Origin of the sequence: Quyinboa mangrovi, assembly GCF_042219825.1 — a bacterium.
Taxonomy (GTDB): Bacteria; Bacteroidota; Bacteroidia; order Bacteroidales; family UBA5342; genus JBHJHP01.
This window is the reverse complement of record NZ_JBHJHQ010000001.1, coordinates 1-115,343: the sequence shown is the minus strand read 5'-3', so window position 1 is coordinate 115,343 and position 115,343 is coordinate 1. Positions and strand designations below refer to the sequence as shown.

Sequence of the window (115,343 nt, the reverse complement as noted above, 5' to 3'; positions counted from 1 at the left end):
GAGCAAATGACCGGGAAAGCTATCCGGGAGTTGGGCCTCAATCGCGATGAACTGGTGATTGCCACCAAAGTCCGGGGTAAGATGGGTGACGGTCCAAATGACATTGGATTGAGCCGCAAACATATTCTGCAACAAGCAGATGAAAGCCTTGAGCGTTTACAGCTGGATTATATCGACTTGTATCAGATTCATGGATTTGATAGCTTAACGCCACTGGAAGAAACACTGGAAGCACTTGATCTGCTTGTGAAAAGTGGAAAAGTGCGTTATATCGGCTGCAGTAACCTTGCAGCGTGGCAAATCATGAAAGCCCTTGGAATTTCGGCTAAAGAGCATTTGAATAAATTTGTTTCGTTACAGGCATATTATACCATCGCCGGACGTGACCTGGAACGGGAAATTGTGCCCTTGCTTTTGGATCAGAAACTGGGATTAATGGTATGGAGTCCTCTTGCAGGTGGGTTATTAAGTGGTAAATACAACCGATCTATGGAAAACAGTGAAGGCCGCAGGGCTACTTTTGATTTTCCTCCGGTGAATAAAGAAAAGGCTTTCGATATCATCGACGTGATGAAACCCATTGCTGAATCTAAAAACGTATCGGTTGCTCAGATTGCACTGGCCTGGCTCCTGCACCAGCCTGCAGTAACTTCCGTAATTGTAGGGGCTAACAAACCAGAACAGCTCTCTGACAATATTAACGCTGTAAACGTCAAGTTGAGCGATGAAGAACTACAAAAGCTGGAAGAAGTCAGTCAACTGAATTTGGAATATCCGGGTTGGATGATTCATCGACAGGGGACAGATAGAAAATAGTAAAAGATCATAAGGAGTTGAAGCGTCATAGCTATATGGCGCTTTTTTTTTATATCTTTGAGGTAATCATTTGAATTACCTTATTATGAAAATGCCTGTAAAACCATTACAATTTATAATTCTGTATGTGTTCATTTCGTTTATTTTCTTCAGCTGTAAATCCAAACCTGAAAAAAATACAATGAGGTACACCGTAAATTCACATTATAAGTTCGATATCAGTCATTCTGATGGCATATGCTTTAAAAAGGAACTATTCATATCACATACCAATGGAACCTATTCGATTAATGCACTGAATGCCAATAACAGCCTGATCAGAGTTCGCAATGGGAAGGATTCCACAGCACATTACAACGATTCTAAATTAACAGGATATACGCTATCAAAATATACCTGCAAACTGGATTCTGTACATGAAACACGCATGAATAAAAGTACCGGTTATCGTTATTCTTTTGCTGCAAACGGACATTGTGAGTACAGTATTTTGAAGATTACTGAAAAAATGGATACGGTTCCTTATCAGATCAACATTATTTATACCGACACGCTATATTTAAATTGCCCGGAAAAACTTAAAAATGATCTGTTATCTGACGTTATTAACAAAGAATCTCAGAAGGCCGTTAAAAAACACATCTCAGAAATAATTGAAAATTTGCCGTTAAAAAAACCGGAATATTCCGTCCTGACGGATTAATACCACTGGGATGATCCGATATATTTATCCTGAATATTCAAATGCTTTGCACTATTTTTTAATAAATGTCCTTGTCTGAGTATAATTTTCTCCGGACAGGCAAATAAAATATGATCCGGAATCCAGATCACTCACATCAATCTCTGTAGATAAGTTCAAATGATCAAATTTATCACTTTTCAGCACCTTCCCTGCCATACCGGAAATATAAAAGCGGTCAAAACCGGTAGTTGATTTTACGAGAAAACTATCACCCGTTGGATTGGGGTAAATTGTTACGTAACCTTCGGTTTTTATATTCATTTCATTCAATGCTGTATAATCGGATGATACAGCTTTTACATCTTTAAAAATAATCGTCTGACCACTTGGATCAGATGTATTTGTACCACAATATTGTCTTAAACCGATTGCGCCATGTGAATACGTTGCATCATTAGCCACAATTTTGGGCTGCTCCATATCATCCACATAAAAATTTATACGTGAACCGTTGGTCACTGCACGAAGATGATATGCCGTTGATTTGTTTATCGTTCCGTCGATTATTTTAATGGCACTCCAACCATTGTTAGATTTGCCGAGAATAATTTTCCCATTGGTGCTTATACCTGCATAGTATCCTTTGTAAGTATCCACTCCGATAGCCGGATCAGATACCCTGAATATAACGCCAGCCTCTGTTTCATCATTTAAAATCATGACAGTCGCATCATAGGTAAAATCTGCAAAATCTGTATTCATAGCCACCGACTTAGCACCTTTCAAGTTGTAGGACTCGGCGTAATACATGCCGTCTTGGGGCTGCCATCCACCGGCAAAATTTACCCATTTATTCGGTTCTCTAGACTGAAAATCATCCTGAAAAATATCAGATATAGCAGATTCCGGCTTACCAATTACCGGGAAATACGTGACCCTTATACGTTCTGAACCAAAAGGAATCAACGTTACTTCCTCTTCCTGTGCGTCTGAACTTACAGGACTGTAAGGTGGTTCAGCCGCATGTACTCCCCATTGGGTCAGACCCCATGATGGAATTTGTCTGGCTTTTACTTTTAGTTGAACCGGAGTTGAATCCTGTGCAAAAGGATTCTCTGGCATTTCTTTTTGTTCAACTGTCAAAGAATTTTCCGGATGATCCCGGTCAATGATCAATCCATAATTCCAGGCATTTTCTCCATATACTTCATATTCACTAAAATCCTTACCAGAGAAGGAATGTGCGTTTTTGACCATACGATTTTCCTTCAATTTAAGAGAAAAGACCAGGGGGCCTCTTTCAATGCCTACAGAATTATTGACCCAGGTTGATGTTTTAAGCTTCATGGGCAGGTTCAGAACCACTATATCGCTATCCTTCCAGGTTCTGCTAATTGTTTTATAGGCTCCGGGAATAACATCGGATAATACTTCATCGTTCACTTTAATTTCGGGATTATCACACCAGGCTGGAATTCTAAGCTGAAGCGGAAACGCAACATCCCTCGCAGTTTTAACCGTAAATATTATCTGTTCTTCAAACGGATAATTGGTTGATTCCGTAATAATTACATCTTTACCATCAGAAACTTTAGCTGTTACAACAGTTGGAGCATATGCCGTTGCTGCCAGTCCGTTATCAGCCGTTGCCATCCATGCATATTGTGCATATTTGGGCCATCCAAAATGCATGTTAAACCGGCAACACGGATAACCGGAATAGGGTCCCGGTAATACTGCATTATCATAATCCTGTCCGAAACCGTTACCTCCTTGTTTGCTTTGAACCTGGTTCGGTAAGGTATAATACTGCAACTGATGAATATCCTCAGTAAAAGCAGCCGGTAACTGGTTAAACGCTATTTTTTCAAGTTCATCGCCTATCGCAGCATCGCCCAGAATACGGGTGGCTATTTCGTTACAATACATGCGCTCAACAGTTGCACACAACTCAACGCCCTGAATGGAAGAATTACCGGATAAGAACTCCGTGCACGAATTCATTCCGGTTATTTGCGTATGATACGGCGCCAGGTTTTCAATACCTTTTAAAAACGCATCCCTGTCCGATTCGGTTCCGGATCGTTGATAAAAGACAGGTGCATATTTGTAAGCCTCTGCCACATTTACGCCATGCTTGGGATAAAAATTAGAGTGGTACTGGGTTAAGAATGTATTCTTCGAAAAAATTGAGGCGTAGTTGAATGTTTGTGTCCGTATTTTATCGGCAAGATCCAGTAAAAAAGAATCGCCTGTCCGGTTATACAACCAGAATATGACCTCCACGTTATCCGCCGCCCTGGTTTTTCCCCAATCTCTAAGTGGTCTGGAACTTAATGTATTGAGCTGGTACTGAAAATAATTCGTCAGAAACGGAATAACTCTGTCATCAGTCGTAGCGCTATAATAATCCATGAGTGCAATAATCATTGGCATCCTTGGCCACCAGTCATCATTGCTGGCAGGACCAAAACTACCATCTTCTTTCTGGCTGTTAAGCGCCCAGTCAATCCATTTTTGCGCCTGTGTTTTTAATTCCGGATCATTTAACACATAAGCCAGATCAACCAGGCCACGTACATAATATGTTGGCCTTTCCCAATCTGATTCAGGGGCATCACCCCCCAACCATGCTGCATTGCTCCCCAATTCACTGTAAATTTCCTCTGAGTACCCCGTTAAACCTGTTTTCTGATTTTCCAGTTGCGTCTTCAACCAGCCTTCAGCTTTAATGCTACCAAGAGGCAAATCTGTAAATGGTGTACTTATTAACGGCACTTTATTGGAAACATAATTTGTATTCTGAGCCGAAACAGAAATGGTTACAATAAGAATCATCAGCACCATAATTAAAATAAGGTGGGTTGTATCTCGTGATTTTAAAACCATAATCTTACAGATTTATATTATTTACTTTCATTATAAAATAATAAAGTTTAACCGGAAACATTACTCATTTAACAAATCACTTTTCTTCCATAAACAACCTTTTATTTTGGCCTTTCATACCCATTCATTTTTTGTAGCTTTGAAGGTGAAAACACAAAACTGAAATGTTATTTACAGTACTAATCAGAAAAAGCCTTATGAATTTTCTCAAAATGTGTACATCCACATACTCTGCGGTCGCATTAATAGTTTTACTTTCTATTTTTTCCGGGCACCTTTATGCAGAAAATAATACCGGAGTTTACAATGTTTGTGACTTTGGGGCAACTGCGAACGGCAAAACCGTCGATTCAGATGCCATAAACCGGGCCATACATGCGGCAAATAAAGCCGGAGGCGGCACCATTGTTTTTCCTGCCGGAGATTACCTCAGCTATTCCTTACGGTTAAAAAGTAACATTTCCATTTATCTGAGCCAGGGTGCTACCATTGTTGCAGCCGAGCCAACAGGTAGCAGCGGTTATGATCCTCCTGAAGAAGGCCCGGGGAACAGGTATCAGGACTATGGACACAGCCACTGGCATAACAGTCTTATCTGGGGAGAAGATCTTGAAAATATTTCCATTACAGGTCCCGGAATGATCCATGGAAAAGGCTTGAAACGCTCACGTCCATACCGTTTTCCCCACGCAAACAAAGCCATTGCTTTGAAAAACTGTCGCAATGTAATTTTAAAGGATTTTACCGTTTTAATGGGCGGACATTTTGGAATTCTGGCAACTGGTGTGGATAACATGACGATTGATAATCTTAAAATGGATACCAACCGTGATGGTATAGATGTGGACTGTTGCCGGAATGTCCGTATTTCAAACTGCAGCATAAACTCGCCATGGGATGATGCCATTTGTCTGAAAAGTTCCTATGCGCTTGGATACGCCAGAGCTACGGAAAATGTTACCATAACAAACTGTCAGGTATCGGGTTATGACCGCGGAACGTTTCTGAACGGGACATATCAGAAAAAGGAAGCACATCTGGTTCCTGATCATGAAGGGCCGACAGGACGCATTAAATTCGGCACTGAATCCAATGGAGGGTTTAAAAATATTACCATTTCTAACTGTGTATTTGATTATTGCAGGGGACTGGCTCTTGAAACAGTCGATGGCGGATTACTGGAAGATGTAACAATTTCAAATATTACCATGAGAAATACCATCAACTCCCCCATTTTCTTACGTTTGGGAGCACGTATGAGGGGACCGGATAACACGCCTGTTGGAAAACTGCGGCGGATCAATATCAGCAATGTTGTGATATATAATGCAGACTCCCGTTTTTCCTGTCTTATCACAGGTATTCCGGATCACCACATAGAAGATGTCACACTCAGTAACATAAATATATGGTACAAACCATTGGATTCTGAATCTGTTATAATTCCGGAGAATGTTCCCGAAATGGCTGATGGCTATCCCGAGCCACAAAAATTCGGATTAATTCCATCCTATGGTTTCTTCATAAGGCATGCTAAAAATGTAAAAATGCATAATATAAATATATACCTCACAGGCAACGAAAAACGTCCGGCCATCTTGCTTGACGATGTTCATGGTTTATATCTGACAAACTCTGAATTTCAACAACCTGAAAACGGTGAGAGTATGCATATTATGCATTCTGCCAATATTAAAATAAAAGGTTGTGAAAACATGCAGGACACAGAGTTAGAACAAATTGAAAATAAAATCATTAAATAACACAACAGGTTAATTATGAAAGTTAATACTATATTCAGAATTACATTGTACCTTGGTTTCACTTTTGTGTTTTCTACATTAAGTACTGAAGCACAGATTGGTACACGTTTCCCGTCAGAAAAAAAGACTATTACAGATCCCGTTACAGGGGTAAAACTCGCATTCCTGACCAGCACCCCCATGGGCGACTCCAAGATTTACCAGACACATAACCAGTGGACATCTGATGGCAAATGGCTAATATTCAGATCGAATCGTGTAAGAGGAGAAGCCATGGCTGTTAATGAAGAAACAGGCGACATTGTTCAGATTACGGAAGGCGGTTTCATCGGCATGCTGAATGTAGCACGTAAATCCATGAAGTTGTATTACATGCATCCTTCAGATAAAGAAAGGCGACGCAACCGAGCTATCCAGGTCATTGAAGTGGATCTGAAAAAACTTTTCAGTGACAGTGAAGCGGGATCTTTAAAGGGTGCAGATGCCTACCAGAGAGTTTGCGGAACCATTCCTGCAGAATATGGTGCCGGCGGTGATATGACCCTGGATGGCGATGAAGAACAGGTTTGGTTCAGGGTAGGTAAAACCATGGCCGGCAAACACCTGCCAGACAGTGTTAAAATTGAACCGGATTTCGGACCCCGGCATATGGGTTCCGGTCCAGGTGGTATTGCAGGAATGAATTTAAAAACCGGTGAAATATCCTATGTGATTTCTGTACCATTCCAGATTGGACATATACAATCGAATCCCTGGGTTCCGGGTCAGATTGTATTTTGCTGGGAAACCGGAGGGAAATCGCCACAACGTACATGGATTGTTAATGCAGACGGAAGCGGACTCAGGCCCTTATATCCTGAATCACCCTACGAATGGGTGACGCATGAAGCTGTCATTACACCCGATGAGGTGGCTTTTGCAATTATGGGTCACCGTAAAATACCCGGAACGAATGACACAGCTAAACCCGGCACAGGGGTAAAAGGCAGTAATCCCGGTCAGGAAACAGAATGGGGACCATGCGGAACACGTGAAAAACCGACGGGATTAGGTATTGTAAATATCAATACGCGCGAAATGACCATAGCCGGACAAATCCCCTACGGAAGCGGATTCTGGCACGTAAGTGGATCACCCGACAAACGGTTTGTTGTGGGAGATAATTTCAACCGTGATATCTACCTGATCAACAGGGATACTCACCAGATGCGATTGTTGTCAACGGGTCATAAACCAACAGCATCTGATCATCCTCACCCCACCTTCAGCCCGGATGGCACCAGGGTAGAAATTCAGTCTGCAATGTTGTCTGAGGATAACAAATCCATGAATATTTGTGTTATCTATATACCGGAAGCCTGGTTAGAGGAGAAATAAGGATAATATGTCAGAAAAATTAACATTCAGAAGTAAAAGAGACGTCTCATTTGGTATTTTACTTGTTGTATTCATTTTAGTTATTACAGGTGTGGGATTTGTATTGCCCTACCTTAAAAGTGAAGAGGAAGAACTGTCGCAACTTGTCATTTCTTCTGTAATTGCATTCAGTTTTGTTATTCTCATGATCTGGATATGGTTCAACACAAAATATAAAATTAAAAACGAGAAATTACATATTTCCACCGGACCATTTTACTGGAACGTACTTATTACTGAGATTAATACAATCCGGTTGAATCAACAAACTTTTGGAGGTGTATACAAACTTTCACTTTCATGGAAATGCATGCAGGTTACCTATAAATCCACGCGTACAATTTACATTTCTCCACTTAATGAACCCGAATTTTTAGCCCAATTGTTAAAAATTAATCCTAATATTGCAATCATAAACCACTGATAAAATACAATAATTAATACATAACCTTTAACATTAAAAACGATGAAACCGATTTACGTCCTCATTTTAACAACATTACTCATTGCTGCTTGTAAACCGCAAAAACTTGAACTGTCCCTGAATCTTGAGAAAGACAAAGACTACAAACAGATTAGTGTTACCAAGGTTGACATGACCCAAAATTTTATGGGACAAAGTCTTGATATGGTCATGACAATGAAAAGCAGCATGAATTACAAGGTTAATGATATTAAAGATACCATCTATGATATCAGTGCACAGTACGACAACATCTCCATGAAAATGGAATCAAACATGTTTAATATGACTGCTGATTCCGAATCCGGAGACGATGCAAATCCTTTGACCAGTCTTATGACCGGAATGACCAATAAGCCTTTTACACTGCAGCTCACCAAACACGGTGAAATTGAGGGAGTTTCGGGTATGGACAAACTTTTTGAGACGGAAAATCCAGTGGCACAGGCACAGGTGGAACAGGTAAAAGCTCAGCTTAAGAATACATTTGGAGAGGAATCTATGAAAGGAAATCTGGAAATGAGTACAGATATCTTCCCGGACCATCCAGTAAAGGTTGGTGATTCATGGATAAAACATACAACACAAAGTTCAACCTTTAAAGTTGACTTCACAACAACCTACACACTGGTTGAAAAAACGGATGACTATTATCTGATTAAAGGAATTTCGACTATTTCAACACCTGATTCCACTGGTTACACAGAAATGAATGGAATGTCAATGCAAACCAATATGAAGGGTACCATGTCATCAGCAATTAAAATTGATAAAAACACAGGTTGGCCTATAGAGTCAAAACTTGATCAGGATTTAACCGGTTTGAGTAAGGTTAAAGGTAATTCCATGATGCCTGATGGTATGGAGATTTCCATGAAAATCAAATCAAGCACCATCGTAACTGATAAATAAAATTATTTCAGAATTAGTTAATGCATAAAACCAGCAAAAGATTCTATCTGTTTCTGCTGATCTTTGCTGCCATCAACCTGGTTCAGGCATTCATTACGCCTGTAACGTCTGATGAAGCGTATTATCTCGCATTTGCACAGCATCCTGCCTGGGGATACTTTGACCATCCTCCAATGGTTGCCTGGATAATTTATATCGGATTCCTTATATTTAAAGGTATTGCAGGGCTGAGGATTATGACCGTACTCCTCTCCTCTCTTACCGTTTTATGTATATGGAAACTGATGCCGGAAGAAACATTAAACCGGAAGAACTCAGACTGGCTGTTTTTTCTGTTGATCCTGGCCTTCCCTGTTTTTAATATGTATGGTTTTATTACCACACCCGATGTTCCTCTGTTGTTTTTTGGTACATTGTATGTATTGGTTTTCAGAAAATTATTAATCAGGCCCGGGGTAAACAATACGATTATACTCGGCATAATTGCAGCTGCCCTGATCTATTCAAAATATCACGGAGGTATTATTATTCTGCTAAGTGTAGTACTGAATCTTAAAATCTTAAAAAAGCCACACATTTATTTTGCCGGTCTTATTGCATTAACAGCATTGATTCCACATCTGATCTGGCAGATGAATCATGATTTTATAACCTTTAACTATCATCTGTTTGAACGCACCAAAGGGACATTTGAAATAAAACATATACTGGAATATTTAGTTGGGACAATAGGTGTACTGAATCCATTCATCATCTTGTTTCTGATATATTTGTCCGTTAAAAATTCAGGCCTATTCCATTCTTCCGACCCCTTCTGGAAAAGATTGTTTACAGGGTTCATTCTTTTCTTCTTTTTGTATTCTTTCAGAAGTAAGACTGAAGCTCACTGGGTTGCATTCGCAGCCATTCCCTTGCTTGTTATGACATATGCAATCATTTTGAAGAACGAAAAGTACGTCAGACAAATCAAGGTGATTTCCATTATTTCTGCATCACTTATTGTGCTGGCCAGAATTAGTATCGCTCTGCCTTTACCATTGAAAACAGATTTTCATAAAGAAAAGCAGGATTACTTTGAAGCCATTGCAGACCTTGCAAATGGCAGAATTGTTGTATTCGTAAACTCTTATCAAAGAGCTGCAAAATATGCATTTTACACAGGTAATAAATCAATGTCGCTAAACAATGTGTTTTACCGCAAAAATCAGTATGACCTGTGGAACAGTGAAGAGGACTTCAATAATAAAAATATCCTGTTAATCGGTAACTGGCCATCCGCTTTTTTCGATACTCTGACCACAAATAACAATGAACTCATTCTTTTTAAGCAGATTGACAAATTCCCTCTCATCAGTAAGATAAATGCATCCATTCAACCTGAAAAGTTAATTATGGATACCCGAAAAGCAAATCAGATCAATTTTGAATTGCATAATCCATATGAGACTATTATAACGCTCAACAGATCCGATTTTCCAGTAACTTTTTTCGTGATGTTTGAAAACGCTGAGAAAAAATATTTTGTCCCTCTCATCATCAACAGCAAACCGGATGAGTTATTACCGGATCAAACCCTGAATTTAAAGGCAGAAATTGACGCACAGACTCTACCCAAAGGAGCCTATTCATTTTGTTTTGTGTTCAAAACCGGATATCTTTATCATCAGCAGATCAGCAAAAGATATGAGGCTGAAATCCATTGACTTTTCTGTTTCCCATGCTAATTTTAAAATGTTATAAACACACAATTATGAAAACACGCTTTGTACTGATTGTAATGCTGGTGGTCAGCACCACTGTTTTTGCTCAAACAAAAGACTATAGCTTACTGACTAACATCCCGTATTATGAACATCAGGATACCATGAAAGATGCGTACAAAAAGGAACGATGCGTTCTGGATGTTTACTATCCGAAAGACATGAAAGGGTCCCCTGTGGTTGTGTGGTTTCATGGTGGCGGACTGGAATTTGGTCATAAAGAAATACCAGAAGGCTTGAAAAATAAAGGAATAGCCGTTATCGGGGTTAATTATCGCTTATCCCCTAAAGCGAAGTCTCCGGCATATGTTGAAGATGCAGCAGCAGCTGTCAGTTGGGCCTTTCAACATATTGCAGAATACGGTGGTGATCCGGAACTCATTTTTGTTTCAGGGCATTCTGCAGGAGGTTATCTGACCAGCATGGTTGGACTTGATAAGCGTTGGCTGGCAAAATTCAATGTGGATGCCAATGATATAGCCGGATTGATACCTCTAAGCGGACAATGTATCACACACTTCACTATCAGAAAGGAACAGGGCATTCCTTCCACAGAACCGATAATCGACGATATGGCACCGGTAAACCATGTAAGGGCCGATGCACCACCCATCCTATTAATTACGGGCGACCGCGATAAAGATATGCCGGCACGATACGCAGAAAACAACTATATGCTAACCATGCTAAAGGTTGTCGGACACCAGGACGCCAGATTATTTGAACTGGGAGGCTATACACACATGATGGTTGAGCCGGCACTGCCTTTATTACTCGAAGAGGTGAACCGGATTAAAACATTAAAGGGGAAAGTGTAAAAATTTTATTATTTTCAATTTTAAAACCAGCACCTTAAGCATCGTTTATGAATATAAAACTGATTGTAGCAGGCATTTTATTATTGATGCTGTTTTTCATTCTGGGAGTTTTAAGCTACCGGTCCCAGCTATTTCCGGTAAAACAATTCCGGAATTTTTATCATGCAATTAAGGCCAATACAGCCAAACAGATTAAAATGGATATGACCCGGTTTAATAACGACGCATACACTGTAATTTTTGCATTTGGACAGTCAAATTCGGCTAACTATGGTCAGACACTCTACCAGTGCAAAGAAGAGGTATATAACTGGTACGACGGCAAAATTTACGAAGCAGGAGACCCACTGAAAGGTGCAGGTGGTTTCGGAGGATCACCATGGACGAGACTGGGGGATTTAATGATTCAGAATAATCTGGCTCAAAAGGTATTAATCGTACCTATCGGTCGCGGAGGAACTACGGTTTCGGGATGGGCCGAAGGCGGAAAACAACATAAACTGCTTTTAAATGCTATCGGTCAGCTAAATAGTCAGGGTATTAAAATCGATTACGTATTATGGCACCAGGGGGAAACTGATAATCAATATAATACCTCTAAAGAAACCTATATAGAGAAGTTTAAAACCATTCGATCAGCCTTCAGATCAAATCATGTGGATGCACCAATCTTTGTGGCTGTCGCCTCTTATATACCGGTTGAAGACATTCTGCTGAGAAAAAATAACGGATGTGATCCGAATATTCAAAATGCTCAAAAACAGTTGGCAGAATTGTTCCCTGATGTATTTCAGGGCGCCAACACGGATTCTATGGATAAAACTTACTATCGCAACGATGGTCTCCACTTTTCAGATGCAGGGCTTTGGAAACATGCCGAATTATGGTTGGAGATACTGAAAAGCTATTCAAAATAATGTCCATGACAATTCACTTAAAACTTTCCATATTATTTATTTTATTTGCTTCAGTTCATCAGATTTTATTTGCCCAACCGAATCCCGATGAACTTTCAAATGAAATCAGGCTTTATCGCAATGAGATCTTTGCCAGACACGGCCGACCATTTATAAGTGAGGATCTTAAAACCTACTTTAATTCAAGCACATGGTATAAAGTGAATAAACAATATTCTGACACACTGCTGTCTGAAAGAGAAACAGAAGCGATACAAACATTATATTCCATAGAACAAAATATTGTAAATTATGATTCGCTGGAAGTTAAAAATGCTGCACTTATTTTTCATACGTTACAATCTATTCTGCACACTAAAATTGATACAACTTTTTTGACCATAAATACCTTTGACAATGATTTGTTTGAAGATACCATAGCAACACACGTGTACGAAAAGGACAATGACATCTGTATTGATTATGCTTTTGTAAAAAACGGCAAAAAAATATGGACAGACAGACTAATAAATCCTTATTTATGGATGGGAAACCATGAGCCTTTTGAATCTGCTACCAATAACTTTTTCATTACTTCTGCAATCGCACTGACTAAATGCCGCGCAGAAAAATATGTTTGGCAATTTCCGATTGACGACATCGTCATATCTATCGGAATTAATGATATAAACAAGGTTTCGGATCAAAACATTACAAAATCTGAATACAAAAAATACTTAGATGGGTTCAAAGGATCAGTATTATTGTATAGCCAGGATGAATCCGGTGGCCATCTGGTAATTTGGTATGAACCATTACAAACCTTCATTACATTTTATCAGCCATAAAAAAATAATCCTTTACCTCTCCCCTTCTTTTGCAACGAAGGGGTCATGGTTCGTTGTTTGTAACGACATTTTTTTACATTCGTTGTAGTCGCTCTCAGAACTGAATTCTTGTATAATCTCCCAAAAGCAAAGAGGCTGTCCAAAAAGACAAATAAAAACATTTTCAACTAATAAACTGAAAGTCATCTTTCTTTTACCCCGCCATCCTCGATAGCTATCGGGACTCCCCTAAGCGGGAGGCTTTAAGTCCCCTTTCCGCGTTTTGCTGAAGCTTTAGCAGAGGCTAAAGGGGATTTAAAGGTAATTTAAAAAAGCTACTTACAATTCGTAAGTAAAGGTTATTTTGATATTACTTTTTGAACAGCCTCTTAATTCAATATAATATTCTTTTTTATTAAAACCGGCTTATTACCACACGTAAATTTCCGATCCCGGAATATCAATATAATTCATATTCTGCTCTTTTAAATATTCCCTGTTATCTTCCACAATTGATATTCCGTGTTCACCACCATAACCAATTGTGGAATTTATAATAGACAGAGATCCTACAGGACTGTTATCGACAACAATATTCGCAGAAAAGTTATTGTCTATATGTTTCCCTCCATGTAAGATAGTGGCATATCTAAAGACATTCCTATCATTCAAACTGGAAATGATTATACCATACCATGATCCGGCAATATTCTCTTTGTTTTTGATGGTCACATTTTTAAATTCTGAACCTTCAATGTTAAGATAGCCATTTCTGCCGTTAGCATCTTCCACGATAATTCTGGATCCGGTTTCCATTTCAATTGTTACACCGGCATCAAGTCTTAATCCTGACCAAATGACCAGATCATTGCTCAGTCCTTTAACCAGGTAGCTCATATGTTCCTGCTCAAATCCTCGCCACACAGTTTCATAGTCATTTGCAATCGGTAAGACGCCATCAATTCTTATCTGATTTTTAGAATTGAACGTAAAATATGTCTGATAATCAAGCACAGCCACATTCTTTGTTGAAACAGCCACCGGATACCCAAGGTGTCCCCTGATTGCATTATTTGTAAAGCTTACAATTTCCGCATTGTCAGCAGTAGCAACTATTCCGTCACCATTTCCACTGTATAGAAAGGAATTATCAACAGATATTCTTCCATTATTTCCCACTAAAATTGTTGCTTTCTCGGTCCCTTTTAATGCTGAACTTCCGGCATAAAGAATTATCGTGTTTGATAAATGGGTCACAGCAGACCGACTATCCTCAATTAATATACCCTTCCATGAACCGGGATTTTCATATACTCCCATAATCTTTACAGGTTGAAACTCCTTACCTTCTGACACAATATATCCACCCGACAAACAGGAAATGAGCTGATCGTTGGCTATACTCAAAACAGTACCCTCCACCAAATAAAGACCGGTTCCCTGAGAAATTTTCAGTCCTTTTTGCAGCAAATAACTGTAGTTAGCCCAACCGACCTCTTCTCCCGAATTAATTTCATTCGTAATTACTTCAATATCACCATATAGTACCACACAATTATTTGAAATGCTTTTTACCTGATCAGCAGGAAGACCTATATTATGCGGACACAATTCTGTTCCTGTTATTTCATTGTAATTAAATTGTTTAACATTACCATTCGGATCCACATATATGGCATAGGAAGTATTTTCATTAAAAATACAATGTTCCGCTGTAAAATTACCACCGCTGGTTATATAAACAGCTGCATCAAAAGGATTAACAGCAGAAGTATGACCGGCATTCCGGACAGTTGAATAAATCAGTTTATTATTTTCATCCGATGACTGAATTACGATTCCGGACCAATAACCGGGAGAATCAACTTTACCAGTAAAATAAATTCGCTCTGCTTCAGAAACAGATCCTTCTGATACAAGTAAACCGGTATTTGATATAATAAATCCCGCTCCCTCCTCAAAAACGATTCTTATACCTTTTTCAATTCTCAGGGTGGCTGTAACATTTACTGATTTTGTAACGATGTAATCCACCTTTTGCCAGTCTTCCGTAAATACATTATGAAGTACTTTATTGGCAGTGATATCTTCTGTAATGTAAATCACTGATGGTTGTCCTGACTGATCAACTATAATTTTCACCCTGTCTTTTGATAGCCATAAACCACGGTTTATTGTCAGTTCAAATTCATAAATTCCTGACAAATCAGGCTGAAACACAGGTGTTACTAAATGTTTATCATCCAACGTAATATTACTCCCCTCAGGCTTTTGGATAATTGCCCATTCGTAATCTATATTTCCATTTTCCGCATCTTTGGAAGAACTGCCATCCAGCCTGACAATCGCTCCCAGATTTACCTGCTGATCATCTCCGGCACCTGCTCTTAAAGGATTTGATACAGGTGCATCTTCATGCTCCTTACAGGAAATTATACCTGCTATAGCTATCGTAAAAAATACAATTCTAATAATCTTTTGTTTCATCTTGTCTTGTTTAAACTTTAACTTTTTATTCTTATATATTCTGTCTCCTGACCATCCGGAAATATCAATGTTAATACCTCATAAATTCTGCCCGAACTATCTGCTGTCTGTTTTACTGAGAACTGAAGCGAAAAACTTCCGGTGCTTTCATTTCTATCCAGATTATTTTCCGGATTACAGGAGCTATGATGTTTAAGCCGCCTGATTTCAGGATAAAAAAACAGCGTTGAACCAATGGCAGTAACCTGACCTTTCACATATTCTGCAGTATAGACCCTACAGCCTCCAGTACCTACGCTTGCTACAACTGTCCAAAAGAAATCCCCTTTGTTGGTAAATCGGATTCCAAATCCCGGCTGTGGCTCCATAGACCATGGATCATAATATCCTCTGAACCATATTTCAGAATCCGGGTCAAACAACAGTCCTTCAAGCTGATATTCCATTGTAAGACTCCATGAATCCATCCAGTCACCTTGTAATATTGTTGTCAGACTATCATTCGTATCCTGTGAATGATCATCTCCAAATTCCCTGCAGGAACTGAATCCTATGGTACCTGAAAGAATTATGCCTATAAGAAAAAGATACTTCATAGTTTCTGTTTTAAAACTGCAATATTTTATCTTTTTTCAAATTCTTTGAGCATAACCGTAAACTCATTTTTCATGTAGCTTGAAACAACGGTATATTTTGTAGGATAATACTTACCTTCATGTTCATAGTTTTCTGGCAATGAAAGCAACCAAGTATGAGACGGTTTGTTTCGTATATAATCAACAGTCATCATGGGTTCATAAAAAATTGTTTTTTCATTATATGATCCCATCAACATGGTCTGTGTAAATACTTCTCCATTAAACTCCGGAGCTTGCGGATCACCCCAGTGTTTTCCCATTTGCGGAACATATCCGGGAAAAGGAATATAGTTAGCCGGCATAAAACCCTCGGGTGGTAATTTTTCTGCGTTAGTATCATTTACACCTATTGCCAGCCTGTCCTCATTTGAAATCATATAAAAATGAATATCAAAATGCGGCAGGTCATATACACTGTCAGGTGCATGTCCATGCGGGTTCCAGTCCAGCGCAACATGTTTAAAAGGTGTAATATCAGCCTGTTCAGGCAATTGCAACATATATGAGGTCATCTCATCCGGAAGTTCTTCCAGAAACTCTCCGCTAAACACTATACTGATCCAGATCGGTTCTGAAAACTGATTTAATCGAACCTCTGTTCTGGCCGATCCGTTTCCAACATTAACAGCGGGACCATAAAACATCTCAACTTTCGGACTTGTATTATCCGTGTCACACGAACTGTTCAAAAACATTATTGTACCCAATACAATAACTAATTTTAACGATTTAAAAATTGTCTTCATAACTTAATGTATTAATTGTTATTTTTTGTTTGATAAATTATGAAGGCAAAGTAATCGCGGTTAAAAAACTTTAGAATTGATCCAAATCAAGAAGTGCATCACTGTCTACCTTTACCCTGTTAAATATATCCTGATGTTATTCAATATTGAATTTTATCACATATTTATTATTGACACACGTAGTTTTTAATCGTATTTTTATTTTTAGATGTAGTTTAAAAATGTTTATTTATCGTTGTATATAAAATGAACCAAATACTTTTCAATATCCAAAGGACGCTTAATGCGACGGAGGAAGAACTTGAAGCGTTAGATCATGTAATGGAACCTGTTATACTTGAAAAAAATGAATTTTTTCTGAAAGAATTTGAGATTTGCCAGTCACTGGCATTTATGGAGAAAGGCAGTATGCGCCTATTCTATGATTCTCCAGACAAGGAAATCTGTAACGATTTCTTTTTCGAAAATTCCCTGGTTGGATCAGTTGCCAGCTTTTTATCAGGAATGCCCTCATTGGTTTCGATAGCAGCAATAGAACGATGTGAATTACTGGTATTTAAAAAAAATGAAATAAATACTCTTATTCAGGAACACCCAAATCTCAGGAAACTAGCAGAATTCATATTACAGGAACATTTACTGCAAACTGAAAAAAGAGAAGCGTCTCTGTTAAAGTATTCACCGGAGACCAGGTTTAAAAATCTGCTGGAAGAACATCCTAAAATATTCAAACGGATCCCTTTGCATTATGTGGCCAGCTATCTCAGTATAACCCCGGAAACACTCAGCAGATACAGAACAAAATTCCTGGTTTAGGTTTTCTTGATTTGGATCAAGAGTAAAAAATAAAAGCCTTCATTCCTTTGTAGAAACTTAAAAACAAAATGTTATGAGTAAACAAAGTAAAAATGAAGTGCTGTTAGTTTTAACAGATGTAATGAATGTACTCGTAAGTAACGATGGAACAAAGGGTGAATATGCCATATTTGAGGAAAATGTTCCACCATTGGGAGGACCTCCTCCGCATACACACCCAGATGAAGAGATTTTCTACATCGTAAAAGGTGATTTTGAATTTGTTCTGAATGACCTTCAGAATCCGTTCAAAGCCAAAGCAGGTAGTGTAGTGCATATACCATCAAATGCAGTGCATACATTTAAAAATGTTGGTAGTGCTCCAGGCAAGATGGTTGTGATCCTTAGTCCGGGGAATCTACTGAACTATTTCAGGGTTATTGGAAAAACTCTTACTGAAGATTCTGAAATACCGGATCTTACGAAGGTACCTGATACCTCTAAGCTGGATATCACAGGTGCATTCGAGCATGCGGCAGCACATAGGGTTAAGTTCATTCTTCCTGAAATAATGGATGCGAAGTAAACTGATAAAAGTATTAATGTCACAAAATGATTGTTGTAGATTTTATACGTAATACTTCCGGTGTAATTTATGCCAAAATAAGTTACGAACCTCAAAAGAATTATCTTATGATGAAGTGGATCGGGCCATGTACAGAGGATGAGGTAAAGACTGCTTCTCTCAGAATGCTGGAATGGCAGGAAAAGGAAGGTTTAAGAACCAAATGCAGATTTCATGTACACGACACCAAAGAGATTGAAGGAGCCTGGGCCGGACTTGTAGAATGGATTACAAACTATTTCTTTCCAAAGAATTACAAATTCGGATTACGGTATAACATAAGTATAATTTCACCTGATCTTTTTTCAAAACTCAGTTCACTTGAACTTAAAAAACGAAGTACGAATAAAGTCTCAACAATCCTTTGTGAAACAATTTCTCAGGCAGAAGCATGGATTGTAAATAATTACAGGGAAGATCAGCTGAAGTCAACTGAGTAAAACTACTGTATTCTGCGTTCCCTTTATAAATTCCAACAAATACGCGATAATATTTTGGTTATGAAACAACTTATTTTAATAATCATTCTGGCATTTGCTGTATCTTCATTTGAAAAATATGATGCAGAAAATATTACAAATGCCATTGATTCTTTTATTCAGGAACAGATGGGAAAATTCCATATACCGGCTATTTCCGTTGCAGTTATCAACAATGGCAATATTATTTTTAAAAAGTCATATGGATATGCTATTCCTGAATACAGTATTCCCAATACAAATACAACTGCTTTTCAACTGGGATCTGTAACAAAATTAATTACGGCAACGGCGGTGATGAAACTGGTTGAAGATAATAAACTGGATCTCAATGAAAAGGTATCCTTTTATTTAAAAGAACTTCCAGAATCTTGGAACAACATGAAAGTTATTGACCTGTTGTCCCACCAGTCAGGCATTTTTGATCTGCTGTCTCTGAAACATGACTTTAAGTCTTTAGATGAAGCCTTGGATACAGCGATAAACCGTCCGCTTGAATTTGAACCAGGAACAAAAACTGTATATGCCGGTGGGGACTATGCCGTTGTAATGAAACTTATAGAAACCGTTTCAGGCGAAGATTTTCAATCGTTTTTAAAAAGGACATTATTCGAAAAAGCGGGTATGAAACATGCCGTCTATAACAACATGATTCAGGATTACATTTACAGAACATATGATGTGATCCCCAACAATGCAACTGTTTATACGTGGAATGAAACACAACATAAACAACAAATTTTTTCCATGAACTTTCCATCATGGACCTATACTTCGGGTGGCTTGTTTGCATCCATAAACGATTTAACAAAGTGGACTCTGGCCCTGGATAACAATACAATTTTAAAACCGGAAAACAGAGATCTGATGTGGACCTCTGCCAAACTACGCAACGGCGATACGTCCCCGTTCGGCGTTGGCTGGATTGTAGATCAGCATAACAATGAAAAAGCTACAGGCCACAGCGGAGGTCCTGCCCTTGCCGATGTTGTCCACATTCCGGATAAAGACCTTACCGTTATCGTATTGACAAATCAACTGAACCTCAGACCATTTCTGGCAATGCATATCATTGATATATACACTGAGTTTTTAAAATCTTAATAAAAAACCATATGAAACAGCTTTATTATATTGTGATTACCTTCCTGCTTTTGACGTTTAATACGGCAACAGGACAACAATTCTGGCATTTAACCAACGAATTTCCTGGAGGTCATAAAACAAGTATCACTGCGGCCAACGATTCTGTTTTGTTTGTTGGTCTTACCAATGGGATTATAAAAAGCACTGATTGGGGTCAACATTTTGACACCTCTCTTTCAGCAACTGCTGTTGTATCAATTTTATCTACTAAACAACAAAAAGTTCTGGCTGGTGGAATCGGAATCATATACCACTCATCAGATTATGGGTTATCATGGGATTCAATAAAACTTTCGACACAATATCCGGTTAATGAATTTTGCGAGGACAAAAATGGAATTCTGTATGGAATAACAGGTGCAGTGGATAAGGAAGAAGGCTATGTGGGAGATGGTATTTTTGTTTCGGAAGATGGTGGTTTAACCTGGGTTAAAAGGAATAGCGGACTTGGAAATATGTTGTGTTGCGACCAGATTGCCAGTGACAAAAACGGCCGAATTTATTTGACTGTAAATGAAGAATTACCTACAGGAAAAGGCGGTCTCTATATTTCGGACAATAAAGGATTGGACTGGGAACATATAAGTGTGAAAGTTGACGGACGGAATACGATTTATGATCATATAAATGTCTATTTTACGACAGGATTGTCTGTTTTGAACGATACATTGTTCATGAGTATTGCAGGCTCAGCGTTTAATTCCGGTGTGGATCTGAACCTGAAAAAAAATATTGAGGATGTGAATAAGGATAATAACTGGGATATTTTTCCGGTATTCAATTCTGTATCATTCTGGCTGGATCGCAAACTGGGCGATATTGTATCCATGTCAAACGGACACCGTTACAGTTCTTTCAGAGGTACTCAGTCAACCGGAGGAACCTATTTTAACAATGGGAATACCGGTTCATGGCAACGGAATGATTATGGTCTGGGGATAAGCGTAACAGGGTACAGGGAGAAACAAATGTTTACAGAAAACAGTGCAGGTACAATTTTTATGGTTCAGTGGCTCGATGAAAGGATATACTGGAAGGAACCGGAAGAAACCACAGTTCAGCTTCCCGAAACAAAACTACCGTCAATAAGTATCAGTCCAAACCCGGTAATCAGGAACAGCATAATAACAATTGAAATTTCCGGCCCATGGCAATCGACTGCAGTTGAAATATATGACCTGAATGGAAAATCTGCCGGATCGTTTAATGGTGGCAATACCATTACTATTCAATCTCCTGAAAATTCCGGCTTGTACATATTAGATGTTAAAACATCTCAAGGCACTAAAATGCAAAAACTGATTGTAAACTAATCAAAATGAAAGGCTTAATTTAATAAACACACATTATATTATAAGTATGAAAATAGACCACATTGCAATTATGACCCGGAATCTGAATGAGATGATCCGGTTCTATGTACAGCATTTCGGTTGTACCACGTCAGAAATTTATTCAAATCCTATAAAAAAACTCACAACATGTTTCTTATCGTTCGGAGATGGTACCAGAATAGAACTGATGCATATTGAGGATATGGCTTACAATAACCGGCAATCAACCGGCGGACTGATTCACCTGGCTATCAAAATAGGGTCGAAAGAAAAAGTCGATGACTTCACACGAAAATTAAAAAGCGTTGGTGTTACTATTATAAGTGAACCCAGGTTCACTGGTGACGGATATTATGAGAGTGTCATCTCCGATCCTGAAGGAAACCTTATTGAATTAACCGCCTGATGGTTATTATGAATTTGTCATTATTAATAAGATTGTTGATTCTTGATCCAGATCAATTTTAAAAGAAATGGGTTAAAGTAAGTTTGTACAAATTATAAATTAAAGATTATGAAATATTTACAATTAAACTTTATAAAACTTACTTTACTATTCGTGTTGATGATAGCCGTTATGCCTTTTAGTTCGTGCGACAAAAAAACGACCGAAGATATCTGTATGGATGGCCTGTCGCCAAAAGCAGTATTTGAATATTCACGTTTCAAATGTGATGATGGGACACTGCAATGTGTACAGTTTCAAAATATGTCTGAGGATACATCGCCCGAAACTGTGTATTATTGGAGCTTTGGTGATGGTAAGGAAGGAGACGACGAAAACCCGGTTCACTCCTATTTTCACCCGGGAACTTACCATGTTGTGCTAAAGGTTATAAACTGCAACGGGACAATTTCCTTTCACAAGGATTCCGTTACTGTTTATTATGACTGAAGTTGGTGAAAGATCAACATTAACAGTAATATGGACGCTACAATTTATTTGCTTCGTATTTTGTAACATCGTTTTACCAACAAGCAAGGGCTGAAAGCCTTGTAGATTCCAGCTTGGCATGCAATGCCAGGCTGATGAGCGAAGCGAGTACCCACACTGACGGTGTGGCTGATGATGCCTTTTGTAGTTTATCGGCTTATTTCGCAGCTTATCGGAAAAATGTAGTATTAATGACAGATGCGATGTTTTTTTACACAATAAATTATAATTTTAATGCAATGAAAAAAAGACACCTCACCTTGTTATTACTCACAGGAATACTGTTCCTGGGACAAATGGTTCATGCGAAAGACCTGTTTTCAAATCTGGATAAAGCCACAGAAAAGAAGTACTGGGATTTTATGAGTGAACGGCTGTTTGATCCTAAAATAAGAGTATTTGCCAAATTTCCCTATAAGGACATCCGAATCGCTTTGTCAGACGCAACTTTAAAGGACAGTTTAATCGTCAAAAACCTTGTTCTCGAATTAGGACCTGTTATCCAAAATAAAAAAATCCTGATAGAACCGTACAGACAAGGTGAAAGACTCCCTGATTTATGGTTGCACTTTCCCAAAAGAGATACATTAAACAGATCTACTCACAACTTCAGCTTTTCTTCGAACGGAGAATTAAAAAAATTTGAAGACGAATCAGGAAATATCATAAAATACGATGGGTTTAAGGGGCAATTTCAAACAGAAATTTACCTACAAAATATATTGTTTGATTTCAAAGATGCTGCAACAGATTCACTACGCACCCGCTATATCCGATACGCCATTTTAAGATCCTTCTGCGCATTTAACGGAAACCGCAATACTATTAAAACCTACATTGATCATGCTGTATTTAACGCCTATGAATTTAATCCTGAAGGGACTGAATTTAAAGAGGTTGACAAATTTCTTCTATTCAAGCTGTATTTACAGGACGTAAACAAACAATATAAAAATTACTTTCTGGAATACCATTCCTGGATGGAGTATTATATTTATTTCATTAATGAATTTCTAAGTGGTTTTTCATATAAGATAATAACGTTTATAATTGGCTTAATTCTTTTTCTGGTTTTCTTAAAGTCTGTATTTATCCGCTCTTATAAGAGCACAATTATGAGCTACATACTTCCTGGATTAACCATTTTTGCAATTCTCTATCTAACTATGGTTTTAAACGAAATTCCATTGATATTTACGTTTGGAAAAGAAAACTACAATGATTTCAGGCACGTCACCAGGCTGAGTGGTTATTTAGTTAACAATTTCATTGTCCTTATTATCTCAATTTCGTTTTTTACATGCACCCTTTACATTATTGAAAACTATTTACTACCTCTTAAAGCTTTTAGAAAAAGAAAAGTTTTATTTCAAGCTTTAACGCTCCCATTTTTAATTGTAACAACAATATTATCTCTTATACTTCTCACAGGAACTCATATTCATCTGGCAGGTCTTCTTGCCAAGGTGTTAACATGGGGTATTACGTTTTCAGTTGCCCGTGGAATATGGCTCTTTTTAAATAACATATCAGACTTAAAGCTCAAAGAAAAAGAAGTGGAGATCAGCCGGCTAAAAGAACAAAAATCACAGGCTGAGCTACAGGCTTTGCATTCCCGGATCAACCCGCATTTTTTATACAATTCACTGAACACCATTGCCGGACTGGCGCATAGCAATCCTGATAAAACAGAACAAATGGCTTTATCCCTGTCAGATTTGTTCCGCTATACAATAAACCGGAACGGGGAACAGATGAGTAGCGTAAAAGAAGAAATGATGATGGTTGAAACCTACCTGGACATCGAAAAAATTCGTTTTGGTCAGCGGATGACTTTTACCATAGATGTGGATCAGGATTTAAAAGAATTATTAATCCCCAAATACATTATTCAGCCCCTGGTGGAAAACGCTGTAAAGCATGGTATATCCAAAATAAACGGAGCTGGAAATATTGGTATTTCCGTTCGCAGCGATAAGGATGACCTACTCATTGAAATTTTCGATAACGGACCTGCATTTGATGAAGGACTGGTAAGCGGCTACGGACTTCAGAGTGTATTCGACATTCTTGAGCTGACTTACGCATCACGGGCTTCAATGCATTGGGAAAACGAACCGCGAAAATTTATCCAAATAACCATACCTTTAAAATAACCCGATCATAATGAATACAAAAACATACTCGTGTATTATTGTAGATGATGAACCCGCAGCAATTCAGCGGTTAAAGGAACTGGTGAGTGATTTTCCTTCTACATTCAGGATAACCGGTACAACTCAAAATGCAGTGGAAGCCATCGATTTAATCAATTCGCTTGAACCGGATTTAATTTTTCTTGATATCCAAATGCCGGAAATAACCGGTTTTGATCTGATTAAAGCTTTACACAAGATTCCACTGATTGTATTTTGTACCGCCTACGATCAGTATGCATTGAAAGCATTTGAGACAAACAGCATTGATTATTTACTCAAACCGGTCAAAAAAGAGCGCTTAGAACAAACTGTAAAAAAACTAAACTCACTTACTTCTCAACCGGACAGAAACGAATTGATGAAACTGCTGGAACAGATATCCGCCGTTTCACCTAAAAAGGAACTGACTTCCATTACCGTGCGTCAGAATAACAAAATTCAGTTTTACAGGTTAAGCGATATTGCATATTTCAAAGCCGCGGATAAATATGTGAGCTTATATTTAAAAAACGGCGAAGAAAAGATCATAGAGAAATCGCTGGCTCAGCTGGGTCAGGATCTTCCCGAAAATTTTCTGAGAGTTCACCGTTCTGTTATCATCAATAAGAATTTTGTACAGGAAGTACAGGTACACTTTAACAGCCGCTATGCCATTATCATGAATGATCACCCAAAAACAAAGATTATTTCGGGGAGAAGTTATCTAGCCGGAATAAAAAAATGGATGGATTATTAATGTCAGTCAGAACTACCTTTGTTTGAACACGGCTTACATTTAACCATCTTATTTCCAACAAGAAAACCTGAATAAAAACATCATCATTCAACAAAATTGTCTTAATTTTATATACCTCAAAAAATGTACTCAGTTTAAACTCTCTAATATAACTTCAAATGAAAAAGTCACAGAACCGTAAGCCATTAAGAGTTATCATCATTCTATTGTTCTGCTTTTCCTTTATTGGTCTTCAGTCACAGGTTACAGTACAACATACACCTGCTATATTTATCGGACTTGGAGGCGGACTAAATGAAATGGGTATTGCGGGTATTGCTATGGAACTTCCAGTAGGCGGTAAGAATTCATTCGGTGCCTCTGCCGGAATTGGCAGCTGGGGCTATAAATTGCGTGGTAGTCTGAACTTTTATACAAAAGAAGCCGGCTATAAATCATGCTTTAGTCTTGGCGTCAGCTATGCGACAGGAATGGACAATTTCTCAAGCGAACTACCGGTCGAACCGGATGATGAAATGGTAGAACTGGAAATGGATCTACTTCCGGTTTTAAGTATCGATTTGGTTTACTCCTATAATATAAGAGTAGGAAAATCATCCAAAGTCGTATTATCCTTAGGTTATTCCATCAACACAAAATCGAATGCTTATACCCTGCATGACAGCTATTATCAGTTAAGTGACACAGGCAAACAGGCTATGAATTTAGCTCAACCCGGAGGTCTGCTCCTTGGTCTGAAATTCATGTTCGGAGTCGGATAAAATCGTTTAGTGCGACACACTAATATCTCCTACTTTTTTAAAAGGAGCTGTCCCTTCCGATAACTATCGGAATTATCGGGGCAGAGGATTTCTTTCAGCCCTACAGGCTGATCCATTGCACAGGCCATCACCCGGCACTGCGTCCCGGGTTTTATACTCCCAGTCCTTCAGACTGGATTTCGATCTTAATTCTTTTACTCCGCATTGCGTTGCACCGGACTTTTGCTGCCGGTCTGTTGGCATGGAAACTAATCAACTTTACTGGTTAAAATAAAGGCTGAAAGCCTTGCTGATTCAAGCTTGGCATGCAATGCCAGGCTGATGAGCACAGCGAATATCCACGCTGAAGGTGTGGCTGAAAAACATACATTATTCGTATCATCAATCACATGTCCACAAACATTTTGCACATATCCGTTGTTTAAAAATAAACCTCCCTTAATTACTCTTTACTTTCCGGTTTTCGCACAAAACAGAACAGAATTATGGCATACGATGAATATTTAGTAGATCGCATTCGAATAACATTCAAACATAAAAACGTATCCTTCGAAGAAAAGAAAATGATGGGTGGACTGTGCTTTATGGTTAACGACAAAATGTGCACGGGCATCATCAGGAACAATCTGATGGCACGTATTGACCCGGAAATTTACCAAGAGGCACTTAAGAAGAAGGGATGCAGGGAAATGGATTTTACAAAACGCCCCATGATCGGCTATGTGTATGTTGAACCCGAAAGTCTCGACACCGAAAAAGATCTGGAATACTGGATACAGCTTTGCCTTGATTTTAATCCAAAAGCGAAAGCAAGCAAAAAACGCAATAAAATTTAATACATTTTTCCTGTAAGGTTAATGCCACAATTTCGTCTGAATCCTTAAAAATTTCAAATGAAATCTGTTATAATCACACTTCTGTTTACATTATCGTTCTCATTTTTGCATGCGCAGAAAACGAGACGTGCAGAGGATGCAAAGGGTTTAAATACCGGTACAAAAGCGCCATTGTTTTCCGCTATTGATGCGGATAGTTCTGAATTTAATCTTTCGGCAGCACTGAAAGACGGTCCCGTAGTATTAATATTTTACCGTGGTTTTTGGTGTCCCGTGTGCAATAAACACCTCGCCACTATTCAGGATAGTCTGTCACTTGTAACTAAAAAAGGAGCAACCGTGATTGCCGTCTCACCGGAAAAACCTGAGTATTTGGATAAAATGAGAGAAAAAACCGGGGCACAATTCCGCTTATTATATGATGACGGATATAAAATAGCCGATGCCTACGATGTTACTTTTACACCTCCGCTGGCAACACTTTTTACATATAATACCGTTTTGAACGCAAAGTTAAAGGAAAGCCATTCCGATGACTCACAACGACTGCCCATTCCGGCCACCTATATCATCAATACAAAAGGGATCATTACCTGGCGACAGTTTGATCCGGATTATCACAACCGGTCAACAGTTAAAGCAATAATTGAGCACCTGCCTGTTCATGAAACAGGTCATTAAAACAGGATAAACAAAAGCACTACAGAACAATAAAATAAAAACTATGCTACAGGAACATACCGTAATTACAACATCAGAACTAATCCGAAAACTGAACAACAACAGAGTAAAACTTATCGATATCCGGCCTGTGGATGCCTATAATGGGTGGAAGCCCGGAAATGAATCCAGGGAAGGCCACATAAAAGGGGCCAAAAGTCTTCCTTACAAATGGACGAAATATATAGACTGGATAGAAATGGTAAGGCATAAAAACATTCAGCCTTCCGATGAGATCATAATCTACGGATACGAAAAAGAAGAAATTAAAACGGTAGCAGATAGTTTTTTAAAATTCGGATATAAGAACATCAGCCTTTATCTGAATTTTACGGATGAGTGGGCCACCGACGATTCATTACCTATGGTTCATCTTAAACGTTACCAAAATCTTGTGTCCGCTCAATGGGTGAACCGGTTAATTTCAGGAGAAAAACCTGAGCATTACACGAACACCAGGTACAAGGTTATTCATGCACATTACAGAAACAGAGATGCCTATCTTACGGGACATATCCCAGGAGCCATCGATATGGATACCCTTGCAGTGGAAGCGCCTGAAACATGGAACCGACGATCTCCTGAAGAACTGAAAGCAACGTTTGAGCAACACGGCATTACGTCTGATACAACTGTAGTGGTCTATGGAAAATTTATGTATCCTGACAATAATGATCCTTTCCCCGGCAGTGCAGCAGGCGATATCGGAGCCATACGAATCGCGTTTATCATGCTTTATGCGGGCGTTAAGGATGTTCGCATTCTGAATGGTGGATTTCAGGCATGGACGGATGAAGGTTTTGAAGTATCTTATACGGATGAACCTAAAATACCGGTCCCTGATTTCGGATCCGCAATACCGGTACATCCCGAATTGGCCGTAGATACTCCGGAGGCAAAGGAGATACTTGCCGCAACCAATGCAGAACTGGTGTGTGTACGAAGCTGGCCTGAATACATCGGCGAAGTCAGCGGGTATAATTATATTGAACCCAAAGGCCGTATTCCGGGTGCCGTGTTTGCCGATTGCGGAAGCGATGCCTACCATATGGAAAACTACAGGAATTTTGATCATACCACGCGTGAGTTTCATGAGACTGCGGATATATGGATAAATCGTGGGATTACACCGGATAAACACCTGGCCTTTTACTGCGGAACCGGATGGCGGGGCAGCGAAGCATGGTTTAATGCATGGTTGATGGGCTGGCCAAACGTATCGGTTTACGACGGCGGTTGGTTTGAATGGAGCTCCGATCCATCCAACCCGTTCGAAACCGGAATCCCTGAAGAATATCTCATAACAAATAAATTGTAAACTATTTCAACATGAATAATTCTGATATTGCCATACAGGTAAATCCGCATCTGACCATAAGTAATTATCTGTCCACCGAGAATGAAAGTGATGTGTTGCATGAGATTCTGGACGGGCTAAAAGCAGAACAAAAATATATTTCGAGCCGCTTTTTTTATGATGAAAAAGGATCCGCACTTTTTGAAGAAATCACATCCTTACCGGAATATTATCCCACAAAAACCGAGACAGCCATTTTAAAAGCTAACGCTACCAATATTCCGGGTCATTATACCAATATTGACATTATAGAACTTGGCAGCGGTGACTGCACAAAAATATCGGTTCTGCTTGACGCGGTTCAAAAAAACAGGATGAAACATATTAATTACATTCCTGTAGATGTGAGCGAGGCCGCAGTGTTAAAATCAGCGGATATCCTTTCGCTCAAGTATCCGGGCCTAACGATTCATGGGTTACTCGCCGATTTTTTAAAACATCTGGATCAGTTACCCGGGGAGCAAAAACGACTGATATGCTTTTTCGGCAGCACGCTTGGCAACCTTGACAGAAAGCAGGCAACGAATTTTTTGATGAACCTGAAACGCATCATGAATCCCGGAGACCAGCTGATACTAGGCCTTGATATGGTGAAAAATATTAGCATATTGCATAAAGCGTATAACGACTCGCAGGAAATTACAGCCCGGTTCAACAAAAATATCCTGAATGTAATCAACGAAATCATTCAGACGGACTTTGACACACGTAATTTTGAACATTACGCTTTTTATAATGAACAGGAAGCCCGAATAGAGATGCACCTTAAAGCAGCAAAAAACATGCGTATTTCAAGTCCGTTGTTCGATGAAAAAATAGATATTAAAGCCGGCGAAACAATCCACACAGAGAACTCTCATAAATTCACATTAGCTGATATCCGTAAGTTTGAAACATTGACAGGGTTAAAAATTCAAAACATTTACACCGATAAAGAACAATGGTTTTCGCTGGTAAGTTTTATTCATATATAAACGCATAAATCCCGATTGATGGAATTAACAATAAGTATTATATATGGTTCTGTACGAACGGAAAGACGAGGCATTAAAGTGGCAAAATACCTTGAGCAAAAATTAACAGACCGGAATTTAAATGTTCGTTTTATTGATCCCAAAATGTACAGCCTACCCTTACTGGACAAAATGTTTAAGGAGTATAAACCGGGTACAGCTCCTGAGGTAATGGAGAAATTATCGGGTATTTTTAAAAGTTCGGATGCGTTTTTAATTGTTTCAGGAGAATATAACCACAGCATTCCACCTGCACTAAAAAATTTACTGGATCATTTTCAACGCGAATATTATTTTAAACCGTCGGCCATTGCAACATATTCGGCCGGTTCATTCGGAGGAGTAAGAGCAGGTGTTCACCTGAGAGCAATCCTCGGAGAACTGGGAATGCCTGCTATTTCTTCTATGCTCCCGTTTCCGGTTGTCGGTAATTTATTCAACGAAAACCTTGAACCGAACAATAGCAGAATTGAATCTTCTACGGCAAGATTCATTGATGAATTAATCTGGTACGCTGAAGCGTTTAAACGACAACGGGAAATATCTGTTCCGCATTAATATATAATTTCTCCTCCTTTTTCTAAAGTACCGGGTTTTGTGCTCCCGGTCCTTCAGACCGGATTAGAACCCTAACACTTTACTCCTGTGCATTGGACAACTTTGTAAGTTAAAGCAAAGGCTTTCAGCCTTTGCGATTCCAGCCTGACATGCAATGTCAGGCTGATGAGCATAGCGAATACCCACGCTGAAGGTGTGGTTGAAAATTTAAAGTTCCATAATTCATAATAGCATCCTCGCTACGGTTTATTTTTCTCCTTTTCGATTGATTTTAAAGATGCAAATAATCCCAGGCAACAACTATTATGTCCTCTTTTTCAAAAGGAGGCCCCCCTGAACGAAGCGTCAGGGGCAGAGGATTTTTTCAGTCAGCCCTTCATAAGCGATAGGCCTGTCTGCTATTCTTTCAGATATACCAGTATCATTTTTGTTGGCTGGTCTCCTGTATTAACTACTGAATGTGTTTCAGCAGCATCGAACCAAATTGAAGCTCCTGATTTTACCTCTATATCCTGAGGTTCCCCGTTTTCGGGTGTAATCCGGACTTTTGAATCCGTTAGAACGATAGTTAAATGTGGTTCATGGTGGTGCATTCCTAATCCACAAACATCACCCTTTGGTTGACTGATATGTTCAACGACTTTTATTTTGTCGTTGTCTACAATTACTTTTTCTCCTGGTTCGGAAGAATCGTTGCTTTGTGCTAAAAGTGTTCCACAAAAAAATACCAGCGATATAAACAATAAACTTTTCATGATGTTAATTTTTAATGATTAATAATTACATCACAAAGTTAAAGTGTTATATATCAGAGTGTTTTTCTTAGATAATCATTTTTTTTGTTTTCCTGTTCAGGTGAATTTGTATGATTACTCATTTTGTGAACGATAACTTGTAGGCGATAAATTGAATCTCTCCTTAAATATTCTGCTAAAGTGCGAGACATTTTCAAAGCCACATTCGAACGCAATCTCACTTATGGGTTTACTTCCTGATTCCAAAAATCTTTTTGCTCGTTCAAGTCTTCTCTGTGTTAACCATTTTCCGGGTGTATTGTGATAATATTTTTCAAACTCCCTCCTGAAAGTACTTACACTTCTATTCGCCATCTGTGCAAACTCAGACAGACTTAAATTGTACATGTAGTTCGACTCCATGATTTCCCATATTGGCGTAACGTATCCATCACTAATCTGACTAATATATGAAAGCATGTGCCTGTTCCCGGGAGCAATAAGAACGTTGAAAAGTAATTCTTTAAACTTGGACTCAAAAATATCTTCAGGCAGCGGGCTTGACTTTTCAAAATAAGGAAGAATACTATGGTAGCAAACGCGGATCCTATCATTGATCTCAAATTCTTCTACAATACTCCCGTTTGTTGTCGGCAAATTTTTAAAATCAAGGTGTCCTCTTAATTCATTGAAGATTTTCTTTAGGTATTCGTCTTTTAAATAAAATACTAAAACATTCCATCCTGAAAAATCAGGGGGAAGTTCCTGCAAAAACGCACACCGTTTAACCAGTAATCCTTTGCTTTCGCTGGTTGTCCATTGGTTATCTCCGTGATGTATGATTCGCTTACCTGAAATCGTAAAAGCTAATTGATTGTGATTGGAATATAGAGTCAGTATCTGCTCTTGTTGCGGACAATCATAATAAAGGAACAAATTGTCCCTGAATGATATTTGTGTAAAAATATCCGGATTAGATTTATGTACTTCGTAAATATTCACTCAGCTTATTTATAGTGATTAACATTCTAAAAATGAAAATGTTGACAATGTTTGTATATAATCAATTACGTAAATATCTCGTATTACCTCCTATTACAAGGGAAATATACGTTCCGGTTGGTGGAGTTTGTTTACTCAACTGACTGTAGCCACCGTACATATCTGCAACCCGGCACTGCATACCTTTTGGGGACTCCCGGTCCTTCAGACAGGCTTTCAACCCTAACACTTTTACTCCGGTGCGGTGCACAGGACTTTTGTTACCAGTCCGTTGGACTGAAACTTAACAACTTTGCAAGATAAAACAAAGGCTGAAAGCCTTAGCGATTCCTGCCTGGCATGCAATGTCAGGCTAATAAGCACAGCGAATACCCACACTGAAGGTGTGACCGAAAATCCCAAGTTCCAAGTTAACCGTAACGTCCCCAATACAGTATATTTTCCTCGCTATAGTTTGATTTCAACGATGCCAATAATTCCAGACAACCACTTGTAAATACGTCCTCTTTTTTCAAAAGGAGGTGTCCATCAGTTGACGGACGGAGGATTTCTTCCAGCCCAACAGGCTGATCCTCCACACAGGTCTGCAACCCGGCACTCCGTAATGTTTTGGTGCTCCCGGTCCTTCAGACCGGATTTCAAACTTAACACTTTTACGCCGGTGCGTTGGACAACTTTGCAGGTTAAACCAAAGGCTGAAAGCCTTAGCGATTCCAGCCTGGCATGCAATGTCAGGCTGATGAGCACAGCGAATACCCACGCTGAAAGTGTGGATGAATAAATCCGGGCCTCGATAAATTGCATTTTCATAAAATATTAACCAATTTTATACAGATATATACCAATTGTGTTTAATACTCTGACATACAGTACAAAAATGGAAGATTTCAAAGAAACAACTTTATAATACAAGGGTTGAGATAAAGGACTAACAATAAAAACGAAATAAAAATGAGTACAGATAAGAAATCATTTTTTGGTGTCATGAAATCTTTTAAAGGAGGATTTTGGATTGCAAGTACGATGGAACTTCTTGAGCGTTGGGCCTGGTATGGACTATTTGCAGTTTTGGCACTTTACTTAACCGGATCAACAGATGAAGGTGGACTGGGACTTTCACATATAGAGAAAGGACAAATTATGGGAATTGTAACTGCAATTTTGTACTTATTGCCATTATTTACCGGGGTTATAGCAGATAAAATTGGCTATAAGATATCTTTAATAATCGCCTACGTATTATTGATTTCCGGATACTATGTAATGGGTGAAGTGCAATCATATGCCATGGTTTTTATTGTGTTTTTATGGGTAGCTGTAGGTGCAGCCATGTTTAAACCTGTTGCTTCTGGTATTGTTGCCAAAAATACCGATGAGTCTAATTCTGTCTTAGGTTTCGGAATTTTTTACATGATGGTCAATATTGGTGGATTTATTGGACCAGCTTTATCTTCAACTCTGCGTACTCAATTTGGCTGGAAATTAATATTTCTTCAGGCAGCTACCGTGATTACATTAAACCTGGTAATCGTTTTACTACTTTATAAAGAAAAGGACAGAGAAAAAAATACAGAAACAATCTCAGAAGCCATTAAAAGTTCCCTGGTTAAAATCTGGGAAGCTGTTAAAGACAGACGTCTTTCCGTATTACTTATAATAATGGTTGGTTTCTGGACAATGTTTAATCAACTGTTTTATACACTCCCAACTTTTATTGAAGACTGGGTCAATACCAAAGCATTGCATGACTCAATTGCACAGATCTCTCCATGGATTGCCAGCGCAATGAGTGGCGGCAGTGATTCCGTTAAACCGGAAATGTTAGTTAATCTTGATGCAGGCTCTATCATATTGTTCCAGTTAATCGTGTCGTATTTTGTGTTAAAAATGCGTCATGTAAGTGCCATGATAACGGGATTTTTCATTGCCGCCATAGGTATTGGGATTACATTCTATACCGGGAATGGTTTCTATACCATACTGGGAATAATGATTTTCGCCATTGGTGAAATGATGACGAATCCAACGTTCTCCTCATTTATAGCATTGATATCTCCAAAAGGGAAAGAAGCCTTATACCAGGGGACTTACTTCCTGCCGGTTTTCCTGGGTAATTTCTTAACAACATTTGTTTCAGGTAATCTTTACGAGGCATGGTCTGATAAATTAAGCCTGTTGCAATTAGAAGTGGCAAACAGAGGAATTGCAATGCCGGAAATAACTCAGACTTTTACAAAAAACGATTACTTCGCATCTGCTTCTCAGAAACTGGGAATGACACAAAATGAAATGACACAATTTCTTTGGGATCACTATCAACCAAATAAAATTTGGTATGTAATTACAGGTATTGGTATTGTTACTATTTTAGCTTTAGTAATTTACGACAGATTGGTAATCAGGCCAAAAGAAGCGAAATTAAAATAAAATTCGGTTTACAAAAAAACGAAGAATAATATCCTCGCTACGGTATATTTTTCTCCCATCGTTTGATTTTAACGTTGCTAACATTTACGGGCAACTTAGTATAATTCGTCCTCCTTTTTCAAAAGGAGGTGTCCGTCAGTTGACGGACGGAGGTTTTCTTTCAGCCCTACAGGCTGAACCTCCATCAGGTCTGCAACCCGGCACTCCGTAATGTTTTGGTGCTCCCGGTCCTTCAGACCGGCTTTCAAACTTAACGCTTTTACGCCGGTGCGTTGGACAACTTTGCAGGTTAAACCAAAGGCTGAAAGCCTTAGCGATTCCAGCCTGGCATGCAATGTCAGGCTGATGAGCACAGCGAATACCCACGCTGAAAGTGTGGTTGAATATATCCTGGCCTGGATAAATTGCATTTCCTTAAAAATTTCCAAAGAATAATTATTTTTTTTGACATACACAAAAAAGTTCAATAACGTATTTTACGGAATGATTATTGAATTATATTTGTTTTATGGTTACTCCACTTTCCACAGAGCACACTATTCCTGATGGATTAAAAGATGTAATTATACAAATAACATCCACTCAGTTTACAACAAACGGGGAAACGCTGGAAGATAAATTTATACCCAACTGTTGTACAGGATGGGTTATACATTTTAAAAAAACGTTCACCTTATCGGGTGCCAATTTCAGTCCGTTTATTCTGCCAACCACATTTTTTATCGGCAATATTAACCATTTCCTGTTCCTGCGTTCCCTGGGCGATTCCGATAGCATTGTAATCATATGTAAACCTTATGGATTGTACCGGATTTTCGGGATCAACATGGGATATATTTCCCAAAACTACTGTGTTGATGCCATGCCCTTTATTACCAGTGATTTTTACGACCTGATAAAAAATTGTAGTACAACAACACAACGCATAAACCTTTTAACCGAATATATTGAACAGAAGTTGCAAACATCACATAAACCGCCCCACATAGTTGATAGTATTTGCGACGAGTTAACCGCTCATAATGGCAACATAAAAATACAGGAACTAGCTGCAAGATATAACCTGAACGAACGCTATCTGCGTCGCCTGTTTAAGGAGCGCATCGGGTTATCTGCAAAACAACTGGCAAGAATTGCCCGCATAAGTTATATGATCAGAAATCTGCCGGTAAAAACAAAACCGGAATGGCTCTCACTCGTCAATGAATGCGGATATTCGGATCAGGCTCATCTTATCAACGATTTTAAAGCAGTTACGGGAGAAACACCCAACACATTATTTAACAGGGACCGCCGATATATGAACTTCATAACCTTTCTCAAACAGGATGAAATAACATTTCCATGAAATAATATGCCCTCAATTTATGTCCGTTTTTTACAATTTTTTGGTTCAGCCATCTTCTAATTTTGCTTACAACAATGCTTAGCCTGACTATTGCAAATAAGTAAAGCCAGCTTGTAAACAAACCATTATTATTCACTAAAACAATTTTAAAATGAACCGAAAAATTCTGATGTTGACAGCGTTCGGGCTTATTGCCCTTATTACCTCGTGTGTTAAAGTAAAAGAAAACATAACCGAAAATATTGTAACAGACGTTAACTCTCCCACCACTTTATCGGCAGACAAAGAGTGGACCATTGAAGGATATGTTTCTGTTAATTCGGATCTGGTTATTGAACCGGGAACCGTTATAAAATTCAAAGAAGACGCCTCTCTGAATATTGGAAACGGACAATATGGTTCACTTAAAGCCATTGGTACCGCCGATAAACCTATCATCTTTACTTCAGCATCTTCCAATCCCGAATCCGGTGACTGGGACGGGATTTATTTTTACGATAAAAATTCAGCATCGGCAAGCGAACTGACTTACTGTACCGTTGAATATGGAGGTAAAGAATCTGCATACGATGATGAAACTGCTGCTATTGAACTATATTATACAAAAGTAAAAATGTCTCATTGTACAATCCGTCATATTAAGAATTGTGGGATCTACCTGAACAACGAATCTGAATTTAATGCGTTCACCAACAACCGAATCGAAGATTGTGAAAAACATCTTATGATCCTTTCAGCAACAGCTGCAGGCAATATCGGATCGGGCAACACCTTTACACCAAACGGGAACTATGGCATCCTGATCCTTATTTCTGATGTCACAACCAACGTAACCTGGCAGCCTCAAACAGCACCTTATTTTGTAAATGACTGGATAAGCATAAACGGAAATAATGCCGTAATGACAATAAATGCCGGAACTACAATTAAACTAAAAGCTAACGGGGCCTTTGTGGTAGGAAACGAAGACAGCGGAATTATAAAAGCTACAGGCACAACATCCAATCCTGTTACATTTACGTCCGCCGCGTCATATCCATCCAAAGGAGACTGGCAGCTTATTCTTTTTGGTTCATACACCAAAGCAGGTTCTAAACTGGATAATTGCATTATAGAATACGGGGCCGGTGCTAGCAGCGATGATGAAGATGCTGCTATAGAAATTCATTCGTCAAATGTAAGTGTAACAAATTGCGCAATAAGAGAAAACGAAGGGTATGGTATTTATATTTGGTACGATATTACTCCAGTTATTTCGAATAACACATTTGAAAACAATAATAACAGCGATATTTACAGAAACGAGTAACCTATGTCTTATTAACCATATGGAGGTTCGTTTTAATTAACCCGACAACCGTAGCGTAACTGCTACGGTTTTTTACTTTTCCTTTCTCCCGTCGTTTGATTTTAACGACGCAAATAATCCCATACAACAACTTATAATATGTCCTCCTTTTTCAAAAGGAAGTGTCCGTCAGTTGAAGGACGGAGGATTTCTTCCAGCCCTACAGGCTGAACCTCCACCAGGTCTGCAACCCGGCACTCCGTACTGTTTTGGTGCTCCCGGTCCTTCAGACCGGATTTCAAACTTAACACTTTACTCCGGTGCGTTGGACAACTTTGCAGGTTAAACCAAAGGCTAAAAGCTTTAGCGATTCCAGCCTGGCATGCAATGTCAGGCTGATGAGCACAGCGAATACCCACACTGAAGGTGTGGATGAAAATCTAAAGTTTCATAATTAACCGTAACGGCCTCGCCACGATTAATTTGTTTACAACATTTCTATTCCATGCTTTGCCGTGAGTAAATAATGATATTCTTCCATTACACAAGCTTACCGATCATCGCATAATGTCAAAATACCTTCCGGTTAATAAAATAATAGAGATCAATATTTTAAGTTGATATTTTCATCATAATGCTTTAAATTTATCATGCAAATAGTGATATCATCTTTGATATAACATTTCAACTTCTCCTTTTTTACTCACATCCGTTTTTTTGATTTTCAACCAGGTCATTTTCATTTAAATCCTAATGGATAAAATTAATGACAATGGCTACCTTAAATTTCAATATTATGACATATTATAATTCAAACAGTTTTGCGAACTGGGTAAAAAGGAAGCATGCGGATTTTTTCCCGGGAATTTATAACCAGAATAAGCATAAAATCATTGATTTTAAAGAAGAGGTCGTCTTACCTATCAATGAAGGTTCTGAAAGATGGTGGAGGTTTACCGTTAAGTTAAATTCAATCATGGTGCTTGCTTCATACGAGGCACCAGGATTTGATGAAGATCCACAGATTGTAGGCATAATTAAGAATGATGATGCAACGAGCATTATAAACTCAAAACCCAAATCCTCTGATATTGATGTCGGAAGATTATATTTAATTGATACCGAGGTACTGAATATTCATACTTTAAAACTATTACCTCACTCCTCAGAAATATTTGTAAGTGCTGTAGATACTTCAAATAATCTTACAACAGAAATAATAGATGAGTTGAAAACTACCTCCGGACAGTTGTTAAACAGTGCAACGGCGTTAATTCCTTATGGAGCAAATGCAAACAGGATTGCAAGTAGTATTCTTGATGAGATATTTGATGAAATTGGAAGACCCAAAGAAATTGGAAACCCGTATTATTTATTCAAAGTATCCAACAAGCAATACTGGAAGCGTAAACCGGAAGATGATATATGGCATCAGTACAAATTTATTGCCTTTGTGGCTGAAGATCCGGATGATGAAGATGAACCATACGAGGAAATTTATCTGTCGCTGTGGGAATTAAAGCTTGAATCCGAAAAGGCTGTTATGGGTGAAGCGGTTGAACCGCCACCTCCTTCAGAGGATATAAAGTTGAAAAATGAGGTTAAAAAAACCGAGAGTTCAGAAGAAGAACTAAAAGAGAAAGTTCCGGTAAAGAAAACATCAGAACAAAAGATTAATAAAGAAGAAAAACGGGAATAGAGAATCCTGTTTCCAAAATTAATAATTGTGCGATAGCCGTAGCGTTCCACGCTGCGGCTATTTTGTTCAAAATTTCTAATCCGTAAAAACTTACCACTCTTTTCTCTCTTTAATCATGATTAAATTTCTAAAACTTATGTAATAAAAGATAGGGATCTAGAACATAAATCAAATACAATTTAACAGAACTGTTTTTTTTCTTTGCCCTCATTCTCAAATTATATATATTTGCACCGCTCAAATAAAAATGCTTTAATGAAAGTATTTTAGCGATGATTGGTTTCGTAGTTCTCCCAAATGTTGGGAAGATGGAGCATCTGAAAAGAGTTCAGACATTTAAAAATATAACTTACTGGTTCCGTAGCTCAGCTGGATAGAGCATCTGCCTTCTAAGCAGAGGGTCGTGGGTTCGAATCCCGCCGGAATCACTAAGAACGTAAAACCCAACACGTTAACGTGTTGGGTTTTTTATTTCAAGCTATTCTCATGCTTGCATGAAGAATTGTGCAGAAATAAAAAAAAGTAACTGCGAAGCAGTTGGTTTTACGTTCGGAATTCGGAGCACCACGGGATCACGCCAGTAATCCTGCCGATGTCGTACCTACGGCACTCAAAACCTATACGTTGTAAGTTTTACCCATATATCGTACCTCTTGCACTAAAAGGAATTGGGCCAATTACAATCAATACCGCATAAACTTTAACCCGGTACAACTTGTTGTGCATACATAATTTACGCAAAATGAAAAAACTAACGTTTCTTTTCCTTCTGATTCTCACACTTCCGTTGCTTCACGCACAAAAGTTAAAAATCCCGGTCGATACCATGGTGGTTACGCAACACAACACCACTATCAACGATCAAAAACTGGCTTATACCGCCGTTACCGGCATGCAACCGTTGTGGGACGAGGACGGGAATCCAATTGCCACACTCAGTTACACCTATTATAAAAAATCCGGCGTTACAGACTATGCCAAACGTCCCCTGATGATCTCTTTTAACGGCGGTCCCGGATCGGCATCCGTATGGATGCAGATTGGGTATACGGGTCCCATGCAGCTGAATCTTGATCCGGATGGCTACCCGGTTCAACCCTACGGCCTGCACGAAAATCCGTATTCAGTACTCGATGTCACCGATATTCTGTATGTTAACCCGGTTCAAACGGGATATTCCAGGCCGCTGAATGAATCTGACAAAGAAAAGAACAATAAACTGTTCTTCGGGGTGAACGCGGACATCAAATACCTGGCCGAATGGCTGAACACCTTTGTCACACGAAATGAACGCTGGCTATCGCCCAAATATCTTATTGGTGAAAGTTATGGCGGCACACGCGTTTCAGGTCTGGCTCTTGAACTGCAGGATAAGCAATGGATGTACCTTAACGGTGTGATCCTTGTATCACCGGCGGACTTTAATTCGCTGATGTCAGACCGTCCTTTGGCATCCACACTGAACTTCCCTTATTTTACAGCAGCAGCATGGTACCATAAGGTGCTTCCCGATGCATTGCAACAAAAAACGTTAGAAGAAATTCTTCCCGAAGTGGAAGCCTTTACCCTGAATGAGCTTATGCCTGCACTGGCCAAAGGTGGGTTCATCGGTGAAACAGAAAAAAATGCCATCGCCCAAAAAATGGCTTATTATTCCGGTTTATCACAGACGTTTATTTTGCAAAACAACCTGGACGTTCCCACGCCGTATTTCTGGAAAGAATTGCTGCGCGATAAAAGCGGTTATTCAACCGGAAGACTGGATTCCCGCTATCTTGGTCTTGATAAATCCGAAGCCGGCGACAGTCCCGATTACAATGCCGAAATGTCGGCCTGGATGCACGCATTCACGCCTGCTCTCAATTATTACATGGCCGAAGACCTGAACTTTAAGACCGATGTAAAATACAACATGCTGGTTCCACTTAAAACATGGGATCTGCGGGATAACCATACACGTGATCAGCTGCGCCAGGCTATGGCCAACAATCCGTATTTAAACGTCATGTTTCAGGCGGGTTATTTCGATGGAGCAACCACCTACTTTAAAACCAAATACATGATGTGGCAAATGGACCCTGCTGGTAAAATGAAAGACAGAATGTCGTTTAAAACCTACGAATGCGGGCATATGATGTACGTCCGGCAGGAAGATCTGAGGAAAGCCACCAACGACATCCGTTCATTTATCGAAGCGTCTAAGGTGAATACAAAGCCGGCAAAATACTGAAATACATAATAGTCATCTGATTTTCAGCACTAAATTATTTAAGCTATTTATGTTAAATATTTCGCTCTAAATATGAAATCAAACATTTATTATTATATTAATTGATATTAAAATAACTATGTAATTTCAATATTTTAATATATAAGTACGTGTAATCCAGCCCTCATTTGTCTTTATAATGTAATTAACGTAAACCGGTTTGCTATGTTTAAAGAAACTAAGTGCTTAGGTTTAGCTCTCGTTTTCGCAGGATTATTCTTTGTTTCCTGTAACAAGAACATGGAGAACAACATATTTTCTACCAGTACATTAAAAATAACCCTGGCAGACTCTCCCGGAGATTTTAAAGCTGTATACGTAGATATTAAAGGCGTAATGGTATATGCTGTGACCGAAGCAGATTCGGGCTGGATCACACTACCGGAAATACAAACCGGTATATACGACCTGTTACAGCTGACCAATAATGTGGATACTTTACTGGGTGAAAATGAAATTCCGTCGGGTTACCTGTCACATATCCGGCTTTTGCTGGGACCTGATAATTACCTTGTTACAACGAAAGATACCATTCATCTGGAAACACCCGGTGCGCAACAGTCAGGATTAAAACTGCACATAGATCAGTTTCTGGAACCCGATCTGATTTATAATATCGTGCTGGACTTTGATGCGGCAAAATCAGTTATCACTGCAGGAAATTCAGACAAATACATCCTCAAACCGCTGTTAAGGACACTGATAGAGCAAAGCACCGGATCGATAAAAGGAATGCTGCAACCCGATTCAGTATCGTATGCTGTATATGCTGTATCAAATGGCGACAGCATAAGTACGTTTACAGATGCCAGTGGTGCCTTTGTTCTTAAAGGGCTCTCACCGGAAATATATTCGGTATATATTGATCCGGGTAAAAACTCCGGCCTGAATGATACCATACTTCCTCCTGTTGGTGTAGATATTGGTATAGTAACAAACCTGGGCATTATTCAGCTCAATGCGAACAGATAAACCTCGCATTCACTCAAAGCATTAAATCAGGAATAGATCATATTATCTCTCTGTCCTGATAATTTCAAAACATTTGATAATAATTAATTATTTGTTTATAAATCATTTATAAAACAATACATAATACTATAATGATTTTAAATAAAATATTTATTAATCTTAACTACGTAATCTGTTCACTTAATCTGTCTTAGTTATGTATTTTGTAAAACTTGTCTTTTTGTGTTAAAAATAATTAGAGCGAAACCGGATTAGCAACATCACTGCGTTAAGCGCGTTAGAAAGACCAGATATGCATATCTTAAAACAATAATCTTAACAGTAAAAAGAAAAATTATGAATTTTAAACCAGAAAACATCTTAAAAAGGATAATTAGCCTTGCCCTGATATTTGTGTCTGCAGGAATCATTTTCACGTCCTGCGATGAAAATCAGGGAGGAACGACCTCTTCTACCAGTACCTTACGTGTAAAGCTAACCGATTCGCCGGGCGATTACAAAGCGGTGTACGTAGATATACAGGAGGTAAAAATCTATTCTGTAACAGAAGAAGATTCAGGCTGGGTATCGCTTCCAAACATACATACAGGCATGTACGACCTGCTGAAGCTTACCAACGGTGTGGACACTTTACTGGGTGAAAATGAGATTAAGTCGGGAATGATCAGCCAGATAAGGCTGATTCTTGGTGAGAATAATTACCTGGTGACCGAAGACGATTCCGTAAAGTTAAGTACCCCGAGTGCACAACAGTCAGGGCTTAAGATAAAAGTGAACCGCGTACTTGATCCAGATCTTTCATACGATATACTACTGGATTTTGATGCATCCGGATCAGTCGTCAAGGCTGGGAATTCGGGTAAATATAACCTGAAGCCGGTGATCCGGACCGTTGTGGAACAATCCACCGGTACCATAAAAGGAATGGTTAGTGCGGATTCTGTCAGCTGTGCTGTTTATGCCATTACGGGTGAAGATTCTGTGGGAACCTTTACCGACACAACGGGCATGTTCCTTTTAAAAGGTCTTGATCCTGACACTTACGCCTTATATATTGACCCGGGAGAAAATTCCGGTTTAAAAGATACATCGCTATCCAACATCACTGTTACATCAGGTAATGTTACAGATCTTGGAATGATAACAATAGCCCCGGCAGATTAAGTTCTGCCAGGAAAAACCCCCTCTCTTGTATTCCCGTCATTTTCAGTTTTCAGTTTCTGATCTGGCGGGAATACTGCTTTACACCCTTAACCATCATATTCTATCCAATTAAGATAATTTAAGGCAGCAGTAATGAACTTTCGTGGTAAAATATTGTATTAGCACTAATACATTTAAAACACAAAGACACAGGAATATGGTTAATATTGATAAAACAAAACCCGTTTTGGTTACAGGCGCTACAGGTTATGTGGCAGGATGGCTGGTAAAAAGATTGCTTGAAGAAGGACTTACGGTTCATGCCGCGGTCAGGAACCCGACCGATAAAACCAAAGTGGCTCACCTTGACAAAATTGCAAAAGACGCTCCAGGAAAGATAAAATATTTTAAATCCGATCTGCTTGAACCCGGTTCATATGCAGAAGCCATGAAAGGATGCGAAGTGGTTTTTCACACGGCATCACCATTTACCACTGAAGTCAGAAACCCACAGAAACAACTGATCGATCCGGCTGTAAACGGTACTGCCAATGTTCTGGATCAGGCCGATAAAACAAAATCGGTAAAGCGTGTCGTGGTAACCAGCAGTTGTGCTGCCATTTACACCGATGCCACCGACTGCCTGAAAGCGCCGAATGGGGTATTGACTGAAGAAGTATGGAATACAACAGCATCGCTGGAATACCAGCCATACTCCTATTCTAAAACACTGGCTGAGAAGAAGGCGTGGGAAATGTATAAAAGTCAGGATCGCTGGGAACTGGTAACCATAAATCCGAGTTTTGTGCTGGGACCTGCTCTTAATCCGGCAACAGTAACCTCTGAAAGCTATAACATTCTGAAGCAGGTTGGAGACGGCACAATGAAAATGGGTGCGCCGCGTATGGGCATTGGTGTTGTGGATGTGCGGGATGTGGCAGAAGCGCATTTCCAGGCCGGGTTTAATCCCAAAGCTAAAGGAAGATATATCACATCGGGTCATAATTCTGATATTCTGGATATGGCACTGACCCTGGTTCCGAAATATGGCGACAAATACCCTATTCCCAGAAAAGCATTACCAAAATGGTTCCTGATGCTGGTTGGACCTTTCGTCAATAAGTTGTTTTCGCGGCGTTATGTGAAAAACAATGTGAACGTACAGTTTAACGCAGACAATTCAAAAATAAAACACGACCTGGGAATTAAGTTCCGTCCGGTAGAAGAAACGATGCAGGATTCCTTTCAGCTAATGATTGATGCGAATATCATTAAAAAAGCATCTTAGATATCACAGAAGTATGAATAAGGCTTTAGCTGAGCTCAAGATTCTCATTGAAATTAATAGGAACACAGGTGAAAAGAGAGTAAAAAGTCTATACGAATAACACGTGTACAACTTTTTACTTTTTACCTTTTACTTTTTACCTTTTACTTTTTACTTTCTACTTTTTACTTTCTACTTTTTACTTTCTACTTTCTACTTTTAACTTGTTACTTAAATATTCTTTTTCAGTTCTTCTATGCGTTCTTCGGTAGTTTTTATGCTGGTCTCCAGCTGACGCATTTCGGTAATCACTTCTGAAAGTCCGTAGGCATCACGCACAGCTTCCTTATCAAATTTTTCAAGCACAATGTAATACGGGTTTTTGCCTTTATACATAGCTTTTAGTCTCTTCTGTGCATTATTTGCAATAAACAACGCAGCACCGTTGTCATATTCGCCTTTGTAATTTACACTCTCCCATTTCTCTTCACCATCCTCAAACTGCCGGTTATTTATACCTTTGGGTACAGGAAGTGTTTCGGCGTAAATCCCTTCGTCATAAATCTTAACTGCATCGTGGTTGATAAAGCTGTTGCCATGGTATTTACTTTCAATATAAAAATCCCCGTTTTCATCCACAATGGCTTTAATAAAAGTGCGGTTATATGAATTCGATACCTGTTGACGTTTCTGAACATAGGTTCCAACATAGCCTTTGCCTGGTCCCGGTTTAAAAACAAAGTTCTTTTTCAGTTCCTCAAAATCTTTTTTTCGCACGATTAACATACTGTCATAAAAAGCCAGACTACTCATCTGTTCCTTTAATTCCACCCTGTTCAACAGTTTACGTCCCTCCTCTATCTTTTCTTTCTGACCCGGAAACTCTTCACTGAGCGTATCAATTACCAGTTTGGCTTTATTAAATTCGTTGCTGTCCAGCAAGTGAATAGCATAATCCAGTTTTTTCTGTGCCAGTTCCTGATCCGATGGTCCGCACGAAGACATAAGTATGATAAGCAGTAGTAATAAAAAAGGAGAAATATATTTCATGATTTTATTGCGTTTATGCAAAAGTAACGAAATATTCCCTACGAAATTATATGAATTGAGTGGTAAGTAGTAAGTGGCAAGTAGTAAGTGGTAAGTGGTAAGTGGTAAGTAATAAGTAATAAGTAATAAGTAATAAGTTGTAAGTTGTAAGTTACAGGTACCTCCTCACGGAATACGGCCAACAATTCACGTTTACCGGGTGACAAGTTACGGGTGACAAGTTACAGGTTACAGGTGACAGGTTACGGGTGAAGCGTTACGAATGACCGGTGAAAAATTAGGAATGAAGAATTTGTCTTGATTCTTAAGTCTTGTGTCTTGTGTCTTGTGTCTTGATTCTTGTGTCTTGATTCTTGTGTCTTGATTCTTATATCTTGTGTCTATAAATTACTATCTTTATATCCCACTAAAACAATATGATATGAAGACACTGACCTCGTTATTTCTGCTTTTGACTACTATAATAACCTCCAGCGCTCAGATTTATCAGTGGCGCGGAATCAATCGAGACGGTATTTATCCGGATAAAAACCTCGCTTCAGAATGGGATTCCATTCCTCCACTTGTGATGACTATTGAAGGATGCGGCATGGGTTACGGTTCCCCTACCATTACTCCTGATGGTATTTTTGTGGCAGGGATGATCGATACACTGGGTTATGTATTCGCTTATAGTCCCTCGGGAGAAAAGCTCTGGCAGGTGGAATACGGTCCTGAATATACCAATCGGTTTCTGGGGTCGCGCGGTACACCTACCATTGAAGATGGTAAACTGTATTATTCCGGTACATTTGGCGATGTGATTTGCGTTAATATAAAAAACGGAAAACTCCTGTGGCATAAAAACATTTTCGACCTTTACGGCGGTGAACCGATCAAATGGGGCTACACGGAATCACCCTTGATCTACAAGGACTTGATGATCCTAACTCCCGGAGGAAAAGACTATAACGTTATTGCTGTTTCAAAAAAAACGGGCAAGCTGGTCTGGACCTGTCCCGTAGACAATGCCGTAAATGCCTATTGTTCCCCTGTTCTGATCCGGCATAATAACAAAGATCTGATCCTGATGAATACAAGCAATAACCTGCTGATGCTAAATCCTGATGACGGCTCTGTTTATCTGAAACATGCATTAACCGACCGGCGCGGAAACCACCCGATGGCTCCGCTGTATCAGGATGATCAGATTTTTTATTCTTCAGGTTACGGGGAAGGTTCCGTGATGTTTACCATTGATGATGCAAACCGTAAGCTGGATACGCTTTGGCAAAATCCCGATTTTGACTGTAAACTAAGTGGTATGACGGTGGTGGACGGAACCATTTTTGGAACAGCAGACCGGAAAAAACAATGGATGGGAGTTGCATGGAACAATGGAGAAACACGATTTGAAAGCCGCGATATTAAACCCGGATCGTTTGTAATGGCAGATGATAAGTTCTTTATTTTCACTGAAACCGGTGAAGTTGCGCTTGCCATTCCCGACAAAAACGGCTTCACTATCACCAGCCGGTTCATGATTCCGGCTCAGAACATTATCTATGCCTTTGCTCATCCGGTAATTGACAACCAAAAGCTGTACATCCGATACAATAATAACATCTGGGTACACGATATTTCAGATACAACACCTCAATAAACTCAGTGTAAAATCAGGAATCAGGAGTAGGGTTAGAAATATTGAGGTTCATGCCCTTTCGTTGATTTTTATCTGATCTAAGGTGTCACGGCTGCGGTTCACGTCTTTTTGAGGTTTTTCAGGATTTCATCTACCTGCCTGATAACTGAATGGTCATCATCTGCATATACCACGTAATCGGACATCTCAATTTTTTTCTTGTCAGGCCACTGATTTTTCATCCGGTTCAGTACATCCTCGCGTGTCAGATGGTCGCGATGTATTACGCGGGCAATCCTTGTTTCAAGGGGTGCGGTTACACAAATCACACGATCAACAGTGAGATTCCCGTTACTTTCAAATAAAATGGCTGCTTCCTTAAACACAATATCTGAAGCCTGTTCTCTACTCCAGTTCTCAAAATCACGGTAAACGGCTGGATGCACATAACTCTCCACTTGCTTTAACAAAGCAGGATCTGTAAAAACTCTCGACGCCATTGCTTTCCGGTCCAGTTCACCGGTTTTGTAAATTTCAGACCCGAATAATTCAGAGATTTGCTGCCTGAGGATATCATCGTGGTTCATCAGGTATTTTGCCCGGCTATCGGCATTATAAACCGGATAACCAAATACTTCAATGATTTTTGAGACGGTGCTTTTACCACCTCCTATTCCACCGGTGATACCTACTTTAAGCATTGCTATTGTTTGAGTTCCAAAAGGTAATCAATTTTTTCGGGAACAATGCGAATATTTGTGATCCAGGTCTGGTCTGTGGTGTATGAGAGAGATACATTCCCTGATACTTTCCCCTGTACGGATGCATAATCGATAAAGACCTCAAAGTCCTTCGCAGTAACACTGGGGAAGTGACTGATACCAACAAAAAACGATACTTTTACGTTGGATGGGAAGGTTCTTAAACGCAGTGAATCAGGAAAATCTTTTGCCATAACAGGTACGTCAAGTATTTTTTCTGTGAATGTTTCTACCGGAATCTCAACGTTCACACGCTTTTCCGCCAGTTCCACACCTGCAATTTCCTTTAATCCAATATTCCGGCGCAAGGTATCCTGAAGATTTTTAAAATCCTGATAATTGGTATATACCGCGTCAATGGTATCCACAATACGTCCTGCACCGAAAATTGATACAGAATCCGGTGTAAATGTTATATTTCCTGAGATCAAACGCTGTCTGCCGGCTGTTACATTTGCCAAAAGACGTACGGGTACTTTTTTACGTACCTGATTACTGAATATGATATGCAAAGTATCCGGTTCAATGGCTTTAAGTTCTGTGGTTGAGGCCAGAGCATGCTCTATTTCACTTTCATAATCCTTTGTCAGCACGAAATAATGACCATTGGAAATTTTCCTGTCTTTTCGGTTTATAACATTATCCAGATTTATGGTCAAAGATTTCATGTTCGGAGTCAGCATGTTTTGTAATAACTGAAACCCTGCATCATGTACACTCAGTTTAATGGATGAAGGAAGATCCTTTTCAAATATCACACCCCGTGGTTTATTGGTAAATCTGACCGCTAAATCTATATCCGTATCATAGGGCTTACTCAACGATTTAAGCAACCAGAAAATAAATGACAACAGGAAAAAAGCCATAAAGATGAGGTAATCCCGTTTTAGTCTGAAATGCCTCAACCGATCTGCCAGCGTTTTAAAAAAATTATTTATATCAGTAATTGTTTCCCTGGTGCTTTTCATACCATCAATTGTTGCTCAAAAATAGCATTTTTTTCTTATTCATGGATTATCCGGATAAAGTCGAAAAATTATTGAGTAATATGTAGAGTTTATCTCTCTCCTTCAATAAACTCAATAACAGTACTTCGACAGAACTCAGTAGCCAGCAGCCAAATAAAGGAATTACAAACCTTTTTAAGGGTTTTAACACCCTCTTCCTCTTTTCAAGCGGAATTCACCCAGTTGATACTTTTTGACGCATCAAAAACTATCGAAAAAATGCTTGCTGTAAAGAACCTCAACAACTCACCCGAAAATAATAATATGAAAGTCCTCCAACGCACAAATCCGCACCCTTTACAGCGGCCAGCACACGATTGCTATGCCCCTAAGGTTCAACACCGATGCTTCGGGGATAGCCCCGGGTCAATGAGCATAGCGAATGTAACCAGGGGTTAGTGATGTTATGTAACATTAAGGTCGGAGATTGTATCTTCAATATAACTAAAGGCACATCAAGGCCGCATATTTAAGCAGATTAATGAAATACTGTTTAGATGCTTGTCAAAAATATCACTCCAATTTTGTTATACAAATGAAAAGAGAAAACAAATTTTCATTTCCGAATCTTTTAAATTACAAATTCTCCGGATTTTCAATTTGACCTATTACAAGCGCCACATAAATATATAAAAAAAGGCATCCGTCAATTGACAGATGCCATTTATTTATGCTTTCGTTATACTGTTACTTCTGGGCAATATCAGTTCCTGTCTGGAATACAGAAGATTTTTCAACAGTAACTTTAACACCTTCTGCAATTTCAACAATAATCGTAGTGTCTTTCATATCTTTAACCTTACCATGAAGACCACCGGCAGTCACAATTTTGTCACCAACTTTCATGGCTTCACGAAATTTCTTCACCTCTTTCTGGCGTTTCATCTGAGGACGGATCATGAAGAAATACAATACAACAAATACGAGTACCATCATGAAGATGCCGCTCATTGGATTCCCGGCTGCTCCGGAGGCACCACCTGTCTGGAGAAAAATCCCTAATTGAGTCATAATCAGTTTAATTTATTTGATTTCTTTTAATTTCTGCAAAGGTAGTATATATTTTATTCCATCAAACCTCTGCCTGTCTTTTTTATCTTCCCTGACCCGATGTACTGTTTAATAATCTTATCCAGCACACCATTTATAAACACACTGCTCTTGTGCGTACTGTACATCTTGGAAATTTCGATGAATTCATTAATGCTCACCTTTACCGGAATATTGGTGAACTCAACAGCTTCTGCAATGCTTACCTGCATAATCAGCATATCCATAAATGCCAGTCGGTCTGCATCCCAATTCTGAACAGTATTGCTGATGTCTTCCTGATAATCTTTTGCATTCAGGATGGATTGACGGAGCAGGATCTTCACATAATCCAGGTCCTCCATGTCCTTAAAAATAGGCAGCAATTCCTGATTTGCTCCATTGGAAGCATCGAATTTCTTTATGGTCTTTTGCACCATACTCAGGATCAGTTCAGCATCATCATTCCAGTAAATACTTATCTCTTCAAGGGTATTTCCCAATTCTTCGCTATCGGTGATGATCTTCTTAAACAACTTAACCCATAGCATTTTATCGTCCTCAAAAGAAGGCGATTTTTGTGCCATAAAGTCGTTATAGTATTCACTTTCCCTGATCTCATTAAATAAATTCTTTATCAGTTCAGGATAGTTAACCCAGGAAAGTTTTTTATTGTTGGTGAAACGTATAAATGTTTCATTTTCCTTTAACTGGTTAACAAATTTATTATCGATGAAATTGGTATTCGGATTCAGGTCTTCATAAGAAGGGAGTTTCTTCGACCTGTTCTGTTCTATCTTCCGTTCAGCATACGTAGTAATTTCAATAATAAGTTGCAGGAAATAATAATACAACTCGTGTGTTTTTTCAATGCTGAACAACAACTCTTTTTCGGCATCTGCTATCGATTTGTCCTTAGACTGATAATAAGCATACAAAACCTGGACAACCTTGATACGCAACAACCTCCTGTTAATCATAATATTATAAAAGAACTAATGTTATTAATCGCTGCAAATTTACTTCAATTTTCCAAGCACACAAATCCCCAAAAGACATTTTTAGTAATTTATTATTCTAAAACGCTTTATTAAATATCCTGTTTTTTTGATGATTTTCTTAATTTAGTGTATAATTTTAAGCGTTATGGAAGCAATAGATTTAATCACTGATAACATCCCTGTGATAAAAACGTCTGATACAGGTGAAAATGCACTGAATCTGATGGAACTATTCCGGGTGTCCCATCTTCCGGTGGTAAATACCGATGTATTACTTGGAGTGGTGTCTGACGAAGATATTTACAGCCTGAGTAAACCGGATGAACCGATAGGGAATCATAAGTTGTCGGTCGGAAAAGTTTTTGTGAACTCAAATACCCATATCTACGAAGTTATATCTGCTTTTGCTCAATATGATCTGACTGTGCTTCCGGTTTTGGATAACGAAGAACAATATATTGGTGCCATAACCCTGCGCGATCTGGTCCGTATGTTTGCTGACCTCCTGGCAACAGGAGGTCCCGGTGGAATTGTGGTTCTGGAATTCAGAGACATGAAATTTTCCATGGCTGAGATTGCGCGGATCATTGAGGAAGAAAATGCAAAAATACTTAGCTCATACGTTCATCACTGTCAGGTTAACAACATTTTTAAACTTACGCTGAAAATCAACAGGGAAGATCTTTCTTCTATTCTAAAAGCTTTTGAACGTTATAACTACACGATTAAAACATGGTATATGAACGAAGGAAAACTGGATAGTCTTGTTCAGGACCGGTATGACTCACTAATGCGTTATTTAGACACCTGATGCCGGTTTAACTCATCACGAATAAATTTAGCCGTATAGCTTTTTTTGTGTTGTGCTACTTCCTCCGGAGTACCTGTACATATTACTTTTCCTCCGGCATTGCCACCTTCAGGACCGATATCGATGATATAATCAGCCGCTTTTATGACATCCATATTGTGTTCAATCACAATGACGGTATTGCCTTTATCAACCAGCAAATTCAGCACTTTCAACAGTACACGGATGTCTTCAAAATGCAAACCTGTTGTAGGTTCATCCAGGATATACATCGTTTTACCCGTATCTTTCTTCGCCAGTTCTGTGGCAAGTTTTACACGTTGAGCTTCTCCTCCGGATAATGTGGTTGATGGCTGACCCAATGTGAGATAACCTAACCCCACCTTTTGCAAAACACTGAGTTTATGCTGTATCTTAGGGATACTTTCAAAAAACTCTACAGCCTGGTTAATGGTCATATCCAACACGTCGGAGATCGACTTGCCCTTATACCGTACTTCCAGTGTTTCGTTATTGTAGCGCTTACCATGACAGTCCTCACACGGCACCAGTACGTCAGGCAGAAAGTTCATTTCAATGGTTTTATAACCATTCCCGCCACAGGTTTCACAGCGTCCGCCAGCTACATTAAACGAAAAGCGCCCTGCTTTATATCCTCTGATCTTTGATTCCGGCAATTCCTGAAACACATTCCTGATATCTCCGAACAACCCGGTGTAAGTGGCCGGATTGGAACGGGGTGTTCGTCCTATGGGTGACTGATCCACATCCACAACTTTGTCGATATGTTCCGTGCCGGTAATTTTTTTATGCTTCAACGGATCCTTGACCGATTTATAAAACAACTGGCTCAACGCAGGATGAAGGGTTTCATTTACAAGCGTCGATTTTCCACTGCCGGACACACCAGTCACACAGATAAGTTTCCCTAAAGGGAACGCCACATCTACCTTCTTCAGATTATGCCCCTCTGCTCCGGTAACAATGATCTGTTTTCCGTTTCCATCCCGCCGTTTCGAAGGAACCTCTATCTTCTTTTCATTCGTTAAATATGCAGCCGTGAGCGTTTTTGATTTCAGAATATCCTGTGGTGTGCCATAAGCCACTATTTCACCGCCATGTCGGCCTGCGTGTGGTCCAAGATCCACAATATAATCCGCAGACAACATCATTTCCTTATCGTGCTCCACCACAATCACAGAATTGCCGGTATCTCTCAGATCTGATAACGACTGGATCAGTTTCCGGTTATCCCGCGGATGAAGTCCGATGGACGGTTCATCCAGAATATACAGCACATTCACCAGTTGCGAGCCAATTTGCGTTGCCAGCCTTATACGCTGACTTTCGCCGCCGGACAGGCTCATAGAGCTCCTGTTCAGCGACAGATAATCCAACCCTACATCCAGTAAAAACCTGATACGCGTCCTGATCTCCTTCAAAATCTCAGATGCTATGGCCTTTTGCCGGTCAGACAAATGCGGTTCAAGATGATCAAACCACTCCGCCAGCTGTCTGACGTCCATGTTAGATACTTCCGCAATATTCCTGTCATGAATCCTGAACCATAAGGATTCCTGCTTCAGGCGTCCGCCATGGCAAACATCACAATCCACAGTTTTAATAAACTGATCGGCCCATTTCTGCGCCTTCTTCGATGTTTTGGAATCCTGCTGAGCCTCAATATATTTTGTAATTCCATCAAAATTAACGGAGTAACTTGACGACATTCCCAGAGGTGTATTCTTAAGCCGTATCGGTTGATCTGAACCATTGAAAATTTCATCCAGAGCCTCCTCAGGCACATTCTTCAGGGGTGTCTTTAGCGTAAATCCATACTTCTCTCCAATAGCCTCCAGTTGCCAGAAAACAATTGAATTTCTGTATTTTCCTAATGGGACAATACCTCCGGCATGAATACTAATGTTTTTATCCGGAATGATACGTGAGTAATCTATCTGATTCACGGTACCCAAACCTTTACATCGCGGACAGGCACCATGAGGTGAATTAAACGAAAAACTGTGCGGTGCAGGTTCATCGTAAGATATACCCGAAGTAGGACACATAAGGTGCCGACTGAAATAACGAACGGCATTGCTGTCCTTTTCCAGGATCATACAGTTGCCCTTCCCTATCTGCATGGCCAGCTTAACAGATTCCCTCAGTCTCTTATCTTCTTTTTCTCCCACCTGCAAGCGGTCAATCACAACTTCAATATCATGTATCTTATAGCGATCCACCCGCATACCATGCGATACTTCCTTCACCTCGCCATCAATGCGTACATACAAGTAGCCTTTGCGGATAATATTTTCAAAAAGCTCTTTATAATGTCCTTTTCGCCCCTTAACCAACGGAGCCAGGATACTAATTCGCTTACCACTGTAATTCTCCGTTATCAGATTAATAATCTTATCATCGGAATATTTCACCATTTTCTCACCTGTCACATACGAATAGGCTTCTCCGGCTCTGGCGTAAAGCAGACGAATAAAGTCGTAAAGCTCGGTAGTTGTTCCAACGGTTGACCGCGGATTCTTGCTGGTGGTTTTTTGCTCGATGGAGATCACAGGACTCAAGCCCGTTATTTTATCCACATCGGGTCGCTCAAGGTTTCCAAGGAAGCTACGGGCATACGCAGAAAACGTCTCTATATATCTTCTCTGGCCTTCAGCAAATATCGTATCAAATGCCAGCGATGATTTACCACTGCCACTCAACCCGGTTATTACAGTAAGCTTATTCCGGGGAATAGAAATGTCAATGTTTTTCAGGTTATGGCTCCTTGCACCATACACGTTTATATGTTCCGTACCATCTGCGGAAATATGTTCTATGTGCGATTTGTTGTCCTGCATTTATCTAACGACCCAATTTTGCTGGTATACATCTATATGTCGCTTGTTAAACGTGAGGTAAGATTTAACGGGAATATCAATGACGTAGGTCTTATTTTGACTGTTGGTCAGAAAACTGTCTCGCAACCATGGATTGAATTCCTTAAGTATTCCGTAGGAGATATCGTGCTCCTGAGCGAACAGACCAAAATCAGAAACGGATGAATTCAACACCACCTTTCTCATTTTAACTATAGGGTATAAATCTTCTTTTTTCAGATTAAATCCGTACGAAACCGGATCTTTAAAAATTTCCTTAAGCGCAAGTATTCTGAACACATACCGGCTGGTTTCGTCCACCAAAAGCAAATCGTAATAATTATCTACTTTCTGGCGGCTCAGTTCCTCAGAAATCCTGCGTTGCCCTATATTATATGACGCAGCCACCAATGTCCACGAACCGTATCTCCCGTATGCCTTTTTAAAGTATTCACATGCCGCACGGGTACTTTTTTCAATGTGATACCGTTCATCGATTTCATTATCTACCTCCAGCCCAAAATCCTTACCGGTTGATTTCATAAATTGCCAGATACCAACTGCACCAGCAGGAGAAATTGCTCTGGGATCAAGAGAACTCTCAATAAGCGCCAGATATTTAAAATCTTCAGGTACACCTTCACTTCTCAGAATAGTATCCATCATAGGGAAATATCTGTTCGCCCGTTTAATTAAAAGCAAAGTATTGGAATGAAAGTAAGAATTACTTAACAATTCACGATCCAGACGTTCACGTATATCAATCCTGTTAATCGGGACTTCCTCACCGGCAAAAGTCATCTCATCGGGAATATCAATTCCTTTGATCTGATATGGCATAACCTGTGCTGTAGCGGTTTCAGGATCGTTCTCTTCACTCTTTACCCATGAAGTAACAACAAGATATACTACTATAATATTAATGATTGCAAACAGTGTCCAAATTCTCTTCTTCATATCCCCAAAACGTTTAATACAACTATGCTTCGTACAAATTTATAGAAATAAACGACACCATCTGAATATTATATTAAATAATTATTAAAAAAGCCCAATTTTAACAATTGGGCTTATCTTCTCTATTTCACAACGACGTTGATAATTTTCTTTTGAACGACGATCACTTTCATCACTTGCTTCCCTTCAATCCATTTCTGTGACCGCTCATGCTCCAGTACTGTTTTTTCCATGACCATCTTATCTTCATCCACCGGAAATTCAATGGTAAACCTCATCTTCCCATTGAATGACACAGGATACTCATATGTGTTTTCCACCAGGTAACTTTCGTTTACCTCAGGCCACGGTTCATAAGCCAGTGTTTCTTCACCACCGTACATCTGCCACAGTTCTTCAGCTAAATGCGGAGCATACGGCGACAGCACCAAAGTGAATGTCCTCGCCGTTTCTTTTGTAACAGTCCTTTTCTTATATGCCAGATTAATGAAAACCATTAACTGAGAAATTGCGGTATTAAATTTCATACTCTCAATATCAGACCCCACTTTTTTAATGGTCTGATGCAATCCCTTCAGCACCTCAGCATCTTCCTCGCCGTCAACGATGTTTTCCGGGTCAGTAAAGAACCGGTGCACCCTGCCCAAAAAATTAAACACACCTTTAACGCCCTGCTCCGACCATGGCTTTGTGGCATCCAGTGGTCCCATAAACATTTCGTACAACCGCAGACTGTCCGCACCATAATTATGGACCACATCGTCCGGATTTACAACATTTTTAAGCGACTTGGACATTTTTGCCACAATCTGGTTCAGCTCCTCTCCTGTTTCAGTATGGTAAAACTTACCATCCTTCTCTTCAACAAGATCTGAGGTAACTTTTGAACCAGCCTGAGTTTCATACGCAAATGCCAGAATCATTCCCTGGTTATAAAGCCTCTTGAACGGCTCGTCTGTGGAGACCACGCCCAAATCGAAAAGCACCTTATGCCAGAAACGGCTATATAATAAGTGCAGAACTGCATGTTCAGCTCCACCTACATACAGATCGACCGGCATCCAGTAGTTTTCTTTCACCTTATCAAAAGGAGCTTCCTCATTTTTTGGATCAATATAACGCAGATAATACCAGCATGAACCAGCCCATTGTGGCATTGTATTGGTCTCACGGCGACCTTTACGTCCGTTTTTATCCGTTATATTTAACCAATCACCGGCATTTGACAACGGAGATTCTCCGCCATCGCCCGGCTGATATTTCTCAACTTTTGGCAATTGCAATGGCAGCTGTTCCGTTTCCAATACCGAGACCTCTCCGTCTTCCCAGTGAATCACAGGAAATGGTTCCCCCCAATATCTTTGACGGCTGAAAAGCCAGTCGCGTAATTTATAATTAACCGCGCCTTTTCCAAGACCTTTGGATTCAAGCCAGTTAATCACAGTTTTAATACCTTCTTTTTTGCTCTTACCGTTAATATTTAATCCATTCGATTCATTTACCGAATTAATATAAGCGCCATCCTCTGTCCAGCAGACATCACCTGCCAAAACAGTATCGCGATTCTCAGCTGCTTCTCCCGGATCCAGGATACAAACAACAGGAATATCAAATTTCTTTGCAAATTCAAAATCACGGGTATCATGCGCCGGAACAGCCATAATAGCACCGGTTCCGTATCCCATCAACACATAATCGGCCACCCAAACAGGAATACTTTTACCGTTAACCGGATTAATGGCATACCTTCCGGTAAATACACCGGTTTTCTCCTTTGCCAGTTCTGTTCTGTCAAGATCCGATTTCAACGCCGCCGCTTTCACGTATGCCTCAACAGCCTCTTTTTGATCAGCAATCGTAATCTTATCCAACAATTCGTATTCAGGCGCCACAACCATATAAGTGGCTCCAAACAGTGTATCAGGACGAGTAGTGTAAACCCTGAGTTTATTCTCCATGCCATCCAGCTGAAAATCAACTTCAGCCCCCAGCGATTTCCCAATCCAGTTTTTCTGCATGTCCTTTACACCTTCCGGCCAGTCCAGTTGCTCAAGCCCTTGGAGCAGGCGTTCGGCATAATGCGGAATACGCAACATCCATTGTTTTAAGTTTTTACGCACGACCTCTTTGGTTCCGCATTTTTCATGCGACCCGTCATTTAAAACTTCCTCGTTGGCACAAACAGTCTTACAATGGTTACAATACCAAACCTGGGCATTGTCATAATATGCCAGTCGTTTTTCTGAAATATAAGCTTTTACAGCTTCATCTCCCTCATTCTTAACATTTTCCGGGATCTCCAATTCAGATATCGGACGCCCTTTCTGCTGTTCTTCATCAAACCATGTGTTGTAAAGCTGAATAAAAATCCATTGTGTCCACTTAAAATATGCCGGATCGGTGGTATTAATCTCACGGTCCCAGTCATAACTTAATCCAAGAGATTTAATCTGACGGCGAAAATTATCGCAGTTCTTTTGCGTCGTAATGGAAGGATGCGTACCGGTTTGAATGGCATACTGTTCTGCAGGTAGTCCAAATGCATCCCACCCCATTGGATGCAACACATTGAATCCTTTCATTCTCTTATACCGCGAAATGATATCCGTGGCAGTATAACCTTCCGGATGTCCTACATGCAAACCGGCTCCCGAAGGATATGGAAACATATCGAGGATATAGTATTTTTCTTTTGTAAAATCGTCAGGTGTCTTAAACGTTTTATGTTCTTCCCAGTATGCCTGCCATTTCTTTTCCAGCTCAGTAAAATTGTATTCCATTACGTTCGTGCGCTTAAATATTTAAAGTGCGCAAAATTAATGAATCTTTAGCAAATAGACGAAGCATAACAGATTATAATAATCCTTCACATAAGAAGACTTTAAATAGAAACCAAAGCCTGTTACCCATAGCTGAGAACCGATGCAAAAGATCAACAACGCTATATAATAATAAAGGCCCTGCGAATGCAGAGCCTTTCAATCACTAATTAAAAACCTTTCTACGTTAATCACTCTTTAATCACCTTTACAACTTTTTTAACCCCCATCATACTGGTTATGGTTACTATATACAGTCCACTATGCAGATTATTCAGATACAATTGCTGAAACCCCGAAACATCACTTAATGATTTTACAAGGCTTCCTGTAATATCATATATGTGAACCATATATTTTATATTTCCTGATAATGAAATCGACACCTCCCCCTTTGTCGTGGTGGGATATACACTAACGTCTTCGTTCATAGCTTTGTGATTTATCTGGTTTCTCTACGCGTACAACGCTCATCATACTTGTCACATTCACTAAAAAAACTCCTTCACTCAGTTTATTAACATTCAGAAGATGTGAACTGGGCTCATCGGATAAACAATTTGTTAAATTACCATATTCATCGATATTATGAACCAAATATTTAATATTCCCTGCTAAAGATAACTTTTCGTTAGCTCTTGCAATTGCCGGGTATATTTTAATATCATTTTTCATCTCTGAGTGGTGGATTAATAATTATTTCAAGTCAAAGATATGTTATATTTTATTTATTTCAAAATATTTTTAACGTTTTATTAACTTATAATGTATTTTTTATTTACAATAACACAATATTAAATACACAATAAAATCATAACATACTCATTTATTGATAAATAAATTAAATATCACATATTTCAAAATATATTTCGCAGACTAAAAAAATATTTATCCACTTAACAATTAATCATAACCCTTCATTAAATGTTAATATTAAGCCTTAGATATGATTAATATTTTGTTAAATATAAAAAACAAAACAGAATATATTAACATTTTGAAATCAAAAGAATGAATACAAGTGTTTCCGCATCAGATAATTAACTATAAATTAAACTCAAAACAAGCTTTAATCCGGCTTTCTAATCCAACAAATAAAGATTATTACATTACGGTTGAGAATGATTATTTTTGTAAAAAAAGGAAGATGCAGCTGTTTGACACCACCATATGTGCTATAGCCACTGCTCATGGCAGCGGAGCCATTGCAACCATTAGAATTTCGGGGAAAGAAGCTTTTTCAATCACAGATAAAATATTTAAAAGTGCTTCGGGGAAATCTGTATCGGATCAAAAACATGCAACCATTCATTTTGGTGATATCATAACAGAAAAGGGAGTTATTACTGACGAGGTACTTGTATCTGTATTTAAAAGTCCTACGTCATATACCGGAGAAGACAGTATTGAAATTTCCTGTCACGGGTCACTTTATATACAACAACAAATTCTTGAATTACTTCTGAAGAACGGAGCTGAAATGGCTCGTCCCGGAGAATTTACACAGCGGGCTTTCATGAATGGGAAAATGGACCTTTCGCAGGCAGAGGCAGTAGCCGATCTTATTGCTTCATCCTCAAGAGCTGCACATAAGCTGGCGATGCATCAGATGCGAGGTGGATTTGCAGAGGAGTTGACCAAACTGAGAAACGAATTACTCAAGTTTGGTTCATTGGTGGAACTTGAACTTGATTTTGCAGAGGAAGATGTTGAATTTGCAGACCGGACAGAATTAAGAAACCTGGCCGAAGTCATCAGAAACCACATCAAAGGTCTGGCTGACAGTTTTCAGTTAGGAAATGCCATTAAAAACGGTATTCCGGTTGCCATTGTTGGTGAAACTAATGTTGGGAAATCGACACTTCTGAACACTATTCTGAATGAAGAAAAAGCCATCGTTTCTGAAATTCATGGCACCACCAGAGATGTGATTGAAGATTTGGCAAATATAAAAGGAGTGCAGTTCAGGTTTATCGATACAGCCGGAATCCGCCATACAGAAGACACCATTGAAAATCTGGGAATAGAAAGAACATTCCGGAAACTGGAACAAGCTCAGATAGTACTGTTACTCATCGATTCACGACAAAGACTGTCCCGCATTGAAGAAATGCTGCATAAGGTACGCGAAAAGATTACACACCAGCGGCTGATCATTATAGGAAATAAAATTGATGCTGTTTCTTCAGAAGAGATGCGGTCCCTGATGCATGATCTGCGATTAATTGATAATGAGGAAATTGTACTTATATCAGCCAAGTATAAAACCAATATCGATAAACTGGAAAAGCTTTTGCTGGAAACGGTCTCCCTGGAAAAAATTGACTCGAACGAATTAATAGTAACCAACCTGCGCCATTACGAAATTCTGAAAAAATCGCTTAAGGCTATTAAGCGCGTAGAAGACGGTTTGGATTCAGGCATTTCCGGCGACTTTCTTGCACAGGACATAAGGGAATGCATGCATTACTTAGGTGAAATAACCGGGCAAATATCAACCGACGACATGCTGGGATATATCTTTGCGCATTTTTGTATCGGGAAGTAAAACTGCTGGAGCTATTTTATTCTCTCGCCCTGACTTTTAAGGAAGGTTGAGAGATTTGAACCATCATCAAGATCCACAAAGTCAAACCGGGCAAATTTTCTAAACTCTGTATACAAAGCTTCAAGTGCCCTTTCTTTATATCTTTCAAAGTCCCTTTTTACCGATAAACCAATAACCAGATAGGGATTCTCATCCTCTTCGACATTTATGTACAAACCGGCATAAATTTCGTTCACAATTACATCTCTCCTGAAAGGTCTTTCAAAAGCTTTTCTTATGGATTTTATATCCCATTTGTCAGGTTTTATATAAAGATTTTGCGTCTTAACATAATCTACTTCGCGCTTTATCAGACCCTCTTCAGTAATATTCAGCATGATATCATCAGTCAAATCAAATCCACCTTCTCTGTTAATTCTCACACTGGCCATCGACCAGAATGGCCCCCACGGTATACCCCACCAGCCAAAAATACCAGACAGAAGATTATATTTTCGTCTGAAATGGTCCATTTCCTTACTATCCTCTATCAAAATTGCAGGGGAAAACCGTTTTAAAACCACCGCAAAGAATACAGTGACACAATATTGAAAAACTATAAATCTTGCGCCCTGGTCTATCTTTGAGCTAAGTTCCTCAACAGTATAATCCTGCCTTAAAAGAATCCTTTGTTGTTTATCAGGCTTCATATTAACGGACTGAAGAATTCAACCTTTCCACACTTCAGACACAGATAAAGTTCAAAACTTTCCTTGTTAACTAACAGTTCAAACAAACCCCCAAGGACTCCGGTATTAAATCCTTCGTGAAATTTATAAACACCGGAATATTTCATTTTAACATCACAGCGCAGGCAATTAAGGTTCCTGTGACCTTCATCAAATTCTTCCTCCGGTATTATTTCCTCATCGGTCAGACTGTAATTGCAGTTCCAGCACAGGTTAAAATTATCTTCCAGTTCGGCATTACAATTGGGGCAATTTTTCATATCATTTGCATTTTGTTTCTGAGAGATAAAGATAACAAACAAATCACTTTTGACAATTCATCTTTCGGATAAAGTACAGTGAGCTGATTACGATAACAATGAACAATCCAAAGAAAGTAGCGAATCCTATTTTCTGGATCAACCAACCACCAAGCAACGGGAAAACAGCCGGCAATATATTTCCGGCACCTGCAAAACCTGCATATAAAGCCCTGTTTTCATTTCCTGACACTTCCAGCAGCACACCATTCATACTTATATTGTAGAGCGAAAAAATGATTCCTCCGATGATAAAAAGATACCGGATTGCAACGAGGTCATTTATAAACAAGACAAGCGAAGCCAGCAAAACGGACAGGATCACATTAGTGATCAGCATGTACTTGTATTTTATTTTTCCCGAAAATATCAGCACAAAAACACTCACCAGAACAACACCGATAATCTTATTAAAAAGGAAGTTTCCGGTATCTGCACTGCCTGCATTAAACATAGTTTTGGCGTACAATACAACAAATGGCAAAAAGGATATGGCTATTCCCTGTGTATTAATAAAGCCCAGAAAATATATCAGCTTTTCATTCTGCTTTATCTCAGTTTTCATCACCCTGAAGAAATCGGTTAAGCTACTGATCTTCATATGCGAACTGACGTGTTCTTTTATGTTCCAGAATCCCCCGGATGCAGTTAACAGAAGTACTCCTCCAATTAAAAACGTATACGCATAATTAACAGGGAAGGCCCTGGAAGCAATAATCTGTTTTGCTGCAAAAGCAGAAATTAATACTGCTACGCCTATAATGATCTGCCTCAAAGAAAAGAACCTCTTGCGTTTTTCGGCATTTATCGATTTTCCGATGATGTCCACATAAGCAATATTTGCGAATGCGCCGCCCAGAGCAAACAAAGATATCAGTGCAAATATCAGATACAGTATAATGCCGGAATGCTGACCTGAAAGGTAAAACAGGATCAGTCCGAGACTTAGTAAAGCCAGAACCCTGGCATTTATGCCTGTAAGAAGAATTCCTTTTTTATACGGTCGGTTACTGATAAATGGCGCAAAAAACAGTTGTGTAAAACTTGAGCCTCCCATTAAGATAGCTGTCATTAAACCGATATGAAAAGCATTTCCACCCGCTTCAACCAGCATGGCAGGAATAACAGTGTCTACATCCATAAAACTTTGTGCCAAAGCCAGAAATGCGGCATGCCAGATAAACGCTTTAAAATTGTGTGTGGATATTTTTACAGGAATCTGCATAATAGTAAAAGTTAATGAGAAAATACTCGGTACAAAAATACTCAGAATGTGCGTATAAGCAACTTTGCACAACGTATAGTCAAAATAAACATAATTAATTGATTATAAATACATTAACTAAGACAGCAGTTAGCCATATATTTTCCTTTAGTGATTTGATGGAAAAGATTTTAACTAAACTTTCTATACAAAAACGTCTATAAAAATAAAATAGAACTAACTTTGCAACACCTTATATTTCGGGTACTACGAAAGAGATCTTTCTTAAACGAAGAAAGATAATTTGTGACAGAATTATGAGTAAAGTAAACTCAAGGATAGTATTAAAGGTTTTAAGCAGGAATTTATTAATAATAGCTGGTGCAATGCTTAGCTGTGTTGGCGTTGCTCTCCATTACCATGAAGATGTCCTGCCGTTTTTATATACTTTTTTAATCGCTTTTATACCCGGATTAATCTTCTTTTTAATTTCCAGACGAACCGGTTCAGATATTAACGTTAGTAAAAGGGAAGCATATGTAACCGTAACCTTATCATGGTTCGTTATTGCCTTTTTCGGTTGTTTACCCTATATCATTTCAGGTTCAATTCCAAATTTTGTAAATGCATTCTTTGAATCCGTTTCAGGCTTCACAACCACCGGATCATCAATTTTGACAGATATAGAAGCACTTCCAAAATCCATTCTTTTCTGGCGCAGCCTGACACACTGGATTGGCGGTATTGGTATCATTGTGCTGGTAATTGTAGTTATGCCAACACTTCATCTTGGTGGTTACCATCTATTTACCCTGGAATCTTCGTTACAGGAAAAAATACAGCCAAAAATTAAATCGGTAGGATTACGCCTGCTTTATATTTACTTGTTTCTGACCTTTGCTGAAGTAATTTTTCTCCTGTTCGGACACATGCCGCTTTTTGACAGTGTGTGCCATGCATTTGGAACGGTTGCCACAGGAGGATTTTCACCTAAGAACACCAGCATTGCCGAATACTCTCCTTATATACAGTATGTTATTATGGTTTTCATGCTGCTGGCGGGAACCAATTTTGTGGTTCATTATTTTATTGTTAAAGGAAAATTTAAACGCATCGCCAATAATGATGAGTTAAAGTTCTATCTGTTAGTCGTATTGATTGTAGGACTACTGGTAACAATATCGCTTTATTTTAAAATGCATTTGCCGCTGGAGGAATCATTCAGGGCAGCATTCTTTCAGGTTATTTCAATTGTTACATGTACCGGTTTTGCATCAGCAGACTACCTTACATGGCCTGTATTTGCATGGGTTTTGATATTCTTTGCTATGTTCCTTGGAGGTAGCACAGGATCAACAGCAGGTGGAATTAAGATGGTTCGCCACTTAATTGTGTTCCGTAATATCAAGCGGGTATTCAGGCAGCTTTTATCAACCAATGCCGTAATCCCTGTTAAGCTGAACAAAACGCCGTTGACTGAAGAAACAAATAACTCAATACTCACTTTTGTGACGGTGTATATTATGGTATTTGTGGCCGGTAGTTTAACCATGATAGCCCTTGGGCTGGATGACAGAACTTCTGTGAGTGCAGTTGCTACATGTATGGCAGGTATCGGACCAGGTTTAGGTACGGTTGGCCCTGTAAGTAATTTCGCTCATTTACCGGAGGCTGCTAAACTGGTACTCACCTTTTTGATGATTGTTGGTCGTTTGGAAATTTATACCATTCTGTCACTCTTTTCGCGATCCTTCTGGACGAACTAAATCATATGTTCGACTGATCAACGTTTAATGTAACGGTTACCGTTGTTCCTTTTCCCTGTACGCTGTCAATATGTATTGAACCGTTATTTAGCTGCACAAATTCTTTACAAAGAACCAAGCCCAGTCCTGTTCCAATCTCGTTTTCAGTTCCCGGTGTTGAGATAACCTTTGCCGGATCAAAAATAGTCTCCAGTCTGCTGGAGGCAATCCCAACACCTGTATCTGTTACTTTTATCCTGATCTTATTATGTTCAGTTTTGACTGCTGTAACAGTTACAAGTCCGTCCGATCGTGTAAATTTCAGTGCATTGGATATTAAATTACGCATAACCATTTTAACCATATTCCGATCGGCATAAACAGTTATTTTCGGATCAATTGAAACATCCAGTGTAATCCGCTTTTTATGCACTATAATCAGCAGTGCATTTAAAACCTTATTCACGATGTCGTTCAATTTGAAAACCTCAAAATAAATCTTCTGCTTCTCAAACTGAATTTTTGACCAGTTTAAGAGATCTTCCATTAAAGCATTTATATGGTCCACCTCAGCATATAATACTTTCAGCTGCTCCTTATCCGGTAAATCATCCTCATCAATATACACCTGAAGCAATTCCTTAATACTTCCCAGTGGTGCTTTTAAATCGTGAGAGATTATAGAAAGGTACTTATCCTTATTTCTGTTCAGATCCTCCAGCTTTTTATTGTACTGAGCAAGATCACTATTCAGGCCCCGAATTTTCTTCTTACTTTTCAAATTGGTTCTAAGAAGATATATCAGCCAAATCGCGAAAACACTCAGAAAAATCACCAACCATCTTTGTATAATAATAATACTCCTGTTCTTTTTACTCTCAGCAGTCAATTCAATCACCATATTCGGATCCATATTTTCTGTTATCTTATTTCCTGTCAGGAAATAAGTATTTTGGGTAAACAGAACCTGTTTACTTTCCTTCATATTTTCGGCCTGAAACCTGCGTCCATGAATACTGAAATTATCCGCAGTATATTCCGCTGTAAAATCCCCAAAAATTAGAAAGACGATACTAAAAAGCAATTTAACTACATTCATCCTAAACTCTAATGTAATTTAAAAAAATAGCTAACACAGCGATATTCTCAGTACTAAATTACTATATAATGACAACGTTATTCCAAACTATACTTATATATATTACCGTTGAATTTTTAAATCACCCTACTTTTTTTATTGTTATTTAATCTAAATAAAATGATAAGATGACATATATTTAATCACAACATACCATTTAAAATATTAATTTTGAAAATATTAGCTAAATACTCATTTTATACATCTCCAAGATTTATTTCACCAGTTTTATTTTTCACTTGCGAATATAATTAGTATAACCAGATATGTATGAAAAAGAAATTGAGCGAAACACTATATTATAAAACGAACTGCATCAGAGGTTTTTATTACAAATCATATAAAATTAACCGGTCAACAACCGGATCAGCCCTCCCAAGGGTACTTTTTTATATTAATCCATAAAACTTTCAATAGTTTGGGTTAAACGACTCGTTATACAATTACTATCAATTAAGTTGCCCTATAGTGGTGTCTGTTGTAAAGAGTTACAAACAGACACCACTTTTAATATCACAATTTTATTCTTAAAATTCTTTATTTATCAGGATTAATTTTCTTAGAAGGCTGTACTCTTCTACTTTTAAACGGTAGAAATAAACCCCCGGGCTTAATTTTGAACCATCCATTTCAACTGCATATGTTCCCGGTGGCATTTGCTGGTCTAGCAAAGTCATAGTCTTTTGTCCTTTAATGTTGAAAATTTCTAACGTAGTCTGGCCGGAAATTTGGCTCACCCATTCTATTCTGGTCCGATCAGAAAATGGATTAGGTGCATTTTGAAATAATTGCACACTGTGTGATGCCAGGTAAGTATCATCAGTTCTATTTGTAACTGTTTTTTCATATAAGGGCCTTATGCCCCAGGATTTAAGGGTACCCTGACTACCGGGTTCGCTATCATACACAGTTAATGTCCATTCCCCATTTGGATCCATGCCGTTAAAGGCAGATAAGGTATGGTATGGCTTGAAATTTCCATAAAATGGCGCTGTTCCATCTGTAATAATACCTGTTTCTGAATCTGAAAGCTTTGTCCAAATGAAATTCTCACCCTGATCTGTGACATGAAAAACAACCGGAACTTTAACATCATTGTGTGACAGGTATATTTCAAGATCACTCACTCTTGAATGGATAATAGAGTCAAGCATCAGTTCCAACCCTGTTATCTGGTATTCCACAACAGAATTATTGGACTGTGACATAGCTTCACTCTTTATTATTGTCCCCACAACATCTAAATTAATGGTACTTGTTGTTTCTACATTATCAAGTATCATGAGGCCTAAGCCATTTTCCAGGAATGTTCCTGACGGATGCTTAAATCCACCATTAGTGGTTTTCAGTATAGTTCCTGCTTCTCCTCCAACCCAACCCGTGTTTTCATCAAGAAAAAATACGGCACTCAAAAGATTAGAAGCAACACCGGTGATCTGTTTATGCCAGGTTTGTCCTCCATCCATTGAGTGTAGAATCATTCCCTGATCACCTACCACCCATCCCTGGTTCTGATCAATGAAAAAGATATCGTTGAATGATTTATCCACACCGCTCTCTACTTCCTGCCAGGTTTCACCGCCATCTGTTGTCCGCATGATAACACCCAATACACCTGCCATCCATCCATGCATATCATCAATAAAAAAAACCGATGCAAAACGAAATCCCTGAGATACATTGACATCATACCACTGCCATGTTTCACCACCATTTGTGGTTCGTATCACAGAAGAATCCAATCCTGCGGCCCAACCTTTATTTTCATCAATAAAAAACACATCATGCATCGGGTTTCTGGATGGATTGGTCTGTGCAACCCAGGTATTACCACCATTAGTTGTATGGGCTACTTCACCCCAATTGTCTCGGCTCACGATCCAGCCGTTGTCTTCATCCACAAAATAAACGGAAGTTATCAGTCCTTTAATGGGACTTGTTTGTATCGCCCAGTGTTGCCCGCCATTGGTGGTGTGTAAAATCATTCCATATCTGCCAACGGCCCATCCCTCATTCTCATTAATAAAGAACACATCATTGAAAGAGTTCTCCATTTCCTTTTGGATGGTCCAGGTATGACCGCCATCGGTAGTATGCAAAATATCACCATCATCTCTGGTATCCCACTGATAATCACTGGTAACGGCCCATCCTGTATCCTTATTTACAAACTGTACGGCCTGTACAAAGTTCCAGCACAAATCATTAACAATAGAAAATTCACTGTTCCAGCCATCATTTCTCAACATGATACCATGATCCCCAACAATCTGATAGGTGTAATCCTCAAGGGAAATCTTATCAATATCCCACAGGCTGTAGGGAACTTCAGATTCCATTGGTTCCCAAACCCCATCGGTACCTTTTAAAATAGTTCCGTAATCACCTACAGCATAACCCGGTTCCCCGAGTTGCTTAACAATACTGTATAATCTGAAGGCCAAAGATTCATTCTCGTTCGTCCAGCTTGTTACATCCCATTCTTTGCTTAAGATTGTGCCTGAATGACCGCACAGATAGGAAACAGATGTTTCTGACATATCTATGCCCGTCAGATCCCATGAAGTTCCTGCAAAACCATTTGTCCACAGCTGTCCCCCGTTTGTGGTATAGATTAAAACACCCTGGTCACCAACCAACCAGGCTTCGTTACAATGGTAAGCATTGATTTGGTTAAAGTTAACCCTGTGGGGCGGACTAACATTTTCCCATTCCGTTTCTCCGTCATAAATGGATTTTATAACAGTTCCTTTATCGCCACAGGCCCATACACAAGCCTGCGATACAGCTGAAACAGAGTTTAGATTTTCGCTTATACCACTGTTTTGTCTGATCCATGTTTCACCCTTATCCGATGTAAAAAAAACGATTCCTTTATCGCCTACTATCCAGCCATGACCGTCAATGGAATTGACATATACATCGTTCAGGTCTTCTGTTGTACCTATATCAACCACTTCCCAGTAGTCTCCCGGCATAACATGATGAATCACGGTTCCACCTGCACCGACGGCCCAATGTGAACCGCTCATCGAAACAGCATGCAGGCTGTTTCCCTGTGGTAAGGGATTCTGCCACATCCAACCGGATTGAGCAACTAAACAAAAGGATAAAATACACAGAAGTGGAAGGATAATCAGCCGTTTCATAACATGGGGATTTTGAGGTTAGACCAACTATAATCAACATTACAATTTACGACATTTAATACTGAATGTCAATAAATTAACCTTTACACCCAAGGTAGATACAAGAATACTTTAAAATGTGAATCATTTGTCGTGAGACGTGAATCGTTGGTCGTGAAACGTAAGATGTGAATCAGGTATTTTGTGTTTTGAAGTACAGCTGTATACGGCAATGAAAAACATACCAAATTGCTAATTACTAATTTTTGTTGTCCGGGTAAAGCTTCATAGATTCCTCGCTTCACTCGAAATGACAAGCATCCTCCAGCCCCATATAAACCTAAAAAGACTGTCATTCTGAGCGCAGTAAAATGAAGCGAAGAATCTTTACGTAATATTGATTTTTAGCCGGACAACAATGATTACCACTAATTCATGCTTCACTTCTCATTATTAATTGATTAAGAAAACCTGTCGGGATGCAGATAATCCATATTAAAATCTGTTTTGTTTCCGGCAATCACATCGTTGATAATTTGCCCTGTTACCGGTCCTAGACTCATGCCCATCATGGCATGCCCGGTGGCAAAAAGCAGGTTATGTAGCTTTTGGGTTCTTCCGATAAACGGTACACCATCAGGACTTAAAGGCCTTAATCCCTCCCATATATTCAGTTTTTCTGCTTCAGCAGAAGGAATGGAAGGGATGGCATGATGCGTCCTGTCCAGCATCGCCTGCACTCTTTTTAATCTTACATGGCCGGTCTCACCACTAAACTCCATTCCGCTACCCAGACGCAAACCATCTTTAAGGGGTGTTAAAGCCACCCGCGCTTCGGTCAGAATAACAGGAGTATGCAGTTTAACTGCGGAATCAACGAAGTCCATACTGTATCCCTTCCCTGCTATGACGGGAAGCCTTATCCCTGCCAGTTTAGCAAGGTCAGAAGATTTGGCGCCGGCAGCTATCACATATTCATCGGCTTTGAACACTTTATCTTTTGCCATTATGGATTCAATCCGGCCTTTTGAAGTAAGAATACGATCGATCTGAATACCGTCTCTGATGCCAACACCATTTTCAAGCAACCTGTTCCTAAGCCACATCATATGCTTTTGCGGATGAATGTGAGCATCGCTCTTATATAAAACAGCACCGGCAATATTAAACTCAAGGTCCGGTTCAATATCCTTTAATTCACCCGACCTGTAAATTTTGGTTTCAATACCCAGTAAACCAGCCATCTCCGTCAGTTCAATCTCCTCCTTAAAGCCTTCCTCGCTGACTGAAGCCATCAATAAGCCATTTTCAACAAGATCTGATTGTGCCTCATATTTTAGGGTCAGCAATTCATAGAGTTTTCTGCTGTGTTCGTTTAACTTATATAATGTGGGTGCAACTTCTCTGACCTGCTTTGAGTTAGCGGACCGGACAAATTTCATAAACCAGGGCAGTTTTTTAATATTCTTCGACAGGGGAAAGTAAACAGGGCCGGTTGGATCGAACAACATTTTCAGTCCCGCCTGCAACATGGATGGTGATGCCAGTGGAACAAAATGACTGGGCGTAATGTAACCACAGTTGCCGAATGAGCAGTTTGAATAATCATCTTTCGCCCGATCATCAATGACCTCAACTTCAAATCCTGCCTGACTCAGGAAAAAGGCGCAGTGCAAACCCACTGTACCTGCCCCGATTATAATTACTTTCTTCTTCATATACACTTACAGTTTACCTGCCACACGAAAACCGTGTGCATACGGATCGTCATCATCAATAATTATATGGTTATATCCGGTAACCATGGCCCAGCCTTCTATTGATGGCACGATGGCATCGAACTCACCTATTTTCACATGTTCCTCTACCCGGCCTGTAAACTGACTGCCAATGATACTTTCATGTAAAAATGTTGAACCAACATCCAGTTTTCCTTTTGAAAACCACTGTGCCATCCGGGCAGAAGTTCCGGTTCCGCAGGGACAGCGATCAATGGCCTTTTCACCATAAAACACAGCATTGCGTGCATCGGCTTCCTTACTCATGGTATCTCCGGTCCACAATACATGGCTCAGACCCGAAATTTTCTCATTTTGCGGATGGACAAAGGTATAGAGCTCATTCAGCCGTTTACGTATATCGCGGCTGAACGTGATCAACTCATCTGCCGTAAAATTCTGCATCCCTGAGTAATTGGGCTGTTCATCCACAATGGCATAAAAATTTCCTCCGTACGCCACATCCACAGTCAGTTCTCCCAAATGCGGACTCACGACCTTAAGGCCTGTTTTATATAAAAAGGATGGGATATTTACAATCTTTACAGATGTGACCTTCCCTTTTTCATTCTGATTATAGTGAGCCAAAACCAATCCTGCCGGGGTTTCCAAACGCAATTTTCCAGGCGTTTGAGGAGTAATCAGGCCCTCCTCAATGGCAATGGTCACGGTTCCTATGGTTCCATGTCCACACATCGGCAGGCACCCACTGGTTTCAATAAACAGAATCCCGGCATCGTTTTGCGGATTCTCAGGCGGAAAAATAAAACTGCCTGACATCTGCTCGTGCCCCCTTGGTTCAAACATAAGCCCGGTTCTGATCCAGTCGTATTCCTGCATAAAATGCTCCCGCTTCTCAAAAATGGACCGGCCTTTCAGGTTAGGTCCTCCACCGGCTACCACACGCACCGGATTACCGCAGGTGTGTCCGTCAATACAGAAAAATGTACGCCTTGCCATAAATTGAAATTAATTATTTTACCCCTCCAACCTCCCCTAAAGGGGAGGCTTTTAACCTTTTTACAGAGGGAGTTATATTTTATCTTTTGTCCAAACATTGTTCACTACCCGCATGATATTCAGCGGATTGCCGTTTTTCAGTTCATCCGGCAGCAATGCATCCGGAAAATCCTGGTAACTGACAGGGCGGACGAAGCGCTTAACAGCCGATACACCAACCGAAGTAAAACGGGCATCCGTACTGGCCGGATATGGTCCGCCATGCTGCATCGCTGCACAGACCTCAACTCCGGTTGGAACACCGTTCAGCAACAGTCTGCCGCATTTTTGCAACAAGACTTCCACCACATCCTTCCGTTGAGCAAGCTCTTCTTCCGTCGCATGGACCGTTGCTGTAAGCTGGCCTTCAAGTGACTGGAGTACTTCTGAAAACTCTGCGTCAGTATCACAGGCCACAATCAGGCTGAACGGCCCAAAGACTTCTTCATGCAGCGTTGGCTTAGCCATAAAATCAGAACCACTGACCATCGCCAGTACCGGCATTACCACATCCTGATCCGCCTCATCTGCACCACGCTCTATCAGTTTTACCTCAGAGTGTGTAAACATTTTATCTGCATTGAGCCTGTAATTCCGTAATACACTGTCACTGAACATTTTTGCGCCAGAGGCAGTCTTCACCTGTGATGAAACCTGTTCAATAAAGGCATTGAATCCGTCAGTGCGTGTTGTAATAATCAATCCCGGATTGGTACAAAACTGACCCGCATTCTGATTCACTGAAGCTACAAGCTTTGCTGCTATGGTTTCATAGTTATGCTGTAATGCATCTTTAAGGATGACCACAGGATTCACACTTCCCATCTCTGCAAATACAGGAATAGGTTCATCGCGCTGTGCAGCCAGATTATACAAAGCTCTTCCCCCTTTTTGTGAACCGGTAAAACCAACCGCTTTGGTCATGGGATGCTGCACCAGCAACTGTCCCGACTCATAGGAAGCATCCTGAATAAAACCAAACACTCCTTCAGGTAATCCGGCCTTCTCAACTGCTGTGCTAATGGCTCCGGCCACCAGTTCACCTGTAAGGGGATGCGCCGGATGGCCTTTTACCACAACAGGATTTCCACCGGCCAGGGCCGATGCGGTATCCCCTCCGGCCACAGAAAAAGCCAAAGGAAAGTTCCCGGCACCAAAAACCACGACGGGACCGAGTGGAACCATCATTTTCCGGAGATCCGGTTTAGGAAGTGGTTCACGCTTTGGATCACCCACGTCAATGGTGGCTTCAAGCCATGAGCCTTCATCAAGCAGATCAGCAAACTTATTCAGTTGTCCGGTCGTTCGGCCCATCTCACCACGGACACGACCTTCCGGAAGAAAGGATTCCTGCATCACTGTCTCAACAAGTTTATCCCCCAGTTTATTAATTTCGTCACTTACTGACCTCAAAAAATCAGCCCTTTGTCTTCCCGACAGCGCACGGTATACCGGAATTGCTGCTGTCGCCTTCTCAAGTTTTGAATTTATGATATCTTTTAATGTCTGCATCTTAAAATTTTGGTTTGTTTTTCAACGCCTGTTCAATAATTCCAACAATCTTTTCCCGTTCAGAACCGGAGATCATCTGGCGTGGTGGTCTTACGTATTCGGTTCCGATACCGGTATAAACTTCAGCCAACTTGATATACTGAACCAGCTTAGGATGAATATCCAACTCCAGAAGCGGCATAAACCAATGGTATAATTTGACTGCTTCATTAAACTTACCGGCTTTTGCCAGTTCGAATAAAACAACTGTTTCCCTGGGAAAGGCACAGACCAAACCGGCCACCAGGCCATCAGCTCCCAGCACTAATGTCTCCAGGCACAGCGTATCAACTCCACCCATAATTTTAAAGCGTGAACCGAAGGCGTTGCGCATGCGAACCACATTGGTCACATCGCGTGTTGACTCCTTTACGGCTTCTATATTCGGAACATCTTTCAACTGCTCAAACATCGGAATGGTTATCTCAATTTTATAATCCACCGGATTATTGTATAAAAGGATGGGGAGCGATGTGGATTCAGCCACTTCCCTGAAATAAGCCACGGTTTCCTCTGCATCAGCCTTGTATAAAAGCGGAGGAAGCAACATCAATCCGTCTGCTCCGCCCTCTTCAGCAAGTCTGGCAGCTTCTATGGCCCTGACTGTACTTGACTCGGCAATATTCATAATAACCGGTACTTTCTTACGATAAGGCTGCAGGACCTCTACAAGCTTCAGTTTTTCCGCTGCACTTAAGGTACTGGATTCTCCCAGTGAACCACCCACAATAATGCCGGAAACTCCGGATTCTACCTGATAATCGATGTTTTTAAGAAATGCCGGGATATCCAGCTCTCCGTTCTCTTTAAACTTGGTTGTAATTGCCGGATATACACCGGTCCATGTTGGTTTCATATCGAAAAGAATTTTTGTTATTTATTCTGGTTCAAAATTACGAAGGGATTAAAGATGAATATTGATAATTATTATCCTGTTTTTGAACTATTTTATCCTATTTTTGTATTACATCAATTATTAAAGGTAATTAAGGTCATGAAAGCAGTCCGGTTTATCATTCCAAAAACAAGCACAAATTCATTCAGAGTGCAACTGGATAAGCAACCTTATTTTTATGATACAATTCACTATCACCCTGAGCACCAGATTACTTATATTGTAAAAGGTGAAGGCACCTGCTTTATCGGGAACCATGTGGAACGTTTCACTGCCGGAGATGTATACTTTATCGGAAAAAATGTACCTCATGTTTTTAAATCGGATAAAGCCTACTACGAAGGAACAAACGGAAAGACTTCCTTTGGAATATCCATCTTTTTAAAGGACGAAACTTTTGGTCAGCAGTTTTTTGAAATTCCGGAGATGGCGCACATTAAGCGGCTGCTGGATATCGCCTCAATGGGTGTAAAACTTTCAGGAGATGACAAAGAGAAGGTGGCGCAACTGATTTTTACCACAAAAGATATGAACGGATTTCAACGGTTTCAGGCTTTGATGGAGATCCTGGATCTGTTTGCTCAGTCTGACCACCTGGAAATTTTATCGTCTGTCCGTTTTGATGTTCCTTCCCGTGACAGTGACCACGAACGCATAAATGTGGTATTTAATTATCTGTCGGGTAATTTCACTCAGGAAATCTCCCTGGATAAGATCTCCTCCATAGCCAACATGACACCCAATGCCTTTTGCCGCTATTTTAAAAACCGTACCGGAAAAACCTTTTCAAATTTTCTGAATGAAATCCGCGTGGAGTATGCCGGTCGAATGATCTCCGGCAGCCACGATTCCTTTGGGAACATTGCCCTGGAAAGTGGCTTTAATAACATCTCATACTTTAACCGCAAATTTAAACAGATAACAGGATTAACGCCGTTGATTTACCGGAGAAAGTTTGGAAGAGAAGGATAGGAGAAATGGAGAATTATTCTTCTAATTTTTCATTAAAAATAAATTGATACGTGTACCCTTTTGTTTCAGATAGAAAACTTAAAGTGATAAAAACAGGTTTTTCAGAAAATATCCAGTCATTGGGTATTAATTCCAGAATAGTATTAACCCTTGAACCTATTTTTTTACTTCCCTTCAAATCTATTATTGTTGTAAAAATTGAATCATCAGAAGCTTTTATTTCATATAATGCATAAGTATCTCCTGGAAAGTTTTTATACTCAATCTGTGAACCTTCATAAAAAAACTCATTGGCAAACCGTTCAAAGCCTCCCAGATACGGGCACTCGTTAATACTATAATTTTTTTCTGATCTATTAATCAGCTGATGGGTTGAATGGTTGTATTTATGTACTAAATTTCCATCAAAAGTATAATAATACCAGGATCCGAATTTCTTACCGGCATTAAAAACCCCATAAGCTGACAATTTCGCATCATCCAAATCAACATCTATTTGCCCCGCAGTTATCTTTAAACTACTATGCGGAAAAATTATATTCTCAAAAAGCTGAACTTTGGAAGTATCAGAATTATAAAACTCTTTCCACAAACCTTGCTTTAATCCATTTTCATAGTATCCCAGCGTCCTAATATCTCCATTGTTGTAAAAACTAAACCATTTTCCGATTTTCTGGTTCTTTTCATAAAACCCATATTCAACAGGTATTCTACGATCTATCGCATCAACAAAATATTTCACATATTCACCTTGTTTTACACTTTTATCTTCCTTTAACACGTAAAATTCTTCAACATAATTAGCACAGGTAGTATGTCTTTTTTTTAAATCCTGGCTATAAGAATTCAGGCTATATAAAAAAATCAGGATCCACACAACATCTGGAATTAATCCTTTCTTCAGCTTAAGAATAATCATTGGGTAAAAAATTTAATCTTATCATAAGAAATCATTTACAGAGGTATTTTTTTTCAACCGCCACTGATAATATCACAATTGTAAATATTGTTCAAAGTGTAAATATAGTAATCTGAACTTAAATATTTAAAGATTGACAGATATCTTAAGAGCTTCTTTACGTTGACACATCTCATCTTGCACAACCAGATTACGCATTCTAACCGTCCCTCTCTCCACCGATTGGCACCGGCACAAAGAGGGGAAATCTAATATCCTTAAAAGTTATTTTTTCTGCGTAACCCAGCGTTTTAATCTGCGTCCCGCGATAGCGGGTCTGCGTGAACCTGCTTTATTTCCCGCAGATTTTCGCTGATGTTTCACGCTGATTTTCGCAGAAGTTTTCTTTTGAATCCGTATTAATAAAATTTATTGCACAACAGATAAAAAGAATTACAAAATCAGTTATTTGTTTTTTCTGTGTAACCCTGCGTTTTAATCTGCGTCCCGCAATAGCGGGTCTGCGTGAACCTATTTGTCTTATGTCTTGTGTCTTATGTCTTACAAAATCATTCCTTTGTCGGGATCAGTACCATTCAGTTTAATTTTATAAGGCCACTGTGCATCCGGCGTCTCATCCTTCTGGCGCCCCCAGCGCATGGGTAGCGGCCAGTGTTCTGTTGGTGCACCACTTACCACCAGCCAGAGATATTCTGTATGTTTGGGAACCTTAAACGTCAGCTTACCTGAAGCCGTTTGGCCCATATCCCCGTAAACCCGTTTCCCGTTTTCCAGGGAAGCCAGAAATCCGTAACGCCAGCCGGCCAGCTCCGGTTTTACGCTGCTGTATCCACTGGTTCCTGCCATACCTTCAAAAACCAGTTCAACCTTTGTTCCGGCTTCAGGCACATTCAACTTTATGCCGTTATAACCATAATTCTGCGGACAATTGGCTGAATCGATCCTGAACCAGCCATCTCCGTCGTCTACCAGCTTCGTAAAATGCTGATTGGCATATTGATGGGCCACCTTTTTCACACGCTGAAGATCCCAGGTAATAAAGCGTCGTGAAGCATCAAATATTTCATCGTTAAACTGTTCCTGTGTCAGCTCATTCAAGCGTTTATAGGTCATCACCGGATCTTCTCCCTTTTCTGTATTCCGGCACAGCTCGCCGAAAAATTCCTTCCCGTGTTTTTCCGACCAGTACTCCAGCACATACGGTGAGTGATACATATTCTGTGGGTGTAGAAAAGCATAATGCGTCCCTTTCATGAAATCCTTCAGATGGTAGTTTTCAAAGGTCATCCATTCCGGATAAACATGCCACAACATATACTGTGCCGACATCTCCATGATGGCTCCCCGCGGTCCTTTTCCTGATTCCGCCCGGCTAAGATACTGAAAACAATGTCCCATTTCATGAGCCAGTGCACCGTAAGGCGCCTTATTGATGCGGACTGCCGGTGTCCATAATATACCGATCTTATCCTCTTCGCCTCCACCAAATGCTGTTCCGCCATCGCCACCGATAACATATACAAGCAATTTAAAGGTGTCTGTTACAGAATGGCCTTTCTCAACCATTTTAAGCTCATTAACATAGTAATCGTAAAACCGCTCACATTCTTTTAAGGCAAACTGCGCATCAAACCTCCGGGTAGTATCCTGATTAGCCATAGGATCATCACCATATTCCTTATGCCAGAATATCGCAACATTTTCTGACTGAACCATATGCTGAAAGCAGAAGTCACTTTCGGGGTTTTCATAATCATTGCTATCCGGTATGCCGTACACCTTTTCCGGGATATATAACACTTTTTCCAGTCCTGCCTGCTGACTATCAGAAGCAGATTTTGGCCGGTTCATACATGAAACAAAAGAGATAAGAAAAACAAGAACAGCAAGAACTGATTGGTATCTTTTTACAGAACTACACAAGAATGATCGGTTAATAAGCATGATTAAAAATTTCGGGTTTATACGTATGATACAAATATACGAATCCCCGAATGTAAGAATAGTACATATGTTGAAAATTACAGCACCTTTGGGAAACTTGTAATATTTTGAAAGTATAACTAAACCCAGATGCTCATTAGAAGGTCTGTCCTTGTTTATACATGCGGTGTAAACTGATCCAGATCGTAAATACCGATGGTTCTTTCTATTTCTGATACTTTATCCACCATCATATCAAAGCCATCACCACCAAATTTCTGATGTTCTATTTTTTCAAATTCCTCACCCAGCGCACCGTACTCATGTGCTGAAATCACAGATTTGAAAGCCGGAAACAATACGGTATCTTCCCGGGCTTCATGCGGCCGGTACATGCGATTGAACATCGTCATTAATGCAATGACTTCCTGCTTGTCATCCTTTTTCAGATCCTGACCAGGCTGAGTCAGTTTCAGAATTTTTTCGGTCACATCTCTGCCTCCCCTGTGCTGCTTCAATAAAACCTCAACAAGTTCCGTCTCTTTGTTTGCCTTTCTCAAACGGGGAAAAAGATAATCCTCCTCCAGCTTTTCATGATAGTCTTCCACAAAATTCCGGATAATGTCAGCCGTTTGATTCACAAAAACCGGATTAAAATATTCATCCTTACCCATCCGGATGACTGCAGTATCGTAAATAATCATCATGCGTTGCAACAAACCGTGTTCCCGCATCAGGTCCTCATTGGCAGATACTTCTTTTTCCTCCTCCTCATCATCCACATCCTTCATTTGCGCACTGGCATTTGTACCGGCCATTCTAATTACGGCTGATCCCAGAACAAGTAATGAACCTCTTTTAATAAAATTTCTGCGGGGATTATCCTGCTGAATATTAAGCTGTTTCGTCTTCATATCATTAATTTTTATTTCGTTCCATTTTCTTTATCCACACATAATCAAATGACCAGCGCCCACCTCCTTTAATAAGCAGGAATAAGGAACCAAGCCACATGCTAAAATCTGTACGTATCTCGTGTGCCATGCTCCAGAACCCGTAGGTTTTCAAATCGCGCAAAATAAAGGGACCAAAACACTCTCCAAATCCAATCGGAATTTTAGTCACAATAATAGCCACTGATATATTGATAAGCATGATCAGGGCTGCCAGCCGTGACAAGAGCCCGATAAGCATCAGAAATCCGCATACTATTTCGAATACACCTACAAATGAGGCGAAGAATTCAGGGGAAGGAAATCCCATTTTGGCAAAACGTCCGGCGCCACGCAAGGCAGGAAATAAAAACTTCTGTATACCTTCTGATAAAAATACAGAACCAACCATCAGACGGATCAGAATAACAAAACGTGAGGAAGTATTCAAAATTCTGTAAAGCATAAGACCATGATTTACATATGGTTCACAGCGTTCAACAATTATAAAACCGGTAATGTTAGCAAAAACCGGCTCATTTAAACTTTTTTAAACTAACATATACCTTTTATGACCTTTCAATGAATCGGTAACCAAAGACCGGAATAAAAAATATATTCATCCCCAGAATTTCCACGTTCGTCGATTTATTATTTCCGAAAGAAATCTTCCACCCTATTTTTGGATCATAACTTAATATTGACAGAAATGATACGCAGAATTTTTTCGTTATTGATGATCCTCACATTTACACTCTCCATACATGCCAGCGAACTGACCCAGAATATCAGGGGCAAGGTTATCGACGAAGTCACAGGGTATCCCATTCCGGGAGCCAATGTAATTCTTATCGGAACAGAACCTGTTGTCGGAACCACAACTGATGCCAATGGCTACTTTAACATTCCGGATGTTCCCGTTGGACGTCAGTCCATCCGTATTTCGTTCATCGGATATGAATCCCGCACCGTCAACAACCTTCTGCTTAGCAGTGCCAAGGAGACTTTTCTGGAAATCAAGCTGACAGAAAAAGTAACAAGCATCAACGAGGTGACCGTTAAATCCTTTACTAAAAAAGAAGAAGCACTGAATGAAATGGCGATGATCAGTTCCCGGTCATTCTCGGTAGAGGAAACCGAACGTTTTGCCGGCAGTCTGGGTGATCCGGCCCGAATGGTTGCCAACTATGCCGGTGTAATGACACAAAACGACTCACGTAACGACATCATCATTCGTGGAAATTCACCAACAGGTGTACAGTGGCGCCTGGAAAATATGGAAATACCAAACCCAAACCATTTTGGTGCTTTGGGTACAACGGGCGGTCCGGTAAGCATGCTCAACAATAACCTTCTGACCAACTCCGATTTCCTCACCGGTGCCTTTCCGGCTGAATTCGGTAATGTGCTTTCAGGCGTATTTGACCTGAATATGCGGTCGGGTAATAATCTTGAACACGAATACACCGGGCAGATTGGGTTTAACGGATTTGAACTGGGAGCTGAAGGACCGTTTAAACGAAAAGAAAATGGCCAGAATGCCACCTATCTTGCCAATTTCCGCTACTCCACCCTTGAAGTACTCGATCTTATCGGTTTCGGCGTCGGAACCGGATCAGCCATTCCGCAATATAAGGACCTGACGTTTATTGTGGACCTGCCGGGAACCAAACTGGGACGGTTTAAGCTTATCGGACTTTGGGGCGACAGCTTCATTGACCTGGGCCGTGAAGAGACTGACACAACTGCCAATAACTATAATCCGCGCGGAACTGCTACTGATTTCGGTTCAAAACTCGGATTTATCGGTTTAAACCATACGTATTTTATCAATGAGAACAGCCGGTTTCTGTCCACGGTTTCATACCAGTATCTTGAATCCACTACCAAATTCGATTCCATACAGCATGCTACCAATACAACGATACCGCAATACAGGGGCACGTTGTATGAGGCTAAAGCATCAGCAACAACTGAGTTCAAACAAAAGATCAATACCAAAAATAACTACAGCATTGGTGTGATATACGATCACTACTTTGTGAATTTTAACGATAGTGCCATGTCGTATAATCAGGGGCATTTTATCACCACACAGGATACAAGGGATGATTTGAATATGTTGCGCGCCTATGCGCAGTGGCAACACAATTTCAACAACAGGCTCACAGGTTATGCGGGGCTTTATAGTCAGTATTTTGACCTGAACGGAGAATCATCGGTTGAACCAAGAGCCAGTCTGCGATACAGGGCAAATCACGGACAGACATTTACGCTGGGATATGGCCGGCACAGTCAGATTCAACCTAAAAGCATCTATTTTGCACAGACGTACCACTCATCAACAAACACGTATACGCAGACTAACCACGATGTAAAATTTTCAAAAGCGGATCATGTTGTTTTGGGATATAACAATATGCTAAGCAATAATTTCCGAATCAAAGCCGAAATGTATTATCAGCATCTGTTCCATATTCCGATTAAGGATAATCCGCAGAATCCATACGAAGCGCAGTTTTCACTGGTCAATGCAGGTGATTTTTTTGCACTCCCCACGGAAGACAATCTTGTAAACAATGGACTTGGTCGCAATTACGGGATAGAACTTACCCTGGAAAAATTCTTGAGTAAGGGATATTATGTGCTCTTTACCACATCCATTTTTGATTCAAAATACAAAGCTGCCGACAATGTATGGCGAAATACGGCATTCAACGGCAATTATGTGTTCAACCTGCTGGGAGGCTATGAACGAAAGCTGAGTGAAAAAGTAATGGTCACCGTTGATTTGAAAACGGTTCTGGCGGGAGGACGCCGGTATATTCCCATAGGTCTTACTCAATCCATCGCAGAACATGAAACGGTTTACAACTGGAATAATGCGTGGGAAAACAAGTTCGACGACTACTTCAGAACCGATGTACGATTTGGGATCAAACTGAACGGTAAAAAAACAAGCCAGGAATGGGCCATCGATTTGCAGAATGTTTCAGGATATCAGAGTATCTTTATGCAGGGTTTTGATGCGGATAAGAATGAGATATACGAAGTGTATCAGCAGGGCTTCTATCCGATGTTTCTGTACAGAATACAATTTTAAGCGATATGGATAAATTCATGTACAACAGAAGAAGGTATATTAGGACTACCGCTATCCTGATTCCCGGAGTCAGCCTAATCCTGGCATTGGTTTACTTTCTGTTTATAGATAACGGGAATAATGCTAACCTGGGATCAAACATCATTCACAGCATCATTATGACGTCGGGAATATGGCTGGGTTGTACGGTCATTATCAGTTATCTGTGGGCAAAAATTCCATGGGAACATCATCCTTTTAAACGATTAATCATTGAAATAATACTTATTACGTCCTATACTGTTCTTTTTGGCATTTTCGTCTTGTGGATTGGTAAACAAAGAGGTCTCATATCACCTGAATACAAAAATCTAGGCAGCGATATAGCCATTACACTACTCATTACCTTTTTTATCACAGCCATCCATGAATCCGTGTTTTTTTATCAGCAATGGAAATATAATTTTTCGCGTTCCGTAAGACTTGAAAAGGATAGCATAGAGGCCAGATATGAAACTCTTAAAACACAAATTAATCCGCATTTTCTGTTCAACAGTCTGAACAGTCTGGCGAACATGGTATCAGAAAATGAACAGGCCACAGATTATATCAGCAATCTCTCCGATTTTCTAAGATATATCCTCAGCAGCCGCGATAAGGAACTTGTTCTGGTTCGGGAAGAAATTGAAATTCTCAGGAAATATGCTGATTTGCAGCAATCCCGGTTCGGTGAAAACCTGCATACCGATTTGCAGATAGATGCTGCGTTTTACCACTACTCCATTCCTCCGCTGGTGCTGCAAATGCTGTATGAAAACTGTATTAAACACAATATTATCTCTTCTGAAAATCCACTTGAAATTCGCATTTTCACGAATGATAACTATATTGTGGTGACCAACAATCTGCAGTACAGAAGCACTGTCACCTCAACGGGTCAGGGACTTCGCAATATAACTGAACGCTACAGGTATTTTACAACCAAAGAGGTTATTATAGAGCAAACGAAAAAACAATTCAGCGTTAAGGTTCCGCTTTTAATTGTCAAATCATGAACAGGATATTAATAGTTGAAGACGAAAAACCGGCAGCAAACCGAATATCAACCCTCCTACGGGAAATTGACCCGGATGCTGAGATTGCAGGATTCACAGATTCGGTTTCAGGCACTGTTCATTGGCTGAACCAACATCAACATCCTGACCTTATCTTACTCGATATTCAATTGGGCGACGGGCTGAGTTTCGATATTTTCAGAACTATTGAGACCGATAGTTTTATCATTTTCACTACAGCATACGATGAATACGCCCTTAAAGCATTTCAGCTGAACAGTGTCGACTATCTGCTGAAACCCATAAAAAAAACAGATCTGGCAGCCGCCTATGAAAAATTTATGCGCTTCAAAGGCACACCACAGACATTTAAAGTAGAGGAAATTGTGAGTTTTATTGAAAAACAGAAAAGCAGCTTTAAGTCACGCTTTATCATTAATATCGGCAATAAACTTGTTACGGTTGAAACCAAACAAATAGCCTGCTTTCACACCCTTGAAAAAAACACCTTTCTGACAACTTTTGAAGGCAAGAATTACCCGGTGGACTTTTCACTGGACAACATAGAAAAAATGGTAAATCCCGATCATTACTTCAGGATCAACCGGCAAACACTGCTCCATTTTGATGCCATAAAAACCATTCACGTCATGTCGAAAAGTCGTATCAAACTTGATCTGAACATAGAACTGGATAGCGATACCTATGTCAGCTTCGCCAAATCACCGGAATTCAGAAAATGGCTGGACAGATGAGTTAGGTTAAAAGTTACGGGTTACAGGTTAAGAGTTTTATAAGTTATTAAATGAACAGTGAAGAATGAAAAATGAAGAGTGAACAGTGAAGAATGAAAAATTATTATTCATTATTCATTATTAATCGTTCATTTTCAATCTATTCTTCGGCTTTGGTAGCCAATTCTTTTTTGTGGTTCTTCAATCTTAAGGCAAAGACCAATGCAACAATAATCAGTAATGCCAGGTAATAAAATGAACGGTTAAAACCGATTTCACCAACGGAAGCGATCATTGCACCAATGATGGCGGCTCCGGTCAGTTGCCCAAGGCTGGTAAAGATGGACAACATACCCTGTGTAATGGCCCGGTCTGTTTTACCAACTTCGTTCAACATAATATAACGCAGTGAACTCCCCGCCAGAATGGAAAGCCCTAAACCAATAAGAGCGCCAGCTGTATAAAATATGGTTCGTTCAGGTTTGAATGCGTACAAAATGTAAAATCCTCCGGCGGACAGTGCCAGTCCCAACAGAATGACCCATTTGGATCCGATCTTATCTATCAAACGTCCAAACAAAGGAGAACCTACAGCAGATGCGAGAACAATGGGAACCAGCATAAAACTAGCCTGAGATGAATTAACACCGAAGACCTTTACGGTAAAATCCGGAATAAACACAAATACCGATTGCATCGCACCACTTACGATAGCGATCAGACCTACAATCCGGATCTGCCGGTTTTTAAACAGGTGTGTTTTAACCACGGCATTAGGCTTATTATGCTCTGTTAAAAACAACAATACCAGGAATACCACGGAACCAATCAAAAAAGGAAACACCTTCCATTGTTTCAGGCTGGCCAACAAACCTTCACTTTCCAGATTATTCACCGCGTAAGCAAAACTGCCCAGCATCAGCGCCATCAGTATAATGCCCGGATAATCAATTTTACTGTCTTTGGAAGTTCTTATATTAGGTAACAGTTTTATACTGTAAAACACCAAAACAGCCGCTATCGGGATATTAATCAGGAACAAGGCGTGCCACGAGAAAAACTTTAACAACGTTCCTGCCAGGATAGGACCTATGATAAATGCGAATCCGAATACAGCCCCTAACAATCCTAAAATCCTGCCCCTTTTCTCAACCGGGAAAAGGTCGCCAACCACAGCGGAGGCTACAGGAAAGATTCCGCTTGCTCCGAAGCCCTGCACCGCACGTCCTACGATTAAAACTGTAAAATTATCAGAAAGCGATACAATCAGCGATCCCAACGCAAATATCAGCAACGATAACACATAAATATTCCGTCTTCCATAGTTATCTGATAACTTTGCAAAAAATGAGATACCAGTGAGATTAAACAATACGTAAATGGAAAATACCCAGCCTAAAAGCCTCGATTGAATCGCTATGGTGGATTGAATGGCCGGTAATGCCGGTCCTACAATAGAAATGTCCAGTGCGCCCATTAAAACACCGGTGAAGAGTAAGGCGATAATTTTGTTATTTCCTTTTTCAGCCATGTAAGTAAAGTCTACCCCAAACAAACAGTTAATACATCATATGGTTTAGTTGTTCAACTTCTTTTATGTATTACCCATTTGGGTTACGTATCAGAACCGGCCAGTAACAACAGTTTATTTACTGTTTTCCAGTTGCGCGCTGTTGCTGCTACTTTTAACTTACTTTCAATGAAAGTAGTTGTGAGTTTTGCCTTTCCAAAACCGTTGGGCAGATGGGCGGATAACAAACGTTCCTTAAGAACATAATATTCATCCTTTAAAGGAACTTCTGACAGTTTTTGTATGGCATCCTGTTGGGGCTTTGACTTTAAAAACATAAAATAAATGCGATTTTCATCTATTTCTGCACCTGGCTTATACGGCGATTCCTCAACTGCATTTTTGAGATCTTCAGGCAACAGTACCATGGTTTCAACATCCAGGCTAAAGTTCTTTTGAATCAGATTATGTATATCATCTTCCAGCGTATTTACCGGTTTATCACTGCTTTTGAAAATCACATTCCCGCTTTGAATATATGTGGTTACATCCTTAAACCCGCTTTTTTCGAATGCAACTTTTAAATCAGCCATTTTTATTTTATTATGGCCGGTTACATTTACGCCTCTCAGCAATGCAATATAGGTTTTCATATAGCAATGTTTCTAATAGGAACAGTATATGAATTGATAGGGTTCATCTAAAACAGGCAGAAAAAATTGGCTAGGATTTACATCATCAAATTAAAGAAGCATAAAAAAGGCAGTAGAAATTCCACTGCCCTCAAAACTCTATGCTTTAGTCCCTTAAATTAACGGGATATTGGCTTCTGCGCATTCCCTGATCATATCATCCGGCCAGATGCTGGATTGAATCTCTCCTACATGCGCTTTTCGCAGGTAAAACATACAAAGGCGACTCTGCCCTATACCGCCTCCAACCGAAAGTGGCAGTTTATCATTTAAGAGTTGCTGATGGAAAAACAACGATTTACGATCATTCTGATCTTCAATTTCCAGTTGCCGTAAAAGCGCGGTTTTATCCACACGGATTCCCATGGAAGACAGCTCAAATGCACGTCCCAGCACTGTATTCCACACCAGAATATCACCGTTCAGACCTTTAAAACCGGCGCCGGTTTCAGTACTCCAGTCATCATAATCCGGTGCACGGCCATCGTGTTTTTCACCGTCTTCAAGTTTTGATCCGATGCCGATAACAAATACTGCACCATGCTCCCGCACGATCTTATCTTCACGCTGTTTTGGTGTCAGATCAGGATATTTCTGTTGGAGTTCCTCCGTATGCACAAAATGTATTTCTTCGGGCAAAACCGGTTTTATATGGGCATACTCCTGGTAAACGAAAGTCTCTGTGCGCTTAATAACGGCATATATTTTTCGTACAATATATTTCAGAAAATCCAATGTTCTCTCTTCAGACGACATCACTCTTTCCCAGTCCCACTGATCTACATACAAAGAGTGCAGGTTTCCCAGTTCTTCATCAGGCCGAACAGCGTTCATATCGGTATAAATACCATATCCCTGTTCAATATCCAGTTCTCCAAGCATCAGCCGTTTCCACTTAGCAAGGGAGTGCACTACTTCGGCCACAGTTTCATCCATGTCTTTGATGGGAAAAGCGACAGGCCGTTCAATACCATTCAGGTCATCATTGATTCCGGTTCCCCGCTTAACAAATAAAGGCGCGGTTACTCTCCGGAGGCCCAGCTCAGCAGCCAGGTTCAACTGAAAAAAATCCTTTATACGCTGAATGGCAGTTTCAGTATCTTTCAGATTTAAAAGGGGTTTGTACCCTTCGGGTTTAATCAAATAACTCATAATCTTTTATTTTAATTTGGGATCAACAAAAATAAAACTTTAAACCGCCAGCAGCAAAACATATATTACAGTTAACATATGCTTTCGGGCATCTTTCTTATTTTTGCAGCCGGATGCGAAACATACAGAACAATATCATCAACCTGTACCTCATAAAGGTGTCAAAATGGTTTATGCTGACGCAGCCTATTCTTATGCTGTACTTTAAAGATACCGGACTGAGCACCGAACAGGCATTCAAACTCAAAGCCATTTATTCTGTGGCTATTGTTCTGTTAGAACTTCCCAGCGGCTATTTTGCCGATGTGCTTGGAAAGCGCCTGACACTCATTATCGGAGCCATTTGCGGTACACTAGGTTTTCTGTTTTACAGCTTAGGAAACGGGTTTTGGTTTTTCCTGGCAGCAGAACTTACCCTCGGAATTGGTCAAAGCTTTATCTCAGGTGCCGACAGTGCCCTGATGTACGATACGTTGCTGGCCACAGGACGGGAAAAGAAATTTACATTATTTGACGGACGGACGACGGCTATCGGGAATTTTGCGGAGGCGGGATCAGCTATTCTGGGTGGTATTATTGCCGATATCAGCATTCGCTATCCGTTCTTTATCCAAACCGGTATTGCGTTTATTGCCGTACCTGCTGCTTTCCTTCTGGTTGAACCAAAATTTGAGCATCAATCCGATATCAAACGAGGCTTTATGGATATAATACGCATTCTGAAGTCATCAATTTCCCATCCCAGGTTGCGAAACAGTATTCTGTTCTCCTCGTTCACCGGACTGGGAACGCTGACAATGGCATGGATTGTACAGCTTTACCTGGACGAAGGTTTACATTTTTCATACGGATTAATCGGTACATCCACGGCTGTACTCAACCTGATTGTTGCGCTGTTTGCCGCACTGGCCTATTACCTTTCCCGAAAGGTAGATAATAAATCATTGCAGCTTTGGATTCTTTTCTTCATACCGGTAGGCTTTCTTCTTACCGGCATACTGAATAACTATGTTGCCATTGCGGTTCTGGTTCTGTTTTACATGGTAAGAGGAGTTGCTACACCGGTATTAAAAAATTATATCAATGTGCATGCGTCGTCAGGTGACAGGGCCACCATATTTTCCATTCGCAGCCTGGTTATCAGAATATTATTTGTCCTCATTGGTCCATTATGCGGATGGCTTATAGACGGTTATGGATACCCGACCATGTTTATCACCATCGGCACAATGCTCCTGGCATTAAATCTTGTATTTGTTTTTCCCGGCTTAATCAGGCAAAGGTAATTTTATCAGTAGTCCGTATTTACAACCGCCTCTATGCCAAAGCTATAGGGTGTTGGCATTACTTTAAACCGCTTCTCAAATTTGTCGCTGTTAAACACATAATTGCGATCATACTGATACATCATTTCCGGCATTTCTTTCATGACTGGCATGAACCAGCCCATCATTTTAAGGATAACGCGACTTGCCACCTGATATTTTGATTTTGCTCCGAATTCACCGGCTATCATCTCAATCCATTCTTTTCCTGTTGGCGGATTCCCTGCTGTAGGCAAATGCCACACCTGGTTAAATGCATCCGGTGTATTGCCTAACAAGGCTGTTGCCCTTCCGGCATCGGGTGTATATGTAAATGAATGTTTGTAATTCACCGAAGCCATCCAGTTGGCCCGTTTCCCCTTGCTAAGTGGCTTTATCACCATCTCGTTCAACATACTGGTATTATCGATTCCCGGTCCGTAAAAATCAGCTGAGCGGGCAATTAAAGCGGTCAGTTTTCCGGTGGCCACATTTTCCATGATCATCCTCACAAGTTTCTCCCTCACCTTTCCTTTTTCACTGACGGGATTCATGGGTGTCTCCTCTGTCATCCCATCCAGAAATTTCGGATCATACATGTAAATATTATCAAAAAATACCAGCTTAGCTTTCTCTTCAATGCAGGCTTCAATTACGTTTTTCATAAATGGTGGCCAGGTTTCCTGCCACACTTTTGCATTATAAGGGAACCCAACCGTAACATATACAATTTCTGATCCTTTCACTGCTTTTTTAAGCTGATCCGGATCCAGAAGATCTGCAGTCATCAGGGTATCCGTCGGATTTACCTTTTCCGGATGCCGGTTGACCAACCTGATATCTTTGGTGTACTTTAAAAGTGCTTTTGCCAGCTCAACACCAATGGCGCCGCCAGCTCCTAAAATTGTTTGCATTCAAATCGTTTTAAGTTCAATTTCTGTCTGTTTCAGCGGGATTGAATCTTTTATTACAAGTGATCTAAAGTTATGAAATTCATTGATTTGAATGATAAATTTTAATGATTTTAAACGGATATATCAGTTTATTATAAATAGAGGGATTTTAATCCTGTGACGCACGGCATCCACCGTGGTTCCGAATACCAGGTCTTTGATCCCTTTATGACCATGAGCACCCATAATCAGCAGGTCAATATCCTTGTCTTCAATGATCCTGGAAATCTCAACTGCCGCATTACCAAAACCGATCTGCAACTTTGCTTTATAGCCGTTTTCCTTTAAACTGTTCTGATACCGCACCAGGCTCTCATTATCCAGCTGTGTTTCGTAATCCATGGTGTTCTTACCAAGATAACGCGCTGCCGCACTTTCCACAACATGAATAAAGGTATAAGTGGCATCTTTCCCTCCCTGATATACAGCATTTTTTATCAGTTTCATATCACTTCCGGAAAAATCAAGGGCAATACCAATATGCCTGTAATTGATATCCTCAGCTTCAGCAAATTCCAGTGCCCGTCCATGAGGTAGCTGGCGCCTGCGTTTAGGAACTGATTTAAAAAACGGATGAATAAAAATATAGAACAGTAAAACCAGGCTTGCCACTGCCAAAGGAATTACTATCACGTAGATCCAAACCGGATTTTGAGACTCTTTGATCCAGCCTGCTATTTCATCCTTAACAAGTTTAATGTTCAGATAAACAATCACAGAAGCACTGAGCCATGCCAGTACCTTCACCCACCATTTCAGTGCAAACCCTTTCATCTGTTTCTTATCCGAGGTAAAATGAATCAGCGGAATCACAGCAAATCCAAGCTGAAGGCTCAATACTACCTGGCTCAATACCAAAAGACTTCCGAGAGCTTCATCTCCAAAATAAATTATTGTAAACAAGGCCGGGATGATGGCCAGCAGACGAGTGATCAAACGCCGTAACCATGGTCTGATCCTCAGGTTAAGGTGCCCCTCCATCACAATTTGTCCGGCGAGAGTACCCGTAATGGTAGAGCTCTGCCCGGCTGCAATCAGTGCAATAGCAAAGAATGTTGGCGCCGCCTTACCAAACAGATTATCCAGCAGCTTTGATGCATCCTGAATTTCCGCTACCTTGAAGAATCCGTTGTAATGAAAAGCTGCTGCTGCCAAAACCAGGATCGCCGCATTCACAAAAAATGCCAGGTTTAATGCAATGGTTGTATCAAACAGGTTCATTTTAATGGCACTTTTCATGCCCGTTTTATTTCTGTCAAATTTACGGGTTTGAACCAGAGATGAATGCAGGTACAGATTATGTGGCATTACAGTGGCACCAATAATTCCGATGGCAATATAGAGAGCGCTGCCATTAAGGTTTGAAGGAACAAATCCCTTTACAACATCACCGTAAACAGGCGAAACAATAAACATTTCAACCAAAAAAGATAACCCGATGATGAATACAAGTGATACGATAAACGCCTCCATCGATCGTATGCCTTTGTTCAGTAAAAACAATAAAATCAATGTGTCAAAAGCCGTGATACTGATCCCCCAGATCAACGGAAGACCAAACAAGAGGTTCAACCCGATCGCCATCCCCACAATTTCAGCCAGATCGCAGGCTGCAATGGCTATTTCGGCCAGAATATACAATGGTATATTGGCCCATTTGGGATAAGCGTTCTTAGAGGCCTGGGCAAGGTCCATTCCGCGAACAATGCCCAGTCGTGCACTCAATGACTGCAACAAAACTGCAATCAGGTTCGACATTAGTAGGACCCATATCAACTTGTAACCAAAGGCGGAACCACCTGCAATATCGGTGGCCCAGTTACCGGGATCCATATAACCCACACTTACCAGATAAGCGGGTCCAATAAATGCAAGAATCTTCCGCCAACCTTTTTTATCGGTTCTTACGGTTGAATGCACCTCACTTAATGACTCAGATTTCATATATGAATGTTTTTATTTTCTTACTTTATTATTAGACTATTCTAACAATTTTATTTTAATATTGTTTATAGTTTTATCAAACATATTAATAATGGCATCTCATACGGAAGAAAACTATCTGAAAACTCTTTTAGCCTTATCAGGTGAAAAGGAAAGTGTTTCATTATCAGATCTGAGTCACGACTTAAACGTGAAACTGCCCACGGCCAACAGCATGGTAAAAAATCTAAAAAATCAGGGATTGGTTAATTATGAAAAGTATAAACCATTATCGCTGACACCAAAAGGCAGAAGAAGTGCAGCTCTTATCCTGCGTAAACACCGTCTTACAGAAATGTTTCTCACAACGGTTATGGGATTTGGATGGGAAGAAGTGCATGCCATAGCCGAACAGGTGGAACACATAGATTCTCCGGTATTTTTTGATAAAATGGATGAAATGCTGGGGGCACCCAAAACCGATCCTCATGGATCTCCTATTCCTGATAAAAACGGGAATATGATCCATCCTGCATTTGTACCTCTCTCCGAATGCAAAGCCGGACAAATCGTTATCATTTCTGCCATGTTAAACGATTCATCAGAATTTCTGATGTTGTTAAATTCAAAACAACTTTCACTGGGAACGGAAATATCAATTGATTCGATAGAAGCATTTGACAGAAGTATAACCATTAGTTATAATGAGCAGAACAACATCACACTTTCTGAAAAGGTAAGTCAGCAGATTTTAGTTACGGTTAAGTAAGCGAACAGCTTTAAGTCGCACTCTCATAACCTAAAACAAAAAAGACCCCGGAATACCGGAGTCTTTTTATATTGTAAAAAGTTATTACACATTATTCCTTAATAAATTTCCGTACAGCCCTTGCACCATTTGCATCTTCCAATGTAACCATGTATACACCTTTGGTAAGATCTGTTACATTTACCTGACGACTTACATTACGGAATTCTTTAACTTTCATTCCTGATAAGCTGTAAACAGCAATATCATAAGAGGCATCGGAGAAGATCTTCAGATTATCCTTTGCATACGAAGCGACACCAACTGACGAGGTCAATCCCTGAATGGCATTATCCGGATTTTCTTTAATCACCACGCTGTCAACTTCCCAGCTCACGTAATTACCTGCCTGATATTTATATACAAATGCAAAATGTACATTGTTGCCATCTGCCATAGAAACATCCACATCTTCCGTTTTAGTCCATGTTTCTGATTCTGCAAGTGAAGGGAATGTTGCACCTGTAACTTCTGTCCAGCTTGCGGTTGACGGATCACCTAAGCCGGCATAATCAGTTGAATAATATAACTTCAGGAAATTATCTGCATCGCTTTCAACACCGTACTTACGCCATGTTTTGTACGAAATAACCTCATCTGAAGTACCGGTGAGATCGAATCCGGGTGTGATCAGATAATCTATTTCTTCATCACCTGAGTTATAACCGTTAGCTGCCGCATAACCATTTGTATAATACCATTTTTTAGTATCGCCGGAAACGCTGTACGTATAAAAACCGCCTAAGTCTGAATTAAACTCTTCAGTAAAAGGAAGAGAACCTGTAAATGGATAAACTTTGTACATCATTTCTGTTGATGCAGAAATCTCACCCTCTGTATCTTGTGCTCCAACAACAAAATAAATTGTCGAACCAGCTGTCTGGGCAGGAATAGTACCAGTAAATACATCACCCGATCCACCATTGGTCATAAATACCGGATTAATAGTCTGACCTGAAGCAGTCCCCCACAAAAGACCGGTTTTTGTCAGATCCAGTTCCCCATCATCCGTTATTGTTGCACTTACCGTAACCGCATCTGATGCTGTAATATCTTGTGCTGGAGATAAGGTAATATTCGAAATTGAAGGTGCACCATTTGCAATTTCAACAAAGGAAAAATCATCCCAATAAACAACAGCCGTTCCATAAACCCTAACTTCAAAATAAAACTCATTAGCTGTTGCCGGGGCAATAACGGTTGTTGAATATGTACTCCATACACCGCCATTATTATCAAAATAACCGCCATCGGGACCTTGTAATACATCTGCATCTGTAGCATTGTCATTTACACCATCCTTTGACCATTTAGACCAGATTCTGGCATCAGTTCCGTCACCAGTATTTATATCAACTTTATACCATACCGTTAGTGTATAACTTTTCCCAGGAGTAATTCCTGTGATTAACTGTCCCAGATCCGTTGTTGAACCCGTTGCAGAATGCTTTGCAGAAAAAGATCCACCGTGTACACTGTCTGTATCTGCCTCTTTTGTAATCCCTTCCACATGCGTCCAACCGGTAGGAGTATTGTCATCCACCCACGATTCAAAATCACCATTGACTAAAAGATTTTGTGCGTGTAAGCCCATTGTGACAAATAAGGCTACTACCAAAAATAATTTGTTAAAGTGCTTCATGTTTTATTTGTTTAGTTTAAAATATAAATTCCTGTCTGATTGTACATTCAACAGTTATGAAACGGAATTAGTTTAAGCAATAAACATGAATAATATCAGCAGCTGGAAACATGCTGTTGTCCGCAATCACCATGCATATCTTCATTCTAATTCTGATGTTCAAAACTACACAAAATACGGGGTTCAATAGTATTCATTTTGTGATTGTAACTGAACTTTAAATATCATGCAATTAATTTTAATATACAATATCAATCGTATTACATAATTGTTATGTTTTTAATCATATTTTGATCCGAAGACTCACATAGAATGATCTTCCCGGCCGGTACACATTTCCCCAGTCCAGATGTGTTTTGTACGTTTTGTTTAACAAATTATTCACTCCGGCACCAAGCTCTACCTCCGTCAGTTGCAGGTAAGTTTCGTATAACAGACGTAGATTTATCAAATCATACCCTGGTGATTTAGTCTCACCATATGCAGCATTGATCCGGTTCTGCGCTGCTGCCAACTCATTTTCTGCCTGAAATGAAAACTGATCCTTCTGTACATAAAAAGTGGTGTAGTTTTTAAAAGGTTCGATCAATGGCACCGGTTCACCCGATGACAACCTGCCATAAGTATACCTGAATGTTGATACAATGCCAAAGAATTTTGCAGGAAGCCACTGCATATATAGTGAATTACCGGATATCAGTGCTCCGTCAATGTTCTGATACATTCTTGTACCACTGGCATAAAGGTTCATTTTGGGGATGGATGAATTAGTTATTCCCATGATATAGTTTTGAATAAAATGCAAACCGGCCTCCCCTTTCAGTTTAAATTTATCTGCGGTATAACTCAGCTTTAGTATGGCATCAAATGCCGATTCATTTTTCAGTTCAGGATTTCCAATGTAATCATATCCATCGTAAGCATTGAACAGATAAAATCCGTACAGTTCTGTTATATCGGGAATACGTTCACTGTAACCACCTCCGGCATAGAGTATCCAATGCTTATCCTGTCTTAGTTTCAGATTAATATTTCCTCCCTTTACAAGTCTGGAATCCGGTTGTGAAATGTCATAACCGAATACAGTGAATTGTCTTTGTCCCGCTAATGATGTCACCGAGGTTGAACTGTAATCCAAACGGGCATCAGCAAACAGTTCCAGCTTATCGCCTAAATCATGCGTATAACTGACATATGCTCCCGATACATAACGCTGCATATCCGGCCAGGTTTCCACATACATGGGTGGTTCACCAGGCGAACTGAAATTACGCATATGCATGGTCATATCGGCCCTGGCCATATTCAGGTAATTATCCAGCTTTACAAATAAGTGGCCCTTGGAACCGAGCCGGTAATCCGCTTCAGCATATGCACCAAACGTTTTGCTCCACCCGGGCATATCCATCCGCATTACCACGGTATCGCCCGTCTCCAGGTAAAATACCGAATCGCGCTGAGAATCATCCATCTGATGATATACCGAATTCCCGTAAAGCTTGACTTTTAACAAATCCAGCTTACCTGTATTAGCTAATTTGTAATCCAGGCTGTAAATCTGACCTGTAGCCTGCGACACATCCATTGGAAGCGCCGGATATCCTACATTTCGGGCATCATCATAGATTACATCTGCCCGCAGCAGTTGCTTATCTGTAAGCTGATACGCCAATGCCCCATGCAGATTTTTTTTTGAAAACTGTGAAAAAGGTACTGTTTTTCCGTTTCCGTCACGATATTCGGAATGATTCCTTGTGGTGGTGCTGAACAAGAGTGCCCACCGGTCCTGATTCAGATAGAATGCCAGGTTCCCATCAATTCCTCCCGAATTTTCAGAATATGAAAGGCCGCCTTCTGCACCGAATGATTCTCCCGCGCCCGGAACAGGTTCTTCCGTAATTAAATTGAGTGAACCACCAACTGTACTGCCCATCCGGTTACCCTCTGACCCGGATAAAACCTGAATTGAGGACAAATTAACCGGCTCAATATACGATGTTACCGGATCCATTTTATCGGTGCAGGCGCCGAACATGTGCATCCCATCAATGGTAACGTTTATCCGGCCTGCTCCCATACCATGAATCAAAGGTTCCATAGCATATGCTCCCCGCCGGATGAGAGAGACACCTCCAAGCCGTGCCGTTATATCATCAATAGACGAAAATTGTGAAGTCTTGTAGAAATTCAGCATCAACCTGTCGCTTACAGGCTGAAATGCTGAAATCCTTACCTCATCGATTAACAATGTATCATTGGTTCTGTACGCCGGATTCTGGCCACTAATATTCGCCATAACCACAATGTACAGAACTACCATTATATATCTGTTCATGACAGTGTTATTTACTGAAAGGTAATATCAAAATATGCATTATCCTTTACCACTTGTCCGCCTTTTTTTATGTTGAGATTTACACGCCACCAACCTGTCATGGTAAAGTTTACCTTTCCCTTATAGTGGCCTTTTTCTGTCCGCTGCGGATCAACATTATTAGGTGAACCGTGGTCCATAGAAGGCATTTCCGGTGTAATCTCCAGGGACAAATCATCGGCTGCCGGAAAACTCATCATATTTTCCTTGTAATGCACGGAAAACTCAATATCGTTCATGCCAACTTCCGGGTTTAGCGGTGATACCAAAGACACAAAATAAACGGTACTGTCAATATCTGATACGACCATTATTTTACGCACTTCACTCAGTGCCCTTACTTTTGGAAGCTGAAAGTTTACCGTATCTGCTGTACCGGCTTCATTTAATGTCAGTTTAAGCGACCATCCCATATCACCGGTAGACGGCATGATAAAAACTACGGCACCTTTATACGTTCCTCCCTGTTCAGCCTGTACCGGATTTTCAACCGGTGCAGCATGTACTTTGGTCATCATATCCATCAGAGGATGAAACTGCAGTTCTGCATCATTTACCACAGATCCGGTTCCAACCTCAGTCAGTGAAACGTAGAGGTTGTTATAGCCTTCAAAAAGAGAATCTTCTGCCAGTACTTTTACAGCATAATCACCAGAATTACTTATGCCTTCGGCAATGGTTATCATGTCTGTTTCGGTGATTGGGTCCATGTCATTATTTTCACAGGAAGATAAAACCATCACTGTGGGCAACAGCAATGCACCAAATAATTTTAAAACATTGTATTTCATTATATTATGATTATTTCAATTAAATTTATAGTATGCATCTACAGCATACCTTATCATGTTTCAGAAAAAATCTGAACAAAATCAGGATCAGTTATAATAATGATTTCTCCTACTTATTAGAAAATATCCCGATACAATGGGACGGACGATTTGAACATGGTGGGTAAATCTTTCTGTTTTTAAATCTCCCGATCCTGCTGACACTACTGTCAGGACCACCCTCCTTTTAAAAGAGGGACGGTTTATGCAGATCGATTAACTAACCATATAAAAAATCGAAACAATATTTACCTTATAACTTTCGAATTGATCCTGCCTATGAAATAATCGCTTCAGGAGGATGGAAACAGGAGGAAGGATATAAGTAAGAATACAGATCCTTTGATTTATTAAAGTCATAATCATCAGCCGGCTGATCAGGTCTGGTCCATTTTATCACAGAAATGTAATCGTTAAAACGAAGCTTAATGCTGATTCTGTTAGCAGGTGTGGACTTATCTGTTTTTTCAGGTTCGGGAGCAACTTTTTTAATTTCCTTTTTAAGATGACAACATCCGTTACAGGTATTAACTTCCAGATCCCGTTGTTCACATAGGTTTTCAACAATATACTTATGATTCATATAATATTCAATCCAGGGAAATACAGGAAGTAATACCTGGAACAAAAATACGGAGAGTAATATTGTCGCATACCAGCGGGTCATGCAACTAAAACACTAGGATTCGTAAATTGTTTAATTCCTGTCAGTTAAACTCACAAGTTATTACCGGATACTTTTAAGTAACCGGTAATAAAAGGTTGAATTAATCTATCGGATAAAAAACTTTCCTGATGAGATGACACCCGATTCTGACGTTATTCTGATAATATAAACTCCTTTGGTCAAATTGTCAACAGTTATTGGATTTATGTCGTTGGTTGGTTCTTTTATCAGTTTCCCGCTGAGGGTATAAATTTTTACGTCTTTAATGTCATCTCCTGTAAGATATAGGTGTCTTCCAACCAAACTAAAACCAGGCTTTTCAAATGATGTTTTAACCTTATCTAAAACACTCTCTTCAAACAGCTTAAACTCATCAAAAGCCACATCTTCCTTTCCACTGTTCAGATTTACACTGATTCTCAGCGCGAGCGAATCTCCCCAGACAAAAAATGATTGTTCAAGTTTAACCATCGTTCCCTCCGCAGAAGAGATACATGTACTATCCCCTATGGCATCAAAATCAGTATCCCAGTACATTAAAGAATTGTATTGGGATCCGTCATTAGCCAGAACCAGCAAATTTTCCCAGTCATTGTCATCAATTTTATACTGTAGGACCACGCCGTCTGTCCTGTCAATCTCACCGCCATCCTGGATTACTTCAGCAAACAGGCCTTCAAAGCGTACTTTGACCATATCTTTAATATCAATGTGGCTCCAGGTTAATTGAGAAGGACTTGAACTCCCATCCCAGCCTCCATCGTCGATATCCTGACAGGCGAAAAAGATACTGTCCGCTCCGGAGTAACTTACATCAATGCTGTCGTTGGTAACGCGCTGAAAATAGTCAGACTTTCCATCATTTCCTTCAGCTCCCATGGTAACCTGGTATAAGTCTGAGGTCAAAAAACTTTCGTGAAAAAACTGTGCATTCATTACAGATGAACACGCCAATAACACAATTAATAGTAAATGAATTGCTTTCATGGTTTAGTAATTTAGTGATTAATAATATGTTGGGTTAGGGCCCGAAAGTACAACGTTATGAAAATATGTTTAGAAAGTCAATACCTTGTGCAATATTCTGCAACATATATAGCAACGAATATAATTAGTGATGTTCAGTATTTTGACGATTAGTGTTTGTCTGCAAAACTTTGCGATTTTCATCTGCGGGACTCTGCGAGAACTCCTTTTATTTCTCGCTGATTTTAGCGGATCGTTTTACGCGGATTATCGCAGAACCTTCATGTGAGCAAGTTAATTATTTCAGGCTTGGGATTCGGATATTATCCATTACAGTTATACCATTTCTGCGGAACTCTGCGAATTCATTTGCGAGACTCTGCGAGAACTTTTTTGTTTCCCGCTGATTTTCGCGGATCGATTTACGCGGATTTTCGCAGAACATTCATATGTACAGGTTAATTATTAAAGACTTGGGGTTCGGATACAATGCAATACATAGCAAAACTATTTCAGCGAGACTCTGCGTGTTTCATCTGCGGTACTCTGCGAGAACTCCTTTTGTTTCTCGCTGATTTCAGCAGAACTTTACGCTAATTTTCGCAAATTTAAATCTTGCCCAATTCATTGATTATTAATAACTTTGACAATATTACCAAAACCTAAAAAAATGACTGAAAATGAAATTTCATATTTGATAAGAGGAGCTGCTTTTACCATCCACAAAGATTTGGGACCTGGACTTTTAGAAAGTGTATATGAAATGGCTCTTCAGTATGAATTAGAACAATCCGGTTGTAATACAAGAAGACAAGTCGGAGTTCCAATGAAATACAAAGAAATAAAGTTTGACGTAGGGTTCAGATTAGATTTACTTGTTAATGAGAAAGTCATTGTAGAGATTAAATCTGTTGAAAGTCTCCTGGATGTTCATCACAAACAATTACTGACCTACTTAAAATTATCGGGTAAAAAGCTGGGGCTATTGATAAACTTCAACTCATTATCTCTAAAAAATTCAATTGTTCGTATTGTAAATAATCTATAATTTCTGCGTAACTCTGCGAGAACTTTTTTGTTTCTCGCTGATTTTCGCGGATTATCGCAGAACATTCATATGTACAGGTTAATAATTAAAGACTTGGAGTTCGGATACAATCCAATACAACGCAAAACTATTTCAGCGAGACTCTGCGATTTCATCTGCGGTACTCTGCGAGAACTTTATTCTTTCTCGCTGATTTGCGCTGAATAAAAAAAGACGCCTCAATGAGAGCGTCTTCATGTACTTATCTTATGTCTTATGTCTAGATTTCCATAAACAAGCCTTCCGGATTTTCAAGGTATTGTTTCAGTTTAACCAGGAAGCTTACAGAATCCTTTCCGTCAATGATCCGGTGATCGTAGGATAAGGCCACATACATCATCGGACGAATCACTACCTGACCGTTTTCTGCAACCGGACGCTCTACAATGTTATGCATCCCTAAAATAGCAGATTGCGGCGGATTAATTATCGGCGTAGACAGCAATGATCCGAATACGCCACCATTAGTGATGGTAAAAGTTCCACCTGTCATCTCTTCGATAGACAACTTTGCCTCGCGGGCTTTTTTTGCCAGATCACCAATTTCCTGCTCAATCTGAGGAATGGACTTTTTGTCCGCATCTCTCACCACTGGAACCATTAAGCCTTTTGGCGTGGAAACAGCAATGGCTACATCTGCATAATTAGGCATAACAATTTGATCCTCATCTATCCGCGCATTCACCATCGGGAAATGTTTCAGTGACTTCGCCACGGCTTTCGTAAAGAACGACATGAATCCCAGCTTTATGCCATATTTTTCAATAAACTGTTCATTATATGTCTTTCTCAAATCAATGACCCGGTGCATATCCACTTCGTTAAAAGTAGTCAGCATGGCGGTTTCATTCTTTACGGCTACCAGACGTTTACTCAACTTTTTGCGCAGTTGCGACATCCGCTGGTATTCCTCCTTTCGTTCCTCATATTCAACACTACCGGAAGGTAAGGGAGCTTTTTTCTCATTCAGAACCATATTTACTTCCCTGCTGCTGATGCGTTTCAGACCACTGATAATATCATCTACTGAAACACCCGCCTCATCCATCATGGCTTTGGCAACCGGCGTTACTTTTACATCTGTATGCTCAGACGATGATTCAGAAACCGGTTTGGATGTCTCCTTTCTTTCAGGCGTTTTCTCTTCCTTTACTTCCTCTTTTGGCTTTACCTCTTCTTTCTCTTCTTTTTCTGGTTTAGCTGATGCTTTTGGTTCTTCCGCAACGGCACCCTCCGCTTCAGTATCAATTTTGCAGGCAATATCACCCGGTTTTGCCATTTCCCCTTCCTTAATCAGAATAGAGATCTTTCCGCCCTCTTCAGCAAGTAAAGGCAAAGTAGCCTTATCCGATTCTATTTCGGCCAGCTCCTGATCCTTTTTAACCTGATCGCCATCTTTCACGTTCCAGGTTGCCAGTTCAACTTCTGTAATCGATTCCCCGGGTGAAGGTATTTTAATTTCTAAAATCATAATTTATGGTTCTTATATTGAGAATTTTGACTGATCGTGCAGAAAATAATGCTGCTTTAAAATTTCTTTTCGCGAGGCGCCTTCCACACACTGCAGAGCACAGTAATCGTTGTTCAGTTTACAGGTACATTTGCGGAATACCTTGTCAATGATTTCCTTCTGCCCCACCTTATGTAAACCTTTCAAACCAGTTGCCGGACTACCGCTTTTTCTACGTGCCACAGGAATGAGCTGTACATCACGCAGGTTTTCACGAATATAGTACCATGCACCCATGTTTTCCGGCTCTTCCTGTACCCAAAGATGCAACAAGGCATTCGGATATTTTTTGATAATCTTTTTAATCGCTTCTGCAGGGAAGGGATGTAGCTGTTCAATCCTGATCAGGGCCACCCTTTTTGCATCAAGATCAGTTTTACGTTCCAGCAGATCATAATAAATCTTTCCGGTACAGAATACTACCCTTGTTACGGATTCCGGTTCATTATTATCACAATCCAGCACCTCCTGAAACTCACCTTTCGTTAAATCATCGTACGTTGCAACCGCTTTAGGGTGGCGCAACAGACTTTTAGGTGTAAAGATCACCATCGGAACTCTGAAGTCGCGCAACATCTGACGGCGGAATGCATGAAAAAGGTTGGCAGGAGACGTGAAATTCATGATCTGCATATTGTTACGTGCTGCCAGTGCCAGAAAACGTTCAATACGAGCGCTGGAATGCTCCGGCCCCTGTCCCTCGTATGCATGTGGCAACAGTAACACCAAACCGTTCATATTGCCCCATTTCTCTTCGCCCGAACTTACAAACTGGTCAATTATAACCTGTGCCACATTGGCAAAATCACCAAACTGAGCTTCCCAGATGGTCAGTGTATTAGGATCAGCCAGGGCATAACCGTATTCAAATCCCATTACTCCGTATTCATTCAGTGGCGAATTATACACACTGAACCGTCCTCCCTTCTTGCCAACATTCTGAAGCAGTTTAAAGCGCTGCTCACTTCCCTCCACTGTCAGTTCTGCATGGCGGTGAGCAAATGTTCCGCGTACCGAGTCCTGTCCGCTTAAACGAACGCCAAAGCCCTGTTCAATAAGTGTTCCGTAAGTCAGAAGCTCTGTCATACCCCAATCGAACACGCCATTTTCTACCATGCTTTTGCGGTCGTTTACAATTTTAACAGCTTTACTGAACAAATTGATATTATCGGGCAGCAGGTTGATCCTGTTTCCAATTTCAACAAGATCATCTTTACTGACCGCAGTTTTCACTGACTTAAAGAAGTCTTCCTCTTCAGGATACCTGAAATTTTTCCAGGTGAGAGGCATGAATTGACGAATATCCAGTTTTTTCGATTCTCGGGCTATCGCCAGCTTATCTTCCAGCATCTGGTTATATTCGTCGTTCATTTGTTGCAGCTCTTCTGCTGTACATACACCTTCATCAATCAGTTTCTGACCGTATATTTCTTTTGGGTTCGAATGACTTGCAATCTCCTTGTACAACAACGGCTGGGTGAATCTTGGTTCATCTCCTTCATTATGCCCGTACTTTCTGTAGGATAATATATCAATGAATACATCCGAATTAAATTTCTGTCTGAATTCTGTGGCCAGCAATGCCGTATAAACAATGGCTTCCACGTCGTCCCCATTTACATGGAAGACCGGGGACCGGGTCACTTTAGCTACATCCGTACAATACGTACTGGAGCGTCCTTCGAGGTAATCGGTTGTAAAACCTACCTGATTATTGATCACAATATGAACGGTACCACCGGTTTTATACCCCGGTAACTGTGCCATCTGAACCGTTTCGTAAACCACGCCTTGTCCTGCAATGGCAGCATCACCATGAATGGCAATGGGCACAACACTGTCTACATCACCGTCATGTTTATTATTGATCTTTGACCGGGTCAATCCTTCTAATACCGGAAGAACCGCTTCGAGATGCGAAGGGTTGGGAACAAGGTTTACCAGTGTTTTATATTTATGATGAATCTGTGCTTCGCGCCCATACCCCAAATGGTATTTTACATCTCCCAAAGAAATGCGTCCTTCGTACTCTTCCCCTTCAAATTCACGGAAAATATGTTCCAGGGGTTTTTGAAGAATATTGGCCAGTACATTTAAACGGCCCCGGTGAGACATCCCAATGGTATATTCTTTAGCTCCCATCTCAACGCCTTTAAACCCGATAGCGAAAATCGCAGGTATGAGTCCTTCGGTTCCTTCGAGAGAAAACCGTTTTTCCCCAATAAATTTCTTATGGATAAACTGTTCAAAATTCACAGCCTGCATCAACTGTTTATAAAAAGCCTTTTTCTGCCGGGGTGTAAAATTGATCCCGTTCTGAGACTTTTCCATGCGTTCCTCCAGCCATGCCACTACTTCCGGATGTCGCATATACAGATATTCCACACCTATTGACTTACAATAAGTAGCCTTTAGATGTGCAATAATATCTTTAAGTTTAGCTGTTCCTATACCAATCTGGTTTCCTGCATAAAAAGGAGTTTCAAGATCATCCTCTACCAATCCGAAGTTTTCAATATCAAGGGTTGGAAAATATTTACGACGTTTTCTTACAGGGTTTGTTTCCGTATAAAGATGTCCCCTTTGACGGTAAGCCATAATAAGGTTAATGACTTTAAATTCCCGATCGCTAAGCGCATCACCTTCCACGGCTACCGGATCTTTATAAGCCTTTAACGCAAAATCGAAGCCTTTAAAAAAGTCTTTCCAGGATTTTTCAACACTATCAGGATCTTTAAGGTATTGCTGATACATTGCATCAATTGATCCTATTTCACTACTAGCTAAATAACTGAATGGGTCCTTGTTCATTTGTGCCATTGACACTGCTGTTTTTTGTATAAAACAATCCACAGTATAAAAGGTTTTCTAAAATATTTTTAAATTAAAACCTGTTGAAAACTGTGTGAAAAAAATCACTCAATATGATTACATAATCGAGGTAAATATACTATTTTTGAGCTTTAAGATGACTAAAATAATTCCAAACTGCAACCTCCTATATAAATCCGGGTACAGAAAGTCTCCGAAAGGTTACAGGTTTTATTTTTCTGACAACGAAAACAAACTAAATTTTCAGATAACCAATGTTACAAAATGTAATGTTGGTTTTTTTTTGTTTGAAAACTGAAAAACACACTGATAAATGGAACACAAAAGTTTAGTATCAATTACGGATTACTCCAAAGAGGAGATTCTGAGAATTGTTGATCTGGCTGCTTATTTTGAGAAAAATCCCAACCAGAACCTGTTAAAAGGGAAAGTGATTGCCACTTTGTTTTTTGAACCTTCTACCCGTACACGACTGAGTTTTGAAACAGCTATCAACCGGCTGGGAGGAAGAGTCATCGGTTTCTCCGATTCAAAATCGTCGAGCACCTCAAAAGGAGAAACACTGAAAGACACCGTTAAGATGGTGAGTAACTATGCTGACCTGATCGTGATGCGCCATCCGTTGGAGGGCAGTGCAAAGTTTGCATCTGAGCAGGCTTCAGTTCCTGTGGTCAATGCCGGAGACGGAGCGAACCAGCATCCGTCACAAACCCTGCTCGATCTGTATTCCATAAAAAAAACACAGGGCACCCTCGAAAACCTGAATATTTTTATGGTGGGTGACCTCAAATACGGACGCACGGTCCATTCCCTGCTGATGGCCATGGCACACTTTAACCCGATCTTTAATTTTATTGCTCCCGACGAACTCAGAATGCCTAAAGAATACAAGAACTACTGTACAACCCAGGGCATCCGGTATTTTGAACATTCCGAGTTCACCGATATTATCAGTGAAGCCGACATTCTGTATGTAACCAGGGTTCAGCAGGAACGGTTTAATGATCCGATAGAATACGAAAAGGTAAAAAACGTATATGTACTGAGACGCAAGATGCTGGAGAATACCAAACCCAACCTCAGGGTTCTGCACCCACTGCCACGCGTAAACGAGATTCACGAAGATGTGGACAGCAGTGAAAAAGCATATTACTTTGACCAGGCCAGAAACGGAGTTTTCACCCGTATGGCCATCATTGCATATGCACTTGGACTTGTATAATCATTAAAAATTACTGCAATGGCAAAAAAAGAATTAAACGTAAGCGCGCTCCAGAACGGAACCGTAATCGATCATATACCGGCACAAAACCTGTTTAAAGTTATTAATATCCTCGGCCTTGAAAAGGTAAAAACCATGATTACCTTCGGTACGAACCTTGACAGTAAGCAACAGGGTAAAAAAGGGATCATAAAAATATCGGAATATTATTTTAAGGATAACGATGTGAATAAGATTGCGCTGGTGGCACCTCAGGCAAAGCTTAACACTATTAAGGATTACCATGTAACTGATAAAAAAGTTGTGGAAGTTCCTGACGAAATTGTCGGTGCAGTACGGTGTATGAATCCGGCCTGTGTGACGAATCACCAGAAGATAACAACCCGTTTTTATGTTACTGACAAGAAAAATATCAACCTGAGATGCCATTACTGTGAAAAAATAACAGACCAGGAAAATCTTAGATTTATTATGGAAGAATAGGATTTTTTCTTTCCGAACAATATATTTGCATCTCAACGTATAATTATGGCTAAAATTAACTGGAAGCCGGGGACAATGATTTATCCGTTGCCTGCAGTGATGGTAACCTGCGGCTCAACCCCGGATGAACATAACATTATTACAGTTTCGTGGACTGGTACCATCTGTACCAATCCTCCCATGTGTTATATTTCGGTTCGACCCGAACGGTATTCCTACCCGATCCTGGTGAAAAACATGGAATTTGTGATCAACCTGACCACAGAAGACATAGCAAAAGCTACCGACTGGTGTGGTGTGCGTAGTGGTTCGGAGTATAACAAGTTTAAGGAAATGGGATTAACCATGGGAAAAGCATCTGTGGTAAAAGCACCTACTATTGAGGAATCGCCCATTAACATTGAATGTAAAGTAAAGGATATTGTTCCTTTGGGAACACACCATATGTTTATTGCTGAGGTTGTAAATGTGATAGCTGACGAAGAATACCTGAATCAAAAGACAGGGGCATTTAAGCTGTCGGCAGCCAAACCTATTTCATATGTTCACGGTCATTATTATGGCTTAGGTGAAGAGATCGGGAAGTTTGGTTTTTCGGTTCAAAAGAAGAAAAAAGAATAATACTTATTTTAGTCACCGGGTGAATATGAACAATTTTTTAGTTACCCGGTGACTAAAAATTAATAGATATAAAATATTAGGTTCCTTTAAAAATCTTTCATCAAAATTGACTGAACACATTATGCTTAAGCCGCATGGGCTTTTCATTTTTGCCAACAGCTGCAAAAACGAAAAAAAAAAGCCGTCGCTGCCGATGAAATTGCTAAAATTCAATTTATTTCACTAAAATCAAAGAACTCCTCCTTTTAAATTCTCATACTTCGAACTTAACGAACGTCAAACAGCTTTGATTTTTAGACGCTCACTAAATCGTATTTCTTGACGCATTTCCTCGGATGCGAAATAATGGAAATCCTAAAAATGCTATATAACTAATTCCCAAAATTACAATCATTGTCATATTTCTACCATGCGATCGGGCAAAAGTAATAGCATGTCTCAATTGCTCACCCGGTGACTATTTTAAGGGTGACTAAGCGAAAATCAGCCCTACAATTTTTTCCAGCCCTTCCCTGTCTGTCTCATCAAAACTGTTCAGATCGCGACTGTCCACATCCAGACATCCGGTAACCGTATCTCCGTTTATCAAAGGCACAACAATTTCAGAATTACTCAGGCTACTGCATGCAATGTGCCCCGGAAATTCCTCCACATTGCCAACCAAAACTGTTTCTTTTCTGTCTATGGCTGCCCAGCACACACCGGTATGTTGTTTTAAACGCAAACAGGCCAGCGGTCCCTGGTAAGGACCAACGTGAAGCTGTTCCCCATCCAGAAGATAAAAACCTGTCCAGAAAAAGTAATCCATTTTATGATGTAATACCGCAGCTATGGTTGCCATACGTGACACCGGATTTTTTACCGGTTCAACCAGTTCCTTAATCTGAAGGTACATCCGCTCGTATCGTGCAGCTTTTGTTTTTGCGTTCATCCGTAAAAATTTTGAACAAAATAAGTATAATTCGCTCCCAATTGCAAGACCTGATAACGTTTGTAAATGTGATTTTTCCCATTACGTTCGGTTCAAAACAAAAAAATTGTATTTTTACTCACATCAAAAAATTTACCATGAAACCACTATTAACTATTTTACTTGCACTGTTCTGCCTGAACGGCATAGCGCAAAACTTCACACTGTCCGATTCCGGATTAAAAAAAGCCGAAAAGAAAGCAGCTGCCGAAGCTGTGATGTATGGCAAAAAAGGTTTTGTTTGCAAGGATGGCGGCGACTTAAAACAATCGCTTCTGGACTTTTACAGGGAGGCAAACCTGGTGGATGAAAAAAAGATTCCAAAATATATCTGGGGCATGGGCATTTCCAAAGCATCTACCGAAGATGACGCATATAAAGGTGCTTACAAGGATGCCATTGATAACGTTCCCGGTGTTATGATAACTTATTTCCAGATGTGGACCATGGCTTCAAAAGCAACAGAAGAAGAGAAAGAGAAAGTTCAAAAGGCCATTGAGAATGCAAAAAAAGCTATACAGAAAGCCTGCGAATCGCAAAAGTATGATGTAAAAGTATACCTGGTCAGTGAAAAATCAAATGCTGTACAGGTTCATGTAAGGACACTGGCCGATCAGAATAACATGAAGGAAGTTGCACGAAAAGAGATCATGAAGGAACTCCAAAAATTAACCAACTGGGATGAGCCAAAAATGCGGGCACTTCTGACCTTTGAAAAATAATACCAATGAATTTAAGTGTATTCGCAATTGCTATTCTGGCCAGTATCGGACTATTTTTTATTTACAAAAATATTCACACCCGTAGCTGGAGACTTCCTGAAAAACCATTCCCGGAACAGTGGCGAAAAATACTAACGGAATATGTTGAATATTACCGGTCGCTGGACAAAACAGATCAGCACCGGTTTGAATATAAAGTGGTTGAATTTCTGCTGAATTACAGGATCACTCCGGTAGATTGTTATATAGATATTACCGACAGACTTCTGGTTGCTGCGAGTGCCACCATTCCCATTTTTTCATTCCCCAACTGGCGGTACAACAACCTGAATGAAGTGCTTATTTACCCATCGTCCTTCAACGACGGGTTTCAGATTTCGGGGAAGGACACCAATATACTTGGTATGGTAGGAACCGGTTTTATGGAAGGGAAAATGATCCTGTCGAAAACTGCGCTTCGCAATGGTTTTTTGTACAGTAGTGATAAACGAAATACGGCTATTCACGAGTTTGTGCATCTGATTGACAAAGCAGACGGTACCACAGACGGGATTCCTCAGTTACTTCTTGAAAAACAATATGCTCTTCCGTGGTTTAATCTGATGACCAGCGAGATAGATGCCATTACCAAAGGCCGTTCCGATGTTCATCCGTACGGTGCCACCAACAATGCAGAATTCCTTTCTGTTGCCAGTGAATACTTCTTTGAGAATCCTGCCATGCTTTCCACCAAACACCCGGAACTGTACAGTGTGATGGAGGAAATATTCAACCAGGATCTTAAAAATCAAAAAAAAGTCCTAAAAACAGTAATACACCGCAATGATCCATGTCCCTGTAACAGTGGAAAAAAATACAAAAAGTGTTGTGGAAAAAATTTGTAACAATTCTTTTTAAACTGTACACGATACACGCAACACATTTCTATTTTTACTATTTTTATGACGATTTTGAGAAAAACCAATTAATAACAAATCAATATATCGGATCAGATTCGCCATTTTGTTTTCAGGTAACGGGTAAAACAAAATATTTTACCGGATATGGTTCCGAACATTGATGAACCAAAAAATTTAACAATGACCAGATTTCTGAAATTTATTCTGCTGGTATTTCTGTTCAGTGGATGCCATTCAAAAAAAGAAGAAGAAAAGGTACCAAAACCTACTGTTTACATTATAGGTGATTCAACGGTTAAAAACGGCCAGGGAGACGGCTCAGGTGGACTTTGGGGCTGGGGTGATCCAATTGTACAGTATTTTGATACCAGCAAAGTAAGCATTGAAAACCATGCATTGGGAGGAACCAGCAGCCGTACCTACCGGACAAAAGGACTCTGGGAAAATGTGCTGAATCGTTTAAATCCTGGCGATTATGTACTGATGCAGTTTGGTCATAATGATAATGGCCCGTTGAATGATAATTTCAGAGCAAGAGGAACCATTCACGGGATAGGTGAAGAAACCGAAGAAATTGATAACATGCTGACCGGCGAACACGAAACAGTACATACCTATGGTTGGTACATCAGGCAATATATTACAGAAGCCAAAGCCAAGGGTGCTATACCCATCGTCTTCTCTCCTATTCCAAGAAACGACTGGAAGGACGGTAAGGTTATTCTTAACGATAACAGTTATGGAAAGTGGGCACGCGAAGTTGCTGATTTTGAAGAAGTATGTTTTGTGGATCTGAATAAAAAAATGGCACTTGCCATGGATAAAATTGGTCAAGACAGTGTAACCGGATTTTACTTTTTTAAGCGCGATCACACACATACCAGCGCACAGGGTGCGGTACTGGCAGCCTCACAAGTTGTAGAAGGTTTAAAGGAACTGGAAGACTGCAGTCTGAAAGATTATTTGCTGGCCAATCCGGTAATTAAATTTCCCGTGAAACGAAATGTCTGGATCATTGGTGATTCTACCGTAGCCAACGGAAATGACAGTATTGTTGGCTGGGGACGTGAATTGTATGCATACATGGACACCACCCGCGTAAATGTGATAAATAAGGCAAGAGGTGGCCGAAGCAGTCGTAGCTACCGGTACGAAGGATTGTGGAAGAATGTTCTGGATCAGCTTAAAAATGGTGACTTTTTATTGATTCAGTTTGGGCATAATGATGGCGGAAACCTTGACAAACCAAAATTCAGAGGGTCGCTAAAGGGAATGAGCGACTCCGTAGTTCAGGTTACCAGGCGGGACAGCATCATTGAAATTGTGCACACCTACGGTTGGTACATGGAAAAGTATGTTTCTGAAGCTTTAGAAAAAGGGGTGAGTGTTATTATTATCTCGCAGATCCCGAGAAACATCTGGCACGATGGCAAGGTGGAACGTGCTGATGAAACATATGGGAAATGGGCCAAGGAAGCTGCCATAAATGAAGGCGCATTTTTTGTTGACCTTAACAATGCCGTTGCTGAAATTTATGAGACAATGGGACCCAAAATGGTTAGCGAATACTTCCCTAAGGATCATACCCATACCAATGAGGCCGGCGCTAAGCTTAATGCATTGACTCTGGCACAGCAGATATATGAGCTAAGGGATTGTAAACTGAGAGGATATGTGGAGTTGAAATAGACGTAAGACTTAAGACGTAAGACTTAAGATTTAAGATTTAAGACGAAGGGCTAAGGTTACTGTATATCATTTATTGATAGAATAAAGGATATATTTTACCTCACTGACAGCCACCTTTAAAATAATGGGGAGACAATAAGGAGATCCCGTGGCAAGCCACGAGGAATTAATCAATTAAACATCTGATAATATGAACATAAAAACTGTAATCGTATCCCTGACAGGGTTATTGCTTATAAACCTTTCGGTTAGTGCACAAAAGCGGCAAACGGATTCCACTACTCCGCTTCACCTGATGCAGCCGGACTATGAAACGCCGTATCATAAACCGGAAAAGGCAGACATTGTTACCGTGCTTGACCGTGTGTATGATAATCTGAGCGCCACAACACCAACAGTGTTGGTGGATAAAACTACGGGAGAGCAAATTTCGGATCACAACGATATAAATCTGAATACGATTTTTGAACCGGGCGACTTCAGGCTCATCAGCTATGAATGGGGTGTAACATATGCCGGAATGTTGCTGGCAACACAAAATACGGGAGATCCTAAATATGCAGGATATACCGAACAACGCTTTAAGTTTTTAGAGGATATTCGTCCGTGGTTTATAAAGCTCGACAAAGAAAATCAGGGTCAGCGTTATGCCATGTTTTCGGTTCTGCATCCTCATGCACTGGATGATGCGGGTGCTATGTGTGCTGCCATGATTAAAGCTGAACGCGATGGTTACAAAGGAAACCTTGATCCGATGATTGAGAATTACATTGATTACATCAGCACGAAACAGTTTAGATTAAAAGACGGGACATTAGCCCGTAACAGGCCACAACCCAATTCGCTGTGGCTGGACGATCTGTTCATGAGCGTTCCTGCTTTGGCTCAGATGGGAAAATATACCGGTGACACGAAATATTTTGATGATGCCGTGAAACAGGTCCTGCAGTTTTCCAAACGCATGTTCAATAACGAAAAAGGAATGTTTATGCATGGATGGATCCAGGGAATGGATGAACATCCTCAGTTTCACTGGGCGCGCGCCAATGGATGGGCGGTAATGACGCTTGTTGAACTGCTTGATGTATTACCTCAGGATTACAAAGGCAGAGACGAAGTTCTGGATCTGTTGCGTTCTCACATCTATGGTCTGGCAAAATATCAGTCAGGTAAAGGTTTCTGGCACCAGTTAATAGACCGAAATGACACCTATCTTGAAACATCAGCTACAGCAATTTATACATATGCCATTGCAAAAGCCATTAATAACGGATATGTGGATGCCAAGGTTTACGGCCCAGTGGTATGCCTTGCGTGGAATGCCGTTGCTACCAAAGTAAATGAAAAAGGTCAGGTTGAAGGAACCTGTGTGGGTACCGGTATGGGCTTTGATCCTGCCTTTTATTATTACCGTCCAGTTAATGTGTATGCTGCACATGGTTATGGTCCGGTATTACTGGCAGGAGCCGAAATGATAAAACTGGTAAACACACATAAGATTGAAATTAACGATAGTGCCTTAATGTTTTATGACTAAAATAAATGCCGCTATTTTTGTCAGCGATTATAATTTGCATTGAAAAAAACATTCAGGCTAATTCTATACCGGCATTATCTTAAATAATACTTATTTCCCTCTTTGTTATATAAATGGGATTACTTACTTTTGATACGTATTTCGAATTACAAGCGGGAGTAGGTCAGGGGTAGTCCCGACGTGCATCGGGATCACAAGCTGAGGATCGCACTTAGAGAATATAATACTAGCGGGAGTAGCTCAGGGGTAGAGCATCAGCTTCCCAAGCTGAGGGTCGCGGGTCCGAATCCCGTTTCCCGCTCATAATTTTTTTAGATTCACATTCTGTTACTGTATTTATCTGATTTACCCAGGATAGCAGTACCAGTTCATTCTGTTCACGCCTCCCCTCTCACACTATATTTCTTTCAATAAACCGTCATGTCTTTCCCTGGAATAATTCCGGCTAACATATTGTGAGCAACCTAATTTAAATTCTTTCCATATTGCGGCTCAAACAACCTCAACTGAGCGACTGTAATCTAATTTTATATATATTTAAAAAAGATTTTGCCTGAAATTCTTTAGGAAGTATGAACGTTATTTAATTTAATTCCGGAAGTAATCTAATTTCCGGGAGTACATAGTCAGTATACGTATGTAACTGAGATGGCGAAGCAGTGAAAAATCCATAAATAATGATCAAACCTGTCATAAAATTAGAACGTGGAATACACCGGGAAAAGCAGGTTATTTTCATCCGGTTCAGCTATGATCCAATTGTTGCGGCCCTGGTTAAGCCGGTTGGCGCCACCTACTCCAGTACTCATAAGTGTTGGTATATTCCCAGGGCCGTATTTAATTTTGAAGATTTTAAAAGCAAACTTCAGGATGAAGTTGAAATTACCTATGACCGCAAAAAGGAACACGAGACTGCCTCACCGGCACCTGTGCCTGCAAAAGAGAATATTACTCTTGAACACAACAGCAGCGACAGGGTAATTTATATTAAATTTTTCTACAACGAAGATGTGATAGAAAAACTGAAACATATAAAAGGAATTTGGTATCATCCCGGAGCAAAAATATGGTCCGTTCCGGATAATGAAGACAGCCTTGAGGCTCTGCGTCTGATATTTCCAGAGAATAAGTTTAGTGTGACGGAAAGGACTACCGATAATCCTCTTTCAGCCATTAAGCAGTATAAAACCAAGCCTGAAAATGACCTGGTTCCCAGGCATTACACTGACCAGTTAATGCTGCAAAATAAAAGCAGGCGAACTATTGAAATTTACCAGAGTTTTATAAACCAGTTTTTGAATCATTTTCACGATACTGAACCTAATAAAATTTCTATTGAAAACATTCGGGAATATATTCTGGATCACCGGCAATACAAAGGATATTCCGTTTCGTACCAAAACCAGATGGTAAGTGCATTAAAATCGTTCTATAAAATTATGTACCATCGTAACGTGATGGACGCTGATATACCAAGGCCTAAAAAAGGCCGTCAGCTTCCCAAAGTAATTTCGAAAGAAGAGGTCGAACGACTGATTGGCGCTACTAATAATGCAAAACACCGCCTTATTTTGTTGTTACTTTACGGTTGTGGGTTGAGGTTGAACGAATTATTAATGCTAAAGGTTTCAGATATCAATCTGAATAATAATACGCTTTGGGTTCGTAAAGGTAAAGGGAGCAAAGACAGACGTTTACCGATTCCCCAAAGCATTAAAGAGATGTTGGAACAATATATTAAAAGTTATTTGCCTCAACATCTTTTACTGGATGGATACAACGGAGAATCGTATGCCCCATCGAGTGTACAGAATATTGTGAAACGTTGTGCAAAACGGGCAGGCATAAATAAGCGTATCACACCACATGTTTTGCGCCATTGTTATGCTACTCATATGCTTGAAAAAGGTGTTGATCTTCGTTACATTCAGGAATTACTTGGGCATAAGAGCAGTAAAACGACCGAGATATACACGTATGTTTCGAACCGGAAACTTGGAGAACTCGGTAACCCACTTGACGATATAAAATTTTGATTATCTTTAATAAAATAAAACCGATAAGAATTCGGCTTTATCGACCAATATGGTTGGATATACCGATATTATATCGGTATATATACTAGTTGTAAATAATGCCGAGATTAGTAGTTTGATTATTTTAAAACTGGCTTCCACCCTCTTTCGGCTGAAGCGGGGAACGTTCTTTTTAAAACTGGATCATCGTTTGATTTAAACCACGTGTCGGGTGGAATCTCAGTCTACACAACTTTGAAGATTCGTAATTTGACGCAATATCGTAGAGTTTTTGATTTAAATTATCCGGCTATGGGCGGCTGAATCTCATTTGATTTGCCGGAGTGTTTAATTTGTGGAGCATCAATTTAAATTGCACCCGTGAGAGAACAAAAGAAGGCACTATTTACAACACACGGTCATACTGCATGGCAGTACTTTTAAATAAAACATTACAACATTCGCAGTCGGGCTATTTTGTCCTGACAGTTCCTTTCCCGTCGGAAAGAAACTGCCACGACAGCATACCGCGGGAACGTTGTGCCCAAGTTTAAAAAAATGAAACGAATTTTTATAATACCAATATTACTCTACTTCGCTATTTGTACAAATG

General features: G+C 40.0%; 99 protein-coding genes and 2 tRNA genes (1 of these 101 running past the window's edge). 54 read left to right on the top strand and 47 right to left on the bottom strand.

What is annotated here, in order from left to right; translation table 11 throughout:
* Both ACE1ET_RS00505 and ACE1ET_RS00500 read left to right on the top strand, forming a co-directional pair.
* Window positions 1–816: the 3' portion of an aldo/keto reductase gene (locus tag ACE1ET_RS00505; RefSeq protein WP_375726392.1), read on the top strand. The gene continues 198 nt to the left of window position 1, outside the view; 816 of the gene's 1,014 nt are visible here — the last part of the coding sequence; the start codon falls outside the window, past its left edge; its stop codon occupies window positions 814–816.
* A gap of 181 nt (window positions 817–997) precedes the next feature.
* Window positions 998–1,519, top strand: a complete 522-nt coding sequence (locus ACE1ET_RS00500) for a hypothetical protein (protein WP_375726391.1) — start codon at window positions 998–1,000, stop codon at window positions 1,517–1,519.
* A 51-nt stretch (window positions 1,520–1,570) separates the two neighbouring features.
* Here the strand turns inward: ACE1ET_RS00500 and ACE1ET_RS00495 are convergent, their stop codons facing one another.
* On the bottom strand, window positions 1,571–4,339 hold the full coding sequence (locus ACE1ET_RS00495; protein WP_375726390.1) for a beta-L-arabinofuranosidase domain-containing protein: 2,769 nt from the start codon (window positions 4,337–4,339) through the stop codon (window positions 1,571–1,573).
* Window positions 4,340–4,587: 248 nt separating this feature from the next.
* Here ACE1ET_RS00495 and ACE1ET_RS00490 point away from each other — a divergent pair, with 248 nt between their 5' ends.
* The 8 genes from ACE1ET_RS00490 to ACE1ET_RS00455 are packed head-to-tail and all read left to right on the top strand — an operon-like array spanning window position 4,588 to window position 13,266.
* Window positions 4,588–6,153: a rhamnogalacturonidase gene (locus ACE1ET_RS00490; RefSeq protein WP_375726389.1), complete on the top strand. Its 1,566-nt coding sequence runs from the start codon at window positions 4,588–4,590 to the stop codon at window positions 6,151–6,153.
* A 15-nt stretch (window positions 6,154–6,168) separates the two neighbouring features.
* The gene (locus ACE1ET_RS00485) at window positions 6,169–7,530 is read left to right on the top strand and encodes a hypothetical protein (protein ID WP_375726388.1); all 1,362 of its coding nucleotides are present in this window, start codon (window positions 6,169–6,171) and stop codon (window positions 7,528–7,530) included.
* 7 nt (window positions 7,531–7,537) lie between these two features.
* Entirely contained in the window at window positions 7,538–7,993 is a 456-nt protein-coding gene (locus ACE1ET_RS00480) for a PH domain-containing protein (RefSeq protein WP_375726387.1), read from the top strand.
* Between the two features lie 42 nt (window positions 7,994–8,035).
* Window positions 8,036–8,944 carry a DUF6263 family protein gene (locus ACE1ET_RS00475; protein ID WP_375726386.1) on the top strand — a complete coding sequence of 303 codons (909 nt, stop codon included), beginning with the start codon at window positions 8,036–8,038 and terminating at the stop codon, window positions 8,942–8,944.
* A gap of 20 nt (window positions 8,945–8,964) precedes the next feature.
* Window positions 8,965–10,647 carry an ArnT family glycosyltransferase gene (locus tag ACE1ET_RS00470; RefSeq protein WP_375726385.1) on the top strand — a complete coding sequence of 561 codons (1,683 nt, stop codon included), beginning with the start codon at window positions 8,965–8,967 and terminating at the stop codon, window positions 10,645–10,647.
* A gap of 47 nt (window positions 10,648–10,694) precedes the next feature.
* On the top strand, window positions 10,695–11,522 hold the full coding sequence (locus tag ACE1ET_RS00465; protein ID WP_375726384.1) for an alpha/beta hydrolase: 828 nt from the start codon (window positions 10,695–10,697) through the stop codon (window positions 11,520–11,522).
* Window positions 11,523–11,569: 47 nt separating this feature from the next.
* Window positions 11,570–12,439 (top strand): sialate O-acetylesterase, encoded by an 870-nt coding sequence (locus ACE1ET_RS00460; protein WP_375726383.1) that lies wholly within the window; start codon window positions 11,570–11,572, stop codon window positions 12,437–12,439.
* A 5-nt stretch (window positions 12,440–12,444) separates the two neighbouring features.
* Window positions 12,445–13,266 carry a YARHG domain-containing protein gene (locus tag ACE1ET_RS00455; protein WP_375726382.1) on the top strand — a complete coding sequence of 274 codons (822 nt, stop codon included), beginning with the start codon at window positions 12,445–12,447 and terminating at the stop codon, window positions 13,264–13,266.
* Window positions 13,267–13,674: 408 nt separating this feature from the next.
* On the opposite strand, the gene ACE1ET_RS00450 is transcribed toward ACE1ET_RS00455, so the two are convergent.
* The 3 genes from ACE1ET_RS00450 to ACE1ET_RS00440 are packed head-to-tail and all read right to left on the bottom strand — an operon-like array spanning window position 13,675 to window position 17,116.
* Window positions 13,675–15,732, bottom strand: a complete 2,058-nt coding sequence (locus tag ACE1ET_RS00450) for a PKD domain-containing protein (RefSeq protein WP_375726381.1) — start codon at window positions 15,730–15,732, stop codon at window positions 13,675–13,677.
* Between the two features lie 17 nt (window positions 15,733–15,749).
* Window positions 15,750–16,328: a hypothetical protein gene (locus ACE1ET_RS00445; RefSeq protein ID WP_375726380.1), complete on the bottom strand. Its 579-nt coding sequence runs from the start codon at window positions 16,326–16,328 to the stop codon at window positions 15,750–15,752.
* A 26-nt stretch (window positions 16,329–16,354) separates the two neighbouring features.
* Window positions 16,355–17,116 carry a DUF5602 domain-containing protein gene (locus tag ACE1ET_RS00440; protein ID WP_375726379.1) on the bottom strand — a complete coding sequence of 254 codons (762 nt, stop codon included), beginning with the start codon at window positions 17,114–17,116 and terminating at the stop codon, window positions 16,355–16,357.
* Between the two features lie 246 nt (window positions 17,117–17,362).
* On the opposite strand from ACE1ET_RS00440, the gene ACE1ET_RS00435 reads away from it, so the two are divergent.
* The 10 genes from ACE1ET_RS00435 (at window position 17,363) to ACE1ET_RS00390 (ending at window position 26,124) form a co-directional block, all read left to right on the top strand.
* Window positions 17,363–17,932 (top strand): Crp/Fnr family transcriptional regulator, encoded by a 570-nt coding sequence (locus ACE1ET_RS00435; protein ID WP_375726378.1) that lies wholly within the window; start codon window positions 17,363–17,365, stop codon window positions 17,930–17,932.
* Between the two features lie 73 nt (window positions 17,933–18,005).
* Window positions 18,006–18,497 carry a cupin domain-containing protein gene (locus ACE1ET_RS00430; protein ID WP_375726377.1) on the top strand — a complete coding sequence of 164 codons (492 nt, stop codon included), beginning with the start codon at window positions 18,006–18,008 and terminating at the stop codon, window positions 18,495–18,497.
* Window positions 18,498–18,523: 26 nt separating this feature from the next.
* Entirely contained in the window at window positions 18,524–18,976 is a 453-nt protein-coding gene (locus tag ACE1ET_RS00425; RefSeq protein ID WP_375726376.1) for a hypothetical protein, read from the top strand.
* Between the two features lie 60 nt (window positions 18,977–19,036).
* Window positions 19,037–20,119 (top strand): serine hydrolase domain-containing protein, encoded by a 1,083-nt coding sequence (locus ACE1ET_RS00420; protein ID WP_375726375.1) that lies wholly within the window; start codon window positions 19,037–19,039, stop codon window positions 20,117–20,119.
* An 11-nt stretch (window positions 20,120–20,130) separates the two neighbouring features.
* Entirely contained in the window at window positions 20,131–21,474 is a 1,344-nt protein-coding gene (locus ACE1ET_RS00415; protein WP_375726374.1) for a T9SS type A sorting domain-containing protein, read from the top strand.
* Between the two features lie 46 nt (window positions 21,475–21,520).
* A complete protein-coding gene (locus ACE1ET_RS00410) occupies window positions 21,521–21,901 on the top strand; it encodes a VOC family protein (protein ID WP_375726373.1) in 381 nt (126 codons plus the stop codon).
* Between the two features lie 108 nt (window positions 21,902–22,009).
* A complete protein-coding gene (locus ACE1ET_RS00405; protein ID WP_375726372.1) occupies window positions 22,010–22,390 on the top strand; it encodes a PKD domain-containing protein in 381 nt (126 codons plus the stop codon).
* Window positions 22,391–22,524: 134 nt separating this feature from the next.
* Window positions 22,525–24,585: a sensor histidine kinase gene (locus tag ACE1ET_RS00400; protein ID WP_375726371.1), complete on the top strand. Its 2,061-nt coding sequence runs from the start codon at window positions 22,525–22,527 to the stop codon at window positions 24,583–24,585.
* 10 nt (window positions 24,586–24,595) lie between these two features.
* Window positions 24,596–25,363, top strand: coding sequence for a LytR/AlgR family response regulator transcription factor (locus tag ACE1ET_RS00395; protein ID WP_375726370.1), 768 nt, complete (start codon window positions 24,596–24,598; stop codon window positions 25,361–25,363).
* 158 nt (window positions 25,364–25,521) lie between these two features.
* The gene (locus tag ACE1ET_RS00390) at window positions 25,522–26,124 is read left to right on the top strand and encodes a hypothetical protein (RefSeq protein WP_375726369.1); all 603 of its coding nucleotides are present in this window, start codon (window positions 25,522–25,524) and stop codon (window positions 26,122–26,124) included.
* Between the two features lie 72 nt (window positions 26,125–26,196).
* Here the strand turns inward: ACE1ET_RS00390 and ACE1ET_RS00385 are convergent, their stop codons facing one another.
* Both ACE1ET_RS00385 and ACE1ET_RS00380 read right to left on the bottom strand, forming a co-directional pair.
* Complete coding sequence (locus tag ACE1ET_RS00385) at window positions 26,197–26,367, bottom strand: hypothetical protein (RefSeq protein WP_375726368.1); 171 nt, start codon at window positions 26,365–26,367, stop codon at window positions 26,197–26,199.
* 5 nt (window positions 26,368–26,372) lie between these two features.
* A complete protein-coding gene (locus tag ACE1ET_RS00380; RefSeq protein WP_375726367.1) occupies window positions 26,373–26,534 on the bottom strand; it encodes a hypothetical protein in 162 nt (53 codons plus the stop codon).
* Window positions 26,535–26,609: 75 nt separating this feature from the next.
* Here ACE1ET_RS00380 and ACE1ET_RS00375 point away from each other — a divergent pair, with 75 nt between their 5' ends.
* Genes ACE1ET_RS00375 through ACE1ET_RS00355 form a run of 5 tightly spaced genes read left to right on the top strand, consistent with a single transcriptional unit; the run spans window position 26,610 to window position 30,608 of the window.
* On the top strand, window positions 26,610–26,960 hold the full coding sequence (locus ACE1ET_RS00375) for a TfoX/Sxy family protein (protein ID WP_375726366.1): 351 nt from the start codon (window positions 26,610–26,612) through the stop codon (window positions 26,958–26,960).
* A 57-nt stretch (window positions 26,961–27,017) separates the two neighbouring features.
* Window positions 27,018–27,641 (top strand): peroxiredoxin-like family protein, encoded by a 624-nt coding sequence (locus tag ACE1ET_RS00370; RefSeq protein WP_375726365.1) that lies wholly within the window; start codon window positions 27,018–27,020, stop codon window positions 27,639–27,641.
* A gap of 43 nt (window positions 27,642–27,684) precedes the next feature.
* Entirely contained in the window at window positions 27,685–28,998 is a 1,314-nt protein-coding gene (locus ACE1ET_RS00365; RefSeq protein ID WP_375726364.1) for a rhodanese-like domain-containing protein, read from the top strand.
* 11 nt (window positions 28,999–29,009) lie between these two features.
* Entirely contained in the window at window positions 29,010–30,011 is a 1,002-nt protein-coding gene (gene egtD / locus ACE1ET_RS00360) for an L-histidine N(alpha)-methyltransferase (RefSeq protein ID WP_375726363.1), read from the top strand.
* An 18-nt stretch (window positions 30,012–30,029) separates the two neighbouring features.
* The gene (locus ACE1ET_RS00355) at window positions 30,030–30,608 is read left to right on the top strand and encodes an NADPH-dependent FMN reductase (RefSeq protein WP_375726362.1); all 579 of its coding nucleotides are present in this window, start codon (window positions 30,030–30,032) and stop codon (window positions 30,606–30,608) included.
* 398 nt (window positions 30,609–31,006) lie between these two features.
* On the opposite strand, the gene ACE1ET_RS00350 is transcribed toward ACE1ET_RS00355, so the two are convergent.
* The 3 genes from ACE1ET_RS00350 to ACE1ET_RS00340 all read right to left on the bottom strand — a co-directional run bounded on the left by ACE1ET_RS00350 (window position 31,007) and on the right by ACE1ET_RS00340 (window position 33,154).
* Complete coding sequence (locus ACE1ET_RS00350) at window positions 31,007–31,363, bottom strand: cupin domain-containing protein (RefSeq protein ID WP_375726361.1); 357 nt, start codon at window positions 31,361–31,363, stop codon at window positions 31,007–31,009.
* 114 nt (window positions 31,364–31,477) lie between these two features.
* Window positions 31,478–32,344, bottom strand: coding sequence for a helix-turn-helix domain-containing protein (locus ACE1ET_RS00345; protein ID WP_375726360.1), 867 nt, complete (start codon window positions 32,342–32,344; stop codon window positions 31,478–31,480).
* Window positions 32,345–32,872: 528 nt separating this feature from the next.
* Window positions 32,873–33,154 carry a hypothetical protein gene (locus ACE1ET_RS00340; protein WP_375726359.1) on the bottom strand — a complete coding sequence of 94 codons (282 nt, stop codon included), beginning with the start codon at window positions 33,152–33,154 and terminating at the stop codon, window positions 32,873–32,875.
* Between the two features lie 141 nt (window positions 33,155–33,295).
* Here ACE1ET_RS00340 and ACE1ET_RS00335 point away from each other — a divergent pair, with 141 nt between their 5' ends.
* Complete coding sequence (locus tag ACE1ET_RS00335) at window positions 33,296–34,771, top strand: MFS transporter (protein WP_375726358.1); 1,476 nt, start codon at window positions 33,296–33,298, stop codon at window positions 34,769–34,771.
* A gap of 95 nt (window positions 34,772–34,866) precedes the next feature.
* On the opposite strand, the gene ACE1ET_RS00330 is transcribed toward ACE1ET_RS00335, so the two are convergent.
* Window positions 34,867–35,199, bottom strand: a complete 333-nt coding sequence (locus ACE1ET_RS00330; RefSeq protein WP_375726357.1) for a hypothetical protein — start codon at window positions 35,197–35,199, stop codon at window positions 34,867–34,869.
* A gap of 80 nt (window positions 35,200–35,279) precedes the next feature.
* Here ACE1ET_RS00330 and ACE1ET_RS00325 point away from each other — a divergent pair, with 80 nt between their 5' ends.
* Together ACE1ET_RS00325 and ACE1ET_RS00320 are read left to right on the top strand one after the other, a co-directional pair.
* Entirely contained in the window at window positions 35,280–36,119 is an 840-nt protein-coding gene (locus ACE1ET_RS00325; protein ID WP_375726356.1) for a helix-turn-helix domain-containing protein, read from the top strand.
* Window positions 36,120–36,270: 151 nt separating this feature from the next.
* Window positions 36,271–37,428, top strand: coding sequence for a right-handed parallel beta-helix repeat-containing protein (locus ACE1ET_RS00320; protein WP_375726355.1), 1,158 nt, complete (start codon window positions 36,271–36,273; stop codon window positions 37,426–37,428).
* 131 nt (window positions 37,429–37,559) lie between these two features.
* Here the strand turns inward: ACE1ET_RS00320 and ACE1ET_RS00315 are convergent, their stop codons facing one another.
* A complete protein-coding gene (locus ACE1ET_RS00315; protein WP_375726354.1) occupies window positions 37,560–37,826 on the bottom strand; it encodes a hypothetical protein in 267 nt (88 codons plus the stop codon).
* Window positions 37,827–38,179: 353 nt separating this feature from the next.
* Between ACE1ET_RS00315 and ACE1ET_RS00310 the strand changes: the two genes are divergently transcribed.
* The 6 genes from ACE1ET_RS00310 to ACE1ET_RS00285 all read left to right on the top strand — a co-directional run bounded on the left by ACE1ET_RS00310 (window position 38,180) and on the right by ACE1ET_RS00285 (window position 44,778).
* Window positions 38,180–39,106, top strand: a complete 927-nt coding sequence (locus ACE1ET_RS00310) for a hypothetical protein (RefSeq protein ID WP_375726353.1) — start codon at window positions 38,180–38,182, stop codon at window positions 39,104–39,106.
* 354 nt (window positions 39,107–39,460) lie between these two features.
* Window positions 39,461–39,534 (top strand) — tRNA-Arg (locus ACE1ET_RS00305).
* A 314-nt stretch (window positions 39,535–39,848) separates the two neighbouring features.
* On the top strand, window positions 39,849–41,336 hold the full coding sequence (locus tag ACE1ET_RS00300; RefSeq protein ID WP_375726352.1) for a S10 family peptidase: 1,488 nt from the start codon (window positions 39,849–39,851) through the stop codon (window positions 41,334–41,336).
* A gap of 204 nt (window positions 41,337–41,540) precedes the next feature.
* Window positions 41,541–42,347: a DUF4382 domain-containing protein gene (locus ACE1ET_RS00295; RefSeq protein ID WP_375726351.1), complete on the top strand. Its 807-nt coding sequence runs from the start codon at window positions 41,541–41,543 to the stop codon at window positions 42,345–42,347.
* Window positions 42,348–42,683: 336 nt separating this feature from the next.
* Window positions 42,684–43,511, top strand: a complete 828-nt coding sequence (locus ACE1ET_RS00290) for a DUF4382 domain-containing protein (protein WP_375726350.1) — start codon at window positions 42,684–42,686, stop codon at window positions 43,509–43,511.
* A 196-nt stretch (window positions 43,512–43,707) separates the two neighbouring features.
* Window positions 43,708–44,778 carry an NAD-dependent epimerase/dehydratase family protein gene (locus ACE1ET_RS00285; protein WP_375726349.1) on the top strand — a complete coding sequence of 357 codons (1,071 nt, stop codon included), beginning with the start codon at window positions 43,708–43,710 and terminating at the stop codon, window positions 44,776–44,778.
* A 210-nt stretch (window positions 44,779–44,988) separates the two neighbouring features.
* Here the strand turns inward: ACE1ET_RS00285 and ACE1ET_RS00280 are convergent, their stop codons facing one another.
* A complete protein-coding gene (locus tag ACE1ET_RS00280) occupies window positions 44,989–45,807 on the bottom strand; it encodes a hypothetical protein (protein ID WP_375726348.1) in 819 nt (272 codons plus the stop codon).
* A 421-nt stretch (window positions 45,808–46,228) separates the two neighbouring features.
* Between ACE1ET_RS00280 and ACE1ET_RS00275 the strand changes: the two genes are divergently transcribed.
* Window positions 46,229–47,449: an outer membrane protein assembly factor BamB family protein gene (locus tag ACE1ET_RS00275; RefSeq protein WP_375726347.1), complete on the top strand. Its 1,221-nt coding sequence runs from the start codon at window positions 46,229–46,231 to the stop codon at window positions 47,447–47,449.
* Between the two features lie 98 nt (window positions 47,450–47,547).
* Here ACE1ET_RS00275 and coaE read toward each other — a convergent pair whose 3' ends face one another.
* The 4 genes from coaE to ACE1ET_RS00255 all read right to left on the bottom strand — a co-directional run bounded on the left by coaE (window position 47,548) and on the right by ACE1ET_RS00255 (window position 51,205).
* On the bottom strand, window positions 47,548–48,129 hold the full coding sequence (gene coaE, locus ACE1ET_RS00270; RefSeq protein WP_375726346.1) for a dephospho-CoA kinase: 582 nt from the start codon (window positions 48,127–48,129) through the stop codon (window positions 47,548–47,550).
* Between the two features lie 2 nt (window positions 48,130–48,131).
* Window positions 48,132–49,157, bottom strand: a complete 1,026-nt coding sequence (locus ACE1ET_RS00265; RefSeq protein WP_375726345.1) for a CdaR family protein — start codon at window positions 49,155–49,157, stop codon at window positions 48,132–48,134.
* A 726-nt stretch (window positions 49,158–49,883) separates the two neighbouring features.
* Window positions 49,884–50,207, bottom strand: a complete 324-nt coding sequence (gene yajC / locus ACE1ET_RS00260) for a preprotein translocase subunit YajC (protein ID WP_375726344.1) — start codon at window positions 50,205–50,207, stop codon at window positions 49,884–49,886.
* A gap of 53 nt (window positions 50,208–50,260) precedes the next feature.
* Window positions 50,261–51,205, bottom strand: a complete 945-nt coding sequence (locus ACE1ET_RS00255) for a transcription antitermination protein NusB (RefSeq protein WP_375726343.1) — start codon at window positions 51,203–51,205, stop codon at window positions 50,261–50,263.
* A gap of 166 nt (window positions 51,206–51,371) precedes the next feature.
* On the opposite strand from ACE1ET_RS00255, the gene ACE1ET_RS00250 reads away from it, so the two are divergent.
* Window positions 51,372–52,037 carry a CBS domain-containing protein gene (locus ACE1ET_RS00250; RefSeq protein WP_375726342.1) on the top strand — a complete coding sequence of 222 codons (666 nt, stop codon included), beginning with the start codon at window positions 51,372–51,374 and terminating at the stop codon, window positions 52,035–52,037.
* On the opposite strand, the gene uvrA is transcribed toward ACE1ET_RS00250, so the two are convergent.
* The 5 genes from uvrA to ACE1ET_RS00225 form a co-directional block, all read right to left on the bottom strand.
* Window positions 52,022–54,898, bottom strand: coding sequence for an excinuclease ABC subunit UvrA (gene uvrA / locus ACE1ET_RS00245; protein WP_375726341.1), 2,877 nt, complete (start codon window positions 54,896–54,898; stop codon window positions 52,022–52,024). The genes ACE1ET_RS00250 and uvrA overlap by 16 nt on opposite strands.
* Complete coding sequence (locus ACE1ET_RS00240; RefSeq protein ID WP_375726340.1) at window positions 54,899–55,873, bottom strand: lytic transglycosylase domain-containing protein; 975 nt, start codon at window positions 55,871–55,873, stop codon at window positions 54,899–54,901.
* 122 nt (window positions 55,874–55,995) lie between these two features.
* Window positions 55,996–58,653 carry a leucine--tRNA ligase gene (gene leuS / locus ACE1ET_RS00235; RefSeq protein ID WP_375726339.1) on the bottom strand — a complete coding sequence of 886 codons (2,658 nt, stop codon included), beginning with the start codon at window positions 58,651–58,653 and terminating at the stop codon, window positions 55,996–55,998.
* Between the two features lie 230 nt (window positions 58,654–58,883).
* Window positions 58,884–59,123, bottom strand: coding sequence for a T9SS type A sorting domain-containing protein (locus ACE1ET_RS00230; protein WP_375726338.1), 240 nt, complete (start codon window positions 59,121–59,123; stop codon window positions 58,884–58,886).
* Window positions 59,107–59,367 carry a hypothetical protein gene (locus tag ACE1ET_RS00225; RefSeq protein ID WP_375726337.1) on the bottom strand — a complete coding sequence of 87 codons (261 nt, stop codon included), beginning with the start codon at window positions 59,365–59,367 and terminating at the stop codon, window positions 59,107–59,109. Before ACE1ET_RS00225 ends, ACE1ET_RS00230 begins: the two co-directional genes overlap by 17 nt.
* A gap of 472 nt (window positions 59,368–59,839) precedes the next feature.
* Between ACE1ET_RS00225 and mnmE the strand changes: the two genes are divergently transcribed.
* Complete coding sequence (gene mnmE / locus ACE1ET_RS00220; RefSeq protein WP_375726336.1) at window positions 59,840–61,240, top strand: tRNA uridine-5-carboxymethylaminomethyl(34) synthesis GTPase MnmE; 1,401 nt, start codon at window positions 59,840–59,842, stop codon at window positions 61,238–61,240.
* Window positions 61,241–61,251: 11 nt separating this feature from the next.
* On the opposite strand, the gene ACE1ET_RS00215 is transcribed toward mnmE, so the two are convergent.
* The 3 genes from ACE1ET_RS00215 to ACE1ET_RS00205 are packed head-to-tail and all read right to left on the bottom strand — an operon-like array spanning window position 61,252 to window position 63,492.
* The gene (locus ACE1ET_RS00215; RefSeq protein WP_375726335.1) at window positions 61,252–61,929 is read right to left on the bottom strand and encodes a hypothetical protein; all 678 of its coding nucleotides are present in this window, start codon (window positions 61,927–61,929) and stop codon (window positions 61,252–61,254) included.
* Window positions 61,926–62,228, bottom strand: a complete 303-nt coding sequence (locus ACE1ET_RS00210; RefSeq protein WP_375726334.1) for a hypothetical protein — start codon at window positions 62,226–62,228, stop codon at window positions 61,926–61,928. The genes ACE1ET_RS00215 and ACE1ET_RS00210 overlap by 4 nt, the downstream gene beginning before the upstream one ends.
* A 43-nt stretch (window positions 62,229–62,271) precedes the next feature.
* Window positions 62,272–63,492 (bottom strand): MFS transporter, encoded by a 1,221-nt coding sequence (locus ACE1ET_RS00205; protein WP_375726333.1) that lies wholly within the window; start codon window positions 63,490–63,492, stop codon window positions 62,272–62,274.
* Window positions 63,493–63,788: 296 nt separating this feature from the next.
* On the opposite strand from ACE1ET_RS00205, the gene ACE1ET_RS00200 reads away from it, so the two are divergent.
* Entirely contained in the window at window positions 63,789–65,237 is a 1,449-nt protein-coding gene (locus ACE1ET_RS00200) for a TrkH family potassium uptake protein (RefSeq protein WP_375726332.1), read from the top strand.
* Between the two features lies 1 nt (window position 65,238).
* Here the strand turns inward: ACE1ET_RS00200 and ACE1ET_RS00195 are convergent, their stop codons facing one another.
* From ACE1ET_RS00195 to ACE1ET_RS00170, 6 genes are all read right to left on the bottom strand, one after another.
* Window positions 65,239–66,315, bottom strand: coding sequence for a sensor histidine kinase (locus ACE1ET_RS00195; RefSeq protein ID WP_375726331.1), 1,077 nt, complete (start codon window positions 66,313–66,315; stop codon window positions 65,239–65,241).
* 566 nt (window positions 66,316–66,881) lie between these two features.
* Window positions 66,882–69,503, bottom strand: a complete 2,622-nt coding sequence (locus ACE1ET_RS00190) for a YCF48-related protein (RefSeq protein ID WP_375726330.1) — start codon at window positions 69,501–69,503, stop codon at window positions 66,882–66,884.
* A gap of 440 nt (window positions 69,504–69,943) precedes the next feature.
* Window positions 69,944–71,200, bottom strand: a complete 1,257-nt coding sequence (locus ACE1ET_RS00185) for an NAD(P)/FAD-dependent oxidoreductase (RefSeq protein ID WP_375726329.1) — start codon at window positions 71,198–71,200, stop codon at window positions 69,944–69,946.
* Between the two features lie 6 nt (window positions 71,201–71,206).
* Entirely contained in the window at window positions 71,207–72,220 is a 1,014-nt protein-coding gene (locus ACE1ET_RS00180; RefSeq protein WP_375726328.1) for a 4-hydroxyproline epimerase, read from the bottom strand.
* 72 nt (window positions 72,221–72,292) lie between these two features.
* Window positions 72,293–73,771, bottom strand: a complete 1,479-nt coding sequence (locus ACE1ET_RS00175; protein ID WP_375726327.1) for an aldehyde dehydrogenase (NADP(+)) — start codon at window positions 73,769–73,771, stop codon at window positions 72,293–72,295.
* Between the two features lies 1 nt (window position 73,772).
* Window positions 73,773–74,666, bottom strand: coding sequence for a dihydrodipicolinate synthase family protein (locus ACE1ET_RS00170; protein WP_375726326.1), 894 nt, complete (start codon window positions 74,664–74,666; stop codon window positions 73,773–73,775).
* Window positions 74,667–74,720: 54 nt separating this feature from the next.
* Between ACE1ET_RS00170 and ACE1ET_RS00165 the strand changes: the two genes are divergently transcribed.
* Window positions 74,721–75,677, top strand: coding sequence for an AraC family transcriptional regulator (locus ACE1ET_RS00165; RefSeq protein WP_375726325.1), 957 nt, complete (start codon window positions 74,721–74,723; stop codon window positions 75,675–75,677).
* 13 nt (window positions 75,678–75,690) lie between these two features.
* Here ACE1ET_RS00165 and ACE1ET_RS00160 read toward each other — a convergent pair whose 3' ends face one another.
* The 4 genes from ACE1ET_RS00160 to ACE1ET_RS00145 form a co-directional block, all read right to left on the bottom strand.
* Entirely contained in the window at window positions 75,691–76,596 is a 906-nt protein-coding gene (locus tag ACE1ET_RS00160; RefSeq protein WP_375726324.1) for a toxin-antitoxin system YwqK family antitoxin, read from the bottom strand.
* Between the two features lie 540 nt (window positions 76,597–77,136).
* Window positions 77,137–78,540, bottom strand: coding sequence for a DUF6055 domain-containing protein (locus ACE1ET_RS00155; protein ID WP_375726323.1), 1,404 nt, complete (start codon window positions 78,538–78,540; stop codon window positions 77,137–77,139).
* Window positions 78,541–78,695: 155 nt separating this feature from the next.
* Window positions 78,696–79,433: a hemerythrin domain-containing protein gene (locus tag ACE1ET_RS00150; protein WP_375726322.1), complete on the bottom strand. Its 738-nt coding sequence runs from the start codon at window positions 79,431–79,433 to the stop codon at window positions 78,696–78,698.
* Window positions 79,434–79,437: 4 nt separating this feature from the next.
* Window positions 79,438–79,917, bottom strand: coding sequence for a DoxX family protein (locus ACE1ET_RS00145; RefSeq protein WP_375726321.1), 480 nt, complete (start codon window positions 79,915–79,917; stop codon window positions 79,438–79,440).
* Between the two features lie 243 nt (window positions 79,918–80,160).
* Between ACE1ET_RS00145 and ACE1ET_RS00140 the strand changes: the two genes are divergently transcribed.
* From ACE1ET_RS00140 to ACE1ET_RS00130, 3 genes are read left to right on the top strand one after another with little or no spacing between them, the layout of a single operon-like run.
* A complete protein-coding gene (locus tag ACE1ET_RS00140) occupies window positions 80,161–82,554 on the top strand; it encodes a TonB-dependent receptor (RefSeq protein WP_375726320.1) in 2,394 nt (797 codons plus the stop codon).
* Between the two features lie 5 nt (window positions 82,555–82,559).
* The gene (locus tag ACE1ET_RS00135) at window positions 82,560–83,588 is read left to right on the top strand and encodes a sensor histidine kinase (RefSeq protein WP_375726319.1); all 1,029 of its coding nucleotides are present in this window, start codon (window positions 82,560–82,562) and stop codon (window positions 83,586–83,588) included.
* Window positions 83,585–84,343, top strand: a complete 759-nt coding sequence (locus ACE1ET_RS00130) for a LytR/AlgR family response regulator transcription factor (protein WP_375726318.1) — start codon at window positions 83,585–83,587, stop codon at window positions 84,341–84,343. Before ACE1ET_RS00135 ends, ACE1ET_RS00130 begins: the two co-directional genes overlap by 4 nt.
* A gap of 139 nt (window positions 84,344–84,482) precedes the next feature.
* Here ACE1ET_RS00130 and ACE1ET_RS00125 read toward each other — a convergent pair whose 3' ends face one another.
* The 3 genes from ACE1ET_RS00125 to asnA form a co-directional block, all read right to left on the bottom strand.
* The gene (locus ACE1ET_RS00125; RefSeq protein WP_375726317.1) at window positions 84,483–85,853 is read right to left on the bottom strand and encodes an MFS transporter; all 1,371 of its coding nucleotides are present in this window, start codon (window positions 85,851–85,853) and stop codon (window positions 84,483–84,485) included.
* An 83-nt stretch (window positions 85,854–85,936) separates the two neighbouring features.
* Window positions 85,937–86,485, bottom strand: a complete 549-nt coding sequence (locus ACE1ET_RS00120; protein WP_375726316.1) for a DUF1697 domain-containing protein — start codon at window positions 86,483–86,485, stop codon at window positions 85,937–85,939.
* Between the two features lie 153 nt (window positions 86,486–86,638).
* Complete coding sequence (gene asnA / locus ACE1ET_RS00115; RefSeq protein WP_375726315.1) at window positions 86,639–87,676, bottom strand: aspartate--ammonia ligase; 1,038 nt, start codon at window positions 87,674–87,676, stop codon at window positions 86,639–86,641.
* 113 nt (window positions 87,677–87,789) lie between these two features.
* Between asnA and ACE1ET_RS00110 the strand changes: the two genes are divergently transcribed.
* Window positions 87,790–88,962: an MFS transporter gene (locus ACE1ET_RS00110; protein WP_375726314.1), complete on the top strand. Its 1,173-nt coding sequence runs from the start codon at window positions 87,790–87,792 to the stop codon at window positions 88,960–88,962.
* 5 nt (window positions 88,963–88,967) lie between these two features.
* Here the strand turns inward: ACE1ET_RS00110 and ACE1ET_RS00105 are convergent, their stop codons facing one another.
* Together ACE1ET_RS00105 and ACE1ET_RS00100 are read right to left on the bottom strand one after the other, a co-directional pair.
* On the bottom strand, window positions 88,968–89,894 hold the full coding sequence (locus ACE1ET_RS00105) for an NAD(P)H-binding protein (protein ID WP_375726313.1): 927 nt from the start codon (window positions 89,892–89,894) through the stop codon (window positions 88,968–88,970).
* 123 nt (window positions 89,895–90,017) lie between these two features.
* On the bottom strand, window positions 90,018–91,877 hold the full coding sequence (locus ACE1ET_RS00100; RefSeq protein ID WP_375726312.1) for an Nramp family divalent metal transporter: 1,860 nt from the start codon (window positions 91,875–91,877) through the stop codon (window positions 90,018–90,020).
* A 91-nt stretch (window positions 91,878–91,968) separates the two neighbouring features.
* On the opposite strand from ACE1ET_RS00100, the gene ACE1ET_RS00095 reads away from it, so the two are divergent.
* On the top strand, window positions 91,969–92,625 hold the full coding sequence (locus tag ACE1ET_RS00095) for a metal-dependent transcriptional regulator (RefSeq protein WP_375726311.1): 657 nt from the start codon (window positions 91,969–91,971) through the stop codon (window positions 92,623–92,625).
* A 91-nt stretch (window positions 92,626–92,716) separates the two neighbouring features.
* Here the strand turns inward: ACE1ET_RS00095 and ACE1ET_RS00090 are convergent, their stop codons facing one another.
* From ACE1ET_RS00090 to ACE1ET_RS00070, 5 genes are all read right to left on the bottom strand, one after another.
* The gene (locus tag ACE1ET_RS00090) at window positions 92,717–94,306 is read right to left on the bottom strand and encodes a choice-of-anchor J domain-containing protein (RefSeq protein WP_375726310.1); all 1,590 of its coding nucleotides are present in this window, start codon (window positions 94,304–94,306) and stop codon (window positions 92,717–92,719) included.
* Between the two features lie 283 nt (window positions 94,307–94,589).
* On the bottom strand, window positions 94,590–96,641 hold the full coding sequence (locus ACE1ET_RS00085) for a TonB-dependent receptor plug domain-containing protein (RefSeq protein ID WP_375726309.1): 2,052 nt from the start codon (window positions 96,639–96,641) through the stop codon (window positions 94,590–94,592).
* A gap of 11 nt (window positions 96,642–96,652) precedes the next feature.
* Window positions 96,653–97,471 (bottom strand): FixH family protein, encoded by an 819-nt coding sequence (locus ACE1ET_RS00080; protein ID WP_375726308.1) that lies wholly within the window; start codon window positions 97,469–97,471, stop codon window positions 96,653–96,655.
* A gap of 316 nt (window positions 97,472–97,787) precedes the next feature.
* Window positions 97,788–98,093 (bottom strand): hypothetical protein, encoded by a 306-nt coding sequence (locus ACE1ET_RS00075; protein ID WP_375726307.1) that lies wholly within the window; start codon window positions 98,091–98,093, stop codon window positions 97,788–97,790.
* A 189-nt stretch (window positions 98,094–98,282) separates the two neighbouring features.
* Window positions 98,283–99,164, bottom strand: coding sequence for a T9SS type A sorting domain-containing protein (locus ACE1ET_RS00070; protein ID WP_375726306.1), 882 nt, complete (start codon window positions 99,162–99,164; stop codon window positions 98,283–98,285).
* A 649-nt stretch (window positions 99,165–99,813) separates the two neighbouring features.
* On the opposite strand from ACE1ET_RS00070, the gene ACE1ET_RS00065 reads away from it, so the two are divergent.
* Window positions 99,814–100,191: a GxxExxY protein gene (locus tag ACE1ET_RS00065; RefSeq protein WP_375726305.1), complete on the top strand. Its 378-nt coding sequence runs from the start codon at window positions 99,814–99,816 to the stop codon at window positions 100,189–100,191.
* Between the two features lie 259 nt (window positions 100,192–100,450).
* Here the strand turns inward: ACE1ET_RS00065 and odhB are convergent, their stop codons facing one another.
* Together odhB and ACE1ET_RS00055 are read right to left on the bottom strand one after the other, a co-directional pair.
* A complete protein-coding gene (gene odhB / locus ACE1ET_RS00060; protein ID WP_375726304.1) occupies window positions 100,451–101,701 on the bottom strand; it encodes a 2-oxoglutarate dehydrogenase complex dihydrolipoyllysine-residue succinyltransferase in 1,251 nt (416 codons plus the stop codon).
* 12 nt (window positions 101,702–101,713) lie between these two features.
* Window positions 101,714–104,560 carry a 2-oxoglutarate dehydrogenase E1 component gene (locus tag ACE1ET_RS00055; RefSeq protein WP_375726303.1) on the bottom strand — a complete coding sequence of 949 codons (2,847 nt, stop codon included), beginning with the start codon at window positions 104,558–104,560 and terminating at the stop codon, window positions 101,714–101,716.
* A gap of 325 nt (window positions 104,561–104,885) precedes the next feature.
* Here ACE1ET_RS00055 and pyrB point away from each other — a divergent pair, with 325 nt between their 5' ends.
* Genes pyrB through ACE1ET_RS00040 form a run of 3 tightly spaced genes read left to right on the top strand, consistent with a single transcriptional unit; the run spans window position 104,886 to window position 106,898 of the window.
* A complete protein-coding gene (gene pyrB / locus ACE1ET_RS00050) occupies window positions 104,886–105,794 on the top strand; it encodes an aspartate carbamoyltransferase (protein WP_375726302.1) in 909 nt (302 codons plus the stop codon).
* 18 nt (window positions 105,795–105,812) lie between these two features.
* Window positions 105,813–106,277, top strand: a complete 465-nt coding sequence (pyrI, locus tag ACE1ET_RS00045; protein ID WP_375726301.1) for an aspartate carbamoyltransferase regulatory subunit — start codon at window positions 105,813–105,815, stop codon at window positions 106,275–106,277.
* A gap of 45 nt (window positions 106,278–106,322) precedes the next feature.
* The gene (locus ACE1ET_RS00040) at window positions 106,323–106,898 is read left to right on the top strand and encodes a flavin reductase family protein (RefSeq protein ID WP_375726300.1); all 576 of its coding nucleotides are present in this window, start codon (window positions 106,323–106,325) and stop codon (window positions 106,896–106,898) included.
* A gap of 472 nt (window positions 106,899–107,370) precedes the next feature.
* Here ACE1ET_RS00040 and ACE1ET_RS00035 read toward each other — a convergent pair whose 3' ends face one another.
* Window positions 107,371–107,829, bottom strand: coding sequence for a GAF domain-containing protein (locus tag ACE1ET_RS00035; RefSeq protein WP_375726299.1), 459 nt, complete (start codon window positions 107,827–107,829; stop codon window positions 107,371–107,373).
* Between the two features lie 137 nt (window positions 107,830–107,966).
* On the opposite strand from ACE1ET_RS00035, the gene ACE1ET_RS00030 reads away from it, so the two are divergent.
* The 6 genes from ACE1ET_RS00030 to xerA all read left to right on the top strand — a co-directional run bounded on the left by ACE1ET_RS00030 (window position 107,967) and on the right by xerA (window position 114,751).
* The gene (locus ACE1ET_RS00030) at window positions 107,967–108,590 is read left to right on the top strand and encodes a hypothetical protein (protein WP_375726298.1); all 624 of its coding nucleotides are present in this window, start codon (window positions 107,967–107,969) and stop codon (window positions 108,588–108,590) included.
* 5 nt (window positions 108,591–108,595) lie between these two features.
* Window positions 108,596–109,474: a M90 family metallopeptidase gene (locus ACE1ET_RS00025; RefSeq protein ID WP_375726297.1), complete on the top strand. Its 879-nt coding sequence runs from the start codon at window positions 108,596–108,598 to the stop codon at window positions 109,472–109,474.
* 195 nt (window positions 109,475–109,669) lie between these two features.
* A complete protein-coding gene (locus ACE1ET_RS00020; RefSeq protein ID WP_375726296.1) occupies window positions 109,670–111,178 on the top strand; it encodes a rhamnogalacturonan acetylesterase in 1,509 nt (502 codons plus the stop codon).
* Window positions 111,179–111,368: 190 nt separating this feature from the next.
* Window positions 111,369–112,715, top strand: coding sequence for a glycoside hydrolase family 88/105 protein (locus ACE1ET_RS00015; RefSeq protein WP_375726295.1), 1,347 nt, complete (start codon window positions 111,369–111,371; stop codon window positions 112,713–112,715).
* Between the two features lie 229 nt (window positions 112,716–112,944).
* A tRNA-Gly gene (locus ACE1ET_RS00010) sits at window positions 112,945–113,016 on the top strand.
* A 376-nt stretch (window positions 113,017–113,392) separates the two neighbouring features.
* Window positions 113,393–114,751: a site-specific tyrosine recombinase/integron integrase gene (gene xerA, locus ACE1ET_RS00005; protein ID WP_375726294.1), complete on the top strand. Its 1,359-nt coding sequence runs from the start codon at window positions 113,393–113,395 to the stop codon at window positions 114,749–114,751.
* Window positions 114,752–115,343 lie beyond the last annotated feature (592 nt).

Bases quoted from the DNA above. Each gene is read 5' to 3' on its own strand.
- ACE1ET_RS00500 (WP_375726391.1), top strand. From the start codon at position 998: ATGAGGTACACCGTAAATTCACATTATAAGTTCGATATCAGTCATTCT.
- ACE1ET_RS00495 (WP_375726390.1), bottom strand. From the start codon at position 4,339: ATGATTCTTATTGTAACCATTTCTGTTTCGGCTCAGAATACAAATTAT.
- ACE1ET_RS00490 (WP_375726389.1), top strand. From the start codon at position 4,588: ATGAATTTTCTCAAAATGTGTACATCCACATACTCTGCGGTCGCATTA.
- ACE1ET_RS00485 (WP_375726388.1), top strand. From the start codon at position 6,169: ATGAAAGTTAATACTATATTCAGAATTACATTGTACCTTGGTTTCACT.
- ACE1ET_RS00480 (WP_375726387.1), top strand. From the start codon at position 7,538: ATGTCAGAAAAATTAACATTCAGAAGTAAAAGAGACGTCTCATTTGGT.
- ACE1ET_RS00475 (WP_375726386.1), top strand. From the start codon at position 8,036: ATGAAACCGATTTACGTCCTCATTTTAACAACATTACTCATTGCTGCT.
- ACE1ET_RS00470 (WP_375726385.1), top strand. From the start codon at position 8,965: ATGCATAAAACCAGCAAAAGATTCTATCTGTTTCTGCTGATCTTTGCT.
- ACE1ET_RS00465 (WP_375726384.1), top strand. From the start codon at position 10,695: ATGAAAACACGCTTTGTACTGATTGTAATGCTGGTGGTCAGCACCACT.
- ACE1ET_RS00460 (WP_375726383.1), top strand. From the start codon at position 11,570: ATGAATATAAAACTGATTGTAGCAGGCATTTTATTATTGATGCTGTTT.
- ACE1ET_RS00455 (WP_375726382.1), top strand. From the start codon at position 12,445: ATGACAATTCACTTAAAACTTTCCATATTATTTATTTTATTTGCTTCA.
- ACE1ET_RS00450 (WP_375726381.1), bottom strand. From the start codon at position 15,732: ATGAAACAAAAGATTATTAGAATTGTATTTTTTACGATAGCTATAGCA.
- ACE1ET_RS00445 (WP_375726380.1), bottom strand. From the start codon at position 16,328: ATGAAGTATCTTTTTCTTATAGGCATAATTCTTTCAGGTACCATAGGA.
- ACE1ET_RS00440 (WP_375726379.1), bottom strand. From the start codon at position 17,116: ATGAAGACAATTTTTAAATCGTTAAAATTAGTTATTGTATTGGGTACA.
- ACE1ET_RS00435 (WP_375726378.1), top strand. From the start codon at position 17,363: ATGAACCAAATACTTTTCAATATCCAAAGGACGCTTAATGCGACGGAG.
- ACE1ET_RS00430 (WP_375726377.1), top strand. From the start codon at position 18,006: ATGAGTAAACAAAGTAAAAATGAAGTGCTGTTAGTTTTAACAGATGTA.
- ACE1ET_RS00425 (WP_375726376.1), top strand. From the start codon at position 18,524: ATGATTGTTGTAGATTTTATACGTAATACTTCCGGTGTAATTTATGCC.
- ACE1ET_RS00420 (WP_375726375.1), top strand. From the start codon at position 19,037: ATGAAACAACTTATTTTAATAATCATTCTGGCATTTGCTGTATCTTCA.
- ACE1ET_RS00415 (WP_375726374.1), top strand. From the start codon at position 20,131: ATGAAACAGCTTTATTATATTGTGATTACCTTCCTGCTTTTGACGTTT.
- ACE1ET_RS00410 (WP_375726373.1), top strand. From the start codon at position 21,521: ATGAAAATAGACCACATTGCAATTATGACCCGGAATCTGAATGAGATG.
- ACE1ET_RS00405 (WP_375726372.1), top strand. From the start codon at position 22,010: ATGAAATATTTACAATTAAACTTTATAAAACTTACTTTACTATTCGTG.
- ACE1ET_RS00400 (WP_375726371.1), top strand. From the start codon at position 22,525: ATGAGCGAAGCGAGTACCCACACTGACGGTGTGGCTGATGATGCCTTT.
- ACE1ET_RS00395 (WP_375726370.1), top strand. From the start codon at position 24,596: ATGAATACAAAAACATACTCGTGTATTATTGTAGATGATGAACCCGCA.
- ACE1ET_RS00390 (WP_375726369.1), top strand. From the start codon at position 25,522: ATGAAAAAGTCACAGAACCGTAAGCCATTAAGAGTTATCATCATTCTA.
- ACE1ET_RS00385 (WP_375726368.1), bottom strand. From the start codon at position 26,367: ATGCCAACAGACCGGCAGCAAAAGTCCGGTGCAACGCAATGCGGAGTA.
- ACE1ET_RS00375 (WP_375726366.1), top strand. From the start codon at position 26,610: ATGGCATACGATGAATATTTAGTAGATCGCATTCGAATAACATTCAAA.
- ACE1ET_RS00370 (WP_375726365.1), top strand. From the start codon at position 27,018: ATGAAATCTGTTATAATCACACTTCTGTTTACATTATCGTTCTCATTT.
- ACE1ET_RS00365 (WP_375726364.1), top strand. From the start codon at position 27,685: ATGCTACAGGAACATACCGTAATTACAACATCAGAACTAATCCGAAAA.
- egtD (WP_375726363.1), top strand. From the start codon at position 29,010: ATGAATAATTCTGATATTGCCATACAGGTAAATCCGCATCTGACCATA.
- ACE1ET_RS00355 (WP_375726362.1), top strand. From the start codon at position 30,030: ATGGAATTAACAATAAGTATTATATATGGTTCTGTACGAACGGAAAGA.
- ACE1ET_RS00350 (WP_375726361.1), bottom strand. From the start codon at position 31,363: ATGAAAAGTTTATTGTTTATATCGCTGGTATTTTTTTGTGGAACACTT.
- ACE1ET_RS00340 (WP_375726359.1), bottom strand. From the start codon at position 33,154: ATGAAAATGCAATTTATCGAGGCCCGGATTTATTCATCCACACTTTCA.
- ACE1ET_RS00335 (WP_375726358.1), top strand. From the start codon at position 33,296: ATGAGTACAGATAAGAAATCATTTTTTGGTGTCATGAAATCTTTTAAA.
- ACE1ET_RS00325 (WP_375726356.1), top strand. From the start codon at position 35,280: ATGGTTACTCCACTTTCCACAGAGCACACTATTCCTGATGGATTAAAA.
- ACE1ET_RS00320 (WP_375726355.1), top strand. From the start codon at position 36,271: ATGAACCGAAAAATTCTGATGTTGACAGCGTTCGGGCTTATTGCCCTT.
- ACE1ET_RS00310 (WP_375726353.1), top strand. From the start codon at position 38,180: ATGGCTACCTTAAATTTCAATATTATGACATATTATAATTCAAACAGT.
- ACE1ET_RS00300 (WP_375726352.1), top strand. From the start codon at position 39,849: ATGAAAAAACTAACGTTTCTTTTCCTTCTGATTCTCACACTTCCGTTG.
- ACE1ET_RS00295 (WP_375726351.1), top strand. From the start codon at position 41,541: ATGTTTAAAGAAACTAAGTGCTTAGGTTTAGCTCTCGTTTTCGCAGGA.
- ACE1ET_RS00290 (WP_375726350.1), top strand. From the start codon at position 42,684: ATGAATTTTAAACCAGAAAACATCTTAAAAAGGATAATTAGCCTTGCC.
- ACE1ET_RS00285 (WP_375726349.1), top strand. From the start codon at position 43,708: ATGGTTAATATTGATAAAACAAAACCCGTTTTGGTTACAGGCGCTACA.
- ACE1ET_RS00280 (WP_375726348.1), bottom strand. From the start codon at position 45,807: ATGAAATATATTTCTCCTTTTTTATTACTACTGCTTATCATACTTATG.
- ACE1ET_RS00275 (WP_375726347.1), top strand. From the start codon at position 46,229: ATGAAGACACTGACCTCGTTATTTCTGCTTTTGACTACTATAATAACC.
- coaE (WP_375726346.1), bottom strand. From the start codon at position 48,129: ATGCTTAAAGTAGGTATCACCGGTGGAATAGGAGGTGGTAAAAGCACC.
- ACE1ET_RS00265 (WP_375726345.1), bottom strand. From the start codon at position 49,157: ATGAAAAGCACCAGGGAAACAATTACTGATATAAATAATTTTTTTAAA.
- yajC (WP_375726344.1), bottom strand. From the start codon at position 50,207: ATGACTCAATTAGGGATTTTTCTCCAGACAGGTGGTGCCTCCGGAGCA.
- ACE1ET_RS00255 (WP_375726343.1), bottom strand. From the start codon at position 51,205: ATGATTAACAGGAGGTTGTTGCGTATCAAGGTTGTCCAGGTTTTGTAT.
- ACE1ET_RS00250 (WP_375726342.1), top strand. From the start codon at position 51,372: ATGGAAGCAATAGATTTAATCACTGATAACATCCCTGTGATAAAAACG.
- uvrA (WP_375726341.1), bottom strand. From the start codon at position 54,898: ATGCAGGACAACAAATCGCACATAGAACATATTTCCGCAGATGGTACG.
- ACE1ET_RS00240 (WP_375726340.1), bottom strand. From the start codon at position 55,873: ATGAAGAAGAGAATTTGGACACTGTTTGCAATCATTAATATTATAGTA.
- leuS (WP_375726339.1), bottom strand. From the start codon at position 58,653: ATGGAATACAATTTTACTGAGCTGGAAAAGAAATGGCAGGCATACTGG.
- ACE1ET_RS00230 (WP_375726338.1), bottom strand. From the start codon at position 59,123: ATGAACGAAGACGTTAGTGTATATCCCACCACGACAAAGGGGGAGGTG.
- ACE1ET_RS00225 (WP_375726337.1), bottom strand. From the start codon at position 59,367: ATGAAAAATGATATTAAAATATACCCGGCAATTGCAAGAGCTAACGAA.
- mnmE (WP_375726336.1), top strand. From the start codon at position 59,840: ATGCAGCTGTTTGACACCACCATATGTGCTATAGCCACTGCTCATGGC.
- ACE1ET_RS00215 (WP_375726335.1), bottom strand. From the start codon at position 61,929: ATGAAGCCTGATAAACAACAAAGGATTCTTTTAAGGCAGGATTATACT.
- ACE1ET_RS00210 (WP_375726334.1), bottom strand. From the start codon at position 62,228: ATGAAAAATTGCCCCAATTGTAATGCCGAACTGGAAGATAATTTTAAC.
- ACE1ET_RS00205 (WP_375726333.1), bottom strand. From the start codon at position 63,492: ATGCAGATTCCTGTAAAAATATCCACACACAATTTTAAAGCGTTTATC.
- ACE1ET_RS00200 (WP_375726332.1), top strand. From the start codon at position 63,789: ATGAGTAAAGTAAACTCAAGGATAGTATTAAAGGTTTTAAGCAGGAAT.
- ACE1ET_RS00195 (WP_375726331.1), bottom strand. From the start codon at position 66,315: ATGAATGTAGTTAAATTGCTTTTTAGTATCGTCTTTCTAATTTTTGGG.
- ACE1ET_RS00190 (WP_375726330.1), bottom strand. From the start codon at position 69,503: ATGAAACGGCTGATTATCCTTCCACTTCTGTGTATTTTATCCTTTTGT.
- ACE1ET_RS00185 (WP_375726329.1), bottom strand. From the start codon at position 71,200: ATGAAGAAGAAAGTAATTATAATCGGGGCAGGTACAGTGGGTTTGCAC.
- ACE1ET_RS00180 (WP_375726328.1), bottom strand. From the start codon at position 72,220: ATGGCAAGGCGTACATTTTTCTGTATTGACGGACACACCTGCGGTAAT.
- ACE1ET_RS00175 (WP_375726327.1), bottom strand. From the start codon at position 73,771: ATGCAGACATTAAAAGATATCATAAATTCAAAACTTGAGAAGGCGACA.
- ACE1ET_RS00170 (WP_375726326.1), bottom strand. From the start codon at position 74,666: ATGAAACCAACATGGACCGGTGTATATCCGGCAATTACAACCAAGTTT.
- ACE1ET_RS00165 (WP_375726325.1), top strand. From the start codon at position 74,721: ATGAATATTGATAATTATTATCCTGTTTTTGAACTATTTTATCCTATT.
- ACE1ET_RS00160 (WP_375726324.1), bottom strand. From the start codon at position 76,596: ATGATTATTCTTAAGCTGAAGAAAGGATTAATTCCAGATGTTGTGTGG.
- ACE1ET_RS00155 (WP_375726323.1), bottom strand. From the start codon at position 78,540: ATGCTTATTAACCGATCATTCTTGTGTAGTTCTGTAAAAAGATACCAA.
- ACE1ET_RS00150 (WP_375726322.1), bottom strand. From the start codon at position 79,433: ATGAAGACGAAACAGCTTAATATTCAGCAGGATAATCCCCGCAGAAAT.
- ACE1ET_RS00145 (WP_375726321.1), bottom strand. From the start codon at position 79,917: ATGCTTTACAGAATTTTGAATACTTCCTCACGTTTTGTTATTCTGATC.
- ACE1ET_RS00140 (WP_375726320.1), top strand. From the start codon at position 80,161: ATGATACGCAGAATTTTTTCGTTATTGATGATCCTCACATTTACACTC.
- ACE1ET_RS00135 (WP_375726319.1), top strand. From the start codon at position 82,560: ATGGATAAATTCATGTACAACAGAAGAAGGTATATTAGGACTACCGCT.
- ACE1ET_RS00130 (WP_375726318.1), top strand. From the start codon at position 83,585: ATGAACAGGATATTAATAGTTGAAGACGAAAAACCGGCAGCAAACCGA.
- ACE1ET_RS00125 (WP_375726317.1), bottom strand. From the start codon at position 85,853: ATGGCTGAAAAAGGAAATAACAAAATTATCGCCTTACTCTTCACCGGT.
- ACE1ET_RS00120 (WP_375726316.1), bottom strand. From the start codon at position 86,485: ATGAAAACCTATATTGCATTGCTGAGAGGCGTAAATGTAACCGGCCAT.
- asnA (WP_375726315.1), bottom strand. From the start codon at position 87,676: ATGAGTTATTTGATTAAACCCGAAGGGTACAAACCCCTTTTAAATCTG.
- ACE1ET_RS00110 (WP_375726314.1), top strand. From the start codon at position 87,790: ATGCGAAACATACAGAACAATATCATCAACCTGTACCTCATAAAGGTG.
- ACE1ET_RS00105 (WP_375726313.1), bottom strand. From the start codon at position 89,894: ATGCAAACAATTTTAGGAGCTGGCGGCGCCATTGGTGTTGAGCTGGCA.
- ACE1ET_RS00100 (WP_375726312.1), bottom strand. From the start codon at position 91,877: ATGAAATCTGAGTCATTAAGTGAGGTGCATTCAACCGTAAGAACCGAT.
- ACE1ET_RS00095 (WP_375726311.1), top strand. From the start codon at position 91,969: ATGGCATCTCATACGGAAGAAAACTATCTGAAAACTCTTTTAGCCTTA.
- ACE1ET_RS00090 (WP_375726310.1), bottom strand. From the start codon at position 94,306: ATGAAGCACTTTAACAAATTATTTTTGGTAGTAGCCTTATTTGTCACA.
- ACE1ET_RS00085 (WP_375726309.1), bottom strand. From the start codon at position 96,641: ATGAACAGATATATAATGGTAGTTCTGTACATTGTGGTTATGGCGAAT.
- ACE1ET_RS00080 (WP_375726308.1), bottom strand. From the start codon at position 97,471: ATGAAATACAATGTTTTAAAATTATTTGGTGCATTGCTGTTGCCCACA.
- ACE1ET_RS00075 (WP_375726307.1), bottom strand. From the start codon at position 98,093: ATGAATCATAAGTATATTGTTGAAAACCTATGTGAACAACGGGATCTG.
- ACE1ET_RS00070 (WP_375726306.1), bottom strand. From the start codon at position 99,164: ATGAAAGCAATTCATTTACTATTAATTGTGTTATTGGCGTGTTCATCT.
- ACE1ET_RS00065 (WP_375726305.1), top strand. From the start codon at position 99,814: ATGACTGAAAATGAAATTTCATATTTGATAAGAGGAGCTGCTTTTACC.
- odhB (WP_375726304.1), bottom strand. From the start codon at position 101,701: ATGATTTTAGAAATTAAAATACCTTCACCCGGGGAATCGATTACAGAA.
- ACE1ET_RS00055 (WP_375726303.1), bottom strand. From the start codon at position 104,560: ATGGCACAAATGAACAAGGACCCATTCAGTTATTTAGCTAGTAGTGAA.
- pyrB (WP_375726302.1), top strand. From the start codon at position 104,886: ATGGAACACAAAAGTTTAGTATCAATTACGGATTACTCCAAAGAGGAG.
- pyrI (WP_375726301.1), top strand. From the start codon at position 105,813: ATGGCAAAAAAAGAATTAAACGTAAGCGCGCTCCAGAACGGAACCGTA.
- ACE1ET_RS00040 (WP_375726300.1), top strand. From the start codon at position 106,323: ATGGCTAAAATTAACTGGAAGCCGGGGACAATGATTTATCCGTTGCCT.
- ACE1ET_RS00035 (WP_375726299.1), bottom strand. From the start codon at position 107,829: ATGAACGCAAAAACAAAAGCTGCACGATACGAGCGGATGTACCTTCAG.
- ACE1ET_RS00030 (WP_375726298.1), top strand. From the start codon at position 107,967: ATGAAACCACTATTAACTATTTTACTTGCACTGTTCTGCCTGAACGGC.
- ACE1ET_RS00025 (WP_375726297.1), top strand. From the start codon at position 108,596: ATGAATTTAAGTGTATTCGCAATTGCTATTCTGGCCAGTATCGGACTA.
- ACE1ET_RS00020 (WP_375726296.1), top strand. From the start codon at position 109,670: ATGACCAGATTTCTGAAATTTATTCTGCTGGTATTTCTGTTCAGTGGA.
- ACE1ET_RS00015 (WP_375726295.1), top strand. From the start codon at position 111,369: ATGAACATAAAAACTGTAATCGTATCCCTGACAGGGTTATTGCTTATA.
- xerA (WP_375726294.1), top strand. From the start codon at position 113,393: ATGATCAAACCTGTCATAAAATTAGAACGTGGAATACACCGGGAAAAG.